Here is a 115343-nt window from a genome sequence, read left to right on the forward strand (position 1 = left end):
CACCAGATGCAATAATATCTAATCCTTTAATTTCAGGAATAGAAAATTTAACATCATTTAAAGATAACTTATCGTTTGTAATATAATTTGTAATTCCTTTTCGTTCAGGAATCCCTAGGTACTCTGTAACTTTAGGCGCTCTAAGATCCATCCCCATCAGTAAAACTTTTTTATTAGATAAAGAAAGAGCCGCTGCAAGGTTAATCGAAATGAAAGATTTCCCTTCGCCACTTGTAGTAGACGTAATAAATATTGTCTTACCTAAATCACTATCTTTATGATTAGACAACATAAAATCTAAATTCGTTCTAATCAAACGAAAAGCCTCTGCTGTACTTGTTCTTGAATCATTACCGATAACAATTTTCTCATTTGTTTCAGAATGAGGTACATCCCCTAAAAAAGGAACTGTTGTTAACTCTTCTATATCCTTACGAGTATGAATCTTTGTATCTAATAAATTTTTAACATAAAGAATTATAAAAGGGATTATAAGACCAATTAGCAAAGCTCCAAGATAAATAATATTTCTTTTAGGAGAAACTGGATTATTAGAACCATAGGCAACATCAATAATTTTTGCATTTGGAACTGTTACCGCTAGTGATATTGCTGTTTCCTCTTTTTTCTTTAATAAATAAGAGTATAAACCAGAAATTATTTCTTGTTCTCGTTCAATATCTATATATCCTCTTTCTAAAGAAGGGATTGCCGAAACTTTACTATTTATTCTATCAACTTCCTTATTAATTTGATCATATTGTGTTTTTAATGAAGTAATTAAGTTTGAAATACTATTTTTTAAGTTTATTTTTAAGGAGTTTATTTCTTTTTGATATTGCATTATTTGAGGGTTTTTAGACCCCGCATTTACACTTAATCGATTTTTAAAAACCACTAATTCATTATAGGCTTTAATAGACTGAGAAATAGAACCTTCAGAAAACCCTAAATTCTGAGGTAATGTTTCGTCTTTATTCGATTGTTTGTTTATATTTTCTAAAACACTCTCAGCAATAGTTAATTCAGTTTTAATCTCAATTAAATTCTGATTATTTGTTGAGGCAGTTTGTAAAGCCAACTCCCCCTCACCTGAAAGACCTGAAATATTATTATCCGTCTTAAATTTCTTGACTCTATCTTGTATAGAATTTAAATCTTTACCAATTGTAAATAACCTTTCATCAATAAAATTTTTAGTTTTTTGTGAAATTTCATTTTTATCCTTGATGGCATCTAAATTATATTGAGTCACTAACTCATTTAAAAAATCTTCGGCTTTTTCTTTAACAGGATGTATAAAAGACAATTTTAAAACACTAGAATTTTTGTCTACTGAACTAATGCTTAAAATAGAACGATACCCATCAATCACTTTTGATTTCTTATAAAGAGAAACAAAAACTGTAGTACTCTCTTTAAATTGAAATTTATTTCTTTTTACTACTCTAAAATCACCAATACCAGAACTAATAACTTCATCAAAAGAATGCGTAGAGATCAAATTATCTTCGACATCTTTTAATTCAAATTTATCAGATGATACAATGTTCACACTAAAGGAGGTGTCTTTATCTTTTTTTAAGAGTTCATCATCCTTCGATTCAAATAAAATCTTAATTAAATTTTCACCATAGCTTTCCGTTTTTTTAACTCTTCCTTGAGAAAAATAAATCATCGTTAAATTTAACGTATCTACCACCGTCCCAATAATTTTTCTAGACTTTAATATCTCAACTTCATTATCCGTATTATTTACAGATCCACCACCTACAATCCCCATATCTTTAAAGGCCTCTAGTTCTTTAGAAATACCCGACTTTTGATTGTCTTTAATCAGTATTGAAGTCGTTGCACGATACTTAGGTGTTGTATATCTTAAAAAAATGAAAGCACCTATTAGTGAGATAATAATTCCTAAAACAAACCACTTCCAATGAAACATATATTTTTCAAGTTCTTCTCGAATATCTAAAGTACCTGAATCGTCATTCGAATTAAAAGCAGATTTTTCTTTATGTATTTGCATTTTTTATCTTGTTAGTAAAGAAACTATAGTAATAATAAGTCCTGTAACTGAAATGAATAAACTAGTGTTTGAATTTGATGATGCTGATTGAATTCTTGCTTTATTATGTTCTACATAGACTACATCATTTTGTTGTAAATAGAAAACCGGAGAAGTCAATGTTTTATTGGATAATAAATTTACCTTATACTTTACTTTTTTATTATTTTCTTCTCTAATTACCATCACATTGTCTCTACGTCCAGAAATATTTAAATCCCCAGCTAAACCTATAGCATCTAAGATACTTACTCTTTCATTTGGTATGGTAAAAGTACCTGGATTTTTCACATCTCCATACACGGTTACTTTAAAATTGGCTATACTGATATTTATTGTTGGGTTGTCTATATAGTCCGGTGATAATTTATCCTTTAACATCTTAAAAGCCTCTTCTCTAGAGAGACCGCCTAATTTTAATTTCCCAAAAATAGGGAAATCTATTTCTCCTTTACTGTCTATTAAATAAGTCTGTTGTTTAGCCGTACCTGTAGCTAAACCTGTCGTGCTAAAAGATACTGCTGGTAAATTAAAAGGTATAGCCGCCTCAACATCAACTGATGAAATTGTTATTTGTAGTAAATCATCTGGTTTAAAAATAGTCTTAAAATTATTACTTACAGCACTTTGTTCAATCTCATCAAATTGAAAATAGGCAATATCCTTGTTAGAAACACAAGAAGATGTTATCAATATTAAAAAAAGGATTGTTATTTTAACTTTAATCATTTATGCTTTTTTTTTTGCAAAAATACTATTTTATTTTAACTTCAGAATTTTTTACATCTAATATTTCAAATTCAGAATTATTAGAAACATATTCTGGCACCAATTCTTTCATTAATTTTACAAGGTCACTATTGTTTAAGCTGTTAAAGTTAAGTGCCAAATCATCAATTTTCATTTTAACAATAGAATTGTCTAACTTTTGCGTTTTTGCAATCATTATTTTATCATGATAAGTCTTGGTGGTGTTTTCTCCATCAGCCAACAATTCTTCATATAATTTTTCTCCAGGTCTTAACCCAGTAATTTTAATATCGATATCTTCAGGGTAATTCAATCCAGATAAATAAATCATTCTTTTTGCTATTTCAAAAATTTTAACAGATTTCCCCATATCAAAAATATAAATCTCACCACCTTTCCCCATGGTACCCGCTTCTAAAACTAAACTACAGGCTTCTGGTATGGTCATAAAATATCTTGTAATTTTTTTATGCGTAACTGTTAAAGGTCCTCCATTTTCTATTTGTCTTTTAAACAACGGAATTACAGAACCATTAGACCCTAAAACATTACCAAACCTTGTAATTGTAAATTTGGTTTTTTTAGCGTTTTTACTAACACTACTAATGTATAATTCTGCAATTCTTTTAGAAGCCCCCATTACATTTGTTGGGTTTACAGCTTTATCTGTAGAAATCATCACAAACCGATCTATTTTGTATTCAATAGATAAATCTGCTAAATTTTTTGTTCCTAAAACATTCACTTTAATTGCTTCGTAAGGAGACTTTTCCATCAAAGGAACATGCTTATACGCTGCCGCGTGAAAAACTCTTTTGGGCTTGTATTTTTTAAAGATACGTTCTACTTTAAATCGATCTCTAACATCCGATACAATGGCTACAAAATTGGTAATTCCTTTCTGAATTAACTCTTGCTGTAAATCGTATAAAGGCGACTCTGCTTGATCTATTAACACAATTAACTTACAGTTATACAAACTTAATTGTCTAGAAATCTCACTACCTATAGACCCTGCTGCTCCTGAGACCAATACCACTTGGTTGTCTACTTCTCTTTGTACAATAGGATTATCTATAATAATGGGTGCTCTATCTAATAAGTCCTCAATTTTAATTTGTCTAATTTGATTTGCATTTAAATCACCATCAATCCATTTAGATAAAGGAGGTACAATTTTTACATCAATATCTAAATCTATAAACTTATCTGTAATGGCTAATAATCTATTGGGCTTGATATTTTGAATAGAAATAATTACCTCATCTACAGCGTGTTTTTCTATAAACTTTTTTGTAATTATATTTGGATTAAAAATCTTTACTCTATCAATTTTTTTTCCTATTTTATTTTTGTTATCATCTATAAACCCAATAACATCATAATTGTTTTTTTTGTCTCTATTTAAAGCACTAAAAGCAATAATACCAGAATCTCCTGCTCCATAAATAAGTACATTATGTATGGCATCTAACTCTGTAGATAGTACTTCTATAAAAGCTTTAAAAATAAATCTACTTAAAATAAGCACCAAAGCAGTTACTAAGTAATGAATGATAATTATTGACTTTGGTATGTAAAAAGAATCTATTACCTTAAAAAAAACATTAAAAGTAACTGCCAAAAGAAGCAATAAACATAATAAAGTACTAGCTATAAAAACATTAAAAGCATCTCGAACTCCCGTATGTCTAATAATACCTTTATAAGACCCTACTGTTAAAAAACTTAAAACAGCAAAAATCAACACAACGGGCATTTGTGCTAATACGTTAGAAACATTAAAATTAAAGCTAACATTGAATCGAATAAAATAAGCGATAAAAAAAGAAACGAATACTAAAAATAAATCTATAAAAAAAACTACCCATTTAGAAGCATATTTATCTAACGTTCTTAACACAAAATTTCTTATCATTATTTCAAGGTTCTAGTTTGTTGACAAATCTACAAAATTTTCTTTACTGATGTTAAAATTCTCTCTAAATCATTTCTATTCAGATTAGACCCAGATGGTAAACATACCCCATTATTAAAAAGACTTTCTGCTATTTTAGTCCCATAATAAGGGTACTTCTTAAAAACAGGCTGTAAATGCATCGGTTTCCATAAAAATCTACTTTCAATGTTATTTTTGTTAAACATTGCCATAAGTGTGTGCTTAGTAAAAACAGTGTTTTCTCCATCAATTTTGATACAACTTAGCCAATGGTTTGAACAAAAATCTCCCGAAGGTTCTTTTAATAGTGTAATATTGCTAAATTTAATGAAATATTTTTTATAAAAATCATTTACATCTAAACGTCGTTTTAGATACTCTGCTAACTTTTTAAATTCAGAAATACCTATAAAGGCAGCAAAAGAATTCATCCTATAATTAAAACCAATTTCTTTATACTGATAGTAATTTACATTTTCCCTTGCCTGCGTTGCATAAAAAATTGCTTTCTGCTTTTCCTCTTCTGTTTTACAAATTAAAACGCCACCTCCTAAGGTGGTTACAATTTTATTATTATTAAAAGAAAGAATGCCAAAATCACCAAAAGTACCGCATTTTTTTCCTTTATATTCAGAACCTAAGGCTTCTGCAGCGTCTTCAATTAAAGTAATCTTGTATTTACGAGAAACCGCAACAATTTCATCAATCTTTGCCGGCATTCCGTAGGAATGGACAAAAATAATTGCTTTTGGTTTTCTCCCTTTAGCAATCCGATCCTTTATCGCTAGTTCTAATTGCACAGGACACATGTTCCAAGTCTCTTTTTCACTATCAATAAAAATAGGTGTTGCTTTTTGATATATAATAGGATTTACTGTTGCTACGTATGTGAAAGACTGACATAAAACTTCATCTCCCTCTTCTACTCCACTTAAAATTAAGGCTAAATGAATGGCAGCAGTACCCGAATTTACTGCAACCACTTTTTTTTCTTTTTTATAAAACGTCTCTAAAGTTTGTTCAAATTGATTGATAAAACTGGTATCAACCGAAGAAAAAGGTGTTTTTAAATCAATATCTATAATAGATTCCGATAAAGAAATTTTATGATTCATTCTTTAAGGCTACTTTTTTCTGAATCGTTTTAAAAAGCAAAATATATGCAATTATAAAGCCTACAATTAATCCGAAGAAAATTAAAAATTGACTAGATACGTCTAATGTATAGGTCTTATAGATTACTAAATTGATTATTATCTGAAGTACTCCATAAATACCCGCAACTTTTAAATGAGACATTTTATATACATCTACCAATTTCTGATAAATATGATGTCTATGTGCTTCAAAAATACTTTCTTTTGTAAAAAGTTTTCTATACAAGATGGTATTACCTGCATCTGCACCATAAACTATTACTAATAATATGATTAAAGGAGATGATAATTTAACTGCAAATAAAAAGCCTAGAAAAAAGACTAACATTCCTACAGCGATACTACCAATATCACCCGCAAAAAAGAGTGCTTTCCTTCTAAAATTATAAAACCCAAAAACGATTAAAGACAGTAATGGATATATAATTAAGTTATCATCTACTAAATGTTCGCTCCTATTTATAACAAACAACCCTAATAAAACACAGATACTATAAATCCCTGTAATTCCGTTGATGCCATCCATAAAGTTAAACATATTTACAACCCCAATTCCCATAATTAAATAAAAAACAAAAAGGTAAATAGGTGTAAACGGAAAACTTACTTGGTATAAAATTAAAAAAACGGCTAAAAACTGAAAAGGAAATCTAATTTTAGAGCTTAATGTATAGATATCATCTAAAAAGCTAACAATAGAAATTAAAAAAACACCTAATAAAAAATAAGGATACTGGTAATCATTTAGAAAAAAGAACAATAAAATTGAAATAGGAAAAATAATTCCTCCCCCTCTAACGGTTATTTTTGTGTGAGAACTTCTTTGATTGGGTTTGTCAATAATTTTAAACTTTACCGCTAATTTTAAATAGAGAAAAGAAATGACTGCTAATAGTACTAAAATAAAAAAATATTTTTCCATAATCTAAAATGATGCAATTGTTTTTTGTAAGCCTTTTTCAGCTGACAAAGGTAAGTTTTTTTGCATTGCTTTTTTTATCTTTAAATTAGAAACCTCATAATTTTCGGTAAGCTTTTGCAGTCTTTCTGAGTTTATTGGTAATGGTAAAACGTCACCAATTTTAGCTATTAATTTAACCAAACCTTTAGGTACATTTACTATTTTTGCTTGTTTATTAACAACATCTCCAATAATAGACACTAATTGGTTTGTAGACAAACTCTCATCATCTGCAATATTGTAAATACCTGATGCTATATTTGTGTTTTCTATTAATTCATTAATAACAAAACATAAATTATCTACAGAAACAAAAGATCTTTTATTTTCATATTTACCAAAAGGATATGGAATTCCTTTGGAAACAAAACTATATAATAAATTTAAGTTTCCTTTATTATTAGGACCATGAATCATACAAGGTCTTAAAATATAGACTCTTTTGTTGTCAGGAATTTCTTGTGCTAAAATATATGTTTCTGCGGCTAATTTAGATTTTCCATACACCGTAACTGGGTTTGGCTTTACTTCTTCGGTTAAAAGACCTTCTACTTCGTCTGCAGCAGCTTTTACAGAACTCATGTAAATAAATACTTCACAATCGCTTTGTAAAAACTGATCGAAAAGTGATTTAGTTAGTTCTGTATTTACTTTATAATACTCAGAATCATCAGATGTTTTTTTTAAATCATGCGCTTTACCAGCCAAATGAATAAAGCTTTTAGATTGATTTAGTTTTTCTATATTTAAAGTATCATAACTCAACTCCTCTAAAATTGGAGTTCTAGAAACACCTTTTGTATTCTTACCATTTTGGTTTAAATACTTAATAAGATTTATACCAACAAAACCTTTATTCCCTGTTATTATATGCAAGTTCGTATTCAAACTATTTTTTATTTAAAAATCCTATTATTTTCCAAAAACCTCTTAATTGTACTTTTAAATAACTAAATTTTATAGAATTTCTAGTCAATGCTTTTTTAATTTCTTTCGATATCAATTGATAACTACTCACACCAGAACTACTTAAACCACCAATTAACATAGAAGTTGTGGTAATGTTAGAAAATTTCCAAGTAATTTTATGCTTTAAAAAAAATCGAGTAATCAACTCATAGTCTGCACCGATTGTAAAATCTAATTGATAATCTCCAAATTGATCAAATAATTCTCTTTTAAAAAAAATGGCAGGATGCGCAGGCATAAAACCAATTTTTAGCTTCTCTGGATTCCAATTTTTAGCAGAATATTTTCTTACTGTTTTTCCTTCTTCATTAAATTGTAAAATATTACCTACAGAAGCATCTATTTCTTTATTTTGTAAATGAAAATTGGCTATATTTTCTAACACATGGTCATCTGTAAAAATATCATCAGAATTTAAAATACCTACCAAATCTCCAGTAGCCATTTTAATTCCTTTGTTCATGGCATCATACAAACCTTTGTCTGGTTCAGAAACCCATTGGGATACTAGTTCTTTATATTTTTGTACAATATCTAATGTAGTGTCTTTAGACCCTCCATCTACAACAATATATTCTAAATTTTTATAAGTTTGACTTTGTACAGATTTAAAAGTCTTTTCAATTGTTTTAGCACTATTGTAACAGACTGTAATTATAGATATTTTCATTTTAAATATTTGTCCTTTTTAAATAACTAATAATTTCCTTAGCGTTGTCATCTATAATTTCTGACAAAGAAACTTTTTCAATCTGAGTTTTTATAGTATTCAATTTATTAATATTTAATCCGTCAATAAAATTAGAAATTAAGATATCATTTGTAGCATCTATAGCATAACCACATTTAAAACGCGATACTTTTTCAGCTAAAAAAGTATCATGACTAACTACTATGGTCTTTTTAAAATACAATGCCTCATATAGTTTATTTGGTTCTGCAACTCTTTCATTTAGGGTTTTAATGTCGTAACAAGCAATAACAACATCTAAACTACTATATATTTTTTGTAGATCTTCCGGGTTTTTAAACGCTCCGTGAAACTTCACGTTTTTATACTTATTAGCTAAATCGATAGCTAAAGGAGTTAAGTTAGAATCTCCCCAAAAACTAAATTCATGTTGAGGATAATTTTTCCCTATTACTTCTGCAAATCGAAAGACAGTATTAGGATACCTAAATGCTCCAACATAAGAGAATACAATTTTATCAGAACTTCTAACTTCATTAAAATCCCTAGAGCTATTTAACATATTTGAATTCACTCTATTGGGTTGAACAATTACATTTTTCTCATTCATTAGAGGAAAAAAATAATTATAAAAACCTTCTGAAGTCATAATAGTTAAAACAGATTTTTTAATAATCCATTTATCAAGTGTTCTAAATAACTTAATTACATTCTTATTATCAAAATATGTATAAACCAAATCTGAAATTTCGTAAATATAACTTGCTCCAGAAAACATCTTACAAATTAGAGCAATATCAAATGAAAAAGCGTAGAATAACACATCTTCATTTTTAACTTTTTGAAAAATTTCTTTCAAACGTTTTTTGGCATAAAAAAATTTCTTAAAATAGCCAGATCCACTCAAAGCAAAACCAAGGTCATTAATTTTTACTCCGTTAATATCCGCATTAATATTATACACACCTCTATTAAAGCCATAAACCTCAACAGAATAGCCATTTTTAATAAAACTTTCTACCCTTTTAATACATCTAGGTTGAGAAATAGAAGCTAATAAAAATATAATTTTTTTATTCTCCATTACTTATTTCCTATTATCTCTACAATTCTCTGGCAAGACTTTCCATCTCCATAAGGGTTTTGGGCTTTGCTCATTTTGTTATAATACTCTTCGTCTTCTACTAGTTTAGACACTTCAAATACTATCTTTTCTGTACTTGTTCCAACAAGTTTTACCGTTCCTGCTTCTAGCGCTTCTGGTCTTTCTGTTGTATTACGCATTACTAATACTGGTTTACCCAAACCAGGTGCTTCTTCTTGTATACCTCCACTATCTGTTAATACGATATCAGATTTATTTAACAAATACACAAAAGGTAAATAATCTAAAGGCTCTATAAAATAAACATTACTAGGTGTTTCTTTATTAAAGACTTCATTAATAGGTTTACGTACATTTGGGTTTAAATGCATTGGGTATATAAAATCTACTTCAGGAAATTTTATAGATAGTTCTTTAATAGCTTTGCAGATATTTAAAAAACCTTCTCCAAAATTCTCCCGTCTATGTCCTGTAATTAGTACTTTTTTATTTTTTGATGCTTTTAAATTTGTGTACCCTACACTTTCAATCAAAGTTTCAACTTTTATAGCTGTTTCTGGGTCGTTCTTCATAACATCAATTACATAATACAACGCATCTATAACCGTATTTCCTGTTACAGAAATAGTAGATTCTAAAACCCCTTCTTTTTGTAAATTAACTTTACTTAATTCTGTAGGAGCAAAATGAAAATTAGCAATTCTACCCGTTATTTGTCTATTCATTTCTTCTGGCCAAGGACTATAAATATCATTAGTTCTTAAACCAGCCTCTATATGTCCAACTGCAATTCTTTGATAAAAAGCAGCCAAAGAAGTAGCTGTAGAGGTAGTGGTATCTCCATGTACTAAAACCAAATCTGGAGTAGTTTTAGTCAGTATATCTCTCATTCCTAATAGCACACGCGAAGTAATGTCATATAAATCTTGACCATGTTTCATTATATTTAAATCATAATCAGGTACAATTTTAAACAAACTTAATACTTGATCTAACATTTCTCTATGTTGCCCAGTAACACAAACAATTGTTTCAAATTGATTAGGATATTTTTGAAATTCTTTTACCAATGGAGCCATTTTAATGGCTTCAGGTCTGGTTCCGAATACTAACATTATTTTTTTCATATCTTTATTTTCTAACTCCACAAAAATCTAATTCAATTTTATTTTCTGTAACAGGCATATTTAAAAACTCTTTGTGACTTACCAACCAAACAATAATATCTGCTTTTTCATAAGCTTCTTTATATGGTGTTAAGTTAAAACTATTATGGCTTTCTATATTAGGCTCTACCACTAATACTTCCGCTCTTGCTTCAGAAATAATTCTTGCAGCAATATATTTTGCAGGAGACTCTCTTAAATCATCAATATTTGGCTTAAAAGCAAGTCCCATACAAGCTACTACAGGATCTCTACCTGTTTTATTTGCAAAGTTTTGACACGCTTCTACAGCCTTATTTGCACACCAATCTGCTTTATAATCATTTGTTTCTCTTACTCTTTTAATAATTTGAGCTTGCTCTGGAAATTCTGATACAATAAACCAAGGGTCTACAGCAATACAATGCCCACCGACACCACAACCTGGTTGTAATATATTTACTCGAGGATGTTTATTAGCCAAAGAAATTAATTCCCATACGTTAATCCCTGCAGTATCACAAATCATTGATAACTCGTTTGCAAATGCAATTTGTGCATCTCTAGAAGAGTTTTCTGTTAATTTACACATTTCTGCAGTACGCGCATTGGTTTTGTGTAAATCTCCATTTACAAATTGCTTATAAAATAATATTGCTTTTTCTGAAGAAGCATCATTAATACCACCTATTACTCTATCATTGTTCTCTAGCTCAAACAATACATTTCCTGGTAATACTCTTTCTGGGCAATATGCTATGTATATTTTATCTTTTAACTCCGGACGTTCTGTAAAAATTAATTCTGCCATTTTTTCAGTTGTCATAACTGGAGACGTTGATTCTATAACATATAAATCTCCTTCTTTTAAAAAAGGAATTACCATACGTGTTGCAGATTCTACATAAGAAATATCTGCTCTTTTATTCTGTTTAAAAGGCGTAGGTACCACGATAAAAAAAGCATCTGCTTCTTCTGGCTTTAGAGAGGCCTTTAAAAAACCTTTTTGTACTACCTCTTTTACAACTTTGTCTAAATCTGGTTCTACAATATGTATTTCCCCTTTATTTATTGTATCTACTACATCTGGGTTTACATCTACACCTATTACTTTTATTCCTTTACTTGCAGCAACTGCTGCTGTTGGTAAGCCAATATAGCCTAACCCCATAAAAACTGCTTTCATAACATTATAAATTAAAAAATTGTTTGATTTTAATAATTAACTTGGTTCTTGAAAAAAACATAAATAAATTTATTGATTGCATAATTTTTTTTAGCCGCTCAATAAATAGTTTTTTTAAAAATTTCTTTTTTTCATTTTCATATTTGGTGTCATTAAAAAACTCACGAGGTAGTAGAATATTTTTAGAAACTTGTTTAAATAACCCTAACATATGTTCCCTCCATATTTCTTCAGATAATTTATCTACATGTAATTTTCTAGAACTAGCATAAAATCTTACGTAATTTTCGTGGTTATTAATTATATCTATAATTTTATTAATATACGGATTTGCATCATTTTCTGGTAAAACAAATCCAGTAACATCATTTTTTATTAACTCTGATGAAGCATGCTTAGAGTCCGCAACCATAGGAATGGTACCAAAGGAAATAGCTTCTAATAGAGAGATTGGGCACCCTTCTTTTTTTGATGGTAATAAAAATATATTGCTGTTTTTAATAATATCAGTTGCCTTATCTCGATGAATTAAATTTGTGAAAATTATTCTTTCATCATTCTCAATCAAATCACTAATACATCCAGTATTATATACTCTATTTCCAGGTAATTTTGTATTACCTAGCCAATAAAACTTAAAAGGAAGAGTTGTTTTTTGTAATGCTTTTACAATAGAAAAAACTAACTTCGGGTTTTTATGTAAACTACTTCCTCCAGGGAAAGTAATTGACAATGGTTTATTATTAATTTTTAAATCATTATTACCTTTATATGTTTCATAAAAATTATAAATAACAATTACTTTACCTATTTCTTTTATGTTGTAGTATTCTTCTAAAAAAGTTTTTCCTTCATTTGATAAAGCTATTATATTATTATAATACTTAAAGTTAAAACCAGCTACAACTGCTAACTGACCATCAATAAAGTGGCTTATTGATATTTTAATGATATTGATATCAATATAAGGAATGGTAACAGAAAATAATTGAAAATTACTATTTACAATTATACATGGCTCAATCAATTTCACTAAATCTAAAAACTTGTTTGCATTTTTAGATGATAAATCTGTAGTGTTAATCTGATATACTTCTTTAACTAGGTATTTATTTTCATCAGAAATATTATCTCCAGATAAAACATAACAATCATATTTTTCATGCATCAATTTAAGAAAATCAATTCCATAGGAAGATATTCCACCTCCATTATAACCAATTGATGATGACAATAATAATAATTTCATTTTTTATTAAATTTTTATTAAATTTTTAGATGAAAATATTCTAGCTAATACAAACCCAGTACAAGGAGTCGTATAACTCCAGTTTAAAAAAGAGCCTTCCACCATAATTAAGACAAATATTGTAGCAATAGAGACCATACAAACACCAGATTCTGTACCTCCTTTAAATAGATAATTATTTAGATGAAAAAAGAACCTTCTTACTAATAGTAGCAAAATAAATAAAACACCAGCCAAACTAAAAGTGTAAAAGAGCTCATAATAAGGAGAATCCATATACTTTCCTGTATCAGCATCTGTCATTGTTCTTTTACTTACAAAGCCTCTTGGAAAAACGTATTCTTCATAGGTATCAACAAACTCGCTAATTGCATTTGTTCTAATATCATCACTATCATTTTCTTCCCCAGTAAACAATTGTTCTGTTTTTGTAAATATTCTATAATGTAACGTTGGTGATACATTATAAACATATTCATCTGCCAAAGGATATAAAATAACTAAAAATGAAGTTATAACTCCAAGTGTTATTATTTTTTTTATAATTCCATTAATTGAAATCTTCATTGTCAGCATTAAACTTAACCCAAAAGATATTATAAATATAATTATTTGTCTTCTTGTTCCTGTTGAAAGTGACAATATTAGGCCAGACAAAAAAGCAATTACGATGTATTTTTTCTGTTTAAAGAAGAATGGAATTGACATTGCCAAACTTAAGGTTATCATATTGCCATATACCGCAATTGTTTTACCTTCTGCCATATCATTTGCCAACATATTAACAAACAACAAACTATCTAACAACCAACCAAATACGGAACCTAAACTAATAAATAAGATGTATGAAAAATTGTTGATTTTTTTATCTTTAAAAATTGAGAAAAAAACTAACATGTAAAAATAACCTCTAACCGTAGATAAAATAGAAACTAAGCCAAAATTACCAACTAAAAAACTTATAGCGATTAATAAGAGTATTAATACACCACCTATTATAAAAGTATTCCAATTAATTTTGAGATCCATTCTCTTTTTTAGAAAAAAATAAAATGGAAAAAACAATAACTCGGGTAACGCTAAAGGTAAACGTAAAATACCCAATGTTATTTTAGAAGACAAGGGAGAAAAGACAATAAAACCACATAATAATAATATTATTATCGTTTTAAAATCTAAGTTTATTTTTAAATTTTGATTACTAATATTCCCCATTCTAAAGTTTACCAAATATTTTATCAAAACGATTCATCCACGTATGCTCTGCAGCTGCTCTTTCTCTTGCGCACCTCTTCATATTAGAAGTTAATGAATCATTTTTAGGATCTAAATAAAATTTAGCTTTCGAAATTAATTCTTCATTAGACTTATACAATACAATCTCTTTATCTTCTTTAAAGTAACTTGCTAATTCTTCTGTATAACTAGCAATTTCCAAACCTCCAGACATTGGAATCTCAAAAGTACGTAAATGCATTTTATGAATAGGAGTATCTAAAACATACGTGTTTCTTAACTCTGTTATATTTAATGATAATGAACTACTAGAATAGGTTTTCTGCATATCTAAAAATGAAACAGACGGTAAACATTCTAAATTATTATTATGCTCTAGTATAGAATTATCTGCATTAAAAAACTTATTTTTAACAGCACCATACAGTACCTTTCTACCAATATTAAAGGTTAACATTTCTAACGTTTTATTGAGCAATTTTAAGTAGTCTTTATTTACTACTTCTACTTTATCATTATTGCTTTCTACCAAACTATTAGAATATACTTTACATAAAAGATTAGATTGTGTTAATTTATTTATTTTATTAACCCTACCTCCATACGGAGAACCAATAAAATTAATAGAATTATCAATTTCTCCCCAATAAGGGTTAAAGTTATATGGATTTGCAGCATACGTCTGAAAAACAATATTTTTACATCCCCATTTTTTAAACATTCCTATAGTTTCTTGCGAGGTTAACCACACAATATCAAAAAAAGGTGCAATAGCCTTGTGCATAAATGGTGCATGCAAATTATCAAAACAAATTAACAATGTAGGTAGTCCAATCTTTTTTACTTCTTGGATGGTTTCTTCAAATATAATTTCAGAACTAACACACGTCATAAATAAATCAAAACTTTTTGTTTTTAAATAATCACAAAGTTTTTCATTAGCTTCTTCTGTAGAAGAATATGTTATAGGATTGAATACCTCTATTTGATGACCATTCCTTTCTAGTTCATCAAATATATGTACACGTTGCCATTGATGCATGTATGAGCTTGTCTCTTCAAAAAAATAAATTATTTTCATTTGTTCTGATTATTCAGTTTAACCTTATAATTACTTAGAAGTGAATAAATAGACAAAAAGAGATCACCAATAAAAATGGGTAATGAGAAAATAATTTTATATTTCCATCCAAAATTCTTTTTATCTACAGTTTTTAAAATATTCTTGACCTCTTTTTTATACGCTCCACTTCTTCTATATGCTACCATTTGGTTTAGCTTCATCTGGTCTAATAATATTTTTAACTTAGTATTCTTTAAAGCATCTTTATCAAATTTAGACATAAAAGAAATCCAATGTTTCGCCAATAAGGGTAATTTACCTCTTACCTTAGAACTTACAGGAACATCAATATTATAAAATGAGAAGGGGCCTTTATTAAGGTAACCAACATTAGAAATAATAGCAATTCTTAAAAAAAGATCATAATCTTCAAAAACATATATTCTTTCATCAAAGCCACCAACCACATAAGTAACAGCTTTTTTTATTACTACGGATGAAGTATGCAGCGGAAATCTAGATTTTTGAAAAAAATTATTAATTAAGTTAAAATTATAATAGTTGTCTTTTTCTGGGAAATAGTTTTCTTCATCTAAAGCTATTCCGTTTTTTACACGTGCAAATTTAGCTCCATAAATAGAATTGTGAGGATAAGTATTTATTAAGATATTCATTTCTTCTAAAAAAGAAACATCCCAATAATCATCTGCATCTAAAAAAGCGATATGTTCATTTTTTGCTAAACGAATTCCTGAGTTTCTTGCAGAAGATACTCCTCCATTTTTTTGATGAAATACTCGTATTCTAGCATCTTTTAATTTGTATTGATCACAAATTTCTCCACTTTTATCAGAGCTTCCATCATTTACAAGTATTACTTCAAAATTAGCATAAGATTGACTTAAAACACTTTCTAATGTTTTAAGAATATAAGCTTCTTTATTATGAACAGGAATTACTACTGAGAAAGTATTCATTTTTAATATTTAATTAATAACCTTTATTTTAAAGCCTTAGTAAGGTAATTTATTGATTTTCTTTTCTCGTTTTCGAGCAATTCATTAACCTTTACGTAATCTATTGAACTTAATAATTTATCTGTATCTACCTCTTCTATAGAATTAACTAATCGATCCGTTAAACCTAATAAGTTAAGAATTGATGTAAAACGTGATATACCTCTCTTTTTATTCCCTATTGCAATAAATTTTTTATTGAAAATTATTGAAAAAACGGTTCCATGAAACGAATCTGTAATAACATATTCTGCATTTAGAAAATCACTTAACCATTTCCCCACCGTAGGAAGAATGTATTGGTCTATGTTGTTTCTTCTTTCTTCTGTAAAACCTGTATCTGGTTCTACATATATTAATTTTACATTAAGTTGCTTGGCGATGTTTTTTAGTTGAGCTATTTTTTCATCAGAAGTATCTAAAACATACGCCATTAAAGTTTTTTCTTTACAAATAAGTTCTTCTTTAGTTATTAAACTTAAATACTCTTCTTTACTTAATAATAAAGTAGGATCTAACACATGCGTTGCTTTTGCCCCTAAATATGTATTACATAATGATACCCCTGAATCTTCACGAACAGAGACTGCATCAAAATTTTTAATTAAAGAACTGCATTTTTTAGTTTCTTCTGGGGTAAACTCCCATGAATCAACTCCGAAGGAAGCTGCGTAAGATAGCTTCTTTACTTTTTTAGGATTGTCTTTTTCTATAAAATCTAAAAAATAATTATAAATAGAAGGAGAATACTTAGGTCTCCAAACTTGATCGCTCCCAACAATAAAAGCATCATAGTCCTTAATCATTTCCTTTAACTCTGCAGTACTTGATACTGTTTTTGTTAAAGATATATTACCTTTTATAAAAGCACTTGTATTTTTTGCCATTATTTCTTCTTCTTTTTCAGAAGGTTGCAACGGAAAAACTTCAATATCTTTTCTTCTTTTAATATATTTTAAAAGAACTCTTTTAATAAAATTTTCTAATATTTTTAATTTTGTTTTTGGTAAAAAAAACCTATTTACAGTGGTTGCATCATGTCCTAATTTAGATAAGCTCTTTTGCAAGGCATATGCTTGTAAAAGCCCACCGTAATTAGATTTTAAAGGTTGTGTTAATATTGCTATTTTCATAATTTTACTATTTTTAAATTATAAATCTTTCTGTAATTCACTGTATAATAACATCAATACACCTTGAGCCATATCATGAATTAAACGAGCTTCTGGCCCAGACCCTATAGAAATACTAGGCGAATTAAATCCAACCTGCCCATTAGTATGAATAAAAGGTGACAAAGTCGAGATAAGCTGAGAGCGATTTATTAAAATTTTTTCTTCTTTAAAAAGAAAATAAAGTAGAGGTAATGATGAACTCATATCTATTTCTTTTGATCTTCCTGGGAATTGTGTAAATAAACCATTCTTCATCGATTTCAATAAAGTCTTAGAGAAAGCATCTATCATTAAACGTGTGTGTTTATTTAATTTTTCCTTTTCAACAGAAGACAAAGCTAAAGCATACCAAGCCATCCCTCTTCCCCAATTACTAGAACCAATTTTCATTTTTGACACTAAATTATAGCCCTGAGAAGGAACGCCTGTTATATTATCAACTCCATATTTTGAATAATTATCTATAAGTTTAACACAAAGCATTGATGCTCTTTCATTATTAAAAACTCTTCCATAATCAGACAAAAAAGGACATACAAAACCCAACAAATCAACATGTTGCTCATCTCCTTGCCTATAAGAAATTAAATCATACTTAAGATCTAAGTTACTTAACGTATTAAAAATTCCTTCAGCAAATTTTTTATAACGGTTATCCTTTGTTCTTGAAAAGAGTTCAATTGCAATACTACCATAAATAGCTTGATCAGTTCGCAATATTTGTATTGTATCATCCTCTAAAAAAGCAGAATCAAATCTAGTCTTTATATATGCACATAATTCATCATTACCATCTATATAAGCTGCTTTCAAAGAATTTAACATTAAATAACCATGTTCACCAAAATTATAAGTAATTATATCATCTTTAAAAAACACATTATACACATTTGATTTAAAATTAGAAGGAGTAAATACATTATTGTCAAAAACATACTTTGCTGCTAACCTTTTCTTTGTACCCTCTGTAATTAGTTTACTAAAATCATCAGGTTCCAAGTTTGATGTTAAGACAGAGACAGAGCTATTCTGATATTTTTGATTTAATATTGGTAAAACATCCACACGAATAAAAAAAATATTTAACAAAAATGAGAGGAAAAGTATACCAAGAACAAATACTTTATTTAATCGACTATCTAGCAATTTATATATTTTTATCATTTTACTCAAAACTCTTTTTTTAAACACCAATACTTCACTTCCAAATATCAACATTTGACTTCCAAAAGGAAACCAACTTATATAATATAATAACGTATTTTTTTTACTAACAGCAGTATCATTTAAATCTGAATAAACCTCTCTTAAACGATTCGTATTACCAAATTTAGCAGACAATTTAAATTCTATTAAAAGGTATCTATCCTTGATAAATTTTAAATATTTCACCTTTTCTACCACAGGCATAAAAGTCATTTTATCAAGTGTATTAATTAAGGTATTTTCATATGCTGCATTCCGTTTACATATCTCATCATATGATTTCGTAACCCCCTTACTATGTGACTCTTGTCTAACTAAAATAGCACATAGGGTCTCATTTAGCAAATAGCACTTTTGATTGTAAAACAGTGGTAACATAATTTGCCAGTTTTGTCCTCCATCTTTAGTTGTATAAATTTCTCTTTCTGTTATCTTTTTTAATAAACTACTAGTCTTAACCATGTAACAAATTGGCTGAAAATAAAAATTGTTTTTGCAAAACATTGAATCTTCAAATAAATCAGCCTCTTTATTTTGATACCTATCAGTTTCTAAATTACCGATTAAGTCAAGTGTATATTCATCTAAAAGCTGGGCAGAACATCTAACTACACTAACATTATCACAACTATTATCTAGTGCACAAACCATCTTTTCAATAGCAAAATTACTTACATAAAAGTCGTCAGAATCTGGCCACGTTAAATAATCTCCATTAAATAATTTTAATCCTTTATTAATTGCTTCTGCCTGTCCAGAATTTTTCTGATAAATATATGACAAAGAATATCCTTTCGAATTAAACTTAGGGATGTAAGATCTAACAATTTTTTCAGTGGAATCTATTGAGCCATCATCTATAAATATCATCTCAATATTAGCGTAGGTTTGACTTAACACAGAATCCAACAGCCGTGATACAAATTTATCACCGTTATAACAAGGAGTTATGATACTAACTAAAGCAGGTTTATTCATGAAATTTATTTTTAATTTTTATTATATTTTCTCTAATAAACATTTTCTCTGTAGCATCTAGTCCTAAAAGATATACAAAAAATGAAATACTGAAAAGAGTTGCTAAACTAACAACAAACAACCTTAATAAACCTATCTCTAAATAGTAATGCAAACAAAACGGAAGAATAATAGATAGAATACATACGCCACCTGCCCTTATAACTACTTCTAATAAATAGTCCCTAATTTTAATACCTATAAGACCTCTAACTATTAAAAGCCTTAAAAATAATGAAATTACAGAAGTAACAATACTAACATAAAAGACCACTTGAGGGTTAAATCCTAATTTTAGAAAGATAAATGAAACTGGTATAATTAAGATCAATAAGATCCCAATAACTATTTGATATATTTTAATATTTCCTGTTGCCTGTGCCGCAACACCTAAAGATCCTGATAAATTACTTAGTACCACATTAATCAACATTAGTTGAGTAAAAACAGCAGCATATTCTGGTACAGTTTTTAACCATATCTCTAATAATGTTTGTGTCTCCAACACTACTGGAAGAGCAAAAATAAAAATTAAAAATAAAGAATACTTAGCTCCTTTGTATATTAAATCAAACATATATGTCATGTCTCCAGACGCATAAGACTTTATTATTTGTGGATTTAAAGCCGTTTGAAAATTAATAACAAAATTATTGACCATAGCTTGAAGTCTATAAGCAATACCGTATGATGCGTTTATTATAGGTCCAAAAAATATATTTAATAATATATTTAAACCCTGCCCATACATTAGCACTGCAGAATTTCCAAATAAATTCCAGCTAGCAAATTGTAATAATTTTTTAAACAAATTTAAATCCCAAAAAAAAGCGTATTTACTTTCTTTAATATTTTGTCTACAATAAACAGTGTAAATTATTCGTATAATTAAAGAAACTAAGAACATTAGAAATGCATATAACTTTAACTTATCAAATGTTAACCATTGTAACATAAATACCAAAATTAGTTTTAAACTAACTTCTATAATACCTATTACTGCAAAGACCTTCATTTTTTCATGAGCAATAATAATAGCATTGTAAGGAACACTAATTACATTAAATACAAACGTTAAGATTGAAAATTGATATACCCACATAAGGGCTTGATGTCTTTCTACAGGTATCGTTAGTTTATTATAAACAAACCATAAACCAACAGTTTCTGCTAATAATACAATTACAAAAGCAATAACATAATGGATATTTACACTCATACTAAAAACCCTTCCCAACTGAATAGAATCATTTTTCCCTATTTCAAATGTAAGGAAGCGTTGTGTGGCATTAGACATTGAATTACTTAAAATCCCAAACATTGTAACAAATCCCGCTGCAACATTATAAATTCCAAAATCACTAATACCTAATACTTCTAGAACTACTCTAGAAGTATATAACGATATAAGAATGGTGAAAATCATTCTTATATATAACATCCATGTATTCTTCGCAATCCTTCTACTGTTCTGACTATTATTATTTTTCACTTAAAAGACATTAATACTATTATAGAAAATGCGATTATACACAATCATTAACATAGAGGTATTTTAGAATTAATTTATACCTAAATTTATAAAAATTACTCAGCTTGCTTTAATATCTCATGGCCCGCTTTTAGCAAAACAACATCTTTTTTCATTAACGAAACATCACCTAGCATCATATCCTTTACTAAAGAAGCTAAATCGTGTTCTGGTACCCAACCTAATTCATTCTTTGCCTTAGAAGGATCTCCGATTAACAAATCTACTTCAGTTGGACGGAAGTAAGAAGGATCTACAGATAAAACTTCTTTACCAATTTCTACTTGAAAGTCTTTGTGGCTACATGCTACTACATACGCTTTTTCATCTACCCCTTCTCCTTTAAACTCTACCTCTATACCAACTTCACTAAAAGCTAAACGTACAAATTCTCTAACAGTAGTAGTTACTCCGGTTGCAATTACCCAATCTTCTGCCTTATCTGCTTGTAAAATCATCCACATCATACGAACATAATCTTTTGCATGTCCCCAATCACGTTTTGCTTCTAAATTACCTAAAAACACTTTTTCTTGCAATCCTAGTGCAATTTTAGCTACTGCACGTGTGATTTTTCTTGTTACAAAAGTCTCCCCTCTTCTTGGAGATTCATGGTTAAATAAAATACCATTACAAGCAAACATATTATATGCTTCACGATAATTTTTTGTAATCCAAAAACCGTAAATTTTTGCTACCCCATAAGGAGAACGAGGGTAAAATGGAGAAGATTCATCATAGAAACCTCTTTCATTTTTATTTTCTGGCATACCTCCATATAATTCTGAAGTAGAAGCTTGATAAATTCTTGTTTTCTTTTCTAATCCTAAAATCCTTACAGCTTCTAAGATTCTTAAAGTTCCTAATCCATCAACATTACCCACATATTCTGGAGTATCAAAAGAAACAGCTACGTGAGACATTGCGCCTAAATTGTAAATTTCATCTGGTTGACACTCTTGAATAATACGCGTCAAGTTCATCGCATCTGTTAAATCTCCATAATGCAATTTTAATCTTTGATCTGGATCATGTGGATCTTGGTATAAATGATCAATTCTATTGGTGTTAAACAAAGACGATCTTCTTTTAATACCATGTACGATATATCCTTTTTCTAATAATAACTCTGCTAAATAAGACCCATCCTGTCCTGTAATTCCTGTAATTAATGCTACTTTCATGTTCGTTTTTCGTTTTTCGTTATTCGGTTTTCGTTGTTCGGTTTTCGTTGCTCGGTTTTCGTTGGACGATGGACGGTAAACGAAAGACGAATAACGACTTTTACAATTTAACTTCTTTAAAATTTTCTATATTTTCTAAAAACCAAGTATATGTTTTCTCGATCCCTTGTTTTAAATCAACTTTATGCTTCCAACCTAAGTTGTGCATTTTAGAAATATCCATTAACTTTCTTGGTGTTCCATCTGGTTTAGAGCTATCCCAAACTAATTTTCCTTCATGCCCAACAACTTGTTGAATGGTTTCTGCTAATTCTTTAATCGTTAAATCTTCTCCAGTTCCTATATTGTATAGGTATTCTGGCAATTCATTTTCTAAAGCATACACAACAGCCTCGGCCATATCATCTACAAAAAGAAATTCACGCATAGGCGTTCCACTTCCCCATAAAACTACATCAGCATCATTATTCTCTTTAGCTTCATGAAACTTACGAATCATTGCAGGCAAAACATGAGATGATTTTAAATCAAAATTATCATGTGTACCATACAAATTTGTGGGCATTAAGCTTACATAGTCTTTTTGAAACTGATTTCTAATAGCCTGACATGCTTTTACCCCTGTTATTTTTGCTAGCGCATACCATTCATTTGTCGGTTCTAAAGAGTCTGTTAATAAGTACTCTTCTTTTAAAGGCTGCGGAGCAAACTTTGGATAAATACAAGAACTTCCTAAAAATATAAATTTTTCAACCCCTGCTATTAATGCACTATCAATTAAATTATTTTGAATCTGCATATTTTCCATCAAAAACTGATATGGAAAATCATTATTTGCTAAAATACCACCAACTTTTGCAGCAGCATCTATAACAACTGTTGGTTTTTCTTTTTGATAAAAATCAAGAACAGCTTCCTGATTCTTTAAGTCTAATACTTTACTAGATTTCCCTATTAAGTTTGTATATCCTTTTTTTTCTAAAGTTCTCCATACTGCGGAACCAACCATACCGTTATGTCCTGCTATGTATATTTTAGTGTCCTTATTCATTTATAATATTTTTTATTTCCCTATTTGAATATATTCAAATCCTTTTTCTTCTAAATTAAAAGCATTATATTGATTTCTACCATCAAAAATAATAGGATTTTTTAGTTGTTGCTTAATCTCTACAAAATCTGGAGATCTAAACTCTTTCCATTCTGTTAATAAAATCAACGCATCTGCATCTTGTAAAACTTCGTATTTAGAAGTAAAGTACGTTATATTTTTAGCATCTTTTAAATAAAATTCTTTAGCTTCTTCTATTGCTTTTGGATCGTATGCTTTTACTTTTGCGCCTCTTTTTTCTAATTCTTTTACAATATAAATTGCTGGTGCTTCTCTCATATCATCTGTACCAGGTTTAAAAGCCAAGCCCCATAAACCAAAAATCATCCCAGATAAATCTTCTCCAAAACGTTTTACAATTTTGTTAGCAATTACTAACTTTTGAGCATCATTAACATTCTCTACAGACTCAATTAAACTTGCTTTATACCCGTTTTCTTCTGCAATTTTCTTTAAAGCTTTTACATCTTTAGGAAAACAAGATCCTCCATAACCTGCACCTGGATAAATAAAACTATATCCAATACGTTTGTCTGACCCAATACCTATACGAACCATATTTACATCTGCTCCTACTCTTTCACAAATATTTGCAATCTCATTCATAAATGAAATTTTTGTTGCCAACATGGTATTTGCTGCATATTTTGTCATTTCAGCAGAACGAATATCCATCGTTATAAAACGATCATGTGTTCTAAAGAAAGGTGAATACAATTGCTTCATTAACTCAAAAGCATATTCAGAATCTGCTCCAATAACCACTCTATCTGGCTTCATAAAATCATCTATAGCAGCTCCTTCTTTTAAAAACTCTGGATTAGAAACTACACTAAACTCAAGGTCTACATTTCTTTTATCAAGCTCTGCTTGAATCGTTGCTTTTACCTTATCTGCTGTACCAATAGGCACCGTAGATTTATCAACAACTATTAACCTTTTATTCATTGTTTCTCCAATAGACTTTGCTACAGCTAAAACATATTGTAAATCTGCAGAACCATCATCTCCCATTGGCGTACCAACAGCAATAAAAACAATCTCTGCATCACTAATAGCATTCCCTAAATTGGTTGTAAAAAATAAATTTTTATTTTTTACATTTTTTAAAATCATTTGCTCTAAACCTGGTTCAAAAATAGGGATGATTCCTTGTTCTAAGCTTTTAATTTTCTTCTGATCTATATCTACACAGATTACTTTGTTTCCCATTTCAGAAAAACAAGTTCCAGAAACCAATCCAACATAACCAGAACCGATTATAGCAATATTCATACTGTTTTAATATTTTTTACTACATCTCGTAAACAAGACATTCACTTTTATTTTAATGGATATTATCAAAGTTCCTGAATATTTATTTTCATTAGAAAACGTCATCTAAATTAGATGCAAAAATAAAACAAGTTCTATACAATAGCCTATGATCCTTTTTATTAAAATAAGATTATAAAAAAACACTTATAAATAAGTGCTTATTCTAAACTTAATTATTTTTCAACAACCAAGATGAAGATTGAATCTTATCTCCTAAACCATCAATCAAATCAATACTCAACTCTTTACAAACGGGTGCTTCTGGAATAGAATTATTATCTTGATCTCCTCCATTAGCAAAACCTAATTGATATTCTTTTCCGTATTTTTCATGTATAGCACGTATAGAAGCACAAACGGTTCTATCGTTATCCACAGAAATCATTGCTTTATCTACAGATTTAATATTCTCTACAATAAATAAACGTTCTTCTTCTTTTTGAAATTCTTTAGAACCTTTTAAACCTCTTTGAAAATCGCTATTTACAATTACAATCAACTCATCTGCCAATGCTTTTGCATTGTTAAAATACTCTAAATGCCCTTTATGAATTGGGTTAAAATACCCTGATACTATAATTAGTTTTTTCATTTTTTTTTGTGCAAATATATGTTTAATTTCTAAGTAGCAAAAAAGGTTTTTCCCCTATCTTTTCTATACAAAAACAAGTGAATTAATTTAATAAAAAAATATGTTATTAAAACACTATAAATAAGTAAGTACTGCCTACTTATCTTTCTTTTTTAAGTTCTCTTTTTCTTGAACTTCTTTACGAAGCCCGCTACTAGAAAAACGGTGTTCTCTTTTATTAAAGAATAGATCTATTCCTTTTTCTTCACAATATTTTCTCCCAGTAAATTGTTTGCTAGCGTACTCATCACCTATAATACGTACGTCTATTTTAAAAGATCTTAAAATATCTTCTAAATCTTGTTCTGTTGCATAAGGAACAATCTCATCTACAAACCGACATCCTTTTAACTGAATATATCTCTCTACAACAGATTGAACAGGCATGTTTTTTTCTGGACGATCTAACGTAGGATTGGTCTGTAATCCACAAATTAAATAATCACATTCCATTTTTGCCTCTTCTAACATTTTTACATGTCCGGCATGAAATAAATCAAAAGCACTAAAGGTAATCCCGACTTTCATAAGTTTCTTTTTTTTGGCAAATATATGTTAATTATTTAATAAAAAAAGGTTCTTCCTAAACAGAGGTGCTTTCAACGTTAAATATGATAAAAATGAAATAAAACAATCAAAAAAACATAAAAACCTCATAAAAAGCGACTTGCACTCAATATCTAACAAAAACTCTAATTTTAAAGTAATCAGAAAGGACATGCTATCATAATTTCAAAAAAACAACTCCATTATATATAAAAACCCTAAAACCAATTCTATAAAGAGAAGTAACCGCTTTACTTACCTGTTAATAAAAAGGTTTTAAAGAATGACACTCCCAAAAAAAGTAATCTTCAAAGATTTTTTTATTCAAAATTTAATCATTTCATAACACCGCAAAAATCTAAAACAACCTTTTCTGAATCTACAGGTAATGTTTTAAATTCGTTATGAGCAACTAGGTACGCTACAATATCTGCCTTTTTATATGCTTCTTTATAATTTGTAATTTTAAATATATTATGTTCTGTAATATTCGGTTCAACAATAAAGTACTCTTCATTGTTAGTGTTTTGTAAAACTTTTTGGGCAATATATTTTGCTGGAGACTCACGTAAATCATCAATATTTGGTTTAAAAGCCAATCCCATTAGGGCAATACTTGGTTTTCTACCGTGCTTTAATTCAAATTTTAATTTCTCATTCTGAATTTTTTCTGCACACCAAAAAGACTTGTAATTATTCACCTCACGAGCAGTACCTATAATCTTAGACTCCATTGGGTAATCGGACACAATAAAATAAGGATATACAGCAATACAATGTCCTCCAACGCCACAACCAGGTTGCAGTATATTAACTCTTGGATGCTTATTTGCTAAATTGATTAACTCCCAAACATTTATAGCTGCTTTATCGCAAATTAATGAAAGCTCATTTGCAAATGCAATCTGCACATCTCTAGACGAATTTTCTGTTAGCTTACACATTTCTGCCGTTCTTGCATTGGTAGCATGCAAGGCTCCTTTTACAAATTGCTTGTAAAAATCAATTGCTTTTTGGGTAGATTTTTCATCTACACCACCAATAACTCTATCATTATAAACTAACTCATGCATTACATTTCCTGGCAACACTCTTTCCGGACAATAGGCTATGTTTAGTTTATCTTTTAACTCTGGTCTTACATCGTAAATAAGTCTTCTCATTTTTTCTGTAGTACCAATAGGTGAAGTAGATTCTATAATATATAAATCGTCTTCTTTTAAAAACGGAATAATATTCTTTGTTGCCAATTCTACATAAGAAATATCTGGTTCATGGTTTCCCTTAAAAGGAGTAGGCACCACAATTAAATAAGTAGCAGCTTCCACTGGTTTTATATCTGCCCTTAAAAAACCTTTTTTTACAGCTTCTTCTACAGCAATATCTAAACTTGGCTCTATGATATGTATTTTACCTTGATTAATAGTATCTACCACATGCTGATTAATATCTACACCATGAACTTGAATTCCGTTTTGTGCTATTAATGCTGATGTAGGCAAACCAATATACCCTAAACCTATCGTTACAACTTCTACTTGTTTCATTATTCTAAATTTGAAATAAATTCAATAATCCTTTTACATGCTTTTCCATCTCCGTACGGATTGTGTAAAGAACTCATTGATTGATATTTTTTTGCATCATCTAGCAACGCTTGTGTCTCCTTTACAATCTTATTGCAATCTGTCCCCACTAAAATAACAGTTCCTGCTTCTACAGCTTCTGGTCTTTCTGTGGTGTCTCGCATCACTAAAACAGGTTTTCCTAAACTAGGTGCTTCTTCTTGCACTCCTCCACTATCTGTGATTATTAAATACGAATGATTCATCAACCAAACAAAGGATGGATACGATAATGGTTTTACCAAATGAATATTACTTACATCACCCAACAACTCATTTACAGGTTTTAACACATTCGGGTTTAAATGAACTGGATACACAACCTCTACATTTGGATTATTAAGTGCGATTTCTTTAAGTGCAGCACAAATATTTATAAATCCTTGTCCGTGATTTTCTCTTCTATGCCCTGTTACTAAAATGATTTTCTTATCAAAATTAACTTTGCTTTTAATTTCTTTAACATCCTCATTATCTAAGTTACCTACTCTACTAGAACTTTCTAACAAAGCATCAATCACCGTGTTTCCAGTAATTAAAATATTTTCTTCGGATATATTTTCTCCTAAAAGATTCTCTTTGGATTTTATGGTAGGTGCAAAATGATACGTTGCAACTCTACTTGCCACTTGACGATTCATTTCTTCTGGAAAAGGAGACAACATATTATGGGTTCTTAAACCAGCTTCTACATGACAAACCTTTGCTCCGGAATAAAAACCAGCAATACTTGCTGCCATGGTAGTGGTAGTATCTCCATGCACAAAAACATAATCGGGATTAAATGATTCTAAAATAGGTTTTAACCCAGAAATTACTTCTCCCGTTAAGTTGTATAAATTCTGATTGGGTTTCATTAAACACAAATCGAAATCTGGAGTAATATCAAAAAAATTTAAAACCTGGTCTAACATTTCTCTATGCTGACCTGTAACACAAACCTTTGTTTCAAACCTCTTATCGGCTAAAAATTGATTAACTAAAGGGGCCATTTTAATAGCTTCTGGCCTTGTGCCGAAAATTAATAGATTCTTTTTTTTCATTATTTTTATTCAAAATAATACAATCTTATGACGCTCCCTTTTTAAGGCAACATCCTTACCTTAAGTAAAAACTACATGTTTTTATAAATAAGTTGATTTTAACTTAGAAAATCTTTTTTACTTAATAAACGGGTGTTTTTCTCCAATTGTACTGATGGATGTGTTTCGTATATTATGAACAATTTTTATGGATGCTTCCGACTCTTTTAACCCAAAACCGTTTCCTTTTAATATTTGTTCGTAACTTTTAGTATGTAAATCTGTAAAACCAGCACTAAACTCTAATTCTTGATCATCAATAGTGATGGACCTATAAGTTCTTTGTCCTTTTTCTTTTATGTCTTGTGGTAAATCATCCTCATTAATTGATAAAAACCAGCGTACTCTAGCATTTTTAAATTCTAAATACCCTGCCGACTTATCTTTCTCTCTAACATGTACTATATTTTCTTGAACTTCCCCAAAAATCCATGAAAGCATGTCATAAAAATGAACCCCAATATTTGTTGCAATTCCACCAGATTTACTCTCGTCTCCTTTCCAAGAAATATCATACCATCTACCTCTAGAGGTAATATATGTTAAATCTACATCGTATTTACCCGCTTTATTTTCTACTGCTACTTTGTTTTTTAACGCAATAATACTTGGGTGTAATCTTAATTGTAAAATTGTATTTATTTTTTGACCAGACTCTTTTTCGATATCTTTTAAAGCATCAACATTCCAAGGATTTAAAACTAATGGTTTTTCACAAATAGCATCGGCACCTCTTCTTAAAGCCATTCTAATATGAGAATCGTGCAAATAATTTGGTGTACAAATACTTACATAATCTAAATGCGTTCCTCCTCTTTTTAACTTTTCTATATGACGATCAAACCTTTCAAATTCTACAAAAAAATCTGCTTTCGGAAAAAAACTATCCATTACACCAACACTATCAAACTTATCTAAAGCTGCTATTAGCTGATTATTGGTTTCCTTAATCGCTTTTAAATGTCTTGGCGCAATATATCCTGCAGCACCTATTAATGCAAAATTTTTCATTTCTTTATAGTGACTTATCTACGTATTTAGAATCTAAAAAATTCTTTACATCGTATACAATTGATTTTTCTTTTTTAAGGTCAGCAAAATCCAAACTAAGAAATTCTTTGTGTGCCACCACTAAAATAACGGCATCAAATTTCTTTTTTGGTAAAACAATGCTAGATTCTAACTGATATTCTTTTTGAACTTCGGTTGAATTTGCATGAGGGTCAAAAATAGTTACGTTTGCTCCATACTCTTTTAATTCATAAATAAGATCGACAGCTTTTGTGTTTCTAACATCCGGACAATTCTCTTTAAAAGTGATTCCCAAAACTAAAACCTCAGCTCCTTTTACCTCAATATCTCTCTGAATCATCAACTTAGCAACTTCCGACGCTACATATTTTCCCATACCATCATTGACCCTTCTACCTGCTAAAATAATTTCTGGATGATAGCCATATTCTTGTGCTTTTTGAGCTAAATAATAAGGATCTACACCAATACAATGCCCACCAACTAAACCTGGTTTAAAGGGTAAAAAGTTCCATTTTGTGCCTGCAGCTTCTAAAACATCTTGTGTATTGATATCCATCAACCCAAAAATCTTAGCCAACTCATTTACAAATGCAATATTAATATCTCTCTGAGAATTTTCAATCACTTTTGCTGCTTCTGCAACTTTTATTGAAGGTGCTAAATGTGTACCTGCTGTAATTACAGACGCATATAAATCATTCACTTTCTCACCAACTTCTTTCGTAGAGCCAGAAGTAACTTTTAATATTTTTTCTACTGTGTGTTTTTTATCACCCGGATTTATTCTTTCTGGAGAATATCCTACAAAAAAGTCTTTATTAAATACTAAACCAGAAACTCTTTCTAAAATAGGCACACAATCTTCTTCTGTTGCACCAGGATACACCGTAGATTCATAAATTACGATATCTCCTTTTTTAATAACACTACCAACGGTTTCACTTGCTTTTATTAAAGGCGTTAAAACAGGTCTGTTATTTTTATCTACTGGCGTAGGAACCGTAACTACAAAATAATTACAATCCTTTAAATCTTCTAATTTTGATGTAAAAAATAATCCTTCATCATTGTTATTTTCGGTAAGAACTACTTTATCTAAAAGTTCTTTAGAAATCTCTCTAGTAACATCTTTTCCTTGCCCAAGTTCTTCTATTCTAGTTTGATTGATATCAAAACCAACAACAGAAAATTTTGTTGCAAAAAGTCTCGCTAATGGTAAGCCAACATAGCCTAAACCAATAATACCTATTTTAATTTTACTCATTTATTTAAGTTTTCCCAATACCAATCTATAGATTCTTTTAATCCTTCTTTTAAAGAGAACTCTGGGTTGTAATTTAATAATTTATTAGCTTTTGATATATCTGCATGAGAATGTGGAATATCTCCAATTCTATTAGGTCCAAAAACCACTTCTACATCTTTAATTTTTGGATTATACTTTGATAAAAACTCTTTTAAAGAATCACATAAATCAATTAAAGTGTTTCTATCTCCAAAGGCAACGTTATAAATTTCATTAGCAGCCTCTTTGTCCGCTATTAAACTTAATAAGTTTGCCTGAATAACGTTGTCTATATATGTAAAATCTCTAGAAAAAGAACCATCTCCATTGATAACCGGAGATTCTAAACTCATAAACTGATTTACAAACTTAGGTATTACCGCCGCATACGCTCCGTTAGCATCTTGCTTTCTTCCAAAAACATTAAAATACCTTAACCCAATTGTTTCTAAACCATACGTTTTACCAAAAACATCTGCATACAATTCATTTACATATTTGGTAACTGCATAAGGAGATAATGGTTTCCCTATTACATCTTCTACTTTTGGTAACGATTCTGAATCTCCATACGTAGAAGAACTTGCAGCAAACACAAATCTTTTTACATTATTATCTCTTGCCGCGACTAACATATTTAGAAAACCAGAAACATTTACGTCATTTGTTGTAATAGGATCTTTTATAGATCTAGGAACTGAACCTAATGCTGCTTGATGCAAAACATAATCTACACCAGAAGCTGCCAACATACAATCTTCTAAATTTCTAATATCTCCTTCTATTAACTTAAAATTTGAATTTTCTTTAATAGAAGCGATGTTTTCTCTTTTTCCTGTAGAAAAATTATCTAAACAGATTACTGTATTCTTTTTTTCAAGTAAAGCCTCGCACAGATTAGAACCAATAAAACCAGCACCTCCTGTAACAAGTATCTTTTTTCCTGACAATTTTATATCCATTAAGAAATCTTTTAGCTATTTTTTTTAAAGAAACAAATATAATAAAAGAATCATTGGACTCTTTACCAAATACCATTAAAAACAAAAAATCCTTCACATAAATGTGAAGGATTTTATTTTGGTGGGCAATGAGGGATTCGAACCCCCGACCCTCTCGGTGTAAACGAGATGCTCTGAACCAACTGAGCTAATTGCCCTAAGCGGCTGCAAATATAACATAGATTTTGGATATACCAAACAAAAAGTGAAATAATTTTATACTACTATTAATTAAAACCTACAAACTACCTACATACCTAATGTTTTTTTGCAACCCACTCTATTCTTTATCACCAATAAAACAGACAAAAAATTACTTTACTCTAACGATACCCATTATTTGAAGGATCTGCTATTAATAAATTTAGATTCAACAATAATTGCGCTTGCGGTAAAGAAGGTAATACATGATAAGGCTGAATATTTGCTGCAGCATTGTTTTATTTGGCTTCTTATTTTCATTTGAATACTATACGTAAAGTTCTATTATTTAATAGAACGAATTTACTATAGCTTTTCAGAAATATATTACCAAATGCATCCTCTAAATATTGCAAAACAACTAAGCAACAACAAAATAAGAAAACGCAACATTATTAGCCATTATTGTAGATTTTAAGAAACTCTAACAACTTTAAAAACAGTTAATAATGTATGCGTTTTATTTTTAATTCACCATTTCAAGCTCTTCTTGTTTTTTTTCAGTCATCAATCTATATTGATAAATATCTTCAATAGTAACAACCGTCATATCATGCTTGCTTGCAAAAGCACAAATTTCAGGAAGTCGAGACATTGTACCATCTACATTTGTTAATTCACACAAAACAGCAGCATCTCTTAAACCAGATAACCTCATTAAATCGATACTTCCTTCTGTATGACCTCGTCTTGCAAAAACACCTTCTTTTTGTGCCAATAAAGGAAATACGTGTCCTGGATGTGATAAATCTTCTGGTTTGGCATTTGCCGCAATAGCTGTTTTTATTGTTTGCAATCTATCTTTTGCAGACACACCTGTAGTAACTCCTTCTTTTGCCTCTATTGATACCGTAAACGCTGTTTGATTTTTACTTGTATTATCAACAACCATTGGTCTTAACTTAAGACTTGCACACCTTTCTTCGGTTAAACAGAGACATACAATACCACTACATTCACGGATCATTAAAGCCATATCTTTTTCCGTCATTTTCTCTGCAGAAAAAATGATATCACCTTCATTTTCTCTGTTCTCATCATCAACCAATAAAATTCCGAAACCTTTTTGTAATTTTTCAACAGCATAATTAACTCTTTCTACGCTGTCTTTTCCAAATACATTTAAACTATTCATCTTTGCTACTTTTAAGTATTTATATTAATTCTTCTGAGCAAAGTGTACAACAATACAATACACAACTGATATAAACCAGCTGTATAGTTAAGTAATAAACCTTTCTTCTCTCATCCAGACTTTAACTGTCGGTTTTGGAGTTCCACCAAATCAGTCCTTTTGCAAGGAGTCGCGGACTATCACCGCCGGTAGAGAATTACACTCTGCCCTGAAGAAATTGTCTACAAATTTAACCAATAATTTTTTCTTTTGATGAACTTCTTAAATCTTTAAGAATAATTTCACTTAGTATGCAAAACTAGAAGGCAGTAATTAAGGATCAACACAAAGAATTGTGGCGTAGAATAAAAAATAAGAACTTTATTCTTTAAAATTCTTACTATTTTAGATACCTCAATTGCTATTTCTAAATTATTATTACCTGAAGTCTTTGTTGATTATTTTAAACTAACCAAACATAAGATTACGCACGGAACACTTCATTTCTACTTCACAGAATTAAATGATGCTCTAGAAGAATTTAAAGCACCTAAATGAAGTTCTAAGTTTTTTTTCCTGAAGCTACTATTCAAGATTTTCTAATTCGAGGTAAAAACGTTTTTCTACATGTTATTAGACGACGTTGGATTGAGGAAAATTCTAAAAAAGTAGTTACAAGAGATTGGCAATTAGTAGCAAAAGGCACTAGAATAACTAGTGAATTTGCTGCTTTTTTTTTAAGAAAGGATTATTTAAATATATTCCATTTGCTTTCAAGTTCATTTTGTGATTTTGGTATCGCAATAGCCAACCACAATACTTATCAAAAATTGAAAGAAAATGGCTGTATAGAATTTCACATAAAAGGCAATCAATATCATTTTACTTATAAAACAAAGTACTCTTTTGATGATGAGGGAGTAATTGAATTAAAAAAATAGCATTAAAGTTATAATTGTAACAATAGAATTAGGTTGTAAAATATTCTTTAGTAAATAAAAAAACTGATGCCAACACATGTTTGTGACTATTGTGGAATTTAGTAAAATTCTCGTTTTTAAATCGTATTTTCGTTTAGCCGAAAATACTCGTCTTATAAGTCCACAAAATCTTTGAGGTTTCGCTTTCGAACTTAAAAAAAACAAAAAAAAATGGAATTATCAAAAAAGGATAAAGTTGTAGCCTTATTAAACAGTTTTAACACAGGCGACCAAACACCAAACTCTTACATCAATCCAAAAAAATATATTGAACACAACTTGGATGCTGCAGATGGTTTAGCTGGTTTTGAAGATCTAATGAACAACGCACCAGAAGGTGGTTATAAAGCAAATGTAATTAGAGCATTTGAAGATGGTGATTATGTGTTTACACATACTGAATATGATTTCTTTGGACCAAAAGCAGCAATTGACGTTTATAAATTTGAACATGGATTTATTGTTGAACATTGGGACAACTTATTGGAAGTTCAAAAGCCAAACCTTAGTGGTAGAACACAATTTGATGGCACTACAAAAATAAAAGACCTTCACAGAACAGAGGCTAATAAAAAAATAGTCGAAGGTTTTATTACTAATGTCCTTTTAAATCATAAAATAAATGAGGTCACTAACTATATTAATCCTACAAAATATATAGAACACAGGCCCGCAGTTGCAGATGGATTTGATGGCTTTGCTGTAATGAAATGTTTTTCAGAAAACGGGCTAGTAATAGACTATACTAAGCTACACAAAGTTTTAGGTGAAGGAAATTTTGTTTTAGCAATGAGCGAAGGAAAGTTTGGTAAAGGTAACCATACTGCTTTTTTTGATTTATTTAGATTAGATGATGGACTTATTGTAGAACATTGGGATGTGATTACAACAATTCCTGCAAAAGTGAACTGGAAGAATGATAACGGAAAATTTTAACAAAAAAAACAAGCGTGAATTAGTTTTAAGAAAATTCCTTTTATTAATTACTACAATACAGGAATTCCAAAACTTATTAGACCGTTAGCTGTTGGCATATACAACAAACAGTTTCAATGCGAATTTCCATTAGAAAAAATAGAAAATTTCATCAAGATGAAAAACCAAACGACCATAAAATTTAGCAACTTAATCATAACGCCTTTTTAGACAACATTTATTTGTTTAAAAGGCCAGCAATCGCATCAGCAGCAAGTCTATTTGCCCCATTGTTACCTGCTAATGAAAATACAATGACTATCGAGAAGAAACAATGGGAGGTTATTATAAAAAACACAGAAACAAACCTTTAGATTATAAATTACCAAAATAAAAAGTCATTATACCTTTTTTAATGATAAATATAGATTCAAAAAATAGCATTAGATGCACTGCAAGAAATAAGAATTAAACATAGATGGGAAGCGATTGATGCTGAGAATGATGCTATTGAAAACACCAGAAATAAATCTTTAAAATACACCCCAAAACTATTACCTAATGGAGATACTCTCAAACAACTATTAGCTAGAAGCAGATATCTATTATATAAATCAAGTAATAAATGGACTAAAAATCAAGCCATAAGAGCAGAAATACTGTTTGAAAAATATCCTGATATAGAGAAAGCATACAAGTTATGTCAAAATCTATCTTGGATATTCAATAACACTACAGACAAAACATCAGCACTTATAAGACTTGCTAAATGGGATGAAAAAGTAAGACAGACACACTTTAAAAGCTTCAACACTATAGCTAGAACGATGTCGATACATTATAAAAACATCTTAAACTATTTTGATAATCGAAGTACGAATGCATCAGCAGAATCATTCAATGCTAAAATTAAAGCCTTTAGAGCACAGTTTAGAGGCGTCAGAAATGTGGATTTTTTCTTATATAGACTTACTACTATTTTTGCGTAATTCTTAAATCCCACAACTTTTTGACTTGATCCCTTTTTGACTTGATCCAGATCAAGTCAAAAAGGGAAATTCGTAAAAACAAAAAATCCTTCACATAAATGTAAAGGATTTTACTTTGGTGGGCAATGAGGGATTCGAACCCCCGACCCTCTCGGTGTAAACGAGATGCTCTGAACCAACTGAGCTAATTGCCCTAAGCGGTTGCAAATATACAACACATTTTAAATCTACCAAACAAAAAGACAACCTTTTTTTAAATAATTTCTGCAACAACAAATGTGCTTCCACCAACATAAATGATATCTCCTTGATTAGCATTAAGTAACGCATTTTCAAAAGCAACTTCTACAGATGAATATTTTTTTCCTATTAAACCAAATTCTTTTGCCTTGTCTTGTAAAACAACTTCAGACATCCCTCTTGGAATATCTGGCTTACAAAAATAGTATTCAGCTTCCTTTGGAAAGAGTGGTAAAACCTCTTCTAATTTCTTATCAGAAACTACACCTAAAACAAAATGTCTTTTTTTAAAGGTTTCTTTTTTTAATTGATCGAGTACAATACTCAACCCATCTTTATTATGGGCGGTATCACAAATTACTTTTGGATTCTCTTGTAATATTTGCCATCTACCTTTTAGGTTGGTATTTTTTACAACATTCAATAATCCTTTTTCGATATTTTCTGTTGATATAGTAAAACCTGTTAACTTCTTAATAGCAGCAACGGCAGTTTTTGTGTTTTTTTGCTGATAATCGCCCAACAAATCTGTTTTATAGCTTTTAGCATCATTAGAAGCAAAAGAAATAGGCGCTTTGCACTCTTCCGCCTTAGCGATAAAAACACTTTTTACAGCTTCTTGTTCTTCCCCTATTACAACAGGAATTTTGTTTTTAATAATACCTGCTTTCTCAAAAGCTATTTCTGGTAATGTTTCTCCTAAAAATTGTGTATGGTCTAAACCGATGTTTGTAATTACAGAAACTTCTGGGGTAATAATGTTTGTAGAATCTAATCTTCCCCCTAAACCAACTTCAATAATAGCAATATCTACTTTTTCTTCAGCAAAATAATCAAAAGCCAACCCCACTGTCATTTCAAAAAAGGACAGTCTTTGTTTTTCTAAAAAAACTTTGTGCTGTTCTATAAAAGAGGAAACTTTCTTTTCAGAAATTTCAGCTCCATTAATTCTAATTCTTTCGGTAAAGTTTTTTAAGTGAGGAGATGTATACAACCCCACTTTATAACCCGCTTCTTGCAAAATAGAAGCTAACATGTGACTTGTAGAACCTTTTCCGTTTGTACCACCAACGTGAATTGATTTAAACTTTTTTTCTGGAAAATTTAATTCTTTAGAAAGTACTAAAGTATTGGTTAAGTCTTTTTTGAATGCTATTTTACCTTCTCTTTGGTACATCGGTAATTGTGCAAACATCCAATCTAATGTTTGTTGATAATTCATACGACAAAAATACGTGATTATTTAGACAAAGAAAACTTATAAATAATAGTTCCTACTTGGTTTGCAGGTGCTTTATCATCAGAATTCCACTTAGTACTTAAGGCTGCTTCTTTTGCCGCTTTAAGCAAACAAGAAGCTGTATTAGTACTTCCTTTATGGCCTGGTTTTGCAAAAATTACTTTTCCGTTTTTATCTACTTGAATCTGCACTACAACTGTACCTTCTTCTTGACAATCAGGTTGTACTTTTGGCTTAGAAAGGGCTTTTCTACCAGCTAAATTATAATCGCCACCAGAACCACTTCCTGTATTTCCATAGTATTTAGAAGAGCTTGGATCTCCATCTTCTTTCCCTTTTACACCTGGTTTAGTATCATCTCCTTCTCCCTGAGGTTTTCCATCGGAAGCATTTCCATTTAATAAATTATTTAAAGCGTCTTGCGTTGCTTTTGATGGTTTCGGTTTTGGTTTTTCTTTAGGAATTTCTTTTTTAACCTCTTCTTTTACTACTTTTTTAACTTCTTTCTTCTTTTCTACAACCTTTTTAACCGCCTCTTTCTTAACCTCTTTTACTTTCTCTACAATAGGCACTTCCTTTGTAGTTTCTTCTGTAATAAGATCTTCTTTAACAATTTCCTTAGGCGTTTCTTTCACTTCTTCTTCAACAACTTCCTCTTCTACAACCTTTTGTTCTTCTACTTCTTTTGGCGCAGAAATTTTCTTTGTATCCTTTACAGGTTCTCCGCTTCCAACATCTGAAGTTCCAAAATTAATAGCCAAACCGTATTCTTCTGGCGGATCTAAATAATGCATTCCATAGTTAAAAATCCCGAAGATTAAAAGCAGCAGAATAACTGCTGTTATCGCAGCAGATTTACGTTTGTATGTTGTATCTAATATTTGCATTTTTATAGTGTACCTAGAAAATTTATTTCCCTTTTACAGCCAAAATCATTTTTAACTTGTTCTTATTTGCAATATCAATTACTTGCATTACATTTTTATAAGGCACGTCTTGATCTCCTCTAATTATAATCGTTTTCTTTTTATCAGCGCCAACACTTTTCAGTATTTCACTTTCTAAACTAGATGCACTTACTTTTGTTTTATCAATATAAAAAAAGGATTCATTTGTTATTGATACTGCCACAGATTTGTTGTTTTCTGTTTGTCCTCCTGCTTTTGGCAACAAAACATCAATAGCACTTACAGTTACTAAAGTTGATGTGAGCATAAAAAATATCAACAATAAAAAAACAATATCCGTCATTGACGACATATTGAATGTTGGATCTACTTTATTTCTTCCTCGTAAATTCATACCTTGTATTCAAAGTTTAAAATTCAATATTCAAAAATTTAAGGTTCAACAAAAAACTTTGAACCAGAAACTTTAAACCTCGAACTATTTATACTGGTTCGTTTAATAAATCTAAAAACTCAACAGATTTTGCCTCCATTTGATACACTACTTTATCGGTTCTTACCACCAAATGATTGTAAGTAATATAGGCAATAATACCTACAATTAAACCTGCAACTGTTGTTGTCATCGCCGTATACAAACCATCAGAAAGTAGTTTTATATCGATTTGACCTCCTGCATTTGCAATTTCATGAATCGCTACAATCATACCGATTACGGTTCCTAAAAAACCAATCATTGGCGCTGCACCTGCAATAGTTGCTAAGACACTTACATTCTTTTCTAGTTGATACACTTCTAGTTTTCCGGCCGTCTCAATTGCTTTATTGATATCATCCAAAGGTTTCCCAATTCTAGAAATACCTTTACCAATTAATCTTGCAGTTGGGGTATTTTTACTTTTACAAAGCGCATCTGCAGATTCTAGCTTGCCGTTAGAAACAAAATCTTTAATTTGATTCATAAAGTTTTCATCAATTTTAGACGCCGCTTTTATGGCAAAAAAGCGTTCAAAATAAATATACAAGGCAACCGTTAACAGCACAAAAAGTAGTGCTATAATTATTTGACCACCTAAACCACCATCCATAATCAAATTATAGATTGAAAGCGTTTTTTCTTCAGAAATAGCTTCTTCTAAAATTTCTTTATTCTCTTGAAAAAATGACAACATTTAATTCTCTTTTTAAGTTCTAATTAAGTAACGACTATTCCTTTTTTAAATTGTTTCAACCCAAAAAGAATAGATTTATTTTTAACATCAAAAAAAATGCCATTCTGTATTAAAACAAAATGACATTTCTATATTTATTTTTTATCTATTAAAATAATGATCTTGTAATCATAAATGCAGCAGAACCTACCAAAAACCCAACTAAGGCTAACCAAGATATTTTTTTAAAGTACCAGAAGAAATCTATTTTCTCCATTCCCATTGCTACAACTCCAGCAGCAGAACCAATAATTAACATTGACCCTCCAGTACCTGCAGAAAATGCAATAAAATGCCACAACTCATTATCTATTGGCTCAGAAAACATACCTAAACTCGCTGCAACCAAAGGTACATTATCTATTACTGCAGAACCTACACCTAATAATAATACTACCAAATCAGAAACACCTGTTACTCCAGGCACGTGTAATTCTGTTCCCATCATTGGTATTGTTTCTTGCAAAGTTGAAGCAAAATTAAATAGAATCCCTAAAGACTCTAATGCTGCAACAGCCATTAATATACCTAAGAAAAACAAAATACTAGGCATTTCAATTTTCGATAATGAATGATGTACAGGACTATGATGTGCTTGTTCATCTGATTCTTCTGAATCGAAACTAGAGATAGAAAACTTAGATCTACTGTAAATCTCTGCAAATGTTGCAACCACAGCTAAAGATAACATCATACCAACATAAGGAGGTAAATGTGTAACTGTTTTAAAAATTGGTACAAAAACAATGGCTCCTAAACCTAAATACAACATTCTTGCACTATGAGGACTTTTTGCTTTTTCTTCTTCCTCTTCAAAATCTATTTCACCCTTAAAGGCTGGTAAGAAAGATGCAATAAAAGTAGGTACTGCCATACATAATAATGAAGGCAATAGTAAGTATTCTACTAATTTTAATGTAGTTACTTTTTTACCGATCCAAAGCATTGTTGTAGTAACATCTCCAATAGGAGACCAAGCACCACCAGCATTAGCTGCAATAATAATTAAACCTGCAAACCAGATTCTCTCATCTCTGTTTTTAACAATTTTCTGTAAAATAGAAATTAAGACAATTGTTGCAGTTAAGTTATCTATAATTGCAGATAAAATAAAAGCAAGGATAGAAAAAATCCATAAAATCTTAGACTTCTTTTTTGTTTTCACATATCCTTTTATAGTAGAAAAACCATCAAAATAATCAATAATTTCAACAATAGTCATAGCTCCTAAAAGGAAAACTAAAATCTCTGCTGTTTTACCTAAATGATGCAACAATGTTTCCTCTACCATGTGTAATTTCTCTTCATGCCCAAAAGAAGCAAAACCATCAACCAAACTATGTTTACTAGAATCAAACCATTGCGTAAAATTATCTACACCAAGAGCTACTAATGCCCAACAAAACGCCATCATTATCAGCGCTGGAATTAATTTATCTAATTTTATGTTATGCTCTAAAGTAATGGCTAAATACCCCATTACAAATACAATAATAATTACTGATTCCATTTTAGTTACTTATTTATTTAATTTATATCAATTCTTTAAGCGCTATTTCAAACGCTGTTTCACTTATTTTTGTTTTTGATGCATTTTTAGCAAATGTTCTTTGCAATGCTCTTTTTATGGTGTTTGAGGTATCTTCAAAAATAGCTTCGTCTGTCATTTCTACTCTTCTTTCCATGAAATACGCAAAAACTCTTGCCATACCACAATTGGAAATAAAATCTGGAATTAGACTCACTTTTTTATCTGTATCTTCCATTATAGAACCAAAGAAAATTTCTTTATCTGCAAACGGAACATTTGCTCCGCAAGAAATAATTTCTAAACCCGCTTCTATCATTTGATTAATTTGCTCTTGTTTTACCAATCTTGACGCTGCACAAGGTGCAAAAACCTCACAAGATAAATTCCAAATTCGCTCATTAATCTCTTCAAAAGGAATCATATTTTCAGCAACCAATGTATTACCATTTTTATGTAAAAATAATTCTTTTATCTCTTTAAAAGAAAAACCATCTTCATTAATTACTCCTCCAACTCTATCAATAATCCCCACAACTTTGGCTCCCATTTGCGCTAAATAATACGCTGCTGCAGAACCTACATTTCCAAAACCTTGCACAATTGCTCTTTTACCAACAATTGATCCTCCATAAATATCGTAATAATGGCGTGCAGCTTCTGCAACACCAAAACCAGTAATCATATCGGCAATTGTAAATTTAACAGAAACATCAGGAGAATATTTATTATTTTCAATAACTTTTATTACACCATGTCTTAATTGTCCTATTCTGTTAATTTTATCGGCTTCTGTAGGTTTAAAATAACCATTAAAAACCCCTTCTTGCGGATGCCAAACGCCAACATCCTCCGTCATTGGTATTACTTCATGAATCTCATCTACATTTAAATCACCACCTGTTCCGTAATAACTCTTTAATAATGGAGACACCACTTTATACCAACGCTCTAAAACTCCTTTTTTACGAGGATCATTAGGATTAAAATTTATACCAGATTTTGCACCTCCAATTGCAGGTCCAGAAACGGTAAATTTAACTTCCATTGTTTTCGCTAAAGACAGAACTTCATTCATATCTAAACCCTCTCTCATTCTTGTACCACCACCTGCTGCACCTCCTCTAAGAGAATTTATTACGGTCCAACCTTCTGCTTCTGTCTCAGAATCTTTCCAATTAAAAACTATTTCGGGCTGCTTATTCTCGTATATCTTTAATAATTCTTTCATTATAAAATTTTAAATAGATTCACTTTTCCTTTTTGTTTTTTCAAACAATTTTAATTTTATGTTAAAATCCCCTTCAGGGGAAAAGTTAAAGTTGATTCATTTTAAAAAGTTATTAGATTTATATACTATTGATACCCTACAAACTTACAGTAAAAAAATGATTGTTCAAATTTTTTTATTTTCTATTCGGATAAAAAATTTCACCTGCAGAATGATTTTTACTCGCTCCAGTTACAGACTTTAAACAATTCACCTTTCCTACACTACATAAGACCCCTAAAAACGCAAAAATAAGCGCTTCTTTAAAGTCTATTATTTTACTACTTGTTAACGTAATTTTAATATGAGCATAAAACTCCATCCTTTCCACTAAAAAAGAATTAAAAACACCACCTCCGGTTATTAAAACGGAATTGCTACCTACAATAACTTTACTTATTTGCATAGCAACATGCTCTACAAAAGTTCTTAATATAGATGGTATATCTGTTTCTAATTTATCTATTAAAGGAAATATAATTTCTTTTACCCATTCTAAACCTAAAGATTTTGGCGGTGCTTTTTTATAAAATGAAAGTGCATTTAATGCTGCTAAAAGTTCTTTGTTAATTTTTCCTTTTGATGCAATTTTTCCAGATTCATCATAATCTAACCCTAATTTATTAGCATAAAAATTTAAAACAATATTTACAGGACAAATATCATACGCAATTCTTATCCCTTCTTTATTGAAAGAAATATTAGAAAAACCACCTAAATTTAAACAATAACTGTAGTTAGAAAACAACAATTCATCACCAATAGGCACCAAAGGCGCACCTTGTCCGCCTAGTTTTACATCTTGTGTTCTAAAATCGCAAATAACTTTTTGGTGAATTGCATTTGCAATTATTTGTCCATCGCCTACCTGAAGCGTAATTCCGTCTTGGGGCTGATGCAAAACTGTATGTCCATGAGAAGCAACAAAATCGATGTTATGAATCTGAAATTTATCAATAAAATCACAAATTATCTCACCTAAAAGTTTACCATAGTTAAGGTTTAAGTCTTTTAAAGCATCCGAAGAAAAATTGATTGCCTCCTGTAAAGTCGACTTCCATTTTTCTGAATACGAAACAGTTTCTGAATGTATAATATCAAAATTTTGATACTTATTTTTATCAAATTTCACATACACCAAATCAACCCCATCTAGAGATGTACCCGACATTAAACCTATTACAAAAACCTCACCATTATTCATATCTGTAAAATTAATAAAAGTCTATTGTAAATATGTTACGAAATCGATATATTTGAACTCAAATATTACGAATCTAATAAAAATATACAGATGGATTTTAATTTAACAGAAGAGCACATCATGATACGTGATGCCGCAAGAGACTTTGCTCAAACAGAATTATTACCCGGCGTAATAGAAAGAGATAACAAACAAGAATTCCCACAAGAACTCGTCAAAAAAATGGGAGATCTTGGCTTTTTAGGAATTATGGTAGATCCAAAATATGGAGGAAGCGGTATGGACGCCATTTCTTACGTATTAATAATGGAAGAACTTTCTAAAATTGACGCCTCAGCATCAGTAATTGTTTCTGTAAACAACTCTTTAGTTTGTTACGGCCTAGAAGCATACGCCTCTGAAGAGCAAAAGCAAAAATATTTAACAAAATTAGCAACGGGAGAATTTGTTGGCGCGTTCTGTTTAAGCGAACCAGAAGCTGGTTCTGACGCAACATCACAAGCAACTACAGCAGAAGACAAAGGAGACCACTACATAATTAACGGAACTAAAAACTGGATTACAAGCGGTGGACGTGCAGATGTTTATTTGGTAATTGCACAAACAGATAGAGAAAAAGGACATAGAGGCATCAATGTTTTTATTGTAGAAAAAGGAACCGAAGGTTTTCACGTTGGCCCAAAAGAAGATAAATTAGGAATCCGTGGTTCAGACACCCATACCCTACAATTTAACGACGTAAAAGTACCCAAAAAAAACAGAATAAGTGAAGATGGTTTCGGCTTTAAATTTGCCATGAAAACACTTTCTGGAGGTAGAATTGGTATTGCAGCACAAGCATTAGGTATTGCAGCTGGCGCTTACGAACTGGCCTTAAAATATTCTAAACAACGTAAATCTTTTGGCACAGAAATTTGCAATCATCAAGCAATTGCTTTTAAATTAGCAGACATGCACACAGAAATTGAAGCCGCCAGAATGTTGGTTATGAAAGCTGCATGGGACAAAGACCAAGGTAATAATTACGACATGTCTTCTGCAATGGCAAAACTATACGCTAGTAAAGTTGCTATGGAACACACCGTAGAAGCCGTACAAATTCACGGAGGAAACGGTTTTGTAAAAGACTACCATGTAGAACGCTTAATGCGAGATGCTAAAATTACCCAGATTTACGAAGGAACTTCTGAGATTCAGAAAATTGTAATCTCTAGAGGTATTATCAAAGGATAAACTACACGTTATATATAAAGAACAAAAAAATCCATCTTTTTTATAAGGTGGATTTTTCTTTTGGACGTGTTTTTGAGAAAAACAAAAACCACGCTATTCACTATATCTTTTTAAATAAGTCATTAAAAAGCTTATTTTCCTCTAAACTAAGCCAATCTCAATATTAAAAAGCAGATTACATTTATTAAGCTACAATTTAAAAAGGATGCCGTTGCTATCGTTCACGCAAATACTTGCCATCAACATTCAGAAACCAACTAAGTATCTATTTATCAAAACACAAAACAACGATTGTTATAGTAACTTATAATTCCAATTCAATATCATACAATTGCAAACCAGAGGAAGGCGCATTGTTTCTCATATACATTCTATCATTATCCTCTTTTAAAGAAGCTTCAATAAACTCTAAATCAAGGTTTCCTTTCCCTACTTCAAAAAGCGTTGCCATCATCAACCTAATCTGGTAACGCAAAAAACCTTTTCCCTTCACCTTTAATATATAAGACGTATCCGGAAAAAAATTAGCCGTTAAAACATCATTCTCTACAACCTCACAAGTATCAATCACCCTCTTAAAAATTGTTTTCTCAGAAGGCTTTGTACAATATTTATGAAAATAATGTTCTCCTTCAAATAATTTTGCAGCTTTCATCATCATATCAATATTAAGATTTTCTGCTACATTAACAATAAAAGGCGCCGCAAACGGATGATTCTTACCTCCAAAAGAAAAATAATAATGATATTCTTTAATCTTTGGAGAATTAATCACATTAAAGCCTCTACCTACCTGTTTTATAGAAACAGCTCTAAAATCTGGCGAAAAATTGGCATTTAAAGAATCCACAAAAGAATCTTCATCAACCAACCTATCAGTAAACATTTGAATATAATAAGAGCTTGCAGAAACCTTAGCGTCTGTTCTACCAACACCAATCGTTTTATAATTAACATCCTCAAAAACAAAAGACAAGGTTTTATCTACCATATCATGCAATGTTTTAGCATTTGTTTGTTTTTGCCATCCAGAAAAACGAAAACCGAGAAATTGTAACCTAACTATATAAGAAAATGAATATTTCATAGTGCAAATGTACAATAATTGCATTTTTTTTTACAAATAGTTCATTTTTATGGATATCCTAAAATTATGATACCCATTTTTACATACCCAACATTTTACCCCCTTCAAAAACTACAAAATGAAGTTATCTCAAATTAACCCCCTTTTTTTTGAGGGTCAATACTAAAAAACAAGTGTTTTTAAAAATACACCCCTTGCCAGTTTAAATTTAATATTTACTTTTGACCCAGTTCAATTAATAAAAATTCATTTAACACAAAAAGAACAAACATTATGAAAAAAGTAATTTTTACATTATTATTAGCAACTAGCTTAATAGTAACTGGACAAGAAAAAGAAGACAAAGGAACATTCACATTAAGCGGAACAGTAGACGTATACGGAACCACTAACTTTACAAAAGACCCAGGAACTCCTGGTATATTAATTGCTAACCCAGAAAATGCAAACGCTTTTGGTTTAGGTTTTGCAAATACTGTATTTGCTTACGAAAAAGGAAAAGCAGGAGTTGTTGCTGATATCGCTTTTGGACCTAGAGCAGATGACGCAAACATGGCAGGAGCAATCAATCAATTATACGCTTACTACAATGTAACTGATAAATTAACAATTACTGCAGGACAATTCAATACCTTTTTAGGATACGAAGTAATCAATCCATCAGCTAACTTTAACTACACTGTGTCTTACTTATTTAACGCAGGACCTTTTTCTCACACAGGTATTAAAGCAGACTACGCAGTTTCTGAAGACTTATCTTTCATGTTAGCTGTAACTAACGCACACGGAATTTCTAGTGCTGACGGTAATCTTACTGACGACACTCAATTAGGTGCTCAAGTAGGGTACAAAGGTCAATACTTAAACTTTATTACTGGTGCTGTAAGTGCTGGAGGAGCTACAGATTGGATCTTTTTAGACTATACAGGTGGTTTTGATTTAACAGACACTTTTTACGTAGGAATAAACGCAGCTTACGCAAACTCTAGCGATGCTGACGAAGGATACCAAGGTGTAGCACTTTACTTACAAAACACTTTTTCTGATACTTTTTCTTTAGGATTAAGACCAGAACTTTTTACAACTTCAGCAGGAAGTGTTGATAGCAATGTAACTGCATTCACTTTAACATCTAACATTAACTTAACAAGTAACTTAAAGTTTATAACTGACTTAAGATTTGATTCTTCTGATGATTATATCATTGAAGCTTTCCCTACAGAGAAAAACACTTCTACTTTAACTATGGCAGCAGTTTACTCTTTCTAAAGAAAAGAACAACAACAAAAAAAAACAGTACTAACTAACACATTATACATATGAGTTTATTTTTAACATTATTTCAAGACACTCCAGCAACAGAAGTTTCAAAAGCTGTTGAACAAATAAATGGAGATATGGGAATGCTTTGGATGCTTATTGCAGGTATCTTAGTATTCTTAATGCAAGCAGGATTTACATTAGTAGAATCTGGAATGACAAGATCTAAGAATGCAGTTAACATTGCAATGAAAAATTTATTAGATATCTGTGTAGGTTCATTAACATTTTGGTTAGTTGGTTACTCTTTAATGTACGGAGACACCTCTAACGGATGGTTTTTCTGGAGTGGTTTATTTCAAGGTGAAGGAGCAGATTTATTCTTTCAAACAATGTTTGCCGCAACAACTGCAACAATAGTTTCTGGAGCAATTGCAGGTAGAACAAAATATACAACATACATTATTTTCTCTTTAGTTATGACTGCTGTAATCTACCCTATTTCTGGTGGTTGGCAATGGCAAGGTGAAGGCTGGTTAACAAAACTAGGTTTCATTGATTTTGCAGGGTCTTCAATTGTACACTCTGTAGGTGGATGGGCTGCTTTAGTTGCCGCATTTATGGTAGGTCCAAGAATTGGAAAATATGTAGACGGAAAAGTATTACCTATTCCTGGTCACAACCAAGTATTAGCAACTTTAGGGGTTTTTATCCTTTGGTTTGGATGGTTCGGTTTTAATGGTGGATCTCAACTAGCTTGGGGTGGAGCAGATTCTATTGCTGCATCAAACGTAGTTTTAATTACAAACTTATCTGCAGCTGCAGGTGGTCTTGGAGCATTAATTACTACATGGATCTGGTACGGAAAACCAAACTTAGGACAAACATTAAACGGAACATTAGCTGGTTTAGTAAGTATTACAGCTGGTTGTGGTAACATGACTGCAGGAGGAGCTGTTCTTGCTGGATTAATTGGAGGTATTATTGTAGTATTTGCAATTGAATTTATAGAAAAGAAATTAAAAATTGATGACGCTATTGGAGCTGCTTCTGTACACGGTGTTGCCGGTGCATGGGGTACTTTAGTTATTGGTCTTTGGGGTGTTGATGGAGACACAGCACTTGGGTTATTTAATGGTGGTGGAGCCGCTCAATTAGGAATTCAAGCAACAGGAGTTTTAGCCTATGCAGCATGGTCTGTTGGTTTATCTTTTATTGTTCTTGGAATCTTAAAAGCAACTATGGGACTACGTGTTACTAAAGAGGTAGAAATCGAAGGATTAGATATTTCAGAACACGGTTCTATTGCTTACCCTGGAGTAAGACAAAGAGAATTTGATGACAAATAAAATAGTAAAAAGAATTTAGCAGTTATTCTTTTATAAAAATCACATAACTTATTCAATTAAGTTATGTGATTTTAATACGAAAAAAAAACAATTAACAAAAAAAAACAATTAATTCTATCATGAAAAAAATTGAAGCAATTATTAGAAAGTCCAAATTTAGAGCAGTAAAAGATGCTTTGCTTGAAGTAGGTGTTAACTTCTTCTCTTACTGGGACGTTACCGGTTTAGGAAACGAAAAAGAAGGCCATGTTTACAGAGGGGTTAGCTACAGCACTAGCGACATACAAAGAAGACATTTAGCGATCGTTGTAAACGATGATTTTGAAGAAATCACCGTTAAAACAATTATAAAAGCAGCTTCTACAGGAGATGTAGGTGATGGTAAAATTTTTGTAAGCGACGTAAAAGAAGCATACAGAATAAGAACTGGAGAAAAAGGCGGACAAACTTTAAAATAAACTATCAGAAAATCTCATTATGGAATTATTAACAATAAACAACGTATGGATGATGATCTGTACAGCACTAGTTTTCTTTATGCATACAGGTTTTGCATTTTTAGAAATTGGTTTAACAAGACAAAAAAACACACTTAACATATTATTTAAAAATATATTTATTATTACTATCGGGTTATTACTATACGCTTTAGTTGGTTTTAACTTAATGTACCCTGGCTTTGCCGATGGATCTTCTGGAATCGTTGGTTTTGCAGGATTTGGATTATCATCTCCACTTACTGCAGAAGGCGCTTTAGACTTAACTTACAATTCTGGATACACGTACTGGACAGATTTCTTATTTCAAGGAATGTTTGCCGCTACCGCTGCAACCATAGTTTCTGGTGCAGTTGCAGAAAGAATGAAAATTCTTCCTTTTATGATCTTTGCTATTTTATATGTAGGATTCGTATACCCAATTGCAGGTTCTTGGAAATGGGGTGGTGGATTTTTAGACCAACTATCAACACCATTTTACGACTTTGCAGGCTCTACTTTAGTACACTCTGTTGGTGGGTGGGCCGCTGTTGTAGCTGTTTGTCTTTTAGGTGCAAGAATTGGAAAATTCAAAAACGGAGAAATACAAGCAATACCAGGTCACAACATACCTTTAGCAACTGCTGGAGTTTTAATTCTTTGGTTAGGATGGTTTGGTTTTAACGGTGGTTCTGTTTTATCTGCAGACCCAACATTAACTTCATTAACATTAGTAACTACCTGCCTATCTGCTGCTGCCGGAGGTGTTGTAGCTGCAATTGTTTCTACAATTATGTATAAAAACTTAGATTTAACAATGTTCTTAAATGGTATTTTAGGAGGACTAGTTGGTATTACTGCCGGAGCAGACCAAATGTCTCCTACAGACGCTATTTTAATCGGTGCAGTTGCCGGTGCAATGATTGTTTTTGCTGTTAGCTTAATTGACAAGTTAAAATTAGACGATCCGGTTGGTGCAATTGCCGTTCACTTAGTATGTGGTATTTGGGGTACTTTAGCTGTTGGGTTGTTTGGTAACCTTGCTGGAGTAGACCAATTTATTAGCCAACTAATAGGGGTTGTCTGTTATGCTGTTTTCTGTTTGGTAACTTCATTTATAATCATATTCACATTAAAGAAAACTATGGGAATACGTGTTAGCGAAAGAGAAGAAATAGAAGGCTTAGATGCTCATGAACATGGTATGGAAGCGTATCCAGACTTTCGTTTAAACGAACATTAAACACCTAAAAAACACAATATAAGAGTCTGTAAATTTAATTATTTACGGACTTTTAGTGTTTTTATGAATATGATAATAAAAATGCCCTACATTATCATAAGTAAACTTTTTATTGTGTTTTATTGTTTTCATCATAAAAATCATATTAAAACAGCAAGAATATTGAGTCCTTTTCAATAAAATACATAGATTTGTATATATAATTGAATACAATATGGAGAAACAAGGATTATACTTACCAGAGTTTGAACACGAAAATTGCGGTGCTGGTTTTATCTGTAATTTGAATGGAGAAAAGACGAATCAAATTATACATGATGCCCTAGAAATTCTAGTTAAACTAGAACATAGAGGTGGTGTTAGTGCAGATGGAAAAACAGGAGATGGAGCCGGAATATTAATAGATATTCCTCACGACTATTTTAAACGAGTTTGTGATTTTCCTATTCCAGAGCAAAGAGAATATGCTGTTGGAATGGTGTTCCTTCCTAAAGTTACCAATCAATATGATTATTGTAAAACTACGTTCGAAAATGAGATTAAAGAACAAGGACTAGCTATTTTAGGATGGAGAGAAGTTCCTGTAGACCCTTCTCAATTAGGAGAAATCGCCTTAGCCTCAGAACCAAATATTGAGCAATTATTTATAGGTAAAACTACAGATATTGACGAAGCTAGTTTTAAAGCTAAGTTATATGCTGCTCGTAAAATAGCAGAACATACTATCAGAAAATCTAAAATTTCTGAAAGTAAATATTTTTACATTCCAAGTTTATCTTTAACCACTATCATCTATAAAGGTATTATTATGCCAGAAGATATTGGACCTTATTATAAAGATTTACAAGAAATAGATTTAGTAACACGTTTGGCATTAGTACACCAACGTTTTTCTACCAACACAATGCCAACTTGGGAGTTAGCACAACCATTTAGACACATGTGTCAGAATGGAGAAATTAACACTTTACGTGGTAACGTAAGTAGAATGCGTGTTCGAGAAGAAATCATGAAAAGTGATGTTTTTGGACCGCAAATAGATAAATTATTTCCAATTATATTACCAGGAAAATCAGATTCTGCATCGATGGATATGGTTGTTGAGTTATTAACTCACACAGGCCGTTCTTTACCAGAAATTATGATGATGATGATTCCTGAAGCTTGGGAAAAACACAAAACCATGTCTAAAGAGCGTAAAGCTTTTTATGAATACAATGGGTGTATTATGGAACCTTGGGATGGTCCTGCATCTGTACCTTTTACAGATGGAGACATTATTGGTGCCTTATTAGATAGAAACGGATTAAGGCCTTCTAGATATACGGTTACTAAAAGCGGTAGTTTAATAATGTCTTCTGAAATTGGAGTGGTAGATGTTGCACCAGAAGACGTAAAAGAACATGGTAGATTAGAACCAGGAAAAATGTTCTTGGTAGACATGAACGAAGGTAGAATCATTCAGGATGAAGAAATAAAAAGTAAAATTGTTTCTGAAAGACCATACCAAGAATGGTTAGACAATACTCGTTTACACTTAAAGGACGTTCCTTATGATGGCGAAACTTGCCCTATAGAATCTATTGATGTAAAAACACGTCAACGTTTATTCAATTACACGTTCGAAGATATACAGGAAGTTATTACACCAATGGCAATTGTTGGTAAAGAAGCTTTAGGATCTATGGGAATAGATACCCCTTTAGCTGTTTTATCAGACAGACCTCAATTAATTTCTAACTACTTTAAACAATTATTCGCACAAGTTACAAACCCTCCTTTAGATGGTATTCGTGAAGAAATTGTAACTGATATTAGTTTAAATTTAGGAAAAGATAGAAACATTTTCAGCATTACAGACAGACAATGTAGAAAATTAAGAATTCAGAATCCAGTTATTTCTAATGCAGATTTAGAAAAAATTAGAAGCATAGATATAGAAAGCTTTAAAGCAGCAACAATACAAATATTATATCCAAAAGCACAAGGTTTAAATGGTCTTGAAGATGCTTTAGATAACATTATTATTCAGGTTGAAAAAGCATTAGAAGAAAAAAATAACATTATTATTCTTTCAGATAGAGGTGTTAACCAAGAGCTTGCTCCTATCCCAGCTTTATTAGCATGTTCTTTTGTAAATCATCAATTAAACCGTTTACGTAAGCGCTCTCATTTCGATATTATTATTGAATCTGCAGAACCACGTGAACCACATCATTTTGCTACTTTATTTGGTTATGGCGCAAGTGCCGTAAACCCATATATGGTAAACGAAATTATCAGAATGCAAGTTAAAGAAGGCTTCATTACTGGTATGGACGAGCAAAAAGCGGTTGATAATTTTAACAAAGCAATCGGAAAAGGAATTTTAAAAGTAATGAACAAAATAGGAATCTCTACTTTGCATTCTTATAGAGGTTCTCAAATTTTCGAAATCGTAGGATTCAATACTCCTTTTGTAGAAAAATACTTCCCATATACTGCTTCAAGAATAGAAGGTATTGGTTTGTATGAAATAGAAAAAGAAATAGATCAACGTTACAAACAAGCATATCCAGATAATCAAATTGATAAAAACTTAGGTTTAAATGTTGGTGGAGATTATAGATGGAGAAGAAATAGTGAACGTCACTTATTTAACCCAACAACGGTTGCAAAATTACAGCAAGCTGTAAGATTAAGTGATCAAGGAAGTTATGACGTTTACGCAAAAGCAATTAACGAACAGTCAGAAAGTTTAATGACCATTCGTGGTTTGTTTCAGTTCGATAACTTAGATCCAATTCCGTTAGAAGAAGTAGAACCTTGGACAGACATCGTAAAACGTTTTAAAACGGGAGCAATGTCTTACGGATCTATCTCTAGAGAAGCGCACGAAAACTTAGCTATTGCCATGAACAGAATTGGTGGTAAATCTAATTCTGGTGAAGGTGGTGAGGACAGAAAACGTTTTCAAAAAGATATCAATGGAGATAGTAGAAACTCTGCTATTAAGCAAGTAGCATCTGGTAGATTTGGGGTAACCTCTCATTATTTAACAAATGCAAAAGAGATTCAAATAAAAATGGCTCAAGGAGCTAAACCTGGTGAAGGTGGTCAATTACCTGGAGAAAAAGTATACCCTTGGATTGCTGCTGTACGTAATTCAACTCCTTTTGTAGGATTGATTTCTCCTCCTCCACATCACGATATTTACTCTATTGAAGATTTAGCACAATTAATCTACGATTTAAAAAATGCAAATCGCGAAGCTAGAATTAATGTAAAATTAGTTTCAGAAGTTGGTGTAGGTACCATTGCAGCAGGTGTTGCAAAAGCAAAAGCAGATGTTGTTTTAATATCTGGTTATGATGGTGGCACAGGAGCTTCTCCGCTTACCTCATTAAAACATGCTGGTTTACCTTGGGAACTTGGTTTAGCAGAAGCACAACAAACATTAGTTCTTAATGATTTAAGAAGTAGAATTGTTGTAGAATGTGATGGTCAGTTAAAAACGGGTAGAGATGTTGCTATCGCTGCATTATTAGGTGCTGAGGAATTCGGTTTTGCAACTGCTCCTTTAGTAGCTTCTGGTTGTATTATGATGCGTAAGTGTCACTTAAATACATGTCCGGTTGGTATTGCAACTCAAGATAAAGAGTTACGTAAAAACTTTAAAGGAACACCAGAACATGTAATTAACTTCTTCTTTTACATTGCAGAAGAATTAAGAACAATTATGGCACAACTTGGTTTTAGAACCTTAGCCGAAATGGTTGGTCAGACTCATAAAATTAACGCAAATCATGCTATTAAGCATTATAAAGCAAAAGGTTTAGATTTATCTAGCATTTTACACAGACCAACTTCTTATAGAAGTATGACTGTTAGAAATACAGAAAGTCAAGATCATAATTTAGAAAACGTTTTAGACTTTACTATCTTAAAAGACTCACATAGAGCTTTATATAGAAAAGAAAAAATGAACTTAGCATACCCAATTAAAAACACAAACAGAACTGTTGGAGCAATTGTTAGTAATGAAATCTCTAAAATTTACGGTCATTTAGGTTTACCTGAAGATACCTTAAACATCAACTTTACAGGTTCTGCAGGACAAAGTTTTGGAGCTTTTGGTGCACACGGATTAACATTTACAATAGAAGGGAATACAAACGATTATTTAGGAAAAGGTTTATCTGGAGCTAAATTAATTGTTAAGAAACCAGCAAAAGCAGACTTCTTAGCAGAAAACAATATCATTGTTGGTAATGTTTGTATGTTTGGTGCTGTAGCAGGACAAGCATACATTAACGGAATTGCAGGAGAACGTTTTGCAGTACGTAACTCTGGTGCAACTGCGGTTGTAGAAGGTGTTGGAGATCACTGTTGTGAATATATGACAGGTGGTAAAGTAGTTGTTCTTGGAAAAACAGGAAGAAACTTTGCTGCAGGTATGAGTGGTGGTATTGCATATGTATACGACCCAGAAAACAAATTTATAAACGGTCTTTGTAATACTGAAACTATAGAATTCGAAGAAATTTCTGAAGAAGTAGCAGCAGAATTAAAAGCAACGATAGAAAAACACGTTTTATATACAGATAGTCAAAAAGGTGCTGCCTTGTTAGCGGATTGGGATACAAGTTTAACAAACTTTGTAAAAGTGATGCCAACTGAATACAAAAAAGCATTAAAACGTATAGAAACAGAAGAACCAATGTTCGAAGAACTAACAATAGCATAATCTCATGGGAAAAATAACAGGATTTAAAGAATTTGAAAGACAAGATGAAACCTATACTTCTGTAAAAGATCGTGTAAAAAATTACAAAGAATTTACGGTTCCTCTTTCTGAAGAAGAAAAAAAGAATCAAGGTTCACGTTGTATGGATTGTGGTATTCCCTTCTGTCATAGTGGTTGTCCATTAGGAAATCTAATTCCAGATTTCAATCACATGGTACATCAAGGAGAATGGAAAAAAGCTTCGTGGATATTACATTCTACAAACAATTTTCCAGAATTTACAGGTCGCTTATGCCCTGCTCCGTGTGAACAAGCATGTGTATTAGGTATCATTGAAGACCCTATTTCTATTGAAGATATAGAAAAAAACATTGTAGAACGTGCCTTTAAAGAAGGTTGGATTAAACCTCAACCTCCAAAAAATAGAACAGGTAAAACAATTGCAGTTGTTGGCTCTGGACCAGCAGGATTGGCAACAGCACAACAATTAAACAGAGCTGGTCATACTGTTACTGTTTTTGAAAGAGATGATGAAGTTGGTGGTTTATTACGTTACGGAATTCCTAACTTTAAGTTAGAAAAAGGAATTATAGATAGAAGAGTTGCTATTTTAGAAGCAGAAGGAATTATCTTTAAAACGAACGTAAACGTAGGCGTTAACTATAAAGTAAAAGACCTAAAAGCTTTTGATAGTATAGTTTTATGTGGTGGATCTACAGAAAGACGTAGCTTACCAACACCAGGTATAGATGCCGATGGTGTTGTACAAGCAATGGATTTTTTAACACAACAAACAAAAGTTGTACTTGGTAAAGAAGTAAAAGACCAAGTATTAGCTACCGACAAAGACGTAATTGTAATTGGTGGTGGAGATACAGGTTCAGATTGTATTGGTACATCAAATAGACACGGAGCAAAATCTGTTGTTAACTTTGAAATTATGCCAAAACCTCCAGGACACCGTTCACCAACAACTCCTTGGCCTTTTTGGCCATTACAATTAAAAACATCTTCTTCTCATAAAGAAGGAGTAGAACGTAATTGGCTAATCAACACAAAGGAATTTGTAAAAGATGAAAACGGAAAATTAATTGCTTTAAAAACAGTTAATGTTGAGTGGAAAATGGTACCAGGAGAAAGACCTCAATTAATTGAAATTGCGGGTACAGAAAAAACTTGGCCATGTGATTTAGCTTTACTAGCTCTTGGTTTTACTGGACCAGAAAGCACTTTAGCAGACAAATTAGGTCTTAACAAAGATGCTCGCTCTAACTACAAAGCAGAATACGGAAAATATCAAACAAACGTAAAAAACATTTTTACTGCCGGAGATATGCGTCGTGGACAATCTTTAATTGTATGGGCAATATCAGAAGGTAGAGAAGCTGCAAGACAAGTAGATTTATTCTTAATGGGTAAAACAGAATTACCTACCAAAGATGCTTCTGGCGATTTAGTTGCTATGTAAGAATCTAAAAAATATATTTTATAAAAGGCATCAGTAATACTGATGCCTTTTTTGTGTTTATACAATCTATTTTTTCAGGGCGTGCCCATTTTTAAAGAACACTGTTTATTAACAATAAGATGTAGCAGAAAATGGTCAGGCAATCCATTACAAGTCCTCGCTCGTTCCTCACTGTGGGCTTTTCATTGCTATCCTTCACGCAAAAAGAGGACTCTTAAGAAGATTAAAAATTATCATTTTAGAATTTATCCTAAAAAAATTATACTTTTATAAGGTTTTCAACTTGCACCCTATTTACTATCTCTGTATAAATATCCTCTGAATTTTCAGGAACCTCTAAAGAAACAATTAATGAATATCTCATTTTTTCATTGAATCTATTCATTTTCTTAAGGTTTTTCCACCAACCAGAAGCTTGTGGACAAACCGCTACATACTCACAATTAGATGCATCTGCTGCTGTAAGTGTACAACTATTACTATGTACAGAACCTTTGAAAACATTATTTTTACCTAGATCCCAAGGTATATTTGTCTTTTTACTAAAATACCCATCAGGTAATCCTTTATTTTTATCTATACCCAATGCTTCTTTTATTTTATTTCTTGGCATATTATTTATACTGAGCATAAAATTATCTGGATCATCGTTAGCTGGCATTAAAGAAAATTTTAAAGCCGCAGATTGGTATGAATACTTCGTTGAATAGCCTTTTTCTCCTGGGTTAGGTTCGATAAAATACGATAGTGTAATCTTAATTTTAACTTCAGCTTCTGCCATTGATTGTAATGTTTCTTTAGGCCAAGGAAACTGATAAAAATGAACGTCTTTTGTTTTAATTGAACCATCTAAATCTTTAAAGTAAGGCTGAATTTCTTCTTCCGAAATAAAGGTCAAAAAATTAGTTTTACTCTCTTTAGCTTTTATCAAATCTGGAACTCCATAGCCATATGTTCTTAACATTAAAATCTTAGATTTTTGAGAGGAATCATAATTCAATTGAGATTTCATTTCATCAGTCCAAGATGCAGAATGAATCATTAAACCTCTTAATGTTTCTTCCCAAGCTTCATTATAAACATTTCTTAATTCAGCCATAAAATTAGATGCCAAAGCAGTTGCTGCACTAGTAGCATTAATAGTAGAAAACTCATTGAAACTAGTAACTTGTGGTGAAGTTGTTAATAATTCTAAATCCTCATCTCCATCAATATCTCCATTTTTTCTTATAATTAAATTACCTCCTTCGAATACAACATCTGGTTTTATTGGCCAGCTTGGTTCCCAAGCACTTGAAGTTCTACTAAATGGAGATAACTCGTTAACTTGAGCCAACATATCTAAATTTGGTAAAATTTTCTGTGTATAAGCCCCTACTGTTATAGCATTCCAAGATTGAGCTGGATTAAATATTTGAGAATTTAAATTACTTTCTGGATAATCTTTATACTCGTATTCTTTTTGAACATTTCCTGCACTGATCAAGAAAACTTTCTTATCCTCATTATCTTCCCCGAATACATTTCGATCTATAATGGCAGACCAAGCTGAAGGCTTTCCAAAATCAAAATCAACTTGACTACTTATTGCAAAACAAAAAATTCGTTTAAAACTAGGATTATTAATTATTGCTGTTTTTATAGCAAAATCGGTATAAAAAGGCAATCTAGAATCGTCTTTCCAACCATTTGGTGGAATGATTTTAACCGATTCTAACCGATGGTTAATCTCTTTATCTTCTAAGGATTCTAACAACATCTTTAAATCTCCATATACAGCAACTCCTGACATTTTCGTACCATGCCCTCGAGCTCCAATATCATTAACTCCCCAATTTATATTACATGTTAACTTATCGTTATCCGACAAAACGGGTGATATTAAGGGGTTTCCGTTATTCACACCAGAATCAATAACAGTTATATAGTTATTTGTATCAGTATTAAAACTCACTCTTTCAATTAAATCTTTAACCCATTCTTCACTTTCCTTCCAGCCAGAATCCAACCAATACGAATTCAACTCTTCTGATTTTCTAATTTCTGCAATAAAAGGGAAAGAATTAATCAACTCTTCTAATTCCTCTAAATTTACTTTTACACTAATGATACTTCTTTCAGGAAAAAAAAGAACATTATCATCAAATTGAATATCATTAACTAATAATATTGGTTTTATATGTTCTATTTGGTAATCATCAATGTTTTCCTCTATTGAAAACCAAAGTTCAACCCAACTTCTCACTTCTTTATTAGGGATAAAGTCAGGGTTCCCTACCCAGAAATCAAAGAAGGAAGATTTATAGAAACTATCAATTCTATTGATAAAATACTTTGAAGCAGGCTCTCCTTTCCTAGTGGATTGATTTAAATATTTATCAACTGTTTTAAGAAGGTTTTCTTTTTTGTCTTCAGGTAAAAAAACAGTAGCTGTTTGAATTTTACTCTTTGGATCGTATTTAACATTTAACAGCTCTCCTCCACTTGTTCTACTATTGAATGAATCCAAAGCAAGTGAACTTTTTTCTGCACTTGAAAAACTTATGTACTCTCCATTTCTAATTGGAAGGTCTTTATTTATTCTATTTTGAATATCAATATTATAATTTTCCCAAATAGAATTAATACCGTCCTTAAGATAGTTTCCTTGAATAACCCTATCTTTTTCAGGAACAGGATTACTAGTAGGAGGTATATTTATTGGAATACTAGAGTATCTTGATTTAGTGTGTATATTTTTTATAAATAGATGGGATTTTTTTTCTTTCATAACAATTAATACATGTTGTAAACCATTAGAGTGAACCGAAAAATCCGAAATGAATTCAAGAAAAGTAATTTATTTTTCAGAGGTCAGTATTTAAATTCATATCTTTAAAGTCAATAAATAGAGTATTATTATGAATATATTTAAAGGACAAAATCTTCTAGAGTTTGCTGATCGGTTTAAAACGGATGAAGATTGCAAGAAATACTTGGCAGATATTAAATGGAAAGATGGATTTCAATGTGTTAAATGTGGTCATAACAAGGCTCAAATAAGAAAAGATTTTTCACGTACATGTAATATTTGTTCTCATCAAGAATCATCTACCTCAAACACACTTTTTCACAAGGTAAAGTTTGGTGTTAGAAAAGCTTTTTTTATTGTTTTTGAAATGAGTACAAGTACTAAAAGCCTTTCTGCTAGTTATGTTGCAGTTCGTTTTAGCGTAACAGAAAAGACAGCCCGTTTATTTATGCTCAAAATTAGAGAAGCAATGGAAAGTAGTGGAAATAGTCCTATGACTGGTATTGTTCATGTAGATGAATTTGTTTTGGGTGGACGAGAAAAAGACAAAGTAGGAAGAAGTTATAATGCTAAGAAAAAGAAAGCTATAACTGCTGTTGAACTAACTCAAGATGGAAAAGTTAAAAGAATGTATGCCATGAGAATCGAAGATTTTTCAGCTAGTTCTTTGCAATATATTTTTGTGAATCATATCAGTCGAAAAGCTAAAGTGATAACCGACAAATGGAGAGGTTACAGGCCTATTGCTAAAGTTTATAATATTACTCAAATAGAAAGTAATGGTGGTATGAATTTTAAAGCACTTCATACAATGATTCATCAAGTGAAATCTTGGATAAGAACAACGTATTCTTGGGTTAGTGACTTTAATCTAAATAGATATTTTAATGAATTTTGTTTTAGAATTAATCGATCACAAAGTAAAGCAACAATATTCAATAACTTAATAACTAAAATGGTTGAAAAGGAGAAAGTAGAACATCACAAAATTATATGTAACTAACTACTGACCTCTATTATTTTTTATTAATAGCTTTAGTTGTTAGCTCTTGCGAAAAACTAAAAAATTGTGACGAATCTTTTAAAATAACCGATTCTATGTTACTTAACGCAAAAGCAAATAAAACGATTAGTTTTAAAGCAATTAAACTGAAAAACTTGCCTTGCGAACTTTTTGAATTAGATGAATTAGAAGAGTTGGATTTATTTAATACCGACTTAAAATCACTGACATCTGATATTGGAAATTTAGAAAACTTAAAACGACTAAATTTATCTTGGAATGAAATTAGCTCATTCCCAACGGAACTGTTTGAATTAAAAAAATTAGAAATTTTAACAATCTATGGTGCACCTAAAGAGGATTTAGAACTACCAAATATCAGTGGAATTGAAAAGTTAAACAAACTCAAAGAATTAGATTTAAGTAGCTATACTTTTAAAATTTTGCCATCGGAAATTATTGAAATAAAATCTCTTGAAAAACTGAATTTAAGTTCAGTAGGCTTGACTAAAATCCCAGATGAAATAGGAAATCTAATAAATTTAAAAAAGTTATCTATTCAAGTAAACCCAGAAATAGAAGAATTACCGAAATCAATGAGAAAATTGATAAATCTTAAAGAATTGTGGATATTTTAGCCCCCAATAAGTTCGGAGTGATATTTTAAATTTCAAAACTAATATATTTGAGATATGAAATACAAGAAATGGACTTTAGAACAGAAGTTAGAAATACTATCTGTTTCCGAAGAAATAGGTATCGTTGAGGCCTGCCGAAAATACAGCGTAAGTACTGGCACTTTCTATAGTTGGAAAAAGAAGTTTGAGCACAAAGGAGAAGCAGGTTTAAAAGTTACCTATGACACTAAAAGTAAAGAACTTAAAGCAGCTGAAGAAGAGAATCGAGTGTTACGAAAATTGCTGAGTGATAGAGAAATCGAGCTTGAAGTGCAACGTGAGCTTTTAAAAAAAAAGTTTGGGACGTCCGATCCAAGAAAGATCTAGTAGACACTATTTATAACAAACATAAAATCTCTAAGGCTAAGATTATAAAGATGGTTGGTATTGTATCGAGTAGCTATTATAGAGAACCTAGTGGCGGTAAAAAAGGAAATAAGCCATCTAAAGAGACTTTCCACAAGACTAAAGGTTTTGTATTACAAGACGCTGTAGTTGTGTCTATAAAAGAGATTTTAAAGCACGAGTTTATAGATTGTGGTTATCGATTAATGACCAGCTATTTAACTAGAGATGGTTACACTATCAATCATAAAAAGTTGTATAGAATTATGAAGGAAGAAGGCTTGTTGAAACTTGATAATAGGATAGATAGAAGTGGTTCTGGACGCAAGTTTGTAAAGTTTAGAAAGGTGCAAACTTCTAGACCTTTAGAATGCCTGGAGATGGATATAAAGATGGTTTGGATACCAAGTGTAGGAAAGAATGCTTATTTACTATCAGTTATTGACGTTCACACTCGAAGAATAGTAAAAGACTATTTTTCTTTTACTATTAAACAAAATCACGTTATAGCGCTACTTTCTGAGTTGTTTGAAAATTATGACTACCCTCAAAACGTGGTCATTAGAAGTGATAATGGAAGCCAGTTTATAGCAAAAAAAGTACGTGAATATTTAGGTCTCATTGGAGTGCAACAAGAATTTACACACGTAGCAACCCCAGAAGAGAATGCACATATAGAAGCCTATCATGGAATATTGAAAAAAGAAGTCTTTAATAGGTGGGACTACCAATATTTTGGAGAAATAGAGCAAATACTAAAACGCTTCGTGAAATTTTATAATAATAGAAGACTTCACGGCTTGTTAGGACGTATAACACCAATGGAAAAATGGAATGCAGATGAACATCTTATTAGAATGAAAAAGTTAACCGCTTAACCAATAATCGAAATTTAAAAGATTACTCTTGTTTTATAGGGGTCAAAACAGTGGATGTCGGGAACAGGAGTTTATCAATCAGATGTGAATGAATTATCAAAAGCGCTACCGAATTGTGAAATTCACTTTTCACCTAATTATGGAAAAGAATAACGGTTTACAACACCGTGTATAATTAATTGCTTGGTCACTGCCGACTTACGAACATTCCTGCGGAATATTCTATCTGTGATTTATTTGCTAAATTAGGTGCTTAACCACGCAACTAACCATACACAATCACGTTATCTCATATATTATTTATGTACTTTCCTGAAATAGGTTGACTAAAAATTAAACACTTAATTATAGTCACTTATGAAAACACAAAAAGAGCCCTGGCGAAAAAAAACGTATGAAAAAGCCACTTTAGAACTCAAATTATTCGTCGTTGACCAAATTCAGAATGGCCAGATCTCAACCAACTTCGCTTCTAAAAAATATGATGTTCCTAGAACTACTATTGGTTATTGGATAAAAAAATACAGTACTTTAGTGCAACAAAATACAGGTATGAGTAAAAACGATGAAATTAAAAAATTAAAGGAACGCATTGAAGAATTGGAGTTTGTAAAGGATTTTCAGCAAGACATTATTGCGGATATGGAAATCATTACTGGAGTGGATTTGTCAAAAAAGTCGTTGCCCAAAACATTAGCAAAAGAGATAGCACTAAAAAAGAAAAACCTTTTAAAATCAAGTGGTTCTATCAATGTTTTGGGATTAGTAAACAAGCCTACTATAAAAGACTTAAAGCATATAAAGAAAAGCAAATAAACCATCAGAAAATTATTGTAATGGTACAGGATTATCGCAAATTAGTTGGTATGAAAACTGGGGGAATTAAGCTGTATACAGAGCTAAAACAAGACTTTATTAACCAGAACATAAAAATAGGTAGAGACAAGTTTTATGATGTTTTAAGGCTACACAATTTACTAGTTCCTAAGCTTAAAAACTATGTAACAACTACAAATTCTAATCATCATTTTAGAAAATATAATAATCTAATTCTAAACCAAGTACCCTCAAGACCTGAACAGCTCTGGGTTAGCGACATAACTTACATCAAAACTGACAATGGACACAATTATTTAGCGATTGTCACAGACGCCTATTCTAAGCAAATTATGGGATACAAGCTTGATAATCATATGAAGACATCACTTTGTACAGATGCACTCGCTATGGCTATTAAAAATAGGAAATACCCGAATAAAAAACTAATTCATCATTCAGATAGAGGTTTTCAATACTGTAACCCTAAATACACAGCGTTTGCTGAAGAAAATGGAATAATTATGAGCATGACGGAACAATATGATCCGTATGAAAATGCAATTGCAGAAAGAATTAACCGAACTTTAAAATATGAATATGGGCTAAGAAATCTGATGAAAAATACAACTATTGCTCAAGAAACAGCAAAACAAGCCGTTTACATTTACAACAATTTAAGAACACATTTTAGCCTAGACTTAAGAAAACCAGCAGAAGTACATTTAAATCCAAACATCAAATACAAATCATATCGTAGAAATAATGTAAATTTGACGGAACTAACAATTTAGAATAAAACTAGTTCAAAATATTTTTTGCCTTCTAAACGGCTAAAAAAATAGTTTGAACGGTATAAATTAACCTAAAAAAGGTCAACCTATATCAGTATAATACATTATCCGATCAATTATGGTTTGAAGTAATAATTTTTGAGTAACTTTTTCTTTATCAGTTAATATTGTTTCTTTCAACGCATCATTACAAGCACTAGTAATTTCTGCATGACTTAATCCTATAGCTGTGCTTACAATTTTTTTTAATGAGAACTTAGCTAAATAATTGCCGAGTTTTATTTTAATTAGACTTTCTATTTCTTTTTCTTCAGGAACAGAATACGTAATAATATCATCAAATCTTCTAAAAAGAGCAGAATCCAAAATATTTATATTGTTTGTAGCTCCAATGATAAGGCTCTCCGAAGAATCTTGCTCTATAAACTGTAGAAAAGCATTCAAAACCCTCCTCATCTCACCTACTTCATTATCCCTTGCTCTCTCAGCTCCTATTGCATCAAATTCGTCAAATAAATAGACACCTCGATTAGAGCTCATCATATCAAAAATCAACCTCAATTTCGTAGCTGTTTCTCCCATATACTTGGTCATCAACTTATCCATCATTATGACATAAAGAGGCAACTTAAGTTCACCAGATAGAATTGAAGCTGTGAGAGTTTTACCAGTACCTGGCTTCCCTGACAATAAAATTTTTCTTCTATTCTCTAGTCCGTGTTTTTGAATTTTATCTCTTAACTTATATTCTTTTATTATTCTCTCTAATTTTCTTTTAATTTCATTAGAAATAACAAGTTCATTTAAACTATTCTCTGGGTAATAAGGAAGAACTAAATCTGAAATATCTTTATTAAGCCTTATAACTTTGAACCCTCCTGATCTAGATTTATCTACAAGAGATTTAATTTCTTTAGCTATAATAATATTACCTTTTCTAGCTTCATGTGCAGCTACTTGTAATGCCATAGAAGTAAATCTATCACCATCATTTTTGTAATGGGATTCTAGTAGTAATTTTATTTGCTCTGAAGTTGCCATAACCTAAAACTTACTTCTTTTAAAATTTAAATTCAGGTATAAATATACCTTTTTTTCACCAAGATACTCTTGAAAATATTTATTAATCTAGAAAATACCGACACAATTACCGACACAAAAAAATAAAGAAATCAAAAAAGCACTTCATAAATGAAGTGCTTTTCGCGGTCTGGACGGGACTCGAACCCGCGACCCCCTGCGTGACAGGCAGGTATTCTAACCAACTGAACTACCAGACCGTTGCTTTTAGCGGTTGCAAATATACAACGTATTTTTACATATACAAACTTATTTCTCTTGATAATTACTTATTTTTTACAAGTAATTTTTAAAAAACTCAAAATCTGTACTTTAACGGATCAACACAAAAAGTTGTGGAGTAAATTAAAAAGCATGAACTTTGCTTTCTAATAAACCTCTATTTTGGATACTTCAATTGAACTAACAAAACTATTATTACCAGAAATTCTTGTTGACTATTTTAAACTAACTAAGCACGAAGTTAAAAATGGAGAACTTCATTTCCATTTCACAGAATTAAATACGATTCCTGAAGAATTCAAAGCACTTAAATTAAATTCTAAAGGTTTCTTTCCTGAAGCTACTGTTCAAGATTTCCCAATTCGAGGTAAAAACGTTTTCTACACGTTATTAGACGACGTTGGGTTGAAGAAAATTCTAAAAAAGTAATTACTAGAGATTGGCAATTAGTAGCAAAAGGTACTAGAATAACTAGTGAATTTGCTGCTTTTTTAAAAGATATCAGTCAGTAATAACGCAACTAGCACTAGTACTGTAGCTAATTTCTACGGAGTAAATCCCAGAAGTTTACAAAGACAGTATAAGGATTATTTAAGTGATTTTAAAGCATGGGATCAAAAGAAGCACGCAACAGACTGGTTATTGTTTGCAAAGAATTTAGAGACTCACTTATCACTTGATGAAACTGCCTTTTCCAACGGTGATTTATATACCATAATAACAAATAAATTAGCTACAGGAAAGAAAGGCGCAATAGTAGCCATGATCAAAGGAACTAAAGCTGAAGTTGTCATAAAAATACTTCATAAAATTCCTTTAAAACATAGGAAGAAAGTCAGGGAAGTAACCTTGGATATGGCGGGAAATATGGGGCTTATAGTCAAGAAATCCTTTCCAAACGCTGCCTTAGTAATAGATCGTTTTCACGTGCAAAAATTAGCATTAGATGCACTGCAAGAAATAAGAATTAAACATAGATGGGAAGCGATTGATACTGAGAATGATGCCATTGAAAACGCCAGAAGTAAATCTTTAAAATACACCCAAAAACTATTACCTAATGGAGATACACTCAAACAACTATTAGCTAGAAGCAGATATCTATTATATAAATCAAGTAGTAAATGGACTAAAAATCAATCTATAAGAGCAGAAATACTGTTTGAAAAATATCCTGATATAGAGAAAGCATACAAGTTATGTCAAAATCTATCTTGGATATTCAATAACACTACAGACAAAACATCAGCACTTATAAGACTTGCTAAATGGGATGAAAAAGTAAGACAGGCACACTTTAGAAGCTTCAACACTATAGCTAGAACGATGTCGATACATTATAAAAACATCTTAAACTATTTTGATAATCGAAGTACGAATGCATCAGCAGAATCATTCAATGCTAAAATTTAAAGCCTTTAGAGTACAGTTTAGAGGCGTCAGAAATGTGGATTTTTTCTTATATAGACTTACTACTATTTTTGCGTAATTCTTAAATCCCACAACTTTTTGACTTGATCCAAAACATCAGCACTTATAAGACTTGCTAAATGGGATGAAAAAGTAAGACAGGCACACTTTAAAAGCTTCAACACTATAGCTAGAACGATGTCGATACATTATAAAAACATCTTAAACTATTTTGATAATCGAAGTACGAATGCATCAGCAGAATCATTCAATGCTAAAATTAAAGCCTTTAGAGCACAGTTTAGAGGCGTCAGAAATGTGGATTTTTTCTTATATAGACTTACTACTATTTTTGCGTAATTCTTAAATCCCACAACTTTTTGACTTGATCCAAATTATTTTTAAACCTTAAATATAGAATGTTTATAAACGAAAAAAGCACCTCATAAATGAAGTGCTTTTCGCGGTCTGGACGGGACTCGAACCCGCGACCCCCTGCGTGACAGGCAGGTATTCTAACCAACTGAACTACCAGACCGTTGCTTTTAGCGGTTGCAAATATACAACGTATTTTTAGATACACAACAAAAAAATAAGAAAAATTATTTATTTTTTTTTCGGCTAATTAAATAAGCAGTTAAAACGGCATTATACCCTTTATGAATATCAACAGGTACATAATCAATTTTATATTGTAAACATTTATTTTTCAACTCATTAAAATAAACCTCAACTAATTCTTTATACTTTTCTCTAACGTTTTCGGCATACACATTAATCTCCTCCCCTGTTTCTACATCCATAAATTTCTTAGGAACATTATCAAAATTGAAGTTGTATTCTGTTTCCCCATCATATGTATGAAACAAAATAACCTCATGTTTATTAAATTTAAGGTGCTTTAAGGCCTCAAAAAGCGCTTCATTATCTTTATTAGGCTGAAACATATCTGTAAAAACAAAAATTAAAGAGCGCCTGTGCATCTTCTCTGCAATTTCGTGTAAATACTTATAGGTTTCCGTTGCAGCTTTAGAATCTGAAACTAACAATTGCTCTAATTGATGCAATAACATCTTTCTATGGCGCTCACTTCCTTTTTCTGGCGCATAGTACTCATAGGTATCAGCATAAATACTTAAACCAACAGCATCTCTTTGTCTTTTTAAGATTTCCATTAAAGACGCAGCGGCTATTGCAGAAAAACCAACTTTATTTAAAGTGTCTATGGTTTGCTTTTTTACAATAGGATAATGCATCGATGCAGAATTATCTATAATAATATGGCAGCGTAAATTGGTTTCTTCTTCGTACTTTTTGGTATATAATTTCTCTGTTTTAGCAAATAATTTCCAATCTATATGTCGTGTACTTTCACCTTTATTGTACAATTTATGCTCAGAAAACTCCACAGAAAACCCATGAAACGGACTTTTATGAATTCCGGTTACAAAACCTTCTACTACTTGCTTTGCCAACAAGTCTAGGTTTTTAATTTCTGACGATTTTACTTCAGATAAATTCATATTACTTTTTTAAGATTTTGAGATCTTCTTAGAGTATCTGTTATCTATAATAGCTTTTACTAATAAAGAACAAATTGTCTAAATACAATTAATAACCAAACACCTAAAATAAAAAAAGGTTTGACGTTAGCCAAACCTTTATCTTATTAAAAAAATGAATACTACTTATTATATAGCAGCATCAATTTTACCTGTATATACATTTTTAGGCGCAACACCTACTTGCTTATCTACAACCTCTCCGTTTTTAAAGATTAAAACAGTTGGTATATTACGTACTCCGTATTTTGCTGCAAATTCTTGGTTAGCATCAACATCAACTTTACCTACAATAGCTTTCCCTTCGTACTCAGCATGAATTTCATCAACAATTGGCCCTACCATTCTACATGGTCCACACCAAGCTGCCCAAAAATCTACTAATACTGGTTTATCAGATTTTAATACTAATTCGTCAAAGTTTGCGTCTGTTATTTCTAATGCCATTTTTATATTTTTAAATTATTATTTCTGTTTTGAGTTACAAAAGTAATCATTTTATTTACTTTCTTGTTTTCAAAAAAATTACTTTTTCTTATTTGTCTATAAATAGTACTTATCTTAAAAATAAAGAATTCATTAAAAAAGCGACTAATACATTCCTTTTTTTTAATGAATTCTTATTTTGATATTTCCCTTTTTATAAGAAAAATAATTTTTTATTTTTAAAATAATTCAGAAGCAATTGTCTGAATATTATCGCTTTTACCCATAGAATAATAGTGTAAAACAGGTACTCCTGCTGCTAATAATTCTTTAGATTGTTGTATTGCAAACTCAATACCAACCTGTCTTACCGCTTTATTATCCTTACAACCATCCACTGCATCTATTAAATCTTGTGGTAAATCTATTTTAAAAACTTGTGGTAAAACTTGTAAATGCCTTTTAACCGCTAAAGGTTTAATACCCGGAATAATAGGAACGTTGATTCCCATTTCTCTCGCTGCTTTTACAAACTCGAAATATTTGTTATTATCAAAAAACATTTGCGTTACCACATAATCTGCACCTGCATCTACTTTTTGTTTTAAACGCCTTAAATCTGATATTAAAGAAGGCGCTTCCATGTGTTTTTCTGGATACCCAGCAACACCAATACAAAAATCAGAATAATGCTCTACAAGCACATCATCATGTAAATATTGCCCTCTATTTAAGTTTGCTATTTGATCTACCAATTCGGTTGCAAAAGCATTACCACCTTTAACAGGTTTAAAATACGGCTCATCTTTCATAGAATCTCCACGTAAGGCCATTACATTATCCAATCCTAAATAATGACAATCTACCAAAACATACTCTGTTTCTTCTTTGGTAAAACCACCACACAATAAATGCGGAATAGCATCCACCTGATATTTATGCATAATAGAAGCACAAATACCTACAGTACCAGGACGCATTCTTGTAATTCTCTTATCTAAAAGTCCGTTTCCTTTGTCTAAATAAACATACTCTTCTCTCGACGTGGTTACATCTATAAAAGGTGGTTTAAATTCCATTAAAGGATCTATATTGTTATATAAATCTTGAATATTTTTTCCTTTTTGAGGTGGTATTACTTCAAAAGAAAATAATGTTTTACCATTTGCATTTTTAATGTGATCTGTAACTTTCATTAGCCTCCCTTTATCCCTCTAAAAGAGGGAAACTGTTACGGGTTATTTTTTGTTATTATTATATTTTATATTTTTAGGGCATTACCACAAGGGTCGTGCTTTTCGCTATATCTTTTTATGTATTACTAAAAAAAGTAATACATAAAAAGGATGCCGCTGCAATCACTAATGCGCCACTCTATGTTCTATTTTACCTCAGCAAGCTTAAGATACACTTTCTAGCAGTTTTTTTACCATTTCAAAATCCTCTTGATATTCCCAATAAATCCATCTTCCATCTACATAATCTGTTAAGATATATTTTTCGCTTAAAGATTTAATTCGTGACGTTGCTATTAATTTCTTCCCAAATTTTTCTGCAATTACATGAGTCATTATCTCTTTGTTATTTTTATCATAACCATGAGAAATAACATAACTGCCTAAATGTAATTCTATAAAACTCATATTTTATTTTTTGTAAAACCTTATTAGGACTTATAATTATTCTTCAGCTAAAATAGGATGCAACCATTTTCTAGCCTTCTCTTTTGTAATTCCTTTTCTTGTAGAGTAATCTGTAACTTGATCATCTGTAATTTTACCTAAACCAAAATACTTCGATTCTTTATTAGCAAAATAATATCCAGAGACAGCAGCAGCTGGCCACATTGCCATACTTTCAGTTAACTGCACTCCTATTTGATTTTCAACATCTAGCAACTCCCAAATCGTTTCTTTTTCTAAATGATCTGGACACGCAGGATATCCTGGTGCAGGACGAATACCAGTATAACTCTCCTTTATTAAATCGTCGTTTGTTAAACCTTCATCCGTAGAAGAACCCCAATGTTTTGTTCTTACTTGTTTGTGTAAGTATTCTGCCATGGCTTCTGCAAAACGATCTGCAATTGCTTGTGCCATAATTGCATTGTAATCATCCTCTTTTTCTCTATAGCTCTCTGCTAATTCTTGTGCTCCAAAAATACCCACACAAAAGGCACCCATATAATCTGTTCTATTGGTTTCTTTTGGTGCAATAAAATCTGCTAAAGCATGGTTCGGAATTCCTTCTCTTTTCTTTAATTGTTGACGTAAGGTTCTAAAAACAGCAATTTCCTCTCCTTTTTTCTGAATAGAAATATCATCATCATTTATAGAGTTTGCTTCAAACAAACCAAAAATTGCTTTTGGTTTCAATAATTGTTTAGCAATAATTTCTTTAATCATTTCTTGGGCTTCAGTATACATAATGGTAGCCTGTTCGCCAACAACTTTATCTGTTAAAATATCTGGGAATTTACCATGCAAATCCCAACTTCTAAAAAACGGACTCCAATCTATAAATGGCAATAACTCTTTTAAACTTAGTTGTTTTAAAACCTGGATCCCTAATTCTCTAGGTTTTACAATTTCTGAAGTTTCCCAATCAATTTTATATTTTCTCTTACGTGCTTCTGTTATAGAAATATAAGATTTTTCTTTACCTCGTTTTAAAAACTTGGTTCTAAACTCATCATAATCTTTCTTTAACTTCGCAGTATATAAATGGCTCGATTTCTTATTTAACAAATCTCCCACTACCGTTACTGCTCTAGAAGCATCATTTACATGCACAACTGCATTGCTATATTGTGTATCTATCTTAACAGCAGTGTGCGCTTTAGAGGTTGTTGCACCTCCAATTAACAACGGTAAAACAAAGTTTTGACGCTGCATTTCTTTTGCTAAATACACCATTTCATCTAACGAAGGCGTAATTAAACCAGACAAACCAATAGCATCAACACGTTCGCTAATGGCCATTTCTATAATTTTTTCTGGCGGTACCATTACTCCTAAATCTACAATTTCGTAGTTATTACACGCCAAAACAACACTTACAATATTTTTACCAATATCATGCACATCACCTTTTACAGTGGCCATTAATATTTTACCAACCGGCTCTTGCTTGTCTCCTTTTTCTGCTTCTATAAACGGGTTTAAATATCCAACGGCTTTTTTCATTACACGGGCAGATTTTACTACTTGCGGCAAAAACATTTTTCCTGCTCCAAATAAATCTCCAACCACATTCATACCAACCATTAAATTACCTTCAATAACATCAATTGGTTTTTCTGCTGCTTGTCTTGCAGTTTCTATATCTTCAATAATAAAGGCATCTATTCCTTTTACCAAAGCATGTGTAATTCTATCTTGTATTGAGCCTTCTCTCCAAGTTAAATCAACTGTTTTTTCAGTTTTAGAACCTTTTACACTATCTGCAAAATCTAACAAACGCTCTGTTGCATCTTCTCTTCTATCTAGAATTACATCTTCTACACGTTCTAATAAATCTTTAGGAATATTATCATACACTTCTAAAAGCGCAGGATTTACAATTCCTATATTCATACCTGCCTGAATAGCATAATACAAGAAAACTGAATGCATTGCTTCTCTTACCCCATCATTTCCTCTAAAAGAAAAAGACACGTTACTTACACCTCCACTTACACTTGCATTGGTTAAATTTTCTCTTACCCAACGTGTAGCTTCAATAAAATCGATAGCATTTCTTCTGTGTTCATCCATCCCTGTAGCAACAGGAAATATATTTAAATCGAAAATAATATCCTCACTAGGAAAACCAACTTCATCTACTAAAATATCATACGATTTTTTAGCAATTTCTATTCTACGATCATAATTATCTGCTTGTCCTTCTGCATCAAAAGCCATAACAATTACAGCTGCACCGTAACGTTTAATTTGTTTTGCTTCCCAGATAAACTTTTCTTTTCCTTCTTTAAGTGAAATTGAATTTACAACACACTTACCTTGTACAACCTGTAAACCAGCTTCTATGATTTCCCACTTAGAGCTATCAATCATAATTGGCACTCTACAAATATCTGGTTCGGCAGCAATTAAATTTAAAAAACGAACCATTGACTGTTTTCCGTCAATTAAACCATCATCAAAATTAATATCGATAATTTGCGCACCACCATCTACTTGATGCCTTGCAATATCCAACGCTTCATCAAATTGTTCGTTTTTAATCAATCTTAAAAACTTACGAGAACCTGCTACGTTTGTACGTTCTCCTACGTTTATAAAATTGCTATTTTCGTTTAGAACTAAAGGCTCTAAACCAGACAATTTCATGTATCTCCTTTGGTTATTGGTTGTTTGTTTTTTGTTATTGGTCTCACTCATACTTACATTTTTTTATAATAATTAATAAAACCATTTAAGAGTTTTTTACTTGAAATTAGTTTTTCTAAGGTACTTTTTAGTTCTTCTTCTGAAATATATTCTAAATCAAAAGACAAATACAATTGTGTTTCAACTTCTTGCAAAGAACCTTTGGCTATATATAAAAAATGTATTGTTTCTTTATTTGATTGCCTCCCAATTCCTTCTGCAATATTTGAAGGTACAGAAACAACGCATCTTCTTATTTGATTAGTTAACCCATAAATTTCCTCTTTAGGAAAAGATTTAGTTAATAGATATACAATCTTAACCAATCCTCTTGAATATTTCCAAACCTCTAATTCTGTATAATTCATAATTTAGTTATTTGTTTTAATTTATGGTTATTAGAATTTCTCTTTAGATGTAAACAATCAACCAAAAACCATTAACCATTAACCATTAACTACTCTAGGTTTATATTTTGCTGCAATATTTGCAATAACGCTAATATGCTCTGGTGATGTTCCGCAACAACCTCCAATAATATTAATTAAATCTTTCTTTAAATATTCTTCTATTTGTTCTCCCATTTCTTCAGGAGTTTCATCATATTCTCCAAAAGCATTTGGTAAACCAGCATTTGGATGCGCAGAAATTGCAAAATCTGTTTTATTTGCGATTGCTTGTAAATGAGGTTGCAATAAATTGGCTCCTAAAGCACAATTAAATCCTACAGATAATAATGGTATATGAGAAACAGATATTAAAAATGCTTCTGCCGTTTGGCCAGATAATGTTCTACCTGAAGCATCTGTAATTGTACCACTCAACATTATTGGAATATCGATATTTCTTTCTTCTTTTACTTGCTCTACGGCAAATAAAGCTGCTTTTGCGTTTAAAGTATCAAACACCGTTTCTATCAATAACAAATCTGCGCCACCATCTAATAAAGCTTCTGTTTGTTGCTTATAAGCTATTCTTAATTCATCAAAAGTAACTGCTCTATAACCAGGATCATTTACATCTGGAGACATACTTGCCGTTCTATTTGTTGGACCTATAGAACCCGCTACAAAACGTGGTTTATGTGGCTCTTTGGCTGTAAAGGCATCTGCAACTTCTTTGGCTATTTTTGCAGATTGATAATTTAATTCATACACCAAATCTTCCATCTGATAATCTGCCATAGCTATGGTAGTACCAGAAAAAGTATTGGTTTCTATAATATCTGCACCAGCATCAAAATACTTACCGTGAATGGTTTTTATGGCTTCTGGCTGAGTAATTGATAACAAGTCGTTATTTCCTTGTAAAGGTGTTGGATAGTCTTTAAAGCGTTCTCCTCTAAAATCTTCTTCTGTAAATTTATATGCTTGTAGCATAGTACCCATGGCACCATCTAAAACTAAAATTCGTTCTTGTAAAGCTTTGTATATATTTGACATTTTATGATATTTTTATCAATATGTCATCAGGAAAGGTAATTTTTTCGCTGTTATCTGTCTTTTAATTTTTTAAAAACTAAAAGTAGAATGTAGCACCTTTCTCAAGATATGAGAGGTTGCCAAGGCTTCAGCGGGTCTAATCCCTCTGCCTTTCGTGATAACGTATCAATAAGTTTATGAACTGAACTGCAAATAAAAGGAATATTTTTTTATTTGCAGAATCTATTTGTAAAATCTACTCCTTTTCGAATAAATTTGATGATAAATATCGATCTCCTCTATCGCAAATAATTGCAACAACAACACCTTTATCTATTGAATTTGCTACTTTTAAAGCCGTTGCAACCGCACCTCCACTACTCATTCCTGCAAAAATGCCTTCTTCTTCTGCTAAACGATGTGTTGCTTCTATAGCTTCTTCTTCACTAACCTCTAATACTTGATCTATTTTTTTAGGTTTAAAAATGGCTGGTAAATATTCTTGTGGCCATTTTCTAATTCCTGGTATTTTTGCACCATCTTTTGGCTGCACACCAATAATAGTAATATTTTTGTTTTGTTCTTTTAAATAATCAGAAACACCTGTAATGGTCCCAGTAGTTCCCATAGCAGACACAAAATGAGTTACTTCTCCTTCTGTATCTCTCCAAATTTCTGGCCCTGTTGTATTGTAATGTGCCTTTGGATTATCAAAATTATCAAACTGATTTAAACGAAAATATCCTTTCTTATACTTTAACTTTAAAGCATAATCAATTGCGCCTTCAATACCTTTATCTGCTGGAGTTAAAATTACTTTTGCCCCGTATGCTCGCATGGTTTGTACTCTTTCTTTGGTTGAGTTTTCTGGCATGGTAATAACCATATTTACCCCTAAAACCTTTGCCATTAAAGCCAATGCAATACCTGTGTTTCCACTAGTTGCTTCTACTAAAGTATCTCCTTTCTTTATATTTTTTCTTTTTATTGCTTCAGAAATCATATAATAAGCAGCTCTATCCTTAACACTTCCACCTGGGTTATTCCCTTCTAGTTTTAATAATAAAGTAACACCTTCTTTTTTAAAGATATTTCTAGCTTCTACAAGTGGTGTATTTCCAACAAAATCTATGATACTTTTAGTCTTCATCTTAATTTCTTTTTTGAAAAATATTATTTTCCGATTCTACTGTAACTACTGAATTTTCTACAACCGATTCTGTAATGCAAACATTTGCGCCTATAACAGAGTTTCTTCCAATAACAACATCTCCTCCCAAAATAGTTGCATTTGCATAAATAACAACACCACTTTCTATGGTTGGGTGTCTTTTTGTTGATGCTAAACTTTTCTTCACCTGGATTCCACCTAAAGTTACTCCTTGAAAAATTTGAACATTATCTTTAATCTGAGTTGTTTCTCCAATAACAATACCCGTTGCGTGGTCTATAAAGAATGAATCTCCTATTTCTGCTCCTGGATGAATATCTGTACCAGTTGTACTATGAGCAAACTCACTCATCATTCTTGGTAATACCGGTACTTCTTGTTTTAATAATTGGTGACTTAAACGATGCACTGCAATGGCATAAAAACCTGGATACGCTAAATAAACTTCTTCTAAACTTTTTGCGGCAGGATCATTTTTTTCTGCAGCAATAGCATCCAAATCTAATCGTTGTCTAATTTCAATAAAAGAATCTTCGAAAGCAACCCAAATATCTTCTCCATTTTCAATGGATAATCGCTCTAAGATTTTTAGGAATCTGTTTTTTGTTTGTGTACCTTTTTCCGCCAAATGATTTGCATCAAATAAATTATTGATAATATCTTTGGTAAACGTTTCTACAGCATCTCTTAAACACATGCTGTAATCTTTAAACACAATTTTTTCTTTTGTTTGCTTCATTCTTAGCCCTTAAATTTCTGGCGCTAAAGTTACTTCCAATCCTTCCATCTCTGGAGTCATTTGTATCTGACAACCTAATCTACTATTGTCTTCTACATTAAATGCTTCTGCTAACATAGCGTCTTCATCATCTGTCATTTCTGGTAATTTATTATCCGAATTCACATAACATTGACAAGAAGCACACATCGCCATTCCGCCACAAATACCAATAGTTCCTTCTTCTGCTAATTCGTAAGAACGAACAACTTCCATAAGATTCATTGCCATATCCGTAGGCGCAACCACATCATGCGTTACACCATTTCTATCAGTTATTTTTATATTGATGTCTTGCATCTACTCTTTTATTTTAAATATTCTTTCTGCAAAGTTACGTAAACCAAACAAAAATTAGTGATAACTAAAAAGGATTTAAATTCTGAAAAACTTTTTTACATACTGCAAGACTTTTAAAACCTTGCAGTATGTAAAAGTTTTATTACTCTATAGCTTTTACAACTGCTTTTGGCGCTTCTTTTCTTGTTCCATCAAAACCATCTACACCACCAACTGTTGTATATTTCATTACATACTTTTTATTTGGAAAAATACGTTTGTAAGCACTTTGACACATTAATGTTGCTTCATGGAAACCACATAAAATCAACTTTAATTTTCCTGGATAGGTGTTTACATCTCCAATAGCGTAAATTCCTGGAATATTTGTTTGATAATCTAATGCATTGTTTACTTTAATTGCATTCTTCTCAATTTCTAATCCCCAATTTGCAATAGGACCTAATTTAGGAGACAATCCAAATAAAGGAATAAAATGATCTGTATCTATAATAAAAGCATCTTCTCCTTTTTTCTCTACAGCAACACCTGTTACTTTATCAGTACCAATAATTCCTTTTACTTCTGCAGGAGTTATCATTCTAATTTTTCCTAAATTCTTTAATTCTTGTACTTTTTCAACAGAATCTAAAGCTCCTCTAAATTCGTTTCTTCGGTGAATTAAAGTTACTTCTGATGCTACATCAGTTAAGAAAACAGCCCAATCTAAAGCAGAATCTCCACCTCCAGAAATCACCACTTTTTTATCTCTGTATAATTCTGGTTCTTTAATAATATATTCTACACCTTTATCTTCAAAATCTGCAATATTAGGTATTAATGGTTTTCTTGGCTCAAAAGAACCTAAACCACCCGCAATTGCAACAATTTTAGCATGGTGTTTTGTTCCTTTATTGGTGGTAACAATAAAAGTTCCGTCTTCTTGTTTGTCAATAGTTTCTGCTCTTTCTCCTAAAGTAAAACCAGGCTCAAATTGCTTTGTTTGTTCTATTAACTTATGTGTTAAATCTCCTGCTAAAATTTCTGGATATGCAGGAATATCATAAATTGGTTTCTTTGGATAAATTTCAGAACATTGCCCACCTGGTTGTGGTAATGCATCAATTAAATGACATTTTAGTTTTAATAAACCTGCTTCAAAAACGGTAAATAGGCCTGTTGGTCCTGCTCCAATAATTAGTATATCTGTTGTAATCATCTTAAGATTCTTTTTTCTCTATTAATCCTTTGGTAAATTCGTTTAGTGTTTCCACTTTTTGTTCGAAATCTCCTTTTATTGTTTTTCTAAATTCGTTTAAATTCTTTACCAAATCGTCTACATTTTCAGGAAGTACATCCTCAAAAAACTGACGCAACCTTTTGGCTGTTGTTGGCGATTTTCCGTTGGTAGAAATGGCTACTTTTACATTTCCTTTGGTTACAATTCCACCCATATAAAAATCGCAATATGGTGGGTTATCTGCAACATTTACCAAAATACTTCGCTCTCTACAATGTTTATAAACCTTTTCATTTACTTTAGGAAACTCTGTTGTTGCTACAACAATATGTTTACCTTTTAAGTAACGTTTATGATATTTTTCGTTGATAAATTTTACGTTTCCTTTTGCTGCTAATATTTTGGTTCCTTCTCTAAACATAGGCGAAACCATCGTTACATTTGCATCTGGACTCGATTTTAACAAGAAATTTAATTTTTCTTCTGCCACAAAACCTCCTCCAATAATTAAAACTTGAAGGTTTTTTGTTTTTAAAAAAATAGGATATAAATTATTTCTTTCTATAATCATTTAATCTAACTTCCAATTTTTAATACTCTTTTTTTTACACTGTTAATGTACTTTCCGTTAGAAGGGTACACTCTATTCTTATTCATATTATTTACTACAAGAGCAACTAAAAATAAAATAAGAGTTCCTGTTAGTACTGGTGAAAGTACATACATATAACTTAATGATTTAATTTTTTCCGTACCAATTATTACTATTAACGCTGTAGCCCCACCAGGTGGATGCAACGTTTTTGTGCATTGCATTAAAATAATTGAAAATGAAACAGCTAATGGTGCTGCAATCCAAATTATGTTTGGCACTAAATTATAGACTGTTACCCCTACAATTGCTGATAATACATGACCTCCTATTAAATTTCTAGGTTGAGCCAAAGGACTTTGTTCTGCTCCATATATTAAAACACAGGAAGCTCCAAAAGAACCAATTAAAAAAACATTTTCTATATCTGATAAATAAAATGATTGTATAAATGCAATTAGTCCTATACCAAAAAAAGCCCCTATAAACGACCAAAAACCTTCTCTATAATTAAGTGAAGTTTCTTTATAGACAACATATTTTGTTATCCTAATAGATCTTTTAACTTTTTCCTTTATCATTACCTACAAATTATATAGCCCCTTTTAAAACTTCTTTTTCACGGACTTTATTTAACAGGTCTCTGTGCTTTACCACTTCTCCCAACACAATAATTGCAGGGTTTTTTAATTCATTATCAGCAACAATTTTCTCTATAGTATCAACCGTCCCTATTCCTATTTTTTCTCTAGAAGTAGTTCCTCTTTGAATAATTGCAACTGGTAAATTATTTTTACCTTCTGCCTGAAATAATTTTACAATTTGAGGCAATTTACTCATCCCCATTAAAACAACTATAGTTGCGTTAGACTTTGCAGCCAACTCAATATCATTAGATATTTTATGATCTTTTGTGGTTCCTGTAATTACCCAAAAACTTTCTGCACTACCACGTTTTGTAAGAGGTATATTTTGATAAGCCGCAACTGCAATTGATGATGAAATTCCTGGAACAACCGCTGTTTCTAACCCAAAACTAGCTGCATATTCCATTTCTTCTGCACCTCGTCCAAAAATAAACGGATCGCCACCTTTTAAACGAACCACGTGTCCGCTTGCTTTTGCTTTTTCAACAATCAATTCATTAATTTGTTCTTGCTGATATTTATAGCAACCTCTTCGCTTACCTACAAAAATTTGTTCTGCTTCTGGGTTTATATATGCTAATAGTTCTTCATTTACCAAAGCATCGTATAAAACTATATCAGCAGTTTTTAAAACCTTTATGGCTTTTACTGTAATTAAATCTATATCTCCAGGGCCTGCGCCTACAACGGTTAACTTTGGTGTTTTAAAACTCATCTTATTCCTTTATTGCTTATTATGCAATTGCTGTTTCAGCTTTTCTAAAAGCTCTTACTTTTTGTAAAAAAGTATTTGCATCATTTATATACTTCTTTGCAAATTCTTCTGTTGGAGCAAATTTATTAATTTGATATATCAATTCAGCAAAAGAAGACCCTAAATCTATTTTTTCTGATGAAATAAACTCCTCATCAAATTGAGATATAATACCTGCGTGTGTATTTGTTTTCTTATCTGCCGCTAATAATGATGCTTTAGCAGAATTTACAATAGACTGATACGCATAATAAATAGCCCCAGAATATACTTTGTTTTCAAAAGCTTCTTTAGCATTGTCTATTTTCTCATCACTTTCTAAAAATAAAGTAGCAATTAAATCGATAACAACACCTGCACACTCTCCAATACCTATTTCTTTTACATATTTATCTGCTTCTCCCCAATCGATAAAATCTTCTTGAGTTAAATTAGTAACGTCTTGTAAATCATTTAATAAATCATAAAAATAACGTTCTCCTGTTACTTTATAATACTCTACAAATGATTTTCCATTAGCATTCGCTTCAAAATCATTAAAAATTCTACGCAATGCCTCTGGCCCTCTTTTACTTGGTACTTTTACTACTTTATCTGCAAACAATGCATTTCCGTTTCCTAAGTTTCCTCCACCTAATAAAACTTGTAACGCTGGCGCTACTAATTTATCTGGTGTTCTAACTGTCATTCCCTGAAAACCGATGTTTGCCATATTGTGTTGTCCACAAGCATTCATACAACCACTAATCTTAATTACAAGATCTTCGTTTTTTAAGTACTGAGGATATTCTGCTGCAATTACTTTTTCTAATTCTGCTGCAATACCAGTACTACTTGCAATACCTAAATTACAAGTATCGGTTCCTGGACATGCAGTAATATCTATCGCTTTATTATAACCTGCTTCTACAAAACCTAATTTTTCTAATTCTTGATAAAATAAAGGAACTAAATCTTCTTTTACAAAAGGAATTACAATATTCTGACGCAAGGTTAAACGAATTTCTCCAGCGGCATATGTATCAACTAAATCTGCTAATAAACGTGCTTTATCTGTATAAAAATCTCCTAATAAAACTTTAATTCCAATTGCAACATATCCTGCTTGCTTCTGCGGAATAATGTTGGTTGATTTCCATAAATCAAATGCTTCTTGATTTTTAACCTCAACTTTTGGAGCTTCCACAGAAACCGGTGTTGAAGCCACATAACTATCAGCATCAATTGCAACTGTTTTTAACTCAATTGCTTTTTGTTCTTGTTCAACTAATTCTTTAAAAGCTTCTAAACCGATGTCTTTTAATAAGAATTTCATTCTAGCTTTAGCCCTACTTTTACGCTCACCATAACGATCAAAAACTCTTAAAACACCTTCCATTACTGGAATAATTTTATCGGCAGCTAAAAACTCATACAAAGTTTCTGCGTGTCTTGGCTGAGAACCTAATCCTCCAGCAACCATCACTTTAAAACCTCTTACACCGTTTTCTTTTTTAGCTATAAAACCTAAATCATGTAAATAAGATAAACCTGTATCTTCATCTGTAGAAGAAAAAGAAACTTTAAATTTACGTCCCATTTCTTGACAAATAGGGTTACGTAAAAAGAATTTATACAAAGCATCTGCATACGGAGAAACATCAAAAGGTTCGTTTACATCTATACCTGCAGTTTCTGATGCTGTTACATTTCTAACAACATTACCACAAGCCTCACGCAACGTAACCTCATCTTTTTCTAATTCTGCCCATAATTCTGGCGTTCTTTGTAAATCTACATAGTGAATCTGAATATCTTGACGTGTTGTTATATGCAATCTTCCTCTAGAGTACTCATCAGAAACTTCAGAAATTCTTCGTAGTTGATTACTCATTACTTTACCATAAGGCAATTTAATACGAATCATTTGCACGCCTTCTTGACGCTGACCGTAAACACCTCTTGCTAAACGTAAACTTCTAAATTTTTCTTCATCTATTTCTAGATTATTAAATTTCGCAATTTTATCTGCTAATTCAATAATATCTTTCTCTACAACTTGATTTTCTATTTCTGTTCTAAAACTTTGCATACTTATTTAGTATTAAGTAGTTAATAAAAAGTATTAAGGAATTTAATACTTCAACTTTTCTACAATATATTTTACTTTGTACTATCTACTTTATTCTTAAATCTTTTTTACTTGATAAAACCTACTCCTACTGTATTGTTTGTTTTGGGGTCGATTAAAATAAAAGATCCATTGGATTTATTATTTTTATAAGAATCAAACAACAATGGTTTACTCAATTTTAATTGAATATCTCCAATTTGATTTAACACCAATTCTGATGGATTTTCTTCAATACCAGAAAAATCAGTTTTTATAATACTAGACAACTGGGTGATTTTTGCTTGCGCATCATTTACACCATGCTTTATATAATATTTTTGAGACGCTTGTAAAGGCTCTTTATCCATCCAACAAATAGTTGCATCTAATTGTTTTGCAATTGTTGGCTCTTCATTTACTTTTACCAACATATCTCCTCTACTTACATTTACATTATCTTCTAAAGTAATGGTAACAGAACTTCCTCTTTTTGCAGTATTAAATTCTTTATCGAAGAAATTAATACTCTTAATCTTAGATTTTGTTTGAGAAGGTAAAACCGCAATTTCATCTCCAACAGATAAATCTCCTCCGTAAATTTTACCAGCATACCCTCTAAAATCGTGATATTCTTCCGTTTTAGGTCTGATAACTGTTTGCACAGGAAAACGAACTTGAGAATCATCTGCAATATCTTCTGTATCTAATTTTTCTAAATGATGCATTAAAGTTTCACCTTTATACCAAGGCGTATTTTCTGATTTATGTACCACATTATCTCCTTGTAAAGCAGACATTGGAATAAACGTTAAATTCTGACCTTTATACTCACTTTTACTTGCTAAATATTCTATTTCGCTTTTAATGGTATTGTATTTCTCTTCAGAAAAATCAACTAAATCCATTTTATTTATTGCAATTACAACGTCTTTAATTCTCAATAAATTATTGATAAAAAAGTGTCTGTAAGTTTGTTCTATAACTCCGTTTCTTGCATCAATTAAAACAATAGAAGCTTGTGCTGTAGAAGCACCCGTAACCATGTTTCTTGTATACTCTATATGACCTGGAGTATCTGCAATTATGAAACTTTTTGATGGTGTAGAAAAATAGATATGTGCAACATCAATTGTAATTCCTTGTTCACGTTCTGCAACCAAACCATCTGTTGCTAAAGAAAAATCTAAATAGTCAAAACCACGTTGTCTACTTTTTTCTTCTATTGCTTCTAATTTATCGTCAGTCAATGATTTTGTATCGTATAAAATACGACCAATTAAGGTACTCTTACCATCATCTACACTTCCTGCTGTTGCTATTTTTAGTACTTTCATTTTTTAATGCTTTATGCTTTAAGCTTTAGGCTTTAGGCAACTTGTGTTATCTAATTTGTTTTTTGCTTTAAGCTTATTGCTTATAGCATAAAATTTGTTTCACAAATTTTAGAAATACCCTTGTTGTTTTCTTTTTTCCATTGCTGCTTCAGAACGTTTATCATCTATTCTTGCGCCTCTTTCTGAAATTGAAGAATCTCTAATTTCTTCTACAACTTTTGCAATATCGACTGCGTCGGATAAAACTGCTGCTGTACAACTCATATCTCCAACGGTTCTAAAACGAACCATTCTTTCTTCTACTACTTCTTCTTTATCTCTAAAAACAACTTCATCATCTGCAGACCAGATCATTCCGTCTCTTACAAAGATTTTTCTTTTGTGTGCAAAATAGATTGATGGAATTTCGATATTTTCTTGTTCTATATAAGACCAAACGTCTAATTCGGTCCAATTAGAAATTGGAAAAACACGTACATTCTGACCTAAATCTATGCGACCATTTAACATATCGAAAACCTCTGGACGTTGGTTTTTTTCATCCCACTGACCAAAATCATCTCTTACAGAAAAGATTCTTTCTTTTGCTCTTGCTTTTTCTTCATCTCTTCTTGCTCCTCCAATACATGCATCAAAACCAAACTCTTCTATAGCGTCTAACAACGTTTCTGTTTGCAACATATTTCTACTTGCATATCTACCCGTTTCTTCTTTTACTCTACCAGAATCTATATTGTCTTGTACATTTCTTACAATTAACTCAACACCTAATTCTTTTGCTAAACGATCTCTAAATTCAATTGTTTCAGGAAAGTTATGACCTGTATCAATATGCATTAAAGGGAAAGGAATTTTTGCAGGATAAAATGCTTTTTGTGCTAAACGTACTAAAGTTATACTGTCTTTTCCTCCAGAAAATAATAGAACAGGTTTTTCAAACTGTGCTACTACTTCTCTAAAAATAAAAATTGCTTCACTTTCTAAAGCATCTACTTGTATTGTTTCTTGACTCATAATTATATGTCTTTTAGATATGTAAACCACATTCTCGGTTACTTTCTACTTTTGTTGGATCGAAATATGTAAACTCATTTGGTAAATTTCTCTCTACTAAATAAGCGTCTAATTCTTCATCTGTAAAATTATAAAATGGACTTACTTTTACTACTCCATCTTTACTTTGAGAAACAATATCTATACTGTTTCTAAATGCAGTTTGACCTTTTCTTAAATTTGTAAACCACACATCTGGTTGATGCTCTTTCATTGCTCTAGAAAATGGTTCTAATTTAACCTGCTCTGTAAACAGCACATGTTTTGGGTCTTCTACCGAAGGAACTCCTAAAACAACGTTTCTATGAGAAGCTGTTTGTTTTGGCGTGTATAAATGAATGTTTAAATTCAGTTTTTCTATAATATCTTCTGCATGCTTATACGTTTGCACAGTATTGTAACCGGTGTCGCACCAAATTACCTTAATGTCTTTTTGTACATCTGTAACAGCTTTTAAAATAGCAACTTCATAAGGTCTAAAGTTTGTTGTTATTACAGGATTTTTAGCAAAAGAAATAGCCCAAGAAATAATTTCTGCTGGACTTTTACCTTTAAGGTCTTTATTTATTTTATCTAAATCTAGGTTCATTATTTTCCCCATTTTATTTTGTTCCATATCCTTTCGTGAAAGAAATATAAAATTAGTTTTGTTACAAAATCTACTGATGCTATTGAAGTTGCCAGAGCAATTTCTCCTGTTAACACATAAGACACTATTAAAGTATCTAACGTTCCAACAACTCTCCAACTTAATGCCTTTAGCACACTTCGTAAAGGTTTTTCGGAAGTTTTATCTTTCTCAAAACCTTTACTCTGTGCTTTTTTGCTAAAAATGATTTGGTCTAAAATCATAAAAAAAATTAATTCAAATAATTATCCTACTGCTTTAGTAGGGTATGCAAACATACATCAATTCTATATAAAAAGTCGAGATTAATTCTTAAAAATTACTTAAACCCTATAGATTTAGTAGATTAATAAAAAATAGGCATGAAAATTATGAATTTTTAACTACTACAAGGATATAGTAATAGAAATATTATAAAGCCCTTGTAAAAACGTAATAATAAGTATAAAACACAAAGGAACCTACCAATAAAAAGGGCCATTAATTGGTTGTTTATTCTTGGTAAAGACAATAATAAAAGGAATTGAAAGGTTGTTTTTTAGCAGCTACATAAATCTGCCAAAGTAGTATTTTTAAAGATCTGCAAAGAACTATCTCTAACCTGAGCCATTAACTTATGCACTGCACAGGCGTTTTCATCAGGGCAATCGGCACATTTTTCATAAAAATTAAGACTCACACAAGGAATCATAGAAATAGGACCGTCTAAAATTCTCATAACTGTTGTCATTTGAATTTCATTGGGCTCTTTTAAAAGATAGTAACCACCACCTTTTCCTTTTTTAGAAGCTAACAATCCGTTTTTACGAAGCGTTAACAAAATACTTTCTAAAAATTTTAAAGAAATATTTTCACTTTGAGATATGGTAGCAATAGCAACAGGAGCTTTATTTTCCTGTCTTGCCAAATAGGTAAGTGCTTTAATTCCGTATTTTGTCTTTTTTGATAGCATTCTACAAAAATACGTAAATAAAAATGATTACTATAGTAAAATAGTAGGATACACTTTTAGAGTAAAAAAACACGAATTACAGGAATAGAAACCTCTGTAATTCGTGTTCTTTTTATAAATTTTATTTATTACAATGCTAACGCTTGTTTAATATCTGCGATAATATCATCTGCATGTTCTAAACCAACAGAAACACGCACCAAACCATCTGTAATACCAACCTCTAACCTGTCTTCTAAAGACAATCTACCGTGTGTTGTAGATGAAGGATGTGTAACGATTGTTCTAGTATCACCTAAATTGGCAGATAATGAACACATTTTTATTTTATCTAAAAATGCCCTTCCAGCATCAATTCCTTCTTTAATTTCAAAAGCAACAATGTTTCCTCCTAATTTCATTTGATTTTTAGCCACTTCATATTGAGGATGTGATTTTAAAAATGGATATTTTACAAATTCCACATTTTCATTACCCTCTAAAAAAGCAGCCACTTTTAAAGCATTTTCACAATGTTTTTCTACTCTTATAGATAAGGTTTCTAAACTTTTTGATAAAACCCAAGCGTTAAAAGGAGACATTGCAGGACCAGTATTTCTTGCAAAAAGATAAATTTCTCGCATTAAATCTGCTCTACCAACAGTTACACCACCTAAAACTCTTCCTTGACCGTCAATTAATTTAGTTGCAGAATGTATTACTAAATCTGCTCCGAATTTTATAGGCTGCTGAATGTATGGTGTTGCAAAGCAATTATCAACAATAAAAATAAGGTTGTGCTTTTTTGCAATTTTACCAATTAAATCTAAATCTAAAATATCTACAGCAGGGTTTGTTGGTGTTTCTATATAAAGAATCTTTGTATTTTCTTTTATCAAACTTTCTACCAAGTCAACTTCATCAACCTTAAAATAAGAGGTTTCTATATTCCATTTTGGTAAAAACTTGGTAAACATACTATGTGTAGATCCAAAAACAGATCTACAAGAAACTACATGATCGCCTGCGTTTAACAAAGCAGCAAATGATGAAAAAATTGCAGACATTCCGGTTGCAAAAGCATAACCTGCTTCTGCTCCTTCCATCGCTACAATTTTATCTACAAATTCCGTTGTATTTGGGTTTGTAAAACGACTGTATAAATTACGTTCTTTTTCTTCTGCGAAGGATGCACGCATGTCTTCTGCATCATCAAAAACAAAACTTGATGTTAAATATAAGGGTGTAGAATGTTCAGAAAACTGACTTCTTTCTGTTTGATTTCTAATTGCTTCTGTTTCGAAATGTTTTTTCATTATTATGGTTTTTGGTTAATGGTTTTTGGTTGATGGTTTTAACTAATAACCAACAACTATAAACTAAAAACCACTTTTAGTTATTATGTTTTGCTAATCTTAAAATATCTCCAAAAACACCTCTTGCAGTTACACTTGCTCCAGCTCCCGCTCCTTGTATTACAATTGGTTGTTCTCCGTAAGATTCTGTATAAATTTCAAAAATTGCATCAGAACCTTTTAATGAACCTAAAGGTGTACTTTTATCTGTAGAAACTAATTTCACTTCTAATTCCCCTTTATTTTGTGATAAATCTCCACTTAATTCACCAATATAACGTAAAACGTGATTTGGTTTTTGATTGTCTTTTAAAGTTTGATATTCATCATTTAACAATTCTAAATTACCTAAAAAATCGGCAACAGAACCACCTCTTAAATTTTCTGGAATTAAATTTTTAATTTCAACCTCATCAAATTCGTTTTCTAACTCTAATTCTCTTGCTAAAATTAGTAATTTTCTAGCAACATCATTTCCTCCTAAATCTTCTCTAGGATCTGGCTCTGTAAAACCTTTGTCAATTGCTTCTTTTAATATCTCTGAAAAAGGAGCGTTTTTAGCTGAAAAATTATTGAACAAATAACTTAAACTTCCTGAAAAAACGCCTCTAATCTTGGTGATGTTCTCTCCGGATTCATGTAGCAATCTAATCGTATCAATTAAAGGCAAACCTGCACCAACATTTGTTTCGTACAAGTATTGCTTTTTGTATTCTTTTAACTTTGCTCTTACTTCTTTGTAAAAATCAAAAGACAACGTATTTGCTATTTTATTACAAGACACTAAATCGAAACCAGCTTCTATAAAAGGAATGTAATTACTTACAAAATTTACATTTGCCGTGTTATCAACCATAATTAAATTCTCAAAATGGTTTGCATTTGCAAATGCAATAATATCATCAACATTTACATTTTCTTTACCATTTTCTAACAAATTTTGTTTCCAATCTTTAGAAACTCCATTTTTATTTAACAACACTTTTTTAGAGTTTGCTACAGCAAAAACATTCAGTTGAATTTTTCTTCGTTCTAAAACAGATTGTGTGTTTTCTATAATTTGATCAATCAGGGTTCCTCCAACCAAACCTTTTCCAAAAACGGCTATGTTTATTTTTTTGGTAACTCCAAAAACCTGACCATGAATTACATTTACCGCCTTGTTTAATTGATCTTTTCTAACCACCAAACTCACATTTTTACCTGTTACCGTATTATTGAATAAAACAGGTACAATTTGGTTTTTAATTAAGGCATTATAAGGATGATGAAACTCACTTAAATCTTGACCAATAATAGAAATTACAGCCACATTATTTACAATAGAAATATGATTTACATCTTGCGAATAAAAATCATTTTCGAATTCTCTTTCTAAAGCCGTAACAGCTTCTTGCGCATTATCTGCATCAATAATTAACCCAATTCCTCTTTCTGAAGAACCTTGCGCAATAATACTGATACTAATATTACGATCACTTAAAGTCTTAAAAATACGTGCATCAACCCCAACTTTACCTAACAAACCTCTACCTTCAAAATTTAATAAGGCAACGTTTTCAATAGTAGAAATAGATTTTATTCCTTTTGTTGATGATTCTGCGGTAATTAAAGTTCCTTTATCTTCTTTATTAAATGTATTTAAAATTCTAAGATTGATGTTCTTTTCTAATAAAGGAATAATGGTTTTTGCATGTAAAATAGTCGCTCCAAAATTGGCCAATTCATTCGCTTCCGAGAATGATAATTGTTCAATTTTTTTAGCATCTGCCACTAAATCTGGGTTTGCCGTAAAAATACCGCTAACATGTGTATAATTCTGTAGCTCATCAGCATCTAAATAATTAGCCAATAAAGCTGCCGTATAATTACTACCGTTTCTACCCAAAGTAGTAGTTTCTCCTTTTTTGTTTGCTGCAATAAAACCAGTAACTATATTAATTACCGAATTGTTATCCTTAAAATAACTAATTACATTTTCTTTAGAAACCGCCGTAATTGGTTGTGCATTTCCAAAGTTTTCATCTGTAATAATTAAAGATCTAGAATCTACTGCATTAGCAAAAATCTGTTCCTTTTCTAACAAACTAGCCACTAATTTTACCGATAATAATTCGCCTTGTGCTAAAACTTCATCTTTAATTTTCTGGCTATAATCTCCTAATAAAGAAACACCTTCAAAAATTATTCCTAATTTTGAAAACTCTTCAGAAAAATCAACAGCACTATTTGGCGCTAGTTGATATTCTTTAAACTCCTCAAACTTACTTTTATATTCTTTTTTTGATGCTGCTAACTCTAAAATAGCTTCTAAATCATTGGTAGAGTTCCCTCTTGCAGAAGCTACAATTGTAATTTTTACTCCGGCTTTATATTTACTTGCAATAATTTCAATTGCATTTTCCAATCCTTTGCCATTGGCTAAAGATTTTCCTCCAAATTTTAAAACTTTCATCTTCTTTTCTCTATAATCTTTATTAAAAATAGGCTCAATAATTTTCTGTAATTGGTCATATTCCATTAAAAAAGCATCATGACCATGCACCGAATTTATTTCATTATACGTAACATTATCTTTTGTTAATGCTAATTTTTTATGCGTTTCTCTGTTTTCTTCCGCAGTAAAAAACAAATCTGAATCGACCCCAATAATGTGAATATTTGCACTTACTTGATCTAAAATTTCAATATCTTTTTTCCCACCAACAGTAACGTCAATTGTTTTTAATAATTGATTCATTAATTTGTATGAAGATAATTGATACCGTTCTTGCAATGATTTACCATGATGCAACAACCAACTTTCTACATCAAAAATATCTGAATCGTCTTTTTTTGATCGATGAAAACGTTCTTTAAAAGATTCTGGTGTTCTATAACACAACATTGCGTGCATGCGAGCATCATGAACAGGATTGCTAGAATTTACTAAAAACTGTTCTTGAATCTGGCAATTTGCAATTAACCAATCTGTAGATTTCCAATCGGTTGCAATTGGCAAAAAGTGTTTGGTTAATTTGGTGTTTAAAACCATCATTTCCCAAGCAATTCCTCCTCCTAAAGATCCACCGATTAAAGCAAATAGTTTATCAATTTTTAATACTGATAATCCTTGTAAAAAAATTCTAGCAACATCTCTTGCTATAAAATCTTTATAATTTTCTATTAAAAAACCATCAAATCCATTTCCTGGAATATTGAAAGATAAAATGGAATAAACATCAGTATTTATTGCCTTTTCTTTTCCAACAATATCAATCCACCAACCATTTTCACCAGCAACATCACTATTACCCGTTAATGCATGGTTAATTAAAATAATAGGAGCATCGCCTAGCTCTTGTCCAAAAACCTGATAACTCAAATTCATTTCAGAAATTAAGGCACCAGTTTCTGTGGTAAAATCTTTTATTTTGATATGTTCTAGTTGATGTTTCAATTATTGGCTAAATTTTAAATTTATTTGTCAGTTCGAGCTCAGTCGAGAACTTATTTACTCTCATACAAAAAGCTTTCGATTGCGCTCGAACAGACATTTTTATTATATTTTTGAAAAAGCAGCTTTTAAATCTTCTTTTAAATCTTCTAAATCTTCTATACCAACAGACAATCTAATTAAATCTTGACTAACACCTGCACTTGCTTGTGCCGCTTCGTCTAATTGCTGATGCGTTGTACTTGCTGGATGAATAATTAATGATTTTGTATCACCAATATTAGCTAATAAAGAAAACACTTTTGTAGTATCTGCAATTACTTTTGCAGCTTCAAAACCTCCTTTTACACCAAAAGTTACCAAACCACTTTGTCCTTTTGGCAAATATTTATCTGCTAACGTTTTGTATTTACTACTTGCTAAACCAGGGTAATTTACCCAAGTTACTTCTTCTTGCGCTTCTAACCATGTTGCTAATGCCAGTGCATTTGCAGAATGTTGTTTAATTCTAACAGGTAAAGTCTCTAAACCTTGAATGATATTAAATGCGTTTGTAGGGCTTAAGGCTGCACCAAAATCACGTAAACCTTCTAAAATTAATTTAAAAGTAAACGCTGCTGCACCTAAAGCTTCATGATATTTTAAACCATGGTAACCTGCAGAAGGCTCTGTAAATTCTGGAAACTTACCGTTTGCCCAGTTAAAAGTTCCTGCATCAATAATTGCACCTCCTAAAGAAGTTCCTTGACCGCCAATATATTTTGTTAAAGAATGAATTACAAGATTTGCTCCGTGTTTAATTGGGTTTAATAAAGCTGGTGTTGCCACAGTATTATCTACAATAAAAGGAACCTCAGCTGCTTTAGCTTCTACAGAAATTGCTTCTAAATCTAAAACATCTAATTTAGGATTTCCTAAAGACTCTACAAAAAATGCTCTAGTATTATCTTGAACAGCTTTTTTAAATTCTGCTGGGTTAGATGCATCTACAAACGTAGTTGTAATACCTAATCTTGGTAAGGTAACACTTAATAAATTATAGGTTCCACCATATAAACTGCTAGATGCAACAATATGATCTCCTGCTTTTAAAAGCGTTAATAACCCTGTTGCAATTGCGCCTGTACCAGATGCAAAAACTACCGCTGCGATTCCGCCTTCTACAGCCGCTAAACGGTCTTGTAAAATTTGGTTTGTAGGGTTGTTTAAACGGGTGTAAATAAATCCTAATTCTTTTAATGAAAAAAGATTTGCAGCATGTTCAGAATTGTTAAAAACATACGATGTTGTTTGATAGATAGGAACGGCTCTTGTTCCTCCATTTTGTGTTACATCATGCCCTGCATGTAATGCGTTTGTTGCTAATTTGTACGTACTCATTTTTCTGTTTTTTTTTGAGTTAATTTGGCTCCTGTTTTTACAGGAATGACATTTTCAAAAGATACAAAAATATAAACTATTCTGAATCAGTTTGAGATTAAACCAAAAGTTGAATGCATCAATTTTGTTGATGTACTTACTAGAAAAATGTTATTAAGAATTATGCAAATACACGGAAGTGTAATTGTTTTTCGGTTATCTATCCAATTTCTGATAAATGAATCTGAAATTAAGTAGAATTTAGCACCTTCTTTTCCTCACGAAAAGGGTTGCTAAGGTTTCAACGGGTCTTTCCCTCCACCTTTCTTGATAACATTTCAATAAGTTATTGAACTTTGAGAATGCAAATATATGCTTAGAAAAATTTAATATCCAAGTAAAAACCAAATTATTTTTTAGAAATATAAATATCACATTAAAACTCCTTGTTTAATAATTATCAAACAAATAACAAACAATGAATTTTGTTTTATTGATAATCTCATAATAAAATATTATGCTGAAAAATTATGTTATTAGAATTTAAGCTGTAACTTTGCAAAGAATTTTAGAGGAAAAATTTGAACTGATTGCAACCTCTGATGCTGATTTTATTTTATCAGCTGAAACAAAAAATGCTAAAGCAGTAATAATCTACTACTTTTAGCGACCAACGCAATCTCTTTTCATTTTTCTTTATTCCTGTTTACACAGGATAGATAAATTTTAAGGAAACTTTATGTTTTCTATACGGGAATCATTTTTAATACTATAAAAGAAGATTTATTATGTCATATTTATTTACCTCAGAAAGTGTTTCTGAAGGACACCCAGACAAGATTGCAGATCAAATTTCTGATGCTTTAATCGATAATTTTTTAGCATTCGACAAAACAAGTAAAGTTGCTTGTGAAACAATGGTAACAACAGGTCAAGTATTTTTAGCGGGAGAAGTAAAATCTAAAACATATTTAGATGTTCAAAAAATTGCTAGAGATGTAATTAACAAAATTGGTTACACAAAAGGAGCTTATATGTTTGACGGAAACTCTTGTGGAGTTTTATCTGCCATTCATGAGCAATCTCCAGACATTAACCAAGGTGTTGATAGAGCAAACCCAGAAGAACAAGGTGCAGGAGACCAAGGAATGATGTTTGGTTACGCAACCGATGAGACAGAAAACTACATGCCTTTGGCGTTAGAATTATCTCATAGACTGTTAATTGAATTAGCTGCATTAAGAAGAGAAAACAAAGATATTCCTTATTTAAGACCAGATGCTAAAAGTCAGGTTACTATAGAGTATTCTGATGACAATGTGCCACAGAGAATTGATGCTATCGTAATTTCTACACAACATGATGATTTTGATACATCTGATGATGTAATGTTAACGAAAATCAAAAAAGATATTGTTGAAATTTTAATTCCTAGAGTTGTAGCAAAATTACCTGCTCATATTCAGAAATTATTTACAGACAATATTACTTACCACATTAACCCTACAGGTGTTTTTGTAATTGGTGGACCTCATGGAGATACTGGTTTAACAGGAAGAAAAATTATAGTTGATACCTACGGAGGAAAAGGTGCACATGGTGGTGGGGCATTTTCTGGTAAAGATCCATCTAAAGTAGATAGATCTGGAGCATATGCAACAAGACACATTGCTAAAAACTTGGTTGCTGCCGGACTTTGTAAAGAAGTTTTAGTGCAAGTTTCTTATGCAATTGGTGTTGCTAAACCAACAAGTATTAATGTTGAAACGTATGGTACAGCTACTGTAAATTTATCTGACGGAGAAATTAGTAAAATAGTAGAATCTATTTTTGATATGCGTCCTTACTTTATTGAAAAACGTTTAAAATTAAGATCTCCTATTTATTCTGAAACAGCTGCTTATGGTCACATGGGTAGAACTCCAGAAGTAAAAACAGTAACATTTACAAACCCAATGGGAGAAACTACTTCTGAAGAAGTTGAAACTTTCACTTGGGAAAAACTAGATTATGTTGATACTATAAAAGAAGCTTTTAAATTATAAAAACTTCAATATTAAAATTAAAAAAGCCTTTAGAATTTATCTTCTAAAGGCTTTTTGGTATTCCTAAATTAACGTGAGTTCGATGTAAGAAATTTTAATTAAACCTATAAAAAAAGCAGAATATTTAGTATATTAAAGTACTGAATTCTAATATATTAATAAATATCCTGCTTATGATTTCTGATAGTAAAATTATAGAAATTTTCTGTTCTTTAGATGATTTTATGAAAGAATTTAACTTAATTCTTAATAAAAACAGCATTTCTGATGGTTCAACAACTAAAAAACGTAATAGAAAGTTCAAAATGTCTGATAGTGAAGTGATGACCATACTTGTTATATTTCACCTAAAGTCTTACCGAAACCTTAAACACTTTTACTTAAACCATATTTGTAAATACAGACAAGATCTGTTTCCAGATTGTGTTTCTTATAATAGATTTGTAGAACTTCAAAAAAAGGTTACACAACCTTTAGCCGTTTTTATGAAAATGTATTGTTTAGGCGATTGCACAGGTATCTCTTTTATTGATTCTACTCCTTTAAAAGTATGTCACTATAAAAGAGAAAAACAACATCAAGTATTTAAAGATATTGCCAAAAAAAGCTATGGAACTATGGGGTGGTATTTTGGATTTAAACTACATATTGTCTGCAATGACAAAGGAGAAATTATTGATTTTATGTTCACTCCAGCCAATGTAGATGACAGATTCCCTCTCAAACAAAAGAAGTTTCACGACAAATTATTTGGAAAAATTTTTGGAGACAAAGGATATATTGGGAAAGATTTATTTGAAAGACTTTTTGTAGACGGAATTCATTTAATAACTAAAGTTCGAAAAAACATGAAAAAGAAAGCAATGGACTATATGGATAAAGTTATCCTAAGAAAAAGAGCAATCATCGAAACAGTAAATGATGTACTAAAAAACACTTGCCAAATTGAACATTCTAGACATAGATCTTTTGATAATTTCATAACAAATATGATCTCTGGATTAATTGCATATTCTTTTTTACCTAAAAAACCTTCTATAAAAATCCCGAATATGTTACCGAATATTGCGATTGATTAGCTCGAACTCACGTTAAATTACGTATTCTGATTTTCTTTAATGAGATAAAAACATTTTAGAATCAACAGAAACATTAAAAAAGAAAAACCGTTTTGTAAAAAATTACAAAACGGTTTTAATAAATATTAAATCCAATAAAAAACTTTTACTTAGATACCTAACGCTTGTCCACCACCAACTTGAATAGTTTCTGCAGTAATAAAAGCCGCATCTTTACTTGCTAAGAAAGCTACAACACCTGCAACATCTTCTGGTTGACCCAATCTTCCTAACATAATGCTATTTGCCCAAGAAGCAAACACTTCTGGCTTAGTAGCTTTAATTTGAGCATGAAAAGGAGTATCAATTGTACCCGGAGATACTGCATTTACTCTAATACCATATTCTGCTAAATCTTTTGCCAAAGCTCTTGTTATTGCGTGTACACCTGCTTTAGATGTACCATAGATTCCTGCTCCCGGTCCACCTGCGTTCCAAGCAGCATTAGATGTATAGTTAATAATTGAAGCATTTTCACTTTTCTTAAGAAAAGGAATTGCTGCTCTAGATGCAAAAAATGTTGAATCAAGGTTTAAAGCCATTACAAATCTATAAAATTCAGTAGTCATTTCTTCAAATCTAGATCTACCACCTAAACCACCTGCATTATTTACTAACACATCAATATGACCATATTTTTCACCTATCTCAGTAATATTTGCTGTTACAGCTTCATCTTTAGTAACATCAAACCCATAATACTCAGCGGTAATACCTTCTGCTTCTAATTCTTTAACTCTTTTTGCTCCAGCTTCATCATCGATACCGTTTAAAACTACAGTATAACCATCCTTTCCTAATCTTTTTGCTACTGCAAAACCAATTCCTCCTGTAGCTCCTGTAATTACAGCAACTTTATTTTCTATTTTACTCATTTTATATATAATTTTAATATAATTCGTTATTATTTTTATTAATTTTTTGATTTTAATGGCTCTATTTTAGGTATTAATACCCAAACAGATGTTAATGCAATTATAGCTAATGCTCCACCAATTAAAAATGCAGGTGTATAATTACCCCCAGTAGTTACAAATGTAACTAAGATAGTAAGCCCTGCTGCACCAAGTTTAGCAGCCATACCTGCAAATCCTGAAAGTGTACCAACAATCTTTCCACTATAAAGATCACTTGGAATAGTTTGTATATTTCCTATTGCTACTTGAAATCCAAAAAGCAAAACAGCCATAATAATTACTGCATTAAATGCTGATCCAGGTGCTTTTAACAAGAAAAAGCAAGGAATCATAATTAAACAACCTAAAGTTATAGTCATTTTTCGTGTTTTATCTACAGACCATCCAGCTGTAAGTCTATTTTTGGCAAGTAATCCTCCAAATATAGCTCCTACCATGGCACCAACATAAGGTACCCATGCAGAAAATGCAATTTCCTTAATATTTAGACCAAAAACTTCTGACAGATAAATTGGAATCCAAACAATAAAAAGCCACCAGATAGGATCAATTGCAGCAGATGCAATTATCACTCCCCAACTTTCTTTACGTTTTAATAGTTCTCCTGTGGTAGGAGTATACCCTTCATCATAACTGCCATCTCCATCAATATCTTGATTTTCTTGTCCAGATAGAATATATTTTTTTTCATTATCTGACAACCAAGGATGAGATTTTGGATCTGATTTTACAATAAACAACCAAGGTAACAACCATAAAAAACCAAGTACTGCAACAACTATAAATATTGCTTTCCAGTCATAATAAGCAGATAATAAACCAATAACCGGATAAGCTACTATACCTCCAATAGCTGCCCCTGAATTAAAGATTCCTTGAGCTAATGCTCTCTCTTTAGTTGGAAACCATTCGGCATTAGCTTTTGCAGCACCGGGCCAATTTCCGGCTTCTGCAATTCCTAATATAGACCTAAAGATTGAAAAACTTAACATTCCTTGTGCAAAAGCATGTAAAGCGGTAGCAATAGACCAAACTCCAATAGAAAGGGCGAAACCTATTCTAGTTCCCATCCAGTCAAAAATCTTACCAAAAAGGGCTTGCCCTCCTGCATATGATAGTATAAATACAGTTGATATTGTACCATAGATAGCCTTATGTCCATCTTTATCCATCTCTGGAAATAAGTCATTTGCAATATCAGGCCAAAGAGCACCAAAAGCTTGCCTATCAATATAATTTATAACTGCTGCCAAAGCTACAAGTCCTACAACCCACCAACGTAATCCTTTTATTTTCATGTTTATAATTTTTTATTATTCTAAATTATAGCAATACATGTAGAGTTCTTTAAAATGCTCTTTCATTTTTTGTTTTGCTAGTTGAGGATTCTTTTCTTTAATTGCATCAAAAATAGCTTGATGATCATTTATTCCTCTTTGTGCCAAACCTGCATCACATACATGATGCGTCTTAAAATTAGTAATAATTTCTGGAGTAATAATTAGCATAAACGTATTCATTGTGCTATTACCACTGGCTTTTGCTATTGCTAAATGAAACAATAAATCTTCTTGCACAGCATCTTCTCCATTTAATACTTTTATTTTATAAGCTTCAAGTGCTTCATTCAATTTAAATAAATCATCATCTGTTCTTCTTAAAGCAGCTAATCTAGATGTTTTTAACTCTAATAAGATTCTAGTTTCAACAAGTGACTTAAACTCTGGTTTATCTAATTTAACAATGTCATCAATCATTCCATTTAAAGCAGTAACACCAATGTTTGCAACAAAAGTTCCACTTTGTGGTCTAGATTTTAATAAACCATAAAATTCTAAACGGTGTATGGCTTCTCTTACATTACTTCTACTTACTTTAAACTTTTCTGAAAGCATTCTTTCAGAAGGTAACTTATCTCCAGGTTCTAAATTTTTATAATTAATTAAATCCTTTATACCAATTATGATTTCTTTTTGAACCTCTTGATTTTCATTTTTAGTAACTACTTCTAACTTCATATTCTAGATTTTTAATACAAAAACTGGTTAACCAGTTTAACTGCGTAAATATATAAAAAACAAATCTTTTTTATAGAACTTAATGAGATACTTATAATTGTGTTTTAAACTTTGCTGGCAAAGAAATTTACCAGCAAAATTAAATACTATGTATATTAGAATATTATTAAATCTAGTAACCTGTATTTTGAGTTAAGCTAGGGTTTCTTTCTAACTCATCTCCTGGTAATGGCATTAAATAATCATCTGCAGAAAAAGCGGCTTTTGCTCCTTCTAAACCAGATGCACTAAATACAGTTGCTCCTATTTTCCTTCTAGCAATATCATACCATCTTTTACATTCAAAAGCCAACTCAAGTTTACGTTCTTCTAAAACATCATTTACAGTTACAGTTCCTGTAATGTTAGCAGGTACTGCACTTGCTGCTGTATTTAACCAAGAACCTCCAGATCTTGCTCTTGCTCTTACCTCATTCATATAGGTAATTGCAGATGCATTATCTCCAATTTCTACAGCTGCCTCAGCAGCAATTAATAATACTTCCGCATAACGCATCATAGAATAATTATGACTTGTTGCTCTACCATTACCTCTTGCAAAAGGCCCTGGAAAACGTGTGTATTTTGCAACATAAGGTTGATTTTTAGCAAATTTGTGTGGTCCTGCAGTTTTATAACCTCCTGCTGGAATTATATCTCCTGACTCATTAATTCCATCTTTATCAGCGTCTTCAGAGTATTGCACACAATCACCATTACTATCTTCCCAAAACCCAGAAGAAGTACCGTCTGCTTTAGTCTTGTAACACTCATTATAACCTACTTTAAGACCTCCAAAATAAGAAAAATCATCCATACTTACAGCTCTTCTGTAATCTCCTGCAGCCCATGCAGTATAAACTTTAAGAGCAGGAACAGCAACAGACCAACCACCTCCGTTTGTATCACTTCCTCTAATACCTGTCATTGGAGCTATCTGATCATATCCATTATCAGGAGCTTCAAAATTATTATAATCTATTGCAAATATAGGCTCTAATGAAGCGTCAATTTTAGTAGCATCAAACAACGATTGATAATCCGCTTCTAACGCTAATTGGTAAGTTCCTTTTTTAGTAATCACATCTTTAGCTTCCGTAAAAGCTTTTTGATATTCACCCATTGTTAAATACACTAAAGCTAAATAAGAACTTGCTGCAGATTTAGCAGGTATCGCTCTAGAAGCTTGTGTGTTTGGTAACCAAGTTTTAGCAAACTCTAAATCAGCAATAATATTTTCATATACTTCTGCTGCTGGAGTTCTTGTAATAGCTCCACCTGCTACTGCATCTGTAACTGGTGCATCAATATAAGGTACAGCTCCAAATTGTCTTACTAAGTGAAAATAATAGAATGCTCTAATAAAGTGAGCTTGAGCAGTTACTGGGTTCTTAAGATCGTCAGCAACATCTACATAAGTAGCACCATCTATTGCTAAATTAGCTGCAGCGATTCCTTGATATGTTTTTAACCAGAATTCACTAATCATACCATTATCGGTTAATGTAGTAAATTCATTATGCTCTCTTCTTCTAGCTTCATCTGAAGCTAAATCTACCATGTCTGAACGTAACATTAATGCTATAGACAATTTTCTTCCCCAAAACTTCTCATTAATAGCATGTGTAAAGGCTCCATCTACAGCCGTCTGTATATCTTTTGGGCTTTGAAAGAAACCATCAGGAGCTAATACTCCCACAGGTTCTTCTATTAAATCTGAACATCCAATTACTGATATGCTCATCAATAATATGAATAAATATTTATATGTTTTCATGTTTTTATATTTTTGAATTATTGATTAAAATTTAATGTTAAGACTTACATTAACTGATTTTACTGTTGGATAGTTTCCAAAATCAAATCCTTGTACTGTATTAGCAGATTGATTAGCGTTCCCAGAAGAAGAACCAGCATAATTTACTTCAGGATCTAGTCCAGAATAGTTTGTAAAAGTTAATAAGTTTTGTGCACTTACTGAAAATCTCACATTATCCATACCTAATTTTTCAGAAATATCTGAAGGTAAATTATAACCTAAAGCAATATTTTTTAATCTAACATAACTACCGTCTTCAACAAAACGAGAAGAAAACTCTCTATTACTATTATTACCTATACGAGGGGTATTTGTATTTGTATTTGTAGATGTCCAAGCACTATTAAAGTGGTCTCTAGTAGTATTTGCATCACCATTAAACAATTGTACATTGGTCATGTTAAAAATCTCACCACCTTGTGAACCCTGAAAAAAGATACTTAAATCAAAGTCTTTATAAGTAAAGTTGTTTGTAATACCAAAAGTATAATCTGCATTCGGGTTTCCTATAATTGTTCTATCTTCTGCATTAATAACACCTCCACCGTCTAAATCTTTAAATAATGGATCTCCCGCAACACTTCCTGAAGTTGTTGCTGTTCCTTCTGGAAAAGCACCACCTTGGTAAACACCTGCATAATCATATCCATAAAACAAACCTACTTCTTCTCCTACTCTTAAAATATTAGTTCTTGTAGTTCCAGAACTACTTAAATAACTAGGAGCACCATTGTTAAATACATCTGCATCTTTTACTAAAGCAACTACTTTATTTTTGTTTGCTGCTAAGTTAAAATCTGTATTCCAACTAAAGTTTTCATTAGAAATATTTCTAGTGTTTATAGATATTTCAAATCCTCTATTATTAATTTCACCTAAGTTAGCTAAACTTTCTGTATTCGTATTTCCAAAATACTCAGGAATACCAGCATTACTTAAAATTAAATCTTTTGTATCAATATTATAATAATCTAAAGACACTTTAAATCTATTGTTTAATAAACCTAAATCTACACCAAAGTTTGCTTGGTAAGAAGACTCCCATTTTAAATCTGGGTTTGCAGCTTGATCTGTAGAAATAGCATTTACAGTTTGCCCGTTACTAGAAGCATACAAACTAGATAATTTAGCTAAAGAACCGTAAGGATCAATAGAAGGGTTACCAGTAATACCATAACTTGCTCTTAATTTTAAATTAGAGATTGTTTCATTTTCTACTAAGAATTTTTCGTTAGAAACTTTCCATCCTAAAGCTGCAGAAGGGAAGATTGCATATTTATGATTTGCAGCAAAATTAGATGCTCCATCACGTCTTACAGTAGCCGTAATTAAATATTTATCATCATAATCATAATTTACTCTACCAAACTGAGATTGAATTTCGTATTCTGCTAAAGAAGAATCTGGTTGTAATAATGTTGTTGCTTTATCTAAAGCATAGTAAGAAAAACTATCTGAAATAAAACCAGAACCTGCTGCAGAAAAATATTCTGCTGTATTTTTCTGATAAGAAACCCCTGCTAATAATGTTAAATCTCCTTTACCTATTTCTCTATTATAAGTTAAATAGTTTTCATTTAAAACGTTAGTAGTTCTTGTATTCTCTAAATTTGCAATTCCTCCTTCTCTAGAAGCAGTAATTTTTAATGTAGATGGTTGATATGTTCCTCTAGTTCTATTTAAAGTACTTAAACCAAATGTTGTTTTAAAAGTAAGGTTCTCTAAAATATCATAATTTGCATAGAAATTTACTCTAAAATTATCTGTTTTGGTTTCATCTTGTCTTTCTGTAGCTACCGCATATGGGTTGTCTACTTCATCACCAATAGAATTTACTGTAAAATTACCATCTGCTTCTGTTATAGGCTGATCTGGAGCAAATCTCATTGCTAAAGAAATAACATCATCTCCACCAACTGTTACAGAACCATTAGATTGTGTAGCAACACCATTTTTAGTACCTCTACTTCCAAAAAGATTCATTCCTAATTTTAACTTATCTGATATTTGTGCATCTATATTTGATAAGAAAGTCATTTTTTCGAAACCAGAATTAACAATAATACCATCTTGCTCAAAGTAGTTACCAGAAGCATAAAAGTTAATTTTATCTGAACCTCCAGAGAAAGAAACTTGATGATTTGCTGTACTACCTGTTGTATAAATTAAATCTTGCCAATCAGTATCAGCAGTACCTTGAACATAACTAGGGTCTAATATTTTTTGATAAGTAGCAAATTCATCTGCATTTAATAAATCTAATCTATTCGAAGTATTTTGAACTGCATACGTAGTATTTAACTCAATAGTCATTCTACCACTTTTACCTTTTTTGGTTGTTACCATTACAACACCATTAGAACCTCTAGAACCATAAATAGCTGTTGCAGAAGCATCTTTTAAAACCTCTAAAGAAGCAATATCGTTTGCTTGAGGCATAGATGCACCCACAAAACCATCTACTACTATTAAAGGAGAACTATCTGCACTAATAGAAGTATTACCTCTAATTTTAATACTAATAGGTGCTCCTGGCTCACCACCATTATTAGACTGTACAACTACACCAGCTGCACGACCTTGTAATGCTTGCTCTGCATTTAATACAGGAAATGCACTTAACTCATCTGCAGTTACTGAAGATACAGAACCAGTTATATCGCTCTTTTTACGAGAACCATAACCTACAACTACAATTTCATCTAACAAACTAGCGTCTTCATCTAGTTCTACATTTATTGTTTTTTGACCTGTAAACGTTACTGATTTTGATGTAAAACCTACATAAGAAAACTGTAAAACATCTCCACTTTTTACTTTCAATTGATAATTACCATCAAAATCTGTACTAGTTCCCGTTTCAGTACCAGCAATGATAATGTTGGCTCCTAAAATAGGTTGTTGATCTGTCATGGACGTAACACTTCCTTTTACCGTAACGCTTTCTTGTGCATAATTAATTGCACTTAAGAAAAACATTGCAATAAATACTAACTTAATTTTTAAGTTCATAGTTAATTGTTTTGAATTGTTTTGAATTATTTTGAATTACTACTTTAATCATTTAGAAATTTAATAGAACATATTAAATATAAACTCTGCTATAATCAATACTTAATATTTTGTTGTTCTACGTAACTTCTAGTTAAAATTTTTGGTAAACCAAACTGGTTAACCAAACTGGTTGACCAAATATATGCTTTTTATTGAAATAAAAAAACTATTTGTTAATTATTTCACAAAACAAAGTGTAAATATTATGATTATTGCAATTTTATTGGCACAAAAACAACTCCCATAAAGAGTATTGTACAAGACATTAAGTATTTACGAGAAGTATTATCACAGAAGTTTAACTATACTAAAGTTAATAAATAAGAAAACAATACGAGTTTTATAATGCAGAAAGCATCTTTAAAACGAGTAAAGTTGATTTGAATAAAATGGGACAAAAAAAATTACACACATTACTTAGAAAGTATAATGTGTGTAATCTATGTTTTATAGACTTTAAAAATAGTCTATCTTTTATTTATCAATTGAAATAGGTGATATTACAATTTTAAAGAAATTTATTTTACTTAAGGTAAATTAAAATCCAGGAGTAATAATATCTATGTTATCTATAAACACCTCGTTACTGCTATCTTTAGCATTTAATGCTCTTGCATAAATTACAACAATATTCGCTGTTGCTTCAAATGTAAATGTGCTAGTGGTAAATGTATTATCACTAGAAGAACCTTTACTTGAGTTAAAATCATTCGTTATATTAAAATACGCATCTACATTACTATTATTTGCAGGGTCGGTATTTATGTCTTCTTCTGTAGTAATTTCATTATTTAAAATAAAAATTTCGGTATTAATCCCTTCTGCTTCAGAACGTGTATCAATAGTAAATGTATAAACAACACCTGGCTCTACTGCTACAACTTGATATAAACGTCTAGAAGTATTAGCCAATTTAATAGATCTGGTTTTTTTACCATTAACATAAGAACCATCACCTGATGAACCTGGTTGTTCATTAGTACCAAATTCTCCATCAATATAACTATTAAGAGCAGTATTATTCCAAATTGCTCTATATGGACTATCTATTTCTCCAGCAACGTCATCTTTTACCTTGCTATTAGGAGTCATATCCCAAGCATCAGCATTATCACTTGTTTCTTTTTGAAAATCATCACCAGTTCCGTTTTGTACAATTGCTTTAAAAGTAGGTTTTACAGCCCCTACAGGAACAGATTTTGTTTCACTTTTTTCTACCCCTGCCTCATTAGTAGTTGTTAAAGTAACTTCGTAAGTTCCTTCTGCAAGATAAGTATGAAGTGGATTTACGTCATTAGATAGCGAACTTCCGTCTCCAAAATCCCAGCTATAAGTTGCTGCTAACAAAGAAGCATCTGTAAATTGAACAACAAGACCATTACCATCAAAAGTAAAATCTGGTACTGTAGACAACACCAACCCTTCTATATTTTTTGATACTGCAACCTCTACATCTAAAAAATTAGTTACTGTTAATTTTGCGATAAAAGTATCTGCTGTTTTATAAATATAAGAAGGATTATAATCTGCATCTTGCTCTGTATCTTCCGAGTTCCAAGTTACTGTTTCACCATCTCCAAAGCTCCAAACTAAAGATTTTGCTCCAGAAGTTAAGTTTTCGAAAGTGACTTTAGAATCTACACTTGTAAAGTTAAAATCGACAAAAACAGGTGCTACTTTAGATGAATCTACGGCAACTAAACCATCTGTACTTGTAGTGGTCAATTTTACCATATACTCACCTCCTTTAGCATATTTATAATCTGGGTTTGCTTCTGTTGATGAAGTACCGTCTCCAAAATCCCACAAGTAAGAAGCGGCATCTGTAGAGTAACTTCTAAAGACCATTGTTAAATTATCGCTAGCATCTGTACTCGTAGTAAAAAGTGTACTAGGTTGTATGTTATTTACGCTTCCTGTTGGAGGTACAAATTCCTCATATCCATTATCATAACATGATACAAAACCTAAAAGGATAAAAGAAAGTGCCAAAACACTCCTATTAAATTTTTTAATTAATTTATAAATCATAATATCTATTTTAGATTTAAATTATTGTTTAACTATTATATCAAATGAATCTATTCTTATTTCATCATTTTTGTTTCTACCATAAATGATTACCGTTTCATTATCTCCTGCTTCAAATGTAATGGCGTGTTTTTTAAAAACGTCTGCAACTCTACCTGCTCCTGTATCTGTTCTAGATGCAATAATATTCTCTGTTAGTAAAGACTCTGCATAAGAACCAGTAGTAGGTACTAAAACAGATACTGTCATTTCGCCACCTTCACTATCTAAGTTAAATGCACTAAAATAGGTTAACACATACGTTGCACCCTGTGTAACTTCTATTTCTTGATATAAAGATCTTGTTCCGTCTGAAGGAAATTTAGCTGCTTGTAAACCTTCTGGTAAAATTCCTGCTGATTTTGAGTTGACTTGAAAAACGGAACCCCATAATGAAGAACTAGGTGCTTTCCAAGAAGCTCTACCGTCTCCAGTTCCATCAAACAGACTATTATCTTCAAAACCTGGCTCACCAATTTCTGGTGTTGCAATTGTTGGTATTGCCTGATTAACAGTTATTAATTTTTCTGTATATGCAGATTTACCTAAATTATCTGTTACTGTTAAACCAACTGTATATTCACCTGGATCTGGAAAAGAAAATATTAACTCTTGATCTTGTAAAGTAGCTGCAGTTAACTCTAATATTTGAGTTTCTAAATTAGCTACATTTAGTGCTGCCTCGGCTGTAATTGCTTCTTCTGCCGCTGCTAATTGTGCTTTTAAATCTACAATTGAAGCATTTAAAACATCAATTTTATCTTGATTTGATTCACATGGAATTTTAAACTCTAGTTTTGCAATTTCATTTTCTAAAGCTAAGGTTGTAGCTAACTCTGCTTCAATTGATTGCTTTAGAATAGGCAAATCTTTATGAACAAAAGTTACTCCTTCTGATGGAGAAACGGTCCAATCATAATGTGTACCGTTTACCGCTAAATTAGAACCCGCCTGAAAATTGAATTCATACTTAGCCCATAACTCAACATCATTACAGTCAAATTCTGAAGAGGTAACGTCTGTTAAAGTGTAAAAAGGAGTTGGACTTGTAAAGTCTTCTAAATCTCCTACTCCAGGTAAATCATCATTAATACAAGAGGCTAGCGTTAAGAATATCCCTAACACAATATATTTTAATTTAAACAAATATTTTTTCATAATTATGCGTTTTTAGTATCCACTATTCTGTGAATAAAAATTAGGTAAATTGTCTATTTCTCTCTGAGGAAAAGGAAGGTATTTTTTTGGACTTGTATAATTTAAACTGTTTTCTGCCGAAAATTTTACCAAAACCTCATCTGCAACACCAAACCTTACCAAGTCATATAAACGTTGATTTTCATATACAAACTCTACTCTTCTTTCATCTAATAATTGTTGTTTTGTTAAATTAGCAACCTCTTCCAGACCTGCTCTAAATCTAACTTCATTAAAAGCTTCTATTGCTCTAGAATCTGTAGTACTATCGTTGTTTCCTATAATTGCTTCTGCATATAATAACAACACATCTGCATATCTTAAAACAATCCAATCATTGTCTCCTATTTCTCCATCTGTAGGAAATTTAGCATTAAAAGTATCATTAGTTATGTCTGCTGGGTTGTATGATAATGCATTAATACTTGCATAGAATCTTACGGGTTGTAATTCTGGATTCATCACCTCTAAAAAATCAAGAGTGGCAATATTTACTCCATTAGAAGGTCCTTGCAATGTCATTGCAAAACTATGTGATTCTGAATCTGTTTCCACCTGATCATTTAAACCACTATCACTAGTTACGTAATTATCACTACTTACTAAATCATAAGCAATAGAAAATATTACTTCATTATTAATTTCAAACCCAGCATTATTAGACCAAGAACCATCAAGTACTCCGTCTGTATAACCATTAGATATTTGATTACCAAATACGTGACCAAAATCAACAATTAAGTTTGCATAATATTCTTGATCCGTTAAAACATCTGTAATTCCATCAAAATCTACAGCGTTATTTCTTTCGGTATACAATAAGTTATACCCATAAGAAGTATTATTTTCTACAACAGAAGCTAATAAAAGTTCTGCTTCTGTATAATTTGGGTTTGGTTGACTTAAATATGCTTTTGCAGCTAAACAAATTGCAGCGCCTTTAGAAGGACGGTATCTATTTTGTTCCGCATCATTTAAATAAGCTATTGAAGTTTTAAAATCATTAATAATTTTCTCATAAACTTCTGCTTCTGCCAACTGCGGATATTCTAATGCTTCTTCATTAGTAATATCTAAAACCTTATCTATATAAGGAACATTTTGATATGCTCTAACTAAATTAAAGTGACTTAAAGCTCTCATAAAATAAGCTTCACCAACAGTATATTGTTGGCTTTCTGGAGCTAAAAAACGGTTATCGATAATAGTGTTTGCATGTTTAATTACATGCATATTATTAGAATAATAAGTAGCAACATCTCCATTATTAGGATCTACATTATAAGCACTAATTGCAGGGAAATTTCCATTTTCTGAATTTGCTCTTACATTATCTGATCTTAACTCTGTTAATAAGAATTCATTTGCTGGAATTTTTTGATAAGCATCTAAAACTCCATTTGATAATGCTATAAAACCATCATCCGTTTGCAGTAATTCTTCTAAAGAAAGCGCCGTAGGGTTACTAAGGTCTAGTTCTGTTTCACAGCTTGTTAACAAAGCCATAAAAGAAAAACAAACTATTATATTTTTATATATATTTTTCATAATTAATTAAAATTGAAAGTTAATACCAGCAGAAATTGTTTTAACCACGGGACCATCTCCTCTTTGATAACCTGCGGTTAACGGAGTATTTGCGTTATCTGATGTTTGACCAGCAGCTTCAGGGTTAAATCCTTCATATCCATTAGCTGTAAAGAATAATAAATTTTCTCCTGTTACATAAAATCTTAATTTATCAAAATTATATTTTGATGTTAATGATTCTGGCAACGTATACCCTATTGTTAAATTTCTTAAAGCTACAAAAGAGGCATCTTGTATGTGATCATCTGTAAATCTTCTATGAACCGTTAAGTCTTTATCTGGAAAATTAGAAACTTCATTTACTGCAGATTCACTCTCAAAATACAACTGATCTAAATCTGCAACTCTTACCTCTGCTCCATGAGATCCTTGTAATTGGAAAGAAAAATCAAAATCATACAAGGTAAAATCAGAATTAAAACCCCATTCGAAATCTGGATAAGGGCTACCTAACTCTGTTCTATCATCATCATCAATTACACCATCACCATTTAAATCTTTTACATATACATCTGCATATTTATTGTTAAATCTATTAAAAGGATTGTCTACCCATTCTAACGGAATTTCTTTATCATATACCCATCCATAAAAAGAAGTAATTGGTTGCCCAACTTTAGCAATAAATTCTGTAGGTCTTGTATCTTGATCTATTCTAGAAATAATTTGCTCGTTATTACCTAAACTTTCTACGGTATTTCTGTTTAAAGAAAATTGTCCTGATGCACTCCAACGGAAGTCTTCTTTAGAGATTATTCTAGAACTTAATTCTAGTTCTACCCCTTCATTTTTTACCTCACCAAGGTTTTGCAACCAATTATCTGTACCATAAGTAGCAGAAGTAGGTGCAAACAGTAATAAATCTTCACTTGTTCTTGTATAATAATCTGCTGTTAAGCTTAGAATACCTCTACCAAATGTAACATCTATACCTGGGTTAAATTCTCTTAATTTTTCCCAACCAAGAATTTGGTTTGCTAAAGTAATCCCCTTAACTCCAGTACTTCCATTATAACTAACAGAATTAAATGCTTCTTCAAATCTGTATAAAGATTCAAATATATTATTTGATATTTGATTAGAACCAGATACACCATAACTAGCTCTTATTTTAAGAGACGAGACGATATTGTTTGATGGGAAAAACTTTTCGTTTGTTACCACCCAACCTAAAGATGCAGCTGGAAAAAATCCTGTTCTAGAATCTGGACCAAATCTTGTACTTGCATCACTTCTTACTGATAATTGAAATAAGTATTTTTCATCATAATTATAATCTAATCTTCCAAAATAAGAAACAAGCTTCTCGCTTGCGTTATCTGTATAGGTAGTTCCACCATCGGCAATTGATATATTATTATTAAAATCATTAGTAAAACCTACAGCTTCTGATTCTTGTCTATAATTATCACTCTGCATATATTCAAATCCAAGAACTGGACTAAAGTTATGTTTACCAATACTTTTCTTATACCTAAGAAGCGATTCAAATGTATATTGATTTAATTCATCTCTTCTTTCTAATCGATAAGCTTCTTGATCTCTATTTTCTTGACCATATAAGTAATCTGCTTCGTTAGATTTATTATGACTAAAAACACCAGAAACAGTTTGTTTAAAATGAAGATCGTCTGCCAATTCAAATTCAATATAAGAAGATGCATTTAAGCTTAATTTCTTTTTGGTTCTAGATCTTTCTAAGAAATGCACTAAAGGATGTACGTTTTTAGTTGTTGATAACGTTAAACCACCTGATGTTAAAGGGCTAACTGTTGGCAAACCTGTATTAGGATCTCTTGCAATTGCTCTAGGATTATTAGGATCTACAGTAAAAACATGATCGAAAGCTCTAGAAAAACCATAACTACCAACACCTAAGTTTTCAAATAATTTTCCTGCATCAGTAGAAACACCAACATCGGTAGAAAAATTAGTTACATATTTTAAATGTTCTTCATTTAAATATAAAGGCACATGCCCCATTTGTCTTAATGGATCTGTAAATCTAGCTGGTAACTTTTTTTGATCGTTATAATTTACACGAATACTTGCCCCGTACTTAATTTTCTTATTTTTTGATTTACTATCGATTTTTACTCTAGCATTGTACTTATTAAAGTTATCTGTAAGTGCGATACCTTCATCTTCAAGATATCCTAAAGAAGCAGAATAACTTGTTAATTCAGACCCACCTCTTACTGCAAAAGAATGACTCTTTGTAAAACCTCCATCAAAAACTTCATCTTGTAGATTTCTTTCTCCACCACCTAATGATGCAATAAAATCCATAGCTTCTAACTCAGCATAAGCAGTATTATAATCGCCAATAATTCTACTATAATTAATACTATTAGGAGAAATAGCATCTACTGTACTTTGTAAACCATCTAATCTAGATCTTTCTTGAGATATTGTGGTGTTAAAATTATCGTTTTTATCTGCATATCTATACCCTATATACGTATTGTAAGAGAATCTCGTTTTACCGGCTATCCCTTTTTTAAGGGTTACTAAAATTACCCCATTTGCACCACGAGAACCATAAATAGCAACAGAAGAAGCATCTTTTAAAACACTTATAGATTCAATATTATTATTATCTATAGATCCTAAAATATCAGAATCTGTACCTAAAATAACCCCATCAACCACAATTAAAGGAGAAGATGAACCGGTAACAGAACCAGGTCCTCTTAAGGTGATTTTAGGATCTCCACCAGCTTCAGAAGAAACTACTTGAATTCTTAAACCTGCAACTCTACCTTTAAGAGCATCCTCTACACGAGATACTGCTTGGTTTTGAAGATCAGCTCCAGAAACCTTTGTTAAAGCACTCGTTACATTTTTTTGTTTTTGATTACCATAACCAACTACAACAATTTCATCTAAAATATTAGAATCTTCTTCTAAGGCTACATTAATTGTTTTTTGATTTATAAAAGTTACTGTTTTAGTTTTGAAGCCTAAGTAAGAAAACTGAATAACATCTCCAGATTTAACGTTAATTTTATAATTACCATCAAAATCTGTACTTGTTCCTTTTATAGTTCCTACAAGAATAATATTAGCTCCTAGAATGGGCTCATTATCTGTTTTAGACATAACATTACCCGTAACTGTAACACTTTCTTGTGCAAAATTTACTGCACTAAAAAAAAGCATTGCAATAAATACTAGTGTAATTTTTAAGTTCATTATTAATTGTTTTGAATTATTTTTCTTTTAAAAAAACATTTAATTTTAAAAAAATGTCAATCTACTCTTAAAATTAAATACTGCTATATTTAAGTGAATATCTATTATTAATTACTCCATAAAACTTTCTTTATTAGGAATAAAACAGCTATTAGTATAGCTACTTTTGTACATGATGCTTCACAAAATGCACGAGGTGGAAAATAAACTGAATCTCCATAATCAAATAAAACTGTTTAACCTCTTGTAATGGCTGGCATATTTTTCCTTATGCCTTATCTCCAAAATAAGATGGGCCATCACCTGTTAAGAAATCTTCTCTCACCGGGCTAAACGTGTCAATTAGTTGTCCTTCTTCTAAACAAACTGCACTATGTAATAAATTAGGTTCTATATAAACACCATCTCCTGCTTCTACAATTTTCTTTTCTCCATCAATTTCAAATTCAAATTTACCTGAAACACAATAAGTAGCTTGCGTATGAAAATGTTGATGTGGAGCACCTAATGCTCCTTTATCAAATTTTACACTTACCATCATAATTTGATTATCGTAACCTAAGAATTTTCTTGATACTCCACCTCCAAGTTCTTCCCATTCTAATTCTTTTGAAATAACATATTTGTCACTGAATCTATTCATTTTTCCCATTTTATTCTATTTTAAGTTTATTTGTAATAATAAGAACCTACCCAAGTATAATTCTTGTTGTTGATTTTTAAACTATGTTTTGCTTCTTTAGAAGCGTTTGTATTTGCTGTAATAAATAGTTTAGCATCTCCTTTTAAAGTTCTGATGGAAATACCTGTATAATCTACAGTATCTAAAACCACTTTTATTTCTTTAATATTACTTTTAGAGTTGATAGCTGATTCTGAAACAGAACTATAACTACCATGCGCCTCTATTGTTGATACAAAAAGTGTGTTTTTGGTGTTTTTTCTCCTTAGCATTATTGCAGCTTCGCTTCGTAAATTAAAATCTGGGTCATTAGCACCAATTCTTGTAAAAAGTATTTCATCTTTAGCATTAGAAATAGTTGATAAAGTATAAAACTTACCTTTATTTAACCAAGAGAATTTAGCGTTGCTTTCTTTCGATTTTCCATTACCTTCTATATATAAATGTTGATATCCATTTTTACTACCTAAAGGTTTTAATGTTTTTGGTATGGTATACTCAAAATTGGTATTTAAAACTTGACCTAAAAAGTAATACGGAAAATCATACTGATTTGATTTATTAGAAACTACTTTCATAATATCTAATACAAATGGTTTTTCGAAATCTTCATCTTTAATAACCGCTACCGTTCTTTGCATATCTGTACCAGGATAGGTGTTGGTTACTTTTGCGCTTGAAGCTTGTACGTTTTTGTTATCCGAAGAAAAATAATGTAGGTCTGGATGATTTTGACTACCTATTTCATATTTACCATTATAATGAGAAGTTTCATTTTGAGTTACCGTATTATGAGCAATTGTTTGTTTTGCCCAAGTTTTGTTTTCTTTTAGATAGTTTCCACCACCTTTTTGTTCAATATTTACAAAACGAGCTAAACCATAATCTTGAATTACTTCATCGCCTTTTTCATATAATGAATATGATAATTTATCATAATGACCATGACTAGAACCTTGTGATGCATATTTAAAAACAAGCTCAATATCTTCGTTTCTTAAAATGGCTACACCACCTTGTTTCCCTTCTGGTCCGTCAGATAAATTAATAGACTTTTTTTCGAAAGGTTTGGCTTTTCCTTTTTTTATACCCAATGCTACAGCCAAACCAGAATCGTCTAATAAAACTTTATTTTGTTCTGATGCAATTGTTAATAAACCTGCATCTTGTTTACCAAAAAGATAAGAAATATCTACCGCAGTAACTAAAGCATCGTTATAATATGACATCCCTTTTTGACCATCATTTAATGGAAAAAAATCTCCATCTGCATCCGATAAATTTAAAAGTGCATTAATCGATTTTAAAAGCACTCCCTCTTTATATTCAAAAATCTTTAATTCTGGCTTTACATTATGTAGTCCTTCTGCAAAAACTAAAAAAGGATACATTGCATAACGCTGATAATAAGGCCCTTCATTATAATAACCATCTGGCGAAAAAGGTTCTTCTATATTTGCTAAAAAACCAGCTTTACCATCTTTATTCAAAAAACCACCATCGTCATCCTTTTCTTCTGTATCTAATTTTAAATCTTTAATTCCGTATAACGCACGATCAATTAATTCTTGATCATTCATTACCAAACCAATCATACCAACGGCAGCATTTCCCCAAGTACTGTGGTTGTGAACTCTTTGGTAAAATTGCGGACTATCTACAGAAATATGATCTGCAAATGGTTTAAATAAATTTGTTTCTAGTTTATTGCGTTCTTCTTCTGATAAATAATTATACACACAATCATAAGCTTGACTTACATAAACCAACCAGTTTGCATCGTTTAAACATTGCCAAAATAATTTACCTCTTGCATAAGACCTTGTTTTTGGGTGCAATGGTAAAGTTTTATACATCGCTTCATATTGCATTAACATGTCTTTTACATACTTTGCATATTTTTCGTCATTTAAAATTTGATATAAAACACCTGCTTTCTGTAATACTATCATGTTACGTTTATGACGAACATGTGTATAACCACCAGAATAATCTAAAGGTATTGGAGTCTCTATTCCTAAAGCTATTTCTGCATCTATTTCTTCTTTAACCACTTTTAATGTGCTATCAAAAATTGGAATATGACCCAACTGAGCTCTAATATCTTTAACTCCTTGTGCTGTTAAAATTAAATTAGGATGTTGGTTTGAAGTTGAAGTAGCCTTTTTGCTATTAGAAACCGGAGTTATTTCTTTATCGCAAGAAAAAATTATAAGCACCATGAGTGCAACCGTAAAATTTAATAGTATGTTTTGTTTTAATTTCATGTTTCGTTTTTAGCAATAATTTGATATTAATTCTATTCATTATAAGATAAAATAAAACTGGTTTACCAAATTGGTTTACCAAATATATGTTTATTTGATATTTTAACAAAATAATAAGATAGAAATAATTGGTTTTAACATAGTTAATGTATTAAAACTGGTTTTATGACAAAAACAAAAAGCCCATCTAATAAAATAAATGGGCTTTTTAAAGTAATTAATTCAAAAAATTACTCAATAATTATTTTTTTGAAGTTATTTCTACTCCTAAAAAAGGTTTTAATTGACTTCCTTTTTAATATCAAAATAGATGTTATTAATACATCAATTTCATTACTAAATTTTCTTCAGTTTTTATTTTACCAGAATTACTTAATGTATTTTTAGATTCGATATTATTTTTTGCTCCCCATAAGATAGAAACATATTCAACTTTATTATTTGTAAATGTATTTTTGGTAATATTTACGTTTACAATACCTCTATGATTTAATAACATACCGTTCTTTTCCTTGCTTCCACAATTGGTAAAAGTACTATTAGACACTAATAAGTTTCCACCAATAGTAGACTCATCATAACCACCTCTATAATAATCTATCACGTTTTGCTGTACGTTTGTAAAGTTACAATTTTCAATAGTTAAATATTCTGTATTGTAATCTCCTCTATCATTTGTTTCCTCAGATAATTCAATTCCGTTTTCACAATTAGAAATTGATGTATTTGTAAAAGTAATTGTTTCTGCAAATGTTTGTTTGTAAGCTTTTAAAACATAATTAAAGTTATTAATTTCACATCCGGTTACACTTAAACCAAAATGATTAGACATGTTTTCTTTTAAACTAGCAAAAAGTAATTGCTTATCATTTCCTGTAAGTACCATATTTTTGATATTTAAAATACCGTAAGGATTCAATTCAAATGCTGGTACGCTCTCTGATCCTGTAAAAACAATTTCTGCT

The 115343-nt window shown here is 31.2% G+C and carries 91 protein-coding genes, 4 tRNA genes, 3 pseudogenes and 3 riboswitches (2 of these 101 running past the window's edge); of the genes and pseudogenes, 21 read left to right on the forward strand and 77 right to left on the reverse strand.

From position 1 onward, the window contains the following. From GQR92_RS08295 to ribB, 29 genes are all read right to left on the reverse strand, one after another. A protein-coding gene (locus GQR92_RS08295) for a GumC family protein (protein WP_158838679.1) crosses the window boundary here: on the reverse strand, nt 1-2029 show its 5' portion. It extends 368 nt beyond the left edge of the window; 2029 of the gene's 2397 nt are visible here — the first part of the coding sequence; the start codon lies at nt 2027-2029; the stop codon falls past the left edge of the window. Between the two features lie 3 nt (nt 2030-2032). Then, nucleotides 2033-2797 carry a polysaccharide biosynthesis/export family protein gene (locus tag GQR92_RS08300; RefSeq protein ID WP_158838681.1) on the reverse strand — a complete coding sequence of 255 codons (765 nt, stop codon included), beginning with the start codon at nt 2795-2797 and terminating at the stop codon, nt 2033-2035. A 25-nt stretch (nt 2798-2822) separates the two neighbouring features. Further along, nucleotides 2823-4736, reverse strand: a complete 1914-nt coding sequence (locus GQR92_RS08305; protein WP_158838683.1) for a nucleoside-diphosphate sugar epimerase/dehydratase — start codon at nt 4734-4736, stop codon at nt 2823-2825. Between the two features lie 29 nt (nt 4737-4765). After that, on the reverse strand, nt 4766-5872 hold the full coding sequence (locus GQR92_RS08310; RefSeq protein ID WP_158838685.1) for an aminotransferase class I/II-fold pyridoxal phosphate-dependent enzyme: 1107 nt from the start codon (nt 5870-5872) through the stop codon (nt 4766-4768). Continuing rightward, nucleotides 5862-6836: an MraY family glycosyltransferase gene (locus GQR92_RS08315; protein WP_158838687.1), complete on the reverse strand. Its 975-nt coding sequence runs from the start codon at nt 6834-6836 to the stop codon at nt 5862-5864. Before GQR92_RS08315 ends, GQR92_RS08310 begins: the two co-directional genes overlap by 11 nt. A 3-nt stretch (nt 6837-6839) precedes the next feature. Next, nucleotides 6840-7763 (reverse strand): NAD-dependent epimerase/dehydratase family protein, encoded by a 924-nt coding sequence (locus GQR92_RS08320; protein WP_233270079.1) that lies wholly within the window; start codon nt 7761-7763, stop codon nt 6840-6842. Between the two features lies 1 nt (nt 7764). Further along, on the reverse strand, nt 7765-8514 hold the full coding sequence (locus GQR92_RS08325) for a glycosyltransferase family 2 protein (protein WP_158838689.1): 750 nt from the start codon (nt 8512-8514) through the stop codon (nt 7765-7767). A gap of 1 nt (nt 8515) precedes the next feature. After that, complete coding sequence (locus tag GQR92_RS08330; protein ID WP_158838691.1) at nt 8516-9619, reverse strand: glycosyltransferase; 1104 nt, start codon at nt 9617-9619, stop codon at nt 8516-8518. After that, nucleotides 9619-10767 (reverse strand): non-hydrolyzing UDP-N-acetylglucosamine 2-epimerase, encoded by a 1149-nt coding sequence (gene wecB, locus GQR92_RS08335; RefSeq protein ID WP_158838693.1) that lies wholly within the window; start codon nt 10765-10767, stop codon nt 9619-9621. The genes GQR92_RS08330 and wecB (GQR92_RS08335) overlap by 1 nt, the downstream gene beginning before the upstream one ends. A 4-nt stretch (nt 10768-10771) precedes the next feature. Further along, nucleotides 10772-11971 (reverse strand): UDP-N-acetyl-D-mannosamine dehydrogenase, encoded by a 1200-nt coding sequence (wecC, locus tag GQR92_RS08340; protein WP_158838695.1) that lies wholly within the window; start codon nt 11969-11971, stop codon nt 10772-10774. A 4-nt stretch (nt 11972-11975) separates the two neighbouring features. Then, nucleotides 11976-13220 carry a glycosyltransferase family 4 protein gene (locus tag GQR92_RS08345; RefSeq protein ID WP_158838697.1) on the reverse strand — a complete coding sequence of 415 codons (1245 nt, stop codon included), beginning with the start codon at nt 13218-13220 and terminating at the stop codon, nt 11976-11978. Nucleotides 13221-13226: 6 nt separating this feature from the next. Beyond that, a complete protein-coding gene (locus GQR92_RS08350) occupies nt 13227-14249 on the reverse strand; it encodes a hypothetical protein (RefSeq protein ID WP_158838699.1) in 1023 nt (340 codons plus the stop codon). A 187-nt stretch (nt 14250-14436) separates the two neighbouring features. Further along, entirely contained in the window at nt 14437-15537 is a 1101-nt protein-coding gene (locus GQR92_RS08355) for a glycosyltransferase family protein (RefSeq protein WP_158838701.1), read from the reverse strand. After that, nucleotides 15534-16496 (reverse strand): glycosyltransferase family 2 protein, encoded by a 963-nt coding sequence (locus GQR92_RS08360; RefSeq protein WP_158838703.1) that lies wholly within the window; start codon nt 16494-16496, stop codon nt 15534-15536. Before GQR92_RS08360 ends, GQR92_RS08355 begins: the two co-directional genes overlap by 4 nt. Nucleotides 16497-16519: 23 nt before the next feature. Beyond that, the gene (locus tag GQR92_RS08365) at nt 16520-17668 is read right to left on the reverse strand and encodes a polysaccharide pyruvyl transferase family protein (protein WP_158838705.1); all 1149 of its coding nucleotides are present in this window, start codon (nt 17666-17668) and stop codon (nt 16520-16522) included. Nucleotides 17669-17686: 18 nt separating this feature from the next. Then, nucleotides 17687-19894: a glycosyltransferase gene (locus GQR92_RS08370; RefSeq protein ID WP_158838707.1), complete on the reverse strand. Its 2208-nt coding sequence runs from the start codon at nt 19892-19894 to the stop codon at nt 17687-17689. After that, on the reverse strand, nt 19887-21425 hold the full coding sequence (locus GQR92_RS08375) for an oligosaccharide flippase family protein (RefSeq protein WP_302849604.1): 1539 nt from the start codon (nt 21423-21425) through the stop codon (nt 19887-19889). Before GQR92_RS08375 ends, GQR92_RS08370 begins: the two co-directional genes overlap by 8 nt. Before the next feature lie 95 nt (nt 21426-21520). Further along, the gene (gmd, locus tag GQR92_RS08380; protein ID WP_158838709.1) at nt 21521-22648 is read right to left on the reverse strand and encodes a GDP-mannose 4,6-dehydratase; all 1128 of its coding nucleotides are present in this window, start codon (nt 22646-22648) and stop codon (nt 21521-21523) included. A gap of 100 nt (nt 22649-22748) precedes the next feature. Beyond that, complete coding sequence (locus tag GQR92_RS08385) at nt 22749-23699, reverse strand: GDP-L-fucose synthase family protein (protein WP_158838711.1); 951 nt, start codon at nt 23697-23699, stop codon at nt 22749-22751. Nucleotides 23700-23711: 12 nt separating this feature from the next. Then, on the reverse strand, nt 23712-25034 hold the full coding sequence (locus tag GQR92_RS08390; RefSeq protein WP_158838713.1) for a UDP-glucose dehydrogenase family protein: 1323 nt from the start codon (nt 25032-25034) through the stop codon (nt 23712-23714). A 211-nt stretch (nt 25035-25245) separates the two neighbouring features. Then, nucleotides 25246-25668: an adenylyltransferase/cytidyltransferase family protein gene (locus GQR92_RS08395; RefSeq protein ID WP_158838715.1), complete on the reverse strand. Its 423-nt coding sequence runs from the start codon at nt 25666-25668 to the stop codon at nt 25246-25248. 135 nt (nt 25669-25803) lie between these two features. Further along, nucleotides 25804-26235, reverse strand: a complete 432-nt coding sequence (locus GQR92_RS08400; RefSeq protein ID WP_158838717.1) for an adenylyltransferase/cytidyltransferase family protein — start codon at nt 26233-26235, stop codon at nt 25804-25806. A 353-nt stretch (nt 26236-26588) separates the two neighbouring features. Then, nucleotides 26589-27800: a UDP-N-acetyl-D-mannosamine dehydrogenase gene (gene wecC, locus GQR92_RS08405; protein ID WP_158838719.1), complete on the reverse strand. Its 1212-nt coding sequence runs from the start codon at nt 27798-27800 to the stop codon at nt 26589-26591. After that, entirely contained in the window at nt 27800-28921 is a 1122-nt protein-coding gene (wecB, locus tag GQR92_RS08410) for a non-hydrolyzing UDP-N-acetylglucosamine 2-epimerase (protein WP_158838721.1), read from the reverse strand. The genes wecC (GQR92_RS08405) and wecB (GQR92_RS08410) overlap by 1 nt, the downstream gene beginning before the upstream one ends. Before the next feature lie 117 nt (nt 28922-29038). Next, complete coding sequence (locus tag GQR92_RS08415) at nt 29039-29971, reverse strand: Gfo/Idh/MocA family oxidoreductase (protein WP_158838723.1); 933 nt, start codon at nt 29969-29971, stop codon at nt 29039-29041. Nucleotides 29972-29975: 4 nt separating this feature from the next. After that, nucleotides 29976-31259, reverse strand: a complete 1284-nt coding sequence (locus GQR92_RS08420; protein ID WP_158838725.1) for a nucleotide sugar dehydrogenase — start codon at nt 31257-31259, stop codon at nt 29976-29978. Then, nucleotides 31256-32242 carry an SDR family oxidoreductase gene (locus GQR92_RS08425; RefSeq protein WP_158838727.1) on the reverse strand — a complete coding sequence of 329 codons (987 nt, stop codon included), beginning with the start codon at nt 32240-32242 and terminating at the stop codon, nt 31256-31258. Before GQR92_RS08425 ends, GQR92_RS08420 begins: the two co-directional genes overlap by 4 nt. 119 nt (nt 32243-32361) lie before the next feature. Then, nucleotides 32362-32439, reverse strand: a tRNA-Val gene (locus GQR92_RS08430). A 509-nt stretch (nt 32440-32948) separates the two neighbouring features. Then, on the reverse strand, nt 32949-33617 hold the full coding sequence (ribB, locus tag GQR92_RS08435; RefSeq protein WP_158838729.1) for a 3,4-dihydroxy-2-butanone-4-phosphate synthase: 669 nt from the start codon (nt 33615-33617) through the stop codon (nt 32949-32951). A 98-nt stretch (nt 33618-33715) separates the two neighbouring features. Beyond that, nucleotides 33716-33837: riboswitch (FMN riboswitch) on the reverse strand. A 340-nt stretch (nt 33838-34177) separates the two neighbouring features. Here ribB and GQR92_RS18235 point away from each other — a divergent pair. From GQR92_RS18235 to GQR92_RS08445, 3 genes and pseudogenes are all read left to right on the forward strand, one after another. After that, nucleotides 34178-34537, forward strand: a pseudogene (locus GQR92_RS18235) (ISAon1 family transposase N-terminal region protein); the annotation flags it as partial. Between the two features lie 210 nt (nt 34538-34747). Then, the gene (locus GQR92_RS08440) at nt 34748-35512 is read left to right on the forward strand and encodes a nuclear transport factor 2 family protein (protein ID WP_158838731.1); all 765 of its coding nucleotides are present in this window, start codon (nt 34748-34750) and stop codon (nt 35510-35512) included. Between the two features lie 416 nt (nt 35513-35928). Further along, nucleotides 35929-36480, forward strand: a complete 552-nt coding sequence (locus GQR92_RS08445; protein ID WP_302849608.1) for an ISAon1 family transposase — start codon at nt 35929-35931, stop codon at nt 36478-36480. A 116-nt stretch (nt 36481-36596) separates the two neighbouring features. Here the strand turns inward: GQR92_RS08445 and GQR92_RS08450 are convergent. From GQR92_RS08450 to GQR92_RS08485, 8 genes are all read right to left on the reverse strand, one after another. Then, nucleotides 36597-36674 (reverse strand) — tRNA-Val (locus tag GQR92_RS08450). 59 nt (nt 36675-36733) lie between these two features. Continuing rightward, nucleotides 36734-37942, reverse strand: a complete 1209-nt coding sequence (locus GQR92_RS08455; RefSeq protein WP_158838733.1) for a bifunctional folylpolyglutamate synthase/dihydrofolate synthase — start codon at nt 37940-37942, stop codon at nt 36734-36736. 17 nt (nt 37943-37959) lie between these two features. After that, entirely contained in the window at nt 37960-38847 is an 888-nt protein-coding gene (locus GQR92_RS08460) for an energy transducer TonB (RefSeq protein ID WP_158838735.1), read from the reverse strand. 22 nt (nt 38848-38869) lie between these two features. Further along, on the reverse strand, nt 38870-39262 hold the full coding sequence (locus GQR92_RS08465) for an ExbD/TolR family protein (protein WP_158838737.1): 393 nt from the start codon (nt 39260-39262) through the stop codon (nt 38870-38872). A gap of 88 nt (nt 39263-39350) precedes the next feature. After that, nucleotides 39351-40040 carry a MotA/TolQ/ExbB proton channel family protein gene (locus tag GQR92_RS08470; protein WP_158838739.1) on the reverse strand — a complete coding sequence of 230 codons (690 nt, stop codon included), beginning with the start codon at nt 40038-40040 and terminating at the stop codon, nt 39351-39353. 148 nt (nt 40041-40188) lie between these two features. Continuing rightward, entirely contained in the window at nt 40189-41589 is a 1401-nt protein-coding gene (nhaD, locus tag GQR92_RS08475) for a sodium:proton antiporter NhaD (RefSeq protein WP_158838741.1), read from the reverse strand. A gap of 22 nt (nt 41590-41611) precedes the next feature. Continuing rightward, nucleotides 41612-42838 (reverse strand): Glu/Leu/Phe/Val dehydrogenase dimerization domain-containing protein, encoded by a 1227-nt coding sequence (locus GQR92_RS08480; RefSeq protein ID WP_158838743.1) that lies wholly within the window; start codon nt 42836-42838, stop codon nt 41612-41614. 175 nt (nt 42839-43013) lie between these two features. Next, nucleotides 43014-44081: an anhydro-N-acetylmuramic acid kinase gene (locus GQR92_RS08485; protein WP_158838745.1), complete on the reverse strand. Its 1068-nt coding sequence runs from the start codon at nt 44079-44081 to the stop codon at nt 43014-43016. 90 nt (nt 44082-44171) lie between these two features. Between GQR92_RS08485 and GQR92_RS08490 the strand changes: the two genes are divergently transcribed. Beyond that, nucleotides 44172-45314, forward strand: a complete 1143-nt coding sequence (locus tag GQR92_RS08490; protein WP_158838747.1) for an acyl-CoA dehydrogenase — start codon at nt 44172-44174, stop codon at nt 45312-45314. A 304-nt stretch (nt 45315-45618) separates the two neighbouring features. On the opposite strand, the gene GQR92_RS08495 is transcribed toward GQR92_RS08490, so the two are convergent. Then, a complete protein-coding gene (locus tag GQR92_RS08495) occupies nt 45619-46401 on the reverse strand; it encodes a tRNA pseudouridine(38-40) synthase TruA (RefSeq protein ID WP_158838749.1) in 783 nt (260 codons plus the stop codon). Between the two features lie 273 nt (nt 46402-46674). Between GQR92_RS08495 and GQR92_RS08500 the strand changes: the two genes are divergently transcribed. The 6 genes from GQR92_RS08500 (at nt 46675) to GQR92_RS08525 (ending at nt 56923) form a co-directional block, all read left to right on the forward strand. After that, nucleotides 46675-47670 carry an outer membrane beta-barrel protein gene (locus GQR92_RS08500; RefSeq protein WP_158838751.1) on the forward strand — a complete coding sequence of 332 codons (996 nt, stop codon included), beginning with the start codon at nt 46675-46677 and terminating at the stop codon, nt 47668-47670. 50 nt (nt 47671-47720) lie between these two features. Further along, complete coding sequence (locus tag GQR92_RS08505; protein WP_158838753.1) at nt 47721-49010, forward strand: ammonium transporter; 1290 nt, start codon at nt 47721-47723, stop codon at nt 49008-49010. Nucleotides 49011-49129: 119 nt separating this feature from the next. Next, nucleotides 49130-49468 (forward strand): P-II family nitrogen regulator, encoded by a 339-nt coding sequence (locus tag GQR92_RS08510; RefSeq protein ID WP_158838754.1) that lies wholly within the window; start codon nt 49130-49132, stop codon nt 49466-49468. Between the two features lie 19 nt (nt 49469-49487). Then, a complete protein-coding gene (locus tag GQR92_RS08515; RefSeq protein WP_158838756.1) occupies nt 49488-50729 on the forward strand; it encodes an ammonium transporter in 1242 nt (413 codons plus the stop codon). 214 nt (nt 50730-50943) lie between these two features. Beyond that, the gene (gene gltB, locus GQR92_RS08520; protein ID WP_158838758.1) at nt 50944-55455 is read left to right on the forward strand and encodes a glutamate synthase large subunit; all 4512 of its coding nucleotides are present in this window, start codon (nt 50944-50946) and stop codon (nt 55453-55455) included. Between the two features lie 4 nt (nt 55456-55459). Continuing rightward, nucleotides 55460-56923, forward strand: coding sequence for a glutamate synthase subunit beta (locus tag GQR92_RS08525; RefSeq protein WP_158838760.1), 1464 nt, complete (start codon nt 55460-55462; stop codon nt 56921-56923). A gap of 259 nt (nt 56924-57182) precedes the next feature. Here GQR92_RS08525 and GQR92_RS08530 read toward each other — a convergent pair whose 3' ends face one another. Further along, nucleotides 57183-59432, reverse strand: coding sequence for a S8 family peptidase (locus tag GQR92_RS08530; protein WP_158838762.1), 2250 nt, complete (start codon nt 59430-59432; stop codon nt 57183-57185). A gap of 391 nt (nt 59433-59823) precedes the next feature. Between GQR92_RS08530 and GQR92_RS08535 the strand changes: the two genes are divergently transcribed. From GQR92_RS08535 to GQR92_RS08560, 6 genes are all read left to right on the forward strand, one after another. Continuing rightward, the gene (locus tag GQR92_RS08535) at nt 59824-60717 is read left to right on the forward strand and encodes an IS1595 family transposase (RefSeq protein WP_158838075.1); all 894 of its coding nucleotides are present in this window, start codon (nt 59824-59826) and stop codon (nt 60715-60717) included. 95 nt (nt 60718-60812) lie between these two features. After that, nucleotides 60813-61355 (forward strand): leucine-rich repeat domain-containing protein, encoded by a 543-nt coding sequence (locus GQR92_RS08540; RefSeq protein ID WP_158838763.1) that lies wholly within the window; start codon nt 60813-60815, stop codon nt 61353-61355. 54 nt (nt 61356-61409) lie between these two features. Then, nucleotides 61410-61721, forward strand: coding sequence for a transposase (locus GQR92_RS08545; RefSeq protein ID WP_158838313.1), 312 nt, complete (start codon nt 61410-61412; stop codon nt 61719-61721). 44 nt (nt 61722-61765) lie between these two features. Then, complete coding sequence (locus GQR92_RS08550; protein WP_302849606.1) at nt 61766-62617, forward strand: IS3 family transposase; 852 nt, start codon at nt 61766-61768, stop codon at nt 62615-62617. 357 nt (nt 62618-62974) lie between these two features. After that, a complete protein-coding gene (locus GQR92_RS08555) occupies nt 62975-63433 on the forward strand; it encodes a helix-turn-helix domain-containing protein (RefSeq protein WP_158838765.1) in 459 nt (152 codons plus the stop codon). Then, entirely contained in the window at nt 63379-64227 is an 849-nt protein-coding gene (locus GQR92_RS08560) for an IS3 family transposase (RefSeq protein ID WP_233270100.1), read from the forward strand. Before GQR92_RS08555 ends, GQR92_RS08560 begins: the two co-directional genes overlap by 55 nt. A gap of 81 nt (nt 64228-64308) precedes the next feature. Here the strand turns inward: GQR92_RS08560 and GQR92_RS08565 are convergent, their stop codons facing one another. Both GQR92_RS08565 and GQR92_RS08570 read right to left on the reverse strand, forming a co-directional pair. Further along, on the reverse strand, nt 64309-65268 hold the full coding sequence (locus tag GQR92_RS08565) for an AAA family ATPase (protein WP_158838767.1): 960 nt from the start codon (nt 65266-65268) through the stop codon (nt 64309-64311). A gap of 165 nt (nt 65269-65433) precedes the next feature. Beyond that, nucleotides 65434-65507 (reverse strand) — tRNA-Asp (locus GQR92_RS08570). 184 nt (nt 65508-65691) lie between these two features. Here GQR92_RS08570 and GQR92_RS08575 point away from each other — a divergent pair. The 3 genes and pseudogenes from GQR92_RS08575 to GQR92_RS08585 form a co-directional block, all read left to right on the forward strand. Next, nucleotides 65692-66041 (forward strand): annotated as a pseudogene (locus tag GQR92_RS08575) (ISAon1 family transposase N-terminal region protein). Further along, nucleotides 66028-66942 (forward strand): ISAon1 family transposase, encoded by a 915-nt coding sequence (locus GQR92_RS08580; protein ID WP_441339142.1) that lies wholly within the window; start codon nt 66028-66030, stop codon nt 66940-66942. The pseudogene GQR92_RS08575 and the gene GQR92_RS08580 overlap by 14 nt, the downstream one beginning before the upstream one ends. 120 nt (nt 66943-67062) lie before the next feature. Then, nucleotides 67063-67299: pseudogene (locus GQR92_RS08585) on the forward strand (transposase); the annotation flags it as partial. A gap of 104 nt (nt 67300-67403) precedes the next feature. On the opposite strand, the gene GQR92_RS08590 reads toward GQR92_RS08585, so the two are convergent. The 24 genes from GQR92_RS08590 to GQR92_RS08705 form a co-directional block, all read right to left on the reverse strand. Further along, nucleotides 67404-67477, reverse strand: a tRNA-Asp gene (locus GQR92_RS08590). 64 nt (nt 67478-67541) lie between these two features. Next, nucleotides 67542-68462 carry a DUF58 domain-containing protein gene (locus tag GQR92_RS08595; protein WP_158838769.1) on the reverse strand — a complete coding sequence of 307 codons (921 nt, stop codon included), beginning with the start codon at nt 68460-68462 and terminating at the stop codon, nt 67542-67544. A 168-nt stretch (nt 68463-68630) separates the two neighbouring features. Further along, the gene (gene trxA, locus GQR92_RS08600; protein WP_036823499.1) at nt 68631-68948 is read right to left on the reverse strand and encodes a thioredoxin; all 318 of its coding nucleotides are present in this window, start codon (nt 68946-68948) and stop codon (nt 68631-68633) included. Between the two features lie 218 nt (nt 68949-69166). Then, the gene (gene metF, locus GQR92_RS08605; RefSeq protein WP_158838771.1) at nt 69167-70123 is read right to left on the reverse strand and encodes a methylenetetrahydrofolate reductase [NAD(P)H]; all 957 of its coding nucleotides are present in this window, start codon (nt 70121-70123) and stop codon (nt 69167-69169) included. Nucleotides 70124-70327: 204 nt separating this feature from the next. Beyond that, nucleotides 70328-70570, reverse strand: coding sequence for a hypothetical protein (locus GQR92_RS08610; protein ID WP_158838773.1), 243 nt, complete (start codon nt 70568-70570; stop codon nt 70328-70330). A gap of 36 nt (nt 70571-70606) precedes the next feature. Further along, the gene (gene metH / locus GQR92_RS08615) at nt 70607-73309 is read right to left on the reverse strand and encodes a methionine synthase (protein WP_158838775.1); all 2703 of its coding nucleotides are present in this window, start codon (nt 73307-73309) and stop codon (nt 70607-70609) included. Nucleotides 73310-73311: 2 nt separating this feature from the next. Beyond that, the gene (locus tag GQR92_RS08620) at nt 73312-73665 is read right to left on the reverse strand and encodes a four helix bundle protein (protein ID WP_158838777.1); all 354 of its coding nucleotides are present in this window, start codon (nt 73663-73665) and stop codon (nt 73312-73314) included. Nucleotides 73666-73743: 78 nt separating this feature from the next. Further along, nucleotides 73744-74739: a homocysteine S-methyltransferase family protein gene (locus tag GQR92_RS08625; RefSeq protein ID WP_158838779.1), complete on the reverse strand. Its 996-nt coding sequence runs from the start codon at nt 74737-74739 to the stop codon at nt 73744-73746. Between the two features lie 47 nt (nt 74740-74786). After that, nucleotides 74787-74903, reverse strand: a riboswitch (SAM riboswitch). A 71-nt stretch (nt 74904-74974) separates the two neighbouring features. Beyond that, nucleotides 74975-75868: a cysteine synthase CysM gene (gene cysM / locus GQR92_RS08630; protein WP_158838781.1), complete on the reverse strand. Its 894-nt coding sequence runs from the start codon at nt 75866-75868 to the stop codon at nt 74975-74977. A gap of 1 nt (nt 75869) precedes the next feature. Next, entirely contained in the window at nt 75870-76628 is a 759-nt protein-coding gene (epsC, locus tag GQR92_RS08635; protein WP_158838783.1) for a serine O-acetyltransferase EpsC, read from the reverse strand. Nucleotides 76629-76637: 9 nt separating this feature from the next. Further along, the gene (locus GQR92_RS08640; RefSeq protein ID WP_158838784.1) at nt 76638-76967 is read right to left on the reverse strand and encodes a 2Fe-2S iron-sulfur cluster-binding protein; all 330 of its coding nucleotides are present in this window, start codon (nt 76965-76967) and stop codon (nt 76638-76640) included. Between the two features lie 142 nt (nt 76968-77109). Next, nucleotides 77110-78165 (reverse strand): NAD(P)/FAD-dependent oxidoreductase, encoded by a 1056-nt coding sequence (locus tag GQR92_RS08645; RefSeq protein ID WP_158838786.1) that lies wholly within the window; start codon nt 78163-78165, stop codon nt 77110-77112. A 1-nt stretch (nt 78166) separates the two neighbouring features. Further along, the gene (locus GQR92_RS08650; RefSeq protein ID WP_158842061.1) at nt 78167-78751 is read right to left on the reverse strand and encodes a precorrin-2 dehydrogenase/sirohydrochlorin ferrochelatase family protein; all 585 of its coding nucleotides are present in this window, start codon (nt 78749-78751) and stop codon (nt 78167-78169) included. An 11-nt stretch (nt 78752-78762) separates the two neighbouring features. Continuing rightward, the gene (locus tag GQR92_RS08655) at nt 78763-79359 is read right to left on the reverse strand and encodes an HPP family protein (RefSeq protein ID WP_158838788.1); all 597 of its coding nucleotides are present in this window, start codon (nt 79357-79359) and stop codon (nt 78763-78765) included. Between the two features lie 10 nt (nt 79360-79369). Further along, nucleotides 79370-80140: a uroporphyrinogen-III C-methyltransferase gene (cobA, locus tag GQR92_RS08660; protein ID WP_158838790.1), complete on the reverse strand. Its 771-nt coding sequence runs from the start codon at nt 80138-80140 to the stop codon at nt 79370-79372. A gap of 19 nt (nt 80141-80159) precedes the next feature. Next, nucleotides 80160-82250 carry a HEPN domain-containing protein gene (locus GQR92_RS08665; protein ID WP_158838792.1) on the reverse strand — a complete coding sequence of 697 codons (2091 nt, stop codon included), beginning with the start codon at nt 82248-82250 and terminating at the stop codon, nt 80160-80162. Nucleotides 82251-82357: 107 nt separating this feature from the next. Next, nucleotides 82358-83605 carry a sulfate adenylyltransferase subunit 1 gene (locus GQR92_RS08670; RefSeq protein ID WP_158838794.1) on the reverse strand — a complete coding sequence of 416 codons (1248 nt, stop codon included), beginning with the start codon at nt 83603-83605 and terminating at the stop codon, nt 82358-82360. A gap of 108 nt (nt 83606-83713) precedes the next feature. Beyond that, a complete protein-coding gene (gene cysD / locus GQR92_RS08675; protein ID WP_158838796.1) occupies nt 83714-84619 on the reverse strand; it encodes a sulfate adenylyltransferase subunit CysD in 906 nt (301 codons plus the stop codon). Nucleotides 84620-84632: 13 nt separating this feature from the next. Beyond that, nucleotides 84633-85247: a phosphoadenosine phosphosulfate reductase domain-containing protein gene (locus GQR92_RS08680; RefSeq protein ID WP_158842063.1), complete on the reverse strand. Its 615-nt coding sequence runs from the start codon at nt 85245-85247 to the stop codon at nt 84633-84635. Next, nucleotides 85247-85510 (reverse strand): DUF2061 domain-containing protein, encoded by a 264-nt coding sequence (locus GQR92_RS08685; protein WP_158838797.1) that lies wholly within the window; start codon nt 85508-85510, stop codon nt 85247-85249. The genes GQR92_RS08680 and GQR92_RS08685 overlap by 1 nt, the downstream gene beginning before the upstream one ends. A gap of 314 nt (nt 85511-85824) precedes the next feature. Next, a complete protein-coding gene (locus GQR92_RS08690; RefSeq protein ID WP_158838799.1) occupies nt 85825-86238 on the reverse strand; it encodes an RrF2 family transcriptional regulator in 414 nt (137 codons plus the stop codon). 128 nt (nt 86239-86366) lie between these two features. Next, the gene (locus GQR92_RS08695; protein WP_158838801.1) at nt 86367-87533 is read right to left on the reverse strand and encodes a trans-sulfuration enzyme family protein; all 1167 of its coding nucleotides are present in this window, start codon (nt 87531-87533) and stop codon (nt 86367-86369) included. Between the two features lie 76 nt (nt 87534-87609). Further along, on the reverse strand, nt 87610-91011 hold the full coding sequence (thrA, locus tag GQR92_RS08700; protein ID WP_158838803.1) for a bifunctional aspartate kinase/homoserine dehydrogenase I: 3402 nt from the start codon (nt 91009-91011) through the stop codon (nt 87610-87612). A 102-nt stretch (nt 91012-91113) separates the two neighbouring features. Beyond that, on the reverse strand, nt 91114-92388 hold the full coding sequence (locus tag GQR92_RS08705) for an O-acetylhomoserine aminocarboxypropyltransferase/cysteine synthase family protein (protein WP_158838805.1): 1275 nt from the start codon (nt 92386-92388) through the stop codon (nt 91114-91116). Nucleotides 92389-92580: 192 nt separating this feature from the next. Continuing rightward, nucleotides 92581-92704: riboswitch (SAM riboswitch) on the reverse strand. A 451-nt stretch (nt 92705-93155) separates the two neighbouring features. Here GQR92_RS08705 and metK point away from each other — a divergent pair. Together metK and GQR92_RS08715 are read left to right on the forward strand one after the other, a co-directional pair. Next, nucleotides 93156-94412 carry a methionine adenosyltransferase gene (metK, locus tag GQR92_RS08710; RefSeq protein WP_158838807.1) on the forward strand — a complete coding sequence of 419 codons (1257 nt, stop codon included), beginning with the start codon at nt 93156-93158 and terminating at the stop codon, nt 94410-94412. Between the two features lie 173 nt (nt 94413-94585). After that, nucleotides 94586-95491: an IS982 family transposase gene (locus tag GQR92_RS08715; RefSeq protein ID WP_158837965.1), complete on the forward strand. Its 906-nt coding sequence runs from the start codon at nt 94586-94588 to the stop codon at nt 95489-95491. Nucleotides 95492-95640: 149 nt separating this feature from the next. On the opposite strand, the gene GQR92_RS08720 is transcribed toward GQR92_RS08715, so the two are convergent. The 12 genes from GQR92_RS08720 to GQR92_RS08775 all read right to left on the reverse strand — a co-directional run. Beyond that, a complete protein-coding gene (locus GQR92_RS08720; RefSeq protein WP_158838809.1) occupies nt 95641-96405 on the reverse strand; it encodes an SDR family NAD(P)-dependent oxidoreductase in 765 nt (254 codons plus the stop codon). A 38-nt stretch (nt 96406-96443) separates the two neighbouring features. Beyond that, a complete protein-coding gene (locus GQR92_RS08725; protein ID WP_158838812.1) occupies nt 96444-97745 on the reverse strand; it encodes an MFS transporter in 1302 nt (433 codons plus the stop codon). Between the two features lie 15 nt (nt 97746-97760). After that, entirely contained in the window at nt 97761-98465 is a 705-nt protein-coding gene (locus GQR92_RS08730) for a FadR/GntR family transcriptional regulator (protein WP_158838813.1), read from the reverse strand. Nucleotides 98466-98637: 172 nt separating this feature from the next. Then, on the reverse strand, nt 98638-100281 hold the full coding sequence (locus tag GQR92_RS08735) for a RagB/SusD family nutrient uptake outer membrane protein (protein ID WP_158838815.1): 1644 nt from the start codon (nt 100279-100281) through the stop codon (nt 98638-98640). Between the two features lie 24 nt (nt 100282-100305). Then, nucleotides 100306-103335, reverse strand: a complete 3030-nt coding sequence (locus tag GQR92_RS08740) for a SusC/RagA family TonB-linked outer membrane protein (protein WP_158838817.1) — start codon at nt 103333-103335, stop codon at nt 100306-100308. A 579-nt stretch (nt 103336-103914) separates the two neighbouring features. Further along, nucleotides 103915-105408 (reverse strand): PKD domain-containing protein, encoded by a 1494-nt coding sequence (locus tag GQR92_RS08745; RefSeq protein WP_158838819.1) that lies wholly within the window; start codon nt 105406-105408, stop codon nt 103915-103917. A gap of 21 nt (nt 105409-105429) precedes the next feature. Then, nucleotides 105430-106605 (reverse strand): hypothetical protein, encoded by a 1176-nt coding sequence (locus GQR92_RS08750; RefSeq protein WP_158838821.1) that lies wholly within the window; start codon nt 106603-106605, stop codon nt 105430-105432. 12 nt (nt 106606-106617) lie between these two features. Next, nucleotides 106618-108192, reverse strand: coding sequence for a RagB/SusD family nutrient uptake outer membrane protein (locus GQR92_RS08755; RefSeq protein ID WP_158838822.1), 1575 nt, complete (start codon nt 108190-108192; stop codon nt 106618-106620). A 6-nt stretch (nt 108193-108198) separates the two neighbouring features. After that, complete coding sequence (locus GQR92_RS08760; protein ID WP_158838824.1) at nt 108199-111429, reverse strand: SusC/RagA family TonB-linked outer membrane protein; 3231 nt, start codon at nt 111427-111429, stop codon at nt 108199-108201. A gap of 268 nt (nt 111430-111697) precedes the next feature. Next, the gene (locus tag GQR92_RS08765) at nt 111698-112072 is read right to left on the reverse strand and encodes a cupin domain-containing protein (protein WP_158838826.1); all 375 of its coding nucleotides are present in this window, start codon (nt 112070-112072) and stop codon (nt 111698-111700) included. 26 nt (nt 112073-112098) lie between these two features. Next, entirely contained in the window at nt 112099-114378 is a 2280-nt protein-coding gene (locus GQR92_RS08770; protein WP_158838828.1) for an alginate lyase family protein, read from the reverse strand. Nucleotides 114379-114694: 316 nt separating this feature from the next. Beyond that, on the reverse strand, nt 114695-115343 hold the 3' portion of the coding sequence (locus GQR92_RS08775) for a chondroitinase-B domain-containing protein (protein ID WP_158838830.1). Its footprint extends 1661 nt past the window's final position; only the last 649 of its 2310 coding nucleotides appear in the window; its start codon lies off the right edge, out of view; the stop codon is at nt 114695-114697.

This window comes from Polaribacter sp. L3A8 (assembly GCF_009796785.1).
Classification (GTDB): Bacteria; Bacteroidota; Bacteroidia; order Flavobacteriales; family Flavobacteriaceae; genus Polaribacter.

What these genes read in the sequence shown, in the direction of transcription:
- GQR92_RS08300 (WP_158838681.1), bottom strand. Translation starts at nt 2,797, where the DNA reads ATGATTAAAGTTAAAATAACAATCCTTTTTTTAATATTGATAACATCT.
- GQR92_RS08305 (WP_158838683.1), bottom strand. Translation starts at nt 4,736, where the DNA reads ATGATAAGAAATTTTGTGTTAAGAACGTTAGATAAATATGCTTCTAAA.
- GQR92_RS08310 (WP_158838685.1), bottom strand. Translation starts at nt 5,872, where the DNA reads ATGAATCATAAAATTTCTTTATCGGAATCTATTATAGATATTGATTTA.
- GQR92_RS08315 (WP_158838687.1), bottom strand. Translation starts at nt 6,836, where the DNA reads ATGGAAAAATATTTTTTTATTTTAGTACTATTAGCAGTCATTTCTTTT.
- GQR92_RS08325 (WP_158838689.1), bottom strand. Translation starts at nt 8,514, where the DNA reads ATGAAAATATCTATAATTACAGTCTGTTACAATAGTGCTAAAACAATT.
- GQR92_RS08330 (WP_158838691.1), bottom strand. Translation starts at nt 9,619, where the DNA reads ATGGAGAATAAAAAAATTATATTTTTATTAGCTTCTATTTCTCAACCT.
- wecB (WP_158838693.1), bottom strand. Translation starts at nt 10,767, where the DNA reads ATGAAAAAAATAATGTTAGTATTCGGAACCAGACCTGAAGCCATTAAA.
- wecC (WP_158838695.1), bottom strand. Translation starts at nt 11,971, where the DNA reads ATGAAAGCAGTTTTTATGGGGTTAGGCTATATTGGCTTACCAACAGCA.
- GQR92_RS08345 (WP_158838697.1), bottom strand. Translation starts at nt 13,220, where the DNA reads ATGAAATTATTATTATTGTCATCATCAATTGGTTATAATGGAGGTGGA.
- GQR92_RS08350 (WP_158838699.1), bottom strand. Translation starts at nt 14,249, where the DNA reads ATGGATCTCAAAATTAATTGGAATACTTTTATAATAGGTGGTGTATTA.
- GQR92_RS08355 (WP_158838701.1), bottom strand. Translation starts at nt 15,537, where the DNA reads ATGAAAATAATTTATTTTTTTGAAGAGACAAGCTCATACATGCATCAA.
- GQR92_RS08360 (WP_158838703.1), bottom strand. Translation starts at nt 16,496, where the DNA reads ATGAATACTTTCTCAGTAGTAATTCCTGTTCATAATAAAGAAGCTTAT.
- GQR92_RS08365 (WP_158838705.1), bottom strand. Translation starts at nt 17,668, where the DNA reads ATGAAAATAGCAATATTAACACAACCTTTAAAATCTAATTACGGTGGG.
- GQR92_RS08370 (WP_158838707.1), bottom strand. Translation starts at nt 19,894, where the DNA reads ATGAATAAACCTGCTTTAGTTAGTATCATAACTCCTTGTTATAACGGT.
- gmd (WP_158838709.1), bottom strand. Translation starts at nt 22,648, where the DNA reads ATGAAAGTAGCATTAATTACAGGAATTACAGGACAGGATGGGTCTTAT.
- GQR92_RS08385 (WP_158838711.1), bottom strand. Translation starts at nt 23,699, where the DNA reads ATGAATAAGGACACTAAAATATACATAGCAGGACATAACGGTATGGTT.
- GQR92_RS08390 (WP_158838713.1), bottom strand. Translation starts at nt 25,034, where the DNA reads ATGAATATTGCTATAATCGGTTCTGGTTATGTTGGATTGGTTTCTGGA.
- GQR92_RS08395 (WP_158838715.1), bottom strand. Translation starts at nt 25,668, where the DNA reads ATGAAAAAACTAATTATAGTATCAGGGTATTTTAACCCAATTCATAAA.
- GQR92_RS08400 (WP_158838717.1), bottom strand. Translation starts at nt 26,235, where the DNA reads ATGAAAGTCGGGATTACCTTTAGTGCTTTTGATTTATTTCATGCCGGA.
- wecC (WP_158838719.1), bottom strand. Translation starts at nt 27,800, where the DNA reads ATGAAACAAGTAGAAGTTGTAACGATAGGTTTAGGGTATATTGGTTTG.
- wecB (WP_158838721.1), bottom strand. Translation starts at nt 28,921, where the DNA reads ATGAAAAAAAAGAATCTATTAATTTTCGGCACAAGGCCAGAAGCTATT.
- GQR92_RS08415 (WP_158838723.1), bottom strand. Translation starts at nt 29,971, where the DNA reads ATGAAAAATTTTGCATTAATAGGTGCTGCAGGATATATTGCGCCAAGA.
- GQR92_RS08420 (WP_158838725.1), bottom strand. Translation starts at nt 31,259, where the DNA reads ATGAGTAAAATTAAAATAGGTATTATTGGTTTAGGCTATGTTGGCTTA.
- GQR92_RS08425 (WP_158838727.1), bottom strand. Translation starts at nt 32,242, where the DNA reads ATGGATATAAAATTGTCAGGAAAAAAGATACTTGTTACAGGAGGTGCT.
- ribB (WP_158838729.1), bottom strand. Translation starts at nt 33,617, where the DNA reads ATGAATAGTTTAAATGTATTTGGAAAAGACAGCGTAGAAAGAGTTAAT.
- GQR92_RS08440 (WP_158838731.1), top strand. Translation starts at nt 34,748, where the DNA reads ATGGAATTATCAAAAAAGGATAAAGTTGTAGCCTTATTAAACAGTTTT.
- GQR92_RS08455 (WP_158838733.1), bottom strand. Translation starts at nt 37,942, where the DNA reads ATGAATTATCAACAAACATTAGATTGGATGTTTGCACAATTACCGATG.
- GQR92_RS08460 (WP_158838735.1), bottom strand. Translation starts at nt 38,847, where the DNA reads ATGCAAATATTAGATACAACATACAAACGTAAATCTGCTGCGATAACA.
- GQR92_RS08465 (WP_158838737.1), bottom strand. Translation starts at nt 39,262, where the DNA reads ATGAATTTACGAGGAAGAAATAAAGTAGATCCAACATTCAATATGTCG.
- GQR92_RS08470 (WP_158838739.1), bottom strand. Translation starts at nt 40,040, where the DNA reads ATGTTGTCATTTTTTCAAGAGAATAAAGAAATTTTAGAAGAAGCTATT.
- nhaD (WP_158838741.1), bottom strand. Translation starts at nt 41,589, where the DNA reads ATGGAATCAGTAATTATTATTGTATTTGTAATGGGGTATTTAGCCATT.
- GQR92_RS08480 (WP_158838743.1), bottom strand. Translation starts at nt 42,838, where the DNA reads ATGAAAGAATTATTAAAGATATACGAGAATAAGCAGCCCGAAATAGTT.
- GQR92_RS08485 (WP_158838745.1), bottom strand. Translation starts at nt 44,081, where the DNA reads ATGAATAATGGTGAGGTTTTTGTAATAGGTTTAATGTCGGGTACATCT.
- GQR92_RS08490 (WP_158838747.1), top strand. Translation starts at nt 44,172, where the DNA reads ATGGATTTTAATTTAACAGAAGAGCACATCATGATACGTGATGCCGCA.
- GQR92_RS08495 (WP_158838749.1), bottom strand. Translation starts at nt 46,401, where the DNA reads ATGAAATATTCATTTTCTTATATAGTTAGGTTACAATTTCTCGGTTTT.
- GQR92_RS08500 (WP_158838751.1), top strand. Translation starts at nt 46,675, where the DNA reads ATGAAAAAAGTAATTTTTACATTATTATTAGCAACTAGCTTAATAGTA.
- GQR92_RS08505 (WP_158838753.1), top strand. Translation starts at nt 47,721, where the DNA reads ATGAGTTTATTTTTAACATTATTTCAAGACACTCCAGCAACAGAAGTT.
- GQR92_RS08510 (WP_158838754.1), top strand. Translation starts at nt 49,130, where the DNA reads ATGAAAAAAATTGAAGCAATTATTAGAAAGTCCAAATTTAGAGCAGTA.
- GQR92_RS08515 (WP_158838756.1), top strand. Translation starts at nt 49,488, where the DNA reads ATGGAATTATTAACAATAAACAACGTATGGATGATGATCTGTACAGCA.
- gltB (WP_158838758.1), top strand. Translation starts at nt 50,944, where the DNA reads ATGGAGAAACAAGGATTATACTTACCAGAGTTTGAACACGAAAATTGC.
- GQR92_RS08525 (WP_158838760.1), top strand. Translation starts at nt 55,460, where the DNA reads ATGGGAAAAATAACAGGATTTAAAGAATTTGAAAGACAAGATGAAACC.
- GQR92_RS08535 (WP_158838075.1), top strand. Translation starts at nt 59,824, where the DNA reads ATGAATATATTTAAAGGACAAAATCTTCTAGAGTTTGCTGATCGGTTT.
- GQR92_RS08540 (WP_158838763.1), top strand. Translation starts at nt 60,813, where the DNA reads ATGTTACTTAACGCAAAAGCAAATAAAACGATTAGTTTTAAAGCAATT.
- GQR92_RS08545 (WP_158838313.1), top strand. Translation starts at nt 61,410, where the DNA reads ATGAAATACAAGAAATGGACTTTAGAACAGAAGTTAGAAATACTATCT.
- GQR92_RS08555 (WP_158838765.1), top strand. Translation starts at nt 62,975, where the DNA reads ATGAAAACACAAAAAGAGCCCTGGCGAAAAAAAACGTATGAAAAAGCC.
- GQR92_RS08565 (WP_158838767.1), bottom strand. Translation starts at nt 65,268, where the DNA reads ATGGCAACTTCAGAGCAAATAAAATTACTACTAGAATCCCATTACAAA.
- GQR92_RS08595 (WP_158838769.1), bottom strand. Translation starts at nt 68,462, where the DNA reads ATGAATTTATCTGAAGTAAAATCGTCAGAAATTAAAAACCTAGACTTG.
- trxA (WP_036823499.1), bottom strand. Translation starts at nt 68,948, where the DNA reads ATGGCATTAGAAATAACAGACGCAAACTTTGACGAATTAGTATTAAAA.
- metF (WP_158838771.1), bottom strand. Translation starts at nt 70,123, where the DNA reads ATGAAAGTTACAGATCACATTAAAAATGCAAATGGTAAAACATTATTT.
- GQR92_RS08610 (WP_158838773.1), bottom strand. Translation starts at nt 70,570, where the DNA reads ATGAGTTTTATAGAATTACATTTAGGCAGTTATGTTATTTCTCATGGT.
- metH (WP_158838775.1), bottom strand. Translation starts at nt 73,309, where the DNA reads ATGAGTGAGACCAATAACAAAAAACAAACAACCAATAACCAAAGGAGA.
- GQR92_RS08620 (WP_158838777.1), bottom strand. Translation starts at nt 73,665, where the DNA reads ATGAATTATACAGAATTAGAGGTTTGGAAATATTCAAGAGGATTGGTT.
- GQR92_RS08625 (WP_158838779.1), bottom strand. Translation starts at nt 74,739, where the DNA reads ATGTCAAATATATACAAAGCTTTACAAGAACGAATTTTAGTTTTAGAT.
- cysM (WP_158838781.1), bottom strand. Translation starts at nt 75,868, where the DNA reads ATGAAGACTAAAAGTATCATAGATTTTGTTGGAAATACACCACTTGTA.
- epsC (WP_158838783.1), bottom strand. Translation starts at nt 76,628, where the DNA reads ATGAAGCAAACAAAAGAAAAAATTGTGTTTAAAGATTACAGCATGTGT.
- GQR92_RS08640 (WP_158838784.1), bottom strand. Translation starts at nt 76,967, where the DNA reads ATGCAAGACATCAATATAAAAATAACTGATAGAAATGGTGTAACGCAT.
- GQR92_RS08645 (WP_158838786.1), bottom strand. Translation starts at nt 78,165, where the DNA reads ATGATTACAACAGATATACTAATTATTGGAGCAGGACCAACAGGCCTA.
- GQR92_RS08655 (WP_158838788.1), bottom strand. Translation starts at nt 79,359, where the DNA reads ATGATAAAGGAAAAAGTTAAAAGATCTATTAGGATAACAAAATATGTT.
- cobA (WP_158838790.1), bottom strand. Translation starts at nt 80,140, where the DNA reads ATGAGTTTTAAAACACCAAAGTTAACCGTTGTAGGCGCAGGCCCTGGA.
- GQR92_RS08665 (WP_158838792.1), bottom strand. Translation starts at nt 82,250, where the DNA reads ATGCAAAGTTTTAGAACAGAAATAGAAAATCAAGTTGTAGAGAAAGAT.
- GQR92_RS08670 (WP_158838794.1), bottom strand. Translation starts at nt 83,605, where the DNA reads ATGAAAGTACTAAAAATAGCAACAGCAGGAAGTGTAGATGATGGTAAG.
- cysD (WP_158838796.1), bottom strand. Translation starts at nt 84,619, where the DNA reads ATGAGTCAAGAAACAATACAAGTAGATGCTTTAGAAAGTGAAGCAATT.
- GQR92_RS08680 (WP_158842063.1), bottom strand. Translation starts at nt 85,247, where the DNA reads ATGAACCTAGATTTAGATAAAATAAATAAAGACCTTAAAGGTAAAAGT.
- GQR92_RS08685 (WP_158838797.1), bottom strand. Translation starts at nt 85,510, where the DNA reads ATGATTTTAGACCAAATCATTTTTAGCAAAAAAGCACAGAGTAAAGGT.
- GQR92_RS08690 (WP_158838799.1), bottom strand. Translation starts at nt 86,238, where the DNA reads ATGCTATCAAAAAAGACAAAATACGGAATTAAAGCACTTACCTATTTG.
- GQR92_RS08695 (WP_158838801.1), bottom strand. Translation starts at nt 87,533, where the DNA reads ATGAAAAAACATTTCGAAACAGAAGCAATTAGAAATCAAACAGAAAGA.
- GQR92_RS08705 (WP_158838805.1), bottom strand. Translation starts at nt 92,388, where the DNA reads ATGAGTACGTACAAATTAGCAACAAACGCATTACATGCAGGGCATGAT.
- metK (WP_158838807.1), top strand. Translation starts at nt 93,156, where the DNA reads ATGTCATATTTATTTACCTCAGAAAGTGTTTCTGAAGGACACCCAGAC.
- GQR92_RS08715 (WP_158837965.1), top strand. Translation starts at nt 94,586, where the DNA reads ATGATTTCTGATAGTAAAATTATAGAAATTTTCTGTTCTTTAGATGAT.
- GQR92_RS08720 (WP_158838809.1), bottom strand. Translation starts at nt 96,405, where the DNA reads ATGAGTAAAATAGAAAATAAAGTTGCTGTAATTACAGGAGCTACAGGA.
- GQR92_RS08725 (WP_158838812.1), bottom strand. Translation starts at nt 97,745, where the DNA reads ATGAAAATAAAAGGATTACGTTGGTGGGTTGTAGGACTTGTAGCTTTG.
- GQR92_RS08730 (WP_158838813.1), bottom strand. Translation starts at nt 98,465, where the DNA reads ATGAAGTTAGAAGTAGTTACTAAAAATGAAAATCAAGAGGTTCAAAAA.
- GQR92_RS08735 (WP_158838815.1), bottom strand. Translation starts at nt 100,281, where the DNA reads ATGAAAACATATAAATATTTATTCATATTATTGATGAGCATATCAGTA.
- GQR92_RS08740 (WP_158838817.1), bottom strand. Translation starts at nt 103,335, where the DNA reads ATGAACTTAAAAATTAAGTTAGTATTTATTGCAATGTTTTTCTTAAGT.
- GQR92_RS08745 (WP_158838819.1), bottom strand. Translation starts at nt 105,408, where the DNA reads ATGATTTATAAATTAATTAAAAAATTTAATAGGAGTGTTTTGGCACTT.
- GQR92_RS08750 (WP_158838821.1), bottom strand. Translation starts at nt 106,605, where the DNA reads ATGAAAAAATATTTGTTTAAATTAAAATATATTGTGTTAGGGATATTC.
- GQR92_RS08755 (WP_158838822.1), bottom strand. Translation starts at nt 108,192, where the DNA reads ATGAAAAATATATATAAAAATATAATAGTTTGTTTTTCTTTTATGGCT.
- GQR92_RS08760 (WP_158838824.1), bottom strand. Translation starts at nt 111,429, where the DNA reads ATGAACTTAAAAATTACACTAGTATTTATTGCAATGCTTTTTTTTAGT.
- GQR92_RS08765 (WP_158838826.1), bottom strand. Translation starts at nt 112,072, where the DNA reads ATGAATAGATTCAGTGACAAATATGTTATTTCAAAAGAATTAGAATGG.
- GQR92_RS08770 (WP_158838828.1), bottom strand. Translation starts at nt 114,378, where the DNA reads ATGAAATTAAAACAAAACATACTATTAAATTTTACGGTTGCACTCATG.